This is a genomic window from Halobacteriovorax sp. XZX-3 (genome assembly GCF_043196495.1).
GTDB lineage: Bacteria > Bdellovibrionota > Bacteriovoracia > Bacteriovoracales > Bacteriovoracaceae > Halobacteriovorax_A.
Genome location: NZ_JBEBMO010000002.1, coordinates 634388 through 749730 on the forward strand (window position 1 = coordinate 634388; position 115343 = coordinate 749730).

The window sequence follows — 115343 nt, forward strand, 5'->3', positions numbered from 1 at the left end:
AAGGTACATGATCTTTTGAGGAGCACCACCACATTTTAGTGGGGAGTTTGGAAAGGTAAATAGTGCGTTGCCATTTTTAAGCTCTTGGAGAAATTTCCAAGTATAATCCACATAGTCATAGCTATAATTTGAACAAACACCTTTCTTTCCGATGGAGTCTTTTAGGCCTTCAATTTCATTCCAATTAATTTGAATTCCTGGTGCAACTACCAAGATATCGTAGTTTAGTGTTCCATGCTCAAGAGTTTCAACTTCCTTCTTATCTGGTCGGATTTGTTGACAACGATCCTTGATCCATTCAACACCATCTGGCATGACTGAAGCAGTTGTACGTCTTGTATCTTCTTTTTTTCCGATACCAGCGCCATTAAGAGTCCAATAAGGTTGGTAGTAATGATACTCAGAAGGTTCAATGACAGAAATAGTATATGAAGGGCTTAATTCATTTCTTAAGCGTGCCGCCATTGTAATACCGGCCGTTCCACCACCAACAATAATAATTTTCATAATTATTTTCTCTTATTTATTTGCTTTAAATGTTGCCCAAAAGTATCCACGAATATCACCGCTCTTATATCCAGTGGCCTTATCACTCGGATAAAGCTGAGTGATCTTTGACTGTACTTCAGGTTTTAGGTTATCTCCATGGCAGTTAAGACAAAGAGGCATTGTTTTGATTGGCATGATAATACCATTCTTATCTGAGTCGATTCTTACGACGGAATATTTCTTCTTATTTTTTCCTGACTCATAACTCATAATTGTGTCATTCATCCAACCCTTTACAGTATTGTTTGGATTTCTATTCTTAAGACTGACACGGCCGACTTCGACTCCGTCTTCATGAAACTTCTTAGTGATCGGCATGGCCTTTGTATTACAAACCGATACAGCGTTAACTGGAGAGACTTTCATTGCTGCTTGAAGCTCTTTCTTAAGTGCCATTGCTGTTTTCTGTATTGCTTGGACGGCCTGCTGCTCAGAGGCAAATAAACTTGATGTAATTAGTAGGGAAATAATTATCTTTTTCATATAAATATCCTACCATAAACTCTATTGAGTAAGTTTGATCCTCATCAAGTTTAGATTTTTTTTAACCTTCATGCTTGTTATAATCTAGAAATTACTAGGAGAAGATTATGAATCAAAAATATACACCACCAAAGGTTTGGACATTTACAGAAGGAAATGGGGGACAGTTTGCAAGTATCAATCGCCCAACTGCAGGAGCGCGCTTTGAAAAGGAACTTCCTCAAGGAGAGCATCCGTTTCAACTGTACTCTCTAGGTACACCAAATGGAGTTAAGGTTACGATTATGTTTGAGGAGCTATTAGAGCTTGGAATTAAAGAAGCCGAGTATGATGCTTACTTAATTAATATTGGAGAAGCAGACCAGTTTGGTTCTGACTTTGTTGCTATTAATCCAAACTCTAAGATTCCAGCTTTACTTGATAAGAATAATGGTCAACCAATTCGAGTATTCGAATCAGCATCAATTCTTGTTCACTTGGCAGAAAAGTTTGGACACTTCTTACCAAAGGATCCGGCCAAGAGAGCTGAGGTATTTAATTGGCTTTTTTGGCAAATGGGAAGTGCTCCTTATTTAGGGGGAGGCTTTGGTCATTTCTATGCCTATGCTCCTGAGAAATTTGAGTATCCGATTGATCGATTTGCGATGGAAACAAAAAGACAGCTAGATGTACTTGATAAGCAATTAGAAAATAATAAATACATTGCAGGAGATGAATACTCGATTGCAGATATAGCGATCTTTCCATGGTATGGGGCACTTGTTAAAGGCAAGCTCTATGATGCAGCAGAGTTCTTGTCAGTACATGAATATAAGAATGTTATTCGTTGGGCAGATGAATTGATTAAGAGGCCGGCGGTATTAAGAGGAAGGCTAGTTAATCGAGCTTGGGGAGATGAAGATCAACAAATCCTTGAGCGCCATGGCCAAAGTGACTTTGACGCTAAGGATATTACATATCGTTAGAATTTATAACCAAATCCAAGGCCCAGTCGATTTACTGATAAATCGGTTGGGCCATCCATAAAGTGCATTTTGAAAATTGCATGAGCAAAAATTTTCTTTGTGATATCGCCCATTACATAGGCCATAATCTTGCCTCCAGTAAACTCTTGTTTATCACTTGTGTTAGCGTAACCTATGTCTCGACTTGAAAGTAGTGAGTGAGAGTAGCTAAATTTTGCTAAGAAGTTTCTTCTGTATAACTTAAAGTTTTTTTGTACACCAACAGTTAAAAAGAAGATTTGGTTCTTATCAAATTTAACTTGATCGGCTTCTGTTAATCCATCAAAATTGAAAGTATTAAAACGCTCGAAATCTAGACCAGCATATGCTTCTAGTCCATAGTCTGCAAATTTATACGTACCGTATAGGTTAAAACCAATCTCTGGATCAACTGAAACATTATCAAGATACTGATTTGCAGAAGCAGTATTTAGGTGAGAGTAGTAAAGACTTGCTTGAGCACCATACTTGGCATTCACTTGATATACTGACGTAAGGCCCAGGGAAACGGAAGAGTTTTGCTTGAACTCAACAGATCCTGGTGCACTTTTCTGGTTAAATTCTCCAAGAGAAGTCATGTAAAAAACTGAAAATTTTAGTGGGCCAGAATCGTTTTGTTTTTTAGGTGTTGGTCTATCTGATTTAACGACTCCAAATAACGCCTTAATTTGCTCATCAGTTAAGTTTAGAATATTCATGAACTTATTTATATCAATGAGTTCAATCTCGACATAGAGTCTAAAGCTTTTATCTTTTAAATTATTCCAGTCTTTGATATGCCCATTTTCACGTCTTGTTTTCTTGGCCATGAAATCTTCTTCTTCATAGTTATAAGAATCAATTAGAAGTTGTTCATAGATTGTTTGAAGTTTTTCACTATTCACTGATTGATATGAAAGTCTAAGATATTGATGCTTAGAATTTCTCTTCGATTCCTCTAAGTTTATTGAATCAGCATATAAATAATTAAATGATAAAAAGAAAAGGCAGGTTAGTTTTAAAAATTTTTGTTTCATTAATTCTCACTTTTATTTACTTTAGTTAAATTATTTTAGTTGAAGATAATCCTTCATCCTATAGAGCGATTTCTGCAGTCTATAAAAAGATATCTGATGTAAAAGCTCGTTTTTTCTAAACTTTTTTTTATCCCTCATATGATTTTGTTTAAATAAGTTAAAAGTATTTACCGATAGTAAAAATATTGAGTTTAAAAAGTGGGGGAGAATGCAAAACATTCTATTATTGTCGGTTATTGTTTTATTGACCAGTTGTTTAAAAGAGTCGGAGGTTAGCTTTAATTTTGGAATTGAAGTAGCGGCACTAGAAGTTATTTTAAGTGACAGTAGTTCTGGTTCAACAACCCATTCAAATATTAATAGCATTGATATGACAAAAAGTGGTGGAGACGATCTAACTCAGTACTGTATTAGTGAAACGCAAACAACTCCTCCAGTCGATACAAGTGCAGGATCATGTGGAGGAGGAAATTGGGTCACAGGATTTCCAGCTTCATTTGCTTTATCAGGTGGTGATGGACTAAAGACTGTCTATATTTTTGGAGCAGATGATTCAAATGCAATTTCTTCTGAATCCGTGACAAAATCAATTACCCTCGATACGACTGATCCGACTGCTGTTTCCGCATTAACACTTGGAGCAGTTCCTGCCAGTTTATCAATGACTCCTACGGTGACATGGACAACGGACTCAACTGATAACTTAGTTCTTGTGGGTTATCAGGTAAGAGTCATTAAAGTTTCAGACTCTTCTGTTGAGCAGGATTGGACTTCTTTCACAAAAGGAGATTCTGTCAGTGGTTTATCTTTAGATGGAGCAGAAGATTATCGAATCGAAATTCGTGCCATAGACGAAGCTGGAAATACAAGTGTTGTGGTCTCTGATACATTTACAACTTTAAATGTCGCAGGTGGGCTTACATTAGGAGCAACAGAGTTCTCTCTGTTATATCAACCAGGAGGAGCAGGGCCTGGTGAGACTGAGTCGATTACACTAACAAACTCAGGCGGAATAACTACTGGTCTATTACAGGCGCCCCTTATTTATGGAAGTTCAGGGAATTTTCAAGTTACAAACGATACTTGTACTGGAACAACTTTAAATCCTGGTGAAACTTGTACTATTGATATGACGATTAATGCTTCTGCGGATGGATATTATTTTGCCAATATTTATATTACAGATGGAGCGATTGTTTCCTCTGAACATCGTGTGCAGGGAATGGCCACAGGCTATAGTGCTGGAAATTTATATTACTTTGGTTCTTGGGATGTTGGTGCGCCTATTGATGTTTATGATCCACAAAAATTTCAATCTCTTTATCCAAATGATCTCAACAAAGTAGTTGGAAATTTAACTTGGTCAAAAATTGTTGGTGGTTCACAACATTCATGTGGAATTACAACTCAGTCTAAGCTCTATTGTTGGGGTGAAGGTTGGTATGGTGAAATTGGTTATGGTGTTGATGAGCCAAAGTATATTCCTCATATTGTTGATGGTGAAAAGACTTGGAAAGATGTTGCTCCTGGATACCGAATCACATGTGGGATTGATGGAAGCGATGATATGTATTGCTGGGGTGATAATACTTATAATCGTTTTGCAGATGGAACGACAACAGACTCTTTTGTACCAAAGCTCATTCCCGGGGGACTAAAGTGGAAGTCAGTTTCAACTCATAGTTTTCATATCTGTGGAATTGATAGCAATGATGATCTTTATTGTTGGGGAAGAAATCACTACGGCCAAATTGGAATGGGAGATAACACGACAGTTATTACTGGACCAACACAAGTCAGCCCAGGAACAAAGTGGAAGTGGGTTGCGGCCGGAGAGTTGTCAACTTGTGCCGTAACAACAGCGGGAGTTGGCTATTGTTGGGGTTATGGAATAAATGATGTTTTAGGAAATGGTGTTACGGCCCATGCTTATTCTCCAACACCTATTAGTGGTGGACTTGTTTTTGATAAAATCGATATGTTCTGGTTTCATGCTTGCGGCCTTACGACTTCAAATGAAATTTACTGCTGGGGTAGTGACTTCGGTGGAGAAGGAACTTTAGGAGATGGCCTTGGGACAACTTCAAGTGTTCCCGTAAAAGTTGCAGGGGCCCAGACATGGGTTGATCTTACAGCAAGAGGGAGGCACTCTTGTGGGATTGATAATACTCAACAAATGTATTGTTGGGGTGAAGGTGAAGATGGAGAAATTGGAGATGGAGATATCCTTAATCGTCTGACACCTACTCAGGTAATTGGTGGGCATAGTTGGGCCTCGGCATCAGGTTCTGATTATATGAGTTGTGGTGTCACAACAAGTGGTGATGGCTACTGCTGGGGACAATACTGGAACTGGGGACAGGCCGGAACCGGAATGGGGAACGCTGGTCTTTTTATGCCTAAGAAAGTTCCTTTGGCAAAAACTTGGAAGTCTATGGCCGCTGGTTATATGCTTTTTTGTGGTATTGATGACTCCGACGATGCGTATTGTATGGGACGAGACCAATATGGTGAACTTGGAAATGGAGCTGCCGATACGGCCAACTATTCACACCCATCGACAATAGTTACAGGTGGCCATAAGTGGGCGTCTCTTAGTGCTAATTATGATTCTGTTTGTGGTGTAACAACCACTAATGTTGGTTATTGTTGGGGAAGAAATAACTACGGGCAAATAGGAAGTGGGGATACTACAGCGTCTTTTCATGATCCTAATTTAATTGTTGGTGGTCATAGCTGGAGTAAGATTTCTGTTGGATATTATCACGTTTGTGGAATACGTACCGATGGTGCAGCTTACTGCTGGGGAACGAATCGTTTCGGTGGTCTAGGAAATGGAGTGGCCACTGGGAACACGACAACCCTTACGACAACACCAACAGCAGTTAACGGTGGACTTACTTTTACTGATATTGGAACAGGTGATCACTTCGCTTGTGGCCTAGCTACTGATAGCAAAATATACTGCTGGGGTTATGATAATCGAGGGCAGTTAGGTAATGATGCAGCCTTTACAAATTCTTCTGTTCCTGTTGAAGTTGTTGGCGGTGCCGTTTGGACGAGTTTATCTGTTGGGGCATCTCACTCTTGCGCGCTTCAGGCCAGTGGAGATGGATACTGCTGGGGAAGTGGGAATAACGGAGCTCTTGGACAGGGGGATTATTCAAATCGAGCTGAGCCAGCAATCATAGCAGGACGCTCATGGAATAAACTCGTTTCTGGCATGTGGCACACTTGTGGAATCGAAAATGTAACTGGTTATATGTACTGTTTTGGTTACGGTGAAGGTGGTGAGATTGGAAACTTTCCAGATACATTCTGGGGCTCAATTGAAACACCACTACTTTATGATCGAGGAATTAAATTTTCAGAGATTTTCTTAGGAGGGTCAGCGACATTTGGAATCGCCGCCCCTTAAAGATAAAGTGATTAATTAGAATTGATAATTAAATTCGATTCTGTGGTCACCGTCAGCAATGTCTACTAGGTTACTCCAATTCGCAAAGTAGCGAAGGTTAAAGCGTGGAGTAAACTGGTAGCTTGCTGCAAATTCGTGAAGAAGAATATTATCTTTTCCACCATACGCTGATGACTCATAAAGGTCAGAACCCGCAAGGGCCGCTGCCCAGATAGGGTTATAATTAAACCAAATTTTATCAGTGATCGTAAATTTTCCGTAGAAGCCAACCACACTATTGATACCAATAACAGAGAAGCCACTATCAATTGAGTTATCGTCTTCTACTGTATTCTTTCCAAATTCAACACCAACTCCTGCTAGTGGATAGAGGTTAACAATCCAAAACTTTGGAAGTGCTTGTAGGATAGAATAGGAAGCATTTCCTGTTCTTTCTGCTAGAAATGATTCTTTAAGACTATAGTTTATATCTAATTGTGAGCCACTACCTGTTTTTATATTTGCGCTAAAATTTCTGAAGCGAAAACTATCAAGTCGATTAGATCGTTTAGATGTACCATCCCATCCAAGTTCTTCTCCAAGAAAACCCTTGAATTCGATAACATTCATCGCTGCTACATTTTGAATGCCTGTATCATAAGAAATTCCAATCTTAGCATTTAAGCCTTTATTTGTTGCGCCAAGACCTGCTTGAGTATAGACCGCTAAAGGATCAGACATATCTTGAACTTCCTTTGCTACGGCCGATGAGCATAGAAGTAGTGAACTAATTGCAAGTGATAAAATACGTTTCATATCAATTCCTTTATTTCTTTTCTAAATAACAATTATTATTGCTGAGTTCGTTACGCATGCCAAATTATTCTTTAAAAAATTTTAATATTCTTAAGTTTTTATCCAATAGTGCAGAAGGTAAAAATTTATAGTTTTAAAATTTTATGATGTTGTGGAGTAAGTATCGAAGCATTTAGCGATAAATTATTAGATATGATTGAGCGTAAGTCTTGGTGTGTCGAAAAGTATCGACTCACAAGAGATGCCACTTTAAAGACTTGTGTTGGTCTTAGGATCGAGGACTTTACAGTGCAGTCTGCTCCTGAGGTAAGTCCTCCTAAGTGGCATCTTGCTCATACAACTTGGTTTTTTGAGGAATTTATTCTCGTTAAGTATTTATCAAATTATAAAAGATTTAATGCCGAATATAGTCTCTTATTTAATTCATATTATAAGTCTGTAGGCACCCATTGGAAGCAGGAGAGCAGAGGGCTTCTTTCACGCCCTACTGTTCAAGAAATTCTGAGCTATCGAAATTACGTCGATAGAGCAATGCTGTCATTATTAGAGCTGACGGAAAGTATTGATGAAGTCGAATCGTTATTAGAGGTTGGACTTAATCATGAACAACAGCATCAAGAGCTTCTGCTAATGGATATAAAGCATATCTTAAGTTTGGGGCCAATTGATTCAGTCTACTCCCAAAAGCGACTTGAGAACTTTTCCGCAGGCTCATTAAAATGGCGACACTTTAAAGAAGGACTCTATACTTTCGGTCAAGATGAAAGTGAGTTTTCATACGATAATGAAGGTCCAGATCATAAAAGGTATCTAACTTCTTTTGCGATTCGTGAAAGTTATATTTCAAATGGAGAGTACTTAGAATTTATTAATTCAGGTGGCTATCAAAACTTTCAATACTGGCTTAGTGACGGATGGGATTGGATAAATGAGCAAAGAATAATTGCGCCTCTTTATTGGCGACTTATTGATGGACAGTGGTATGAGTTTTCCTTACACGGCTTAGTGCCATTAGATATGTATGCACCTGTTTCTCATATTAGTTTGTATGAAGCTCAGGCATTTGCAAAATGGGCAGGTCATCGTCTACCAACTGAATTTGAGTTAGAGTTGGCCCTTGGGGATAAGAAATTACCTCTTTGGTGTTGGAGCTCATCTCATTACTCACCATATCCAGCCTATGAGTCCTATAAAGGGGAGCTAGGTGAGTACAATAGTAAATTTATGTGTAATCAATTTGTTCTTCGTGGAGGATGTTTTGCAACTCCTGAAGAGCATTATCGTAAAACTTATCGTAATTTCTATCGCGCTCATCAGAGATGGATGTTTGCGGGAATTAGGATTGCAAAGGATATATAATGGAAGTGTCTATACTGAGAGAAGTAAGTGAGAATCAAGAATCAGAATTCTTAGAAGAGTTTGCTATTGATGTTTTAACAGGCTTATCTAAGGCTGAAAAAAAGCTATCAACTAAATACTTCTATGATGATCGAGGAAGTGACCTTTTTCAAAAGATTACTCAACATGGTGATTATTATTTAACTAGAACAGAATTTGAAATTTTACTTCAATCAGGTTCTAAACTAGCTAGTTTAATAAGTGATGAAGAAATCGACATTATTGAATTAGGAGCAGGTGACGGCCACAAGAGTGAGTTGGTTATCGATGCCTTTTTAAAAGTAGATAAGAAAGTAAATTATTTTCCAATCGACATCTCAGCACAAGCCTTAAAGCAAATGCAGGCCCATATAACTCATAAGTCTAATTTATCTGTACATGGTATTGTTGCAGATTATTTACAGGGGTTAAAATTTTTGAAGCAGAAGTCAAAGCGACGTAAGCTTGTCTTATTTCTCGGTTCTAATATTGGAAACTTTGATAGGGCCCAGAGTGAAAACTTTCTTAGACAACTTTGGAAGCACCTCGATAATGCTGACTATTTATTAATTGGTTTTGATCTAAAGAAAGATGTTGAAAAGCTACATGCTGCTTATAATGACTCAAGTGGATATACTCGCGACTTTAATTTAAATCTATTAGACAGAATTAATCGTGAGCTAGGTGGAAATTTCAATAAAGAGAAATTTCAGCATATCGGAGTTTTTAATCCGAAGTTAGGAGCAATGGAGAGTTACTTACTTCCAAAAGAGAAGCAGGAAGTTTATATCGAAGAGTTAGAGCACCTCTTTGAATTCGAAGCCTATGAGCCACTACATCTCGAATACTCATTTAAGTACTCGAAAGAAGATATAGAAAGAACGTGTCAGCACACGGGCTTCAAATTAAAAGAACACTTTATTGATAAAGAAGAGTTATTTATCGATTCTCTTTGGCAAGTTGTAAAAAGATAGTCTTATATTAAGCTTTTTTTACAACTGAGCACTTAAGATACATCGAACCATGGCCATCGACTTTACAAGAAATGTCGTGTCCATTTACTGGCTCTTCTAGTAGGCGGATATTCTTTACTTTTGTTCCTGACTTAATCGTACCTTTTCCGGCCTTTAGGTCTTTAACAACTGTTACTGAGTCACCATTTTGTAATTGTGCACCGTTAACATCAACAAATTGAGGAGTACTATCTTCTTCAGAGCTAGCATCCAGACTCCATTCATTGAAGCATTCTGGGCAAATCCATAATTGGCCATCGCTATAGGCGTAAGGTGAGCTACATTTTGGGCATGTTTGATTTTCTTCTGTCATGGCATAAGAGTAATACTTAGAACGTTTATTGTAAATATGACTTATCCCCATCAATAAAAAAGTTATTAAAATTTAATTAAAAATTTATGAATTATGTTGACTTTTATCCTCACTGTTCAGTGATTCTGGACTATATTATATAGGTGCAAGATTAGTTTGCTATTTTTATGGAGCATAAATGAATATTTTGATTTTATCTTCTAATAAGAATCTTTACTCTACAAAGAGACTAGTAGAAGAAGCCAAACTTAGAGGTCACCATGTCGAAGTCGCTCGTCCAGACAAATGTTATATGGATGTGGCAACTGGTTCTCCAATGGTTTACTACCGCAAGAGAAAATTAGACAAGGTTGATATTGTTATTCCAAGAATTGGGGCCAGCGTTAGTGCCTATGGTATGGCGATTGTTCGTCAGTTTGAGATGATGGGAGTGTACTGCTTGAACTCGTCCAATGCAATTGGACGCTCAAGAGATAAGTTACGCTCACTCCAAATCCTATCTCAAAAGCATCTACCCCTTCCAAAGACAGGAATGGCAAATAACACTCAACAAACTGAGAGCTTAATCAAGCTTGTTGGTGGAGCGCCAATGGTTGTTAAACTTATTGAAGGCTCTCAAGGTAAAGGTGTTATTTTGGCCGAAACGAAGAAAGCTGCAGAGAGTTTGATTGATGCTTTTAGAATTTTAAAGGCAAATTTTCTTGTTCAAGAATTTATTAAAGATGCAAATGGCGCAGATATTCGTTGTTTTGTTGTTGGAGGCAAGGTTATTGGCACAATGATGAGACAAGCGAAAGAAGGTGAGTTCCGCTCAAATATTCATAGAGGTGGAATTGGATCACCTGTGAAGATTACACCGGAAGAAAGAAAAGTTGCTATTGCTGCCGCAAAGGCAATGAAGCTTAATATGGCCGGGGTTGATATAATTCGTTCTGGTACAGGTCCTAAAATATTAGAGGTTAATTCTTCTCCGGGGCTTGAGGGAATTGAAGGTTGTACGAATAAGAATATTGCCGTTCAAATCATCGATTACGTAGAGAAGAATTATACAAAAGTCATAAAGGATAACTAATTGACGGATCAATTATTTAAATTAAAAGTTGAAGAAGTTGAAATTGGCAGACCAATCGTTGAGTTTGTCAATTTCCCTTCTTTTTACGGGCTTCAAAAAGTAAAAGCTCCTATTTATATCTACCGTGCAACAAAGGAGATCTCTCCCTGTGTTGTAGTCACTGCATGTATGCACGGTGATGAAATCAATGGATTAAGAGCTGCCCAACTTTTAATGAAAGGTAAATTGAAACTTTTAAAAGGGACTTTAATAATCATTCCAGCTGTAAATATTTACGGCTTTTTAAATAAGCAACGATACCTTCCTGATCGTAAGGATCTTAATCGTTGTTTTCCTGGTAAAGCAAAGGGGAGCTTTGGTGCTCGCTTCGCAAATTTTATCTTTAAGCAAATAACGAAGTATGGTGATGTCTTTGTCGATCTTCATTCTGGAGGTCCTGGCCGTTTCAATATTCCACAAATCCGTTGTGATTTAGAAACAAAGGGAATGCTAGAGCTTGTTAACAATATTAGTATTCCATTGGTCGTTAATAGCACGCTTAGGGATGGTTCTCTAAGAGAGGCCATTAATGATTTAGGTAGGCCCTGTATTGTCTTTGAAGGTGGAGAAGGCTTACGCATTGATGAAACAATTGCAAAGTATGGTGTCAACCTCGTTAAGAGTATTCTTAGTCACTATGGCATGATTAGAACTAAAATGAGTTTTAAAGAAGAAAAATTCATTATTAGAAAAACGAAGTGGATGAGAGCGGCCAAAGGTGGACTATTAATTAATAAGGCCCATCATGGAAAAATTGTAAAAGAAGGCGAGATCGTTGGAGAATTGCGCCAACTTACAGGTGAGCTTATTAGTCGAATCACAATGGAGCACGATGGAGTTATTTTAGGCATAAGCAAGTCATCTGTTGTTATGGCCGGAGATGCTCTCTACAATATTGGCTTCCTTGGTGAAGAATCACATGAAGAAATCGACGACCTTCAAGAAGGTGATGGTGAGCTTTCAGACTACTTTGATTTTGAAGTTTAAAAATAATTAGTCGTCGTTCTTATTTCCCATAAAATGTGAAAATGAATAAGTAATTTACTCAGGTATAATTTTCTTGTCCAATTCTATAGTTTATAGACTTAACTGCTTGTTTTTACACATGTTACATAAATAACTTACATTTCGATAAAACTGAGTAGTTTAAAATATATGGAGTCATATAATTTCTTTAATAGAAATAACTTTCTCTATGAGGATGTAGGAGACTTATATGACCATGGCAAAAATAAACCAAGAACTTGATTGTCGAAATGTATTTGAAGGAAGTGGAGCTATTTACGATATGCTAGATAAGCTACCGTTTAATGTTATGTATTGCGGAACTGATTTAGTAATCAAATACATTAATCCAAAAAGTTTTGAGAGTTTAAGGGCCATTGAATCTCTTCTGCCTATTCCTGTTGCAGAAATTATTGGTTCAAAAATCGATGTCTTCCATGAGAATCCTATTCATCAACAAAAGCTTTTAGCAAATCCTAAAAATTTACCAATTAAGACTCAGATTAGAATTGGTGATGAATCACTTGAACTAAATGTTGTTGCTGTTATGGATGGTAATGACTACATAGGTGCGATGGTTACATGGGATATCATTACAGATAAGTTAGTCGCTGATAATCGCAATGCTCAATACAGCTCAATGCTTGATAATATGCCAATCAACGTAATGCTTTCAGATCGAGACTTTAATATCACATATATTAATCCAAAATCGAGACAAACACTTACTTCAATTGAAGGACTATTGCCAATTAAGGTTTCTGAGATTGTTGGAAGTAGTATCGATGTTTTTCATAAGAATCCTGCACACCAAAGAAAAATGTTATCTGATCCATCTAATCTTCCTCATGAAACAAAAATTCATGTTGGAGATGAAATATTAAACTTATTAGTAAGTCCAGTAATGGATATGAATAATACTTACCAGGGAGCAATGGTTACTTGGGATGTTATTACAGAAGATGAAAGAATTAAAAAGGCCATCAATGAACTGGCCAAGGAAATGAAAGATAGCACAGAGGATATTTCGACAAAATCATCGAATGTTGCTGAAGGTGCTGTATCTCTTGGTGCAACAACTGAGGAGATGAACGCTTCAGTTGAAGAGTTAACTGCATCGATTAATTCGATCGCTCAAAATGCTAAATCTGCTAATGAAATTGCCGAGCTTACTTCTACAGAAGCACAAGAGGGAGCGAAGTCAATACATGAAGCTGTTGAAGCAATGGAAATTATAACAAGATCATCGGAAGAGATTAGTGAGATTGTAGAAGTTATTCGTGAAATCGCAAGTCAAACAAATCTTTTAGCATTCAATGCTGCTATTGAAGCGGCAAGAGCTGGAGAGCATGGTGCTGGCTTCTCTGTTGTTGCAGATGAGGTTAGAAAGTTAGCAGAGCGCTCTTCACAAGCAACGAAAGAGATCTCAAAGCTTATTAATGATTCTGTTAAGAAAATTTCTGAGGGGAGTCAAATCTCTAAGAAGGCCGGTGAGGCATTTTCAAAAATTGTCGACGGGGTTAATAACACGAATCACTCAATTGCTGAAATTTCTAGTGCCACGCAAGAACAACTTCTTGCAGCAAAAGAGGTAAGTGAGGCCGTACAACAAGTTGCATCTGAAACAGAAAACTCAGCTGCGGCATCTGAGTCAATTGCCATGGCCACTCGCAGTCTAGCTGATGGTGCAAAAAGACTTAGTGACTTAATCCAAGATTAAGAGAAAGGTTTTGCGAATGATTTACTTAATGGAGCTAAATAGTAATCAAATGGAAAAGATTATTGACCTCGTTCACTTCCATACAGGAATTACTATTTCTCCATCAAAAAAAAGTATGCTGCAAGGTCGAATTAGACAGAGGCTTAAGGCACTGGAGTTAGAAAGTTATGATGATTATATTGCTTATCTACAAACTGATATTAATGAAAAGCAAGAATTCATCAATATTATAACGACTAATGAGACAACATTTTTTAGAACTGAGAAAGTATGGAAATACTTTCAAGAAGAATTTTTGATTAATTGGAAAAATTCTTTACCAGTAAAAATTTGGTCAGCAGCATCTTCTACGGGTGAAGAAGCTTATTCTATTGCGATGTCTTGTGAAGAGCATAAAAAAATTAAGTCTAGCTTTCAATATGAAATCGTTGGGACAGATATTTCGACAAAAGTTTTAAAATATGCCCAAGACGCAAGATATAGTGGTCGAAATATTACTAATTTTAAGGAACGACATACAAAACTCTTTCAAACTTACTTCAATGAAGATGATGATTTTGCAGAAGTTGTTCCTGAGTTGAGGAAGAATACGTCTTTCTCAAGTCACAATTTATTTTCAATTCCTAAAGGTAATATTGCTCAATTTGATATTGTCTTTTTAAGAAATGTTTTGATTTATTTTAAGCAAGAAGATCAAAAACAAGTAATTAATAATATTTCAAGAGCAATGAAGCCTGGAGCAATTCTAATTCTTGGAGAATCAGAAAGCTTGAACGGACTTTCTAGTGAATTTGAGTATGTGCATCCTCAAACTTATAAAAAGAAGTAGGTTATGAGAAGAAATGAGCGAGAGTATATTCATGTACGTATCGGCGAAATAAAATTCGGTAAAGCTGGAGCTGTCTTACAGGCTACTTTGGGTTCATGTTTAGGGATCGCTATCATCGATAAGGTTAAAAGAACATGTGGGCTAGCTCATTGTTTCTTGCCACAAGGAGAAGAATCATCTCCTGAACACCAGCCTGGAAAGTACGTTGTTGATGCAATTCCATACCTTTTAGATAAATTACATCTAAATGAAAGAGCTGAAGCAGATTTTGATATCTATCTTGCGGGTGGTGGAAATATGATGGCCCAACTTAAACAAAGAAATGTCGATCATATTGGAAAGTTGAATAAGGCCAAGGCCCTCGAAGTATTAAAAGAAAGAAACCTTCCAATTCGAAAAATTATGGATGGGGAAGAGCTAGCCAGTAAAATTATAATTGATTGTGATAGCTTAGAAATAAAAATGATTCGTATTAACGAGAAGTTGGAAAAGAAGATATGAATGAATTAAAAGAAGTTGAAGTTTTAGATACAATTGAAAAATATGAATCAAATATATTTGCTTCATTTACTTTAATGGGTAATGAGTTTGTTCTTGATATTACTGCAGTTCAAGAAGTTGTCAATTATCCAGAGTCTCTATTTCCAATGCCTCTTGCTCCAGACTATCTAGAGGGGATATTTAACTTAAGAGGGATGATTATCCCGATTTTAAGCTTATCCAAGTTATTAAATCTTTCAGGTGATAATCAGCAAGACTTAACAGCTTCTAAAGTAGCAATTGTTAATGTCCACGGCATTAGTGTTGGAGTTTCTTTCGATTCGACAGGAGAGATCTTAAGAGCTGAGAAGTCAGAAATCAGTATGTTTGAAATTACTGATAGTAGTGATATTACTCAAGTTGTTAAAGGTGCAATTAAAAGAGATATGGGAAAGCGTATTTATCAAATTCTTGAACCATCTCAGATTATTAAGATTAGAAATTTGGCCAGACTTGGGAGCTACGATTCATTCAGACAAGAAGTAGATCGACGACTTAAGGTTCAAAGCCAACATAAAAAATGTATTTCATTTCGAGTTAATGAAGTTCCTTTGGCAATAGAAATTACTTCTATTAATGAAATTATCAATATGCAAGATATTGAACATTCGGCATTTGCATCGAAGCTCTGTTTAGGATTAGTAAATTTGAGAGGAACGACGATTCCTGTGTTAAGTTTTTCTCGCATTCTAGGTCTAGAGTCGACAGATAAAGAAGGGATTGATCAAAAAATCCTAATAATCAAAATCGATAGTGAATACTTTGGTCTTGTCGTTGATTCTCTTGATGCGATTACTTTCTATGATGATGAGGGAGTCATGCCTGTTCCTGTTTTTTCGTCAAAGCGCTCCAATATGTTTCTTGGGGGAATTGAGACTAGTGAAAATGGAATGACTTTCTTAATCGATCATATGGAAATTTTAAATAACAGTGAAATTAAAGAGATTACAAAAAGCCATTCTGAGATTTATAAGGCCTCACATGAGGAAGAAGAAATGAAGAAGGTTGAAATGAAGTTAGAATCATTTGTTACATTTGATTTTGGTTATCATTTCGGACTTGCCGTAAGTGAGGTGCGTGAAATTATTGAAAAACCACAAGATATTCTCACAACTCCAGGTGCTCCTTCACATGTTATTGGAGTCTATAACTTACGAGATCAACTAATTACTATTATTGATGCTCGTCGTATGTATGGAATTAAGGAAGATCGTGAAGAGCAGGTTAGTAAGTCTAAAAAGGTTATTATTTTAGAGGCCGATGAGAGAGGTGAGAATTACGCTCTTTTAGTAGATGAAATTGATAGTATTGTAAAAATCGATATGCTTAACAAAATGAAGATGCCAAGTATATTATCTAAAATCTCAGGTCAACTTGATCAGGATGTTTCTGAAATTATCCGTGATACTAACGGATCAGGTGTTGTGATTTTAAACCATGAAGCAATTATTAGAAGAATTGAAACATCTGTTTAGTAGCGTCTTTCAATAAGGAGTGAATTTCTAATATATGATGTGATGAGAATATCTAGTTCTCTATCAAGTTCAAAATTATGAAACTTATCTGGGCTAAACTCAAGATAGCTTCTTATCACTCCTCTCAAAGAGCTAATGATGATATCGATGGGGACTTCTGATTTAATCTCAGAGCTTTTATAAAAGTGATTCTCAATAAGGGTTTGAGTTTCACGAGTTACATATATGAATTTTTTCTCAACTTTAGGATGTCTTTTATAGAGTAGGATAAGTTTCCTTAGCTCAAGATTTCGTCGATAATTATCTAAAACAAGCTTTAAAAATTTATGAAACTCTGCTTCAATATTCTCTCTTATTGAGTCGTCATTAAAGAAATTTCCATAGGTAAGAAGGTCTTGATCGAGTTGAATGTTGATTAGCTCAACAATGATTTCATCTTTATTTTTAAAGTGATTGTAGACACTTCCAATACTAACTCCGGCCATGCGTGCAATCTTATTTGTCGTTAACTTACATGCTGGGTTATGCTGCAAAAATAGGTCTGTAGCCTGTAGTATACACTTACGCGTATTGGCCGTGCGAACTTGCTCATGCTTATATTGTGAATTTAGTCTATCTTCCATACTCGTCATAAGAGTATTCTACTTTATCTAAAACAATATTGAAATAAAAACCGTTTAGTGATTTTTAGTTTAGTTCAACTATGAACGCTTTAAGTACCACCAGAGAAGTCGATTTAGCGGCGCAAAAACTCCGTGGAGAAAGTTCAAACGATTTTCAACCCAAGATATTACCAAACAGCCATCTTCACTTGTTGTCGATGGTTCATGAGTATCAGATTCTTCAAATGTAGAGAAATCTCCAGTATCAAGCTTGTGGCCATCACTGCTATAGTAACCGTCAAGAACATAGCTATACTCTCTGCCATGGTGACCGTGTTTAGGAATTGTTTCCCCTGGCCCAAGGTAGATAAAGAATAGACCACCGGCCTTGCCTGAAGTAACTTGTGCAACGGCGCTATTTTGTCCGAACTCTTTCCAGTGAATTTCCTTATCGGAAATAAAAGAGAGAGTGTCTGGTAATGTGAAGACCTTATTGTGAAAGCTTATCTTCGAAGGCCCTGGTGCAGGTTTCTTAAGCTTCGGTTCAGAGGCTTCAATACTGTTAAGTATATTATTGAAAATGTCATCACTATCTTCTTGCGTTAATTTGAGATGTGAACTTGAGTGAAAGAATTCATCTGCTTGTTTTTCAAGCTCTGAAGCTGCTTGCATACGACAAGCTTCACATCCATTTAAATGAGTCTTTACTAGAAGACCTAGCCCGGCATCTAGTACACCAGATTCATATTTTTTTATTAAATCAATGCCTGGATGATAAAGTTTTCTCACTTTTCCTCCAATATAATCTTTAAGTTTTTAATGGCCAAGCGAATACGGGACTTAACGGTTCCTAGAGGGAGCTTCTCTTGATCGGCATATTCTTTTTGCGTTAATCCTTGTTGGTAAACTCCATTAAGGACTTCCTGTTGTTCACTTGAAAGTTTAGTTATCATTTCTTTTGTATATGCTAGGTGATAGATATCTTCACTATTGTAGTCTTCATCTTCTTGCTGCAGAAGATGTTCATCATCAAAAATATCATCAGCACCAATAATACTTAAGGGGTCACGACTTTGTTTTCTGAGCATATCGTACTTTTGATTTCTCACAATCGCATAAACCCAAGTATTAATATTTCCTTTTTCATTATTGTAAAGTTGGGCATTCTTCCATATTTTAAGCATGACCTCTTGGGCCATGTCGGCAGCTTGCTCCTTAGAAAGTCCTCCCTTAATTCCATATCCAATTATTTTTGGATAATAGAAATCAAAAAGCTTTTTAAAAGCTTCCTTTGATTTCTCATTCGCAATTTGCATAAGCAAATGCTCTATATCGATAAGACTTAACTGCACTTTTTCTGCTCTCCCAATAATAGGAATTATTGTAGCATAATTTATGCACGTGTTACTTAGTAAGTCATTTGCTGCACTAAATGCCTTCATATTACTTGATACGTCAAACTCTCATATTTGGATCACAGCAAAAAAAAATAATTATAAGTAGCTAATAATAGTGACAGAAATGACTTTTTTTTTCAGGAAGTGATCCATTCTCTTTGATCCGCCGTACCTATAAGCATAAGACAAATAAAGGATCGACCGTGTTTGAACTAATCATGCTTATTCTATTTTTAGTGCTTCTATATTTCACGATAGGGTGGTTCATTTCTTTGAATATTAAAATATTCTCATATTTAGACTTTTACTGGAGCTCAAGTTTTCTGATCGTTGTTGGCACACTATTATCTTCTCGACCGCAATTAGCAGAATCGGCCAATGCTCTAATACTATGTCTACTTTATACATTTTGGTCTCTTCGCTTAAGTTCACATTTATTTCAAAGAATTAGAAAAACGGGGGAAGATAGCCGCTATTTAAATTTAAAGAAAAAGTGGAAGGTCATGTATGGTGTCTATCTCTATGGACTCTTTGTCGCAGAGGGCATTTTAACAGTGATCTTATCGGCTCCTCTGTTTCTTTTAGGGCCAGGGGAGATTACAATTTTTAATCTTGTGGCAATACTTCTTTTTGCTGGCGCTCTTATTGGAGAGCTAATAGCAGATGGCCAACTTAAACGTTTTGTATCCAATAAGGATAATAAAGGTAAAGTTTGTGATATCGGATTATGGAAGTACTCTCGTCATCCGAATTACTTCTTTGAAACATTAATCTGGTTATCGTATGGGATTTATGGACTAGATCTGAGCCGCCCCATCTCTCTTGTCGGCTTCGTCCCATATATTATCATGCTCTACCTAATTACTTGTGTAACAGGGGTTCCTCCAGCGGAGGAGTCGTCATTAAAGACTAAAGGTGAACGTTATCGAGATTATCAATTAAGAACAAATCGCTTCTTAATATGGTTTCCAAAGAAAGTCGTAAAAGTAGCCTTAATCGTTTGTTTAATTGGAGGAGTTACAGTGAAGGAATTAAGAGCACAAGATCTAAATACTCAAAATCAACAAGCACAGAGAATTGAAAAGGTATTTAATGAGCTAAGAGCAGATAATATTGATATTCTTGATGGCTTTTATGACCAAAAAACTCTCTTCATTGACCCAATAGGAGAACATAGAGGGCTTAAAGAGGTAAAGGCCTACTATCAGGGAATTTATCAGGGAGTTGAAGACATTCGTTTCGAATTTTCTGAAATTATTTCAAATGGTAATCATCATGTTGCAGTTTGGAAGATGATTCTAACTACTCCTAATTTGAATTCTGGTAAACCAGTTATCTTACATGGAAACTCTGTTATTAAATTTAATGATGATGGACTAGTTAGTTATCATCGAGACTATTTTGATATGGGTGAATTTATCTATCAGCATATACCAGTACTAGGTTCACTTATAAAGTACATCAAAAATAGGCTAAAGGGGCAGTAATGAGAATTGCAATTATTGGCTCTGGTATCTCTGGGCTTACATGTGCCTATAAACTGTCGAAAAAGCACGATATAACGCTATTTGAGGCCAATGATTATCTTGGAGGTCACACTCATACACATGAAATTGATTATGAAGGAGAAGAGTTTAGAATAGATACCGGCTTTATTGTTTTTAATAAGAAGACTTATCCTAACTTCTTGCGCCTAATGGAAGAGCTTGATGTCGCATATAAGCCTACAACCATGAGCTTTAGTGTTCATTGCGACAAGACTGGGCTGGAATATAATGGAACGACACTAAATACTTTATTTGCTCAAAGAAGAAATCTCTTTAGACCTTGGTTTTATTCGATGATTAATGGAATTATTGACTTTAATAAGAAGGCCAAGGAATTTTTGTCTAATGACTCTGGTGATATTTCTCTTTGTCATTTCTTTGAAACAAGAGGTGTAAAGAAGAGTGTCATTGAATATTATATCGTACCAATGATGGCCGCCGTGTGGTCGACTGACCCTATTGATGTTTGGCGCTTTCCTGCAAAATTTGTTTTACGTTTCTTTGAAAACCATGGTTTTTTAGAAGTTGATGATAGACCTCAATGGTATGTCATTGATGGTGGCTCAAATTCTTATATAAGGAAAATGCTGGCCCATTTTAAGGATTCAGTAAGGCTAAACACTCCAGTGAAAAGTATTACTCGTGAGCAAGGTCAAGTAATTATTGAAACCAATGTAGGCCGTGAAAGCTTCGATCAAGTCATCATTGCAACACATTCTGATACAGCATTAAAGTTATTAGCTGATCCTTCAGAGAAAGAAGCTGAGTTACTTTCTGCAATTCCTTATGTTGCGAATCCAACATTCTTGCATACTGACGACAGTTTTCTACCTAAGAGATCTCTTGCTGTAGCGGCATGGAACTATCAATTACCTGTTGAAAAGTCTGTTGGCTCCACTGTGACTTACAATATGAATATTCTACAAGGAATAAATTTTCATAAGAATTTCAATGTTACCTTAAATCCATATCGACCAATTAAGAATGAAGCAATTCTAAAAGAACTAAATTATATGCACCCCTTATTTACTCTCGACGGGATGAGGGCGCAGGCCAAATGGCACGAGATTAGTGGGCATAATCGCACACATTATTGTGGTGCCTATTGGAGAAATGGATTCCATGAAGATGGTGTCTTTAGTGCATTAAGAGTTATCGAGAAATTGGAGGAGTTATGAACTCATGTCTTTATCAAGGCAGTGTCGTGCATTCTCGCTCCTTACCAAAGAAACATTACTTTAAATATAATCTTTTTCTCGTTTATTTAGATCTAGATGAGATTGAAAAATTTTTTTCTATGTCACGCTTTTGGTCATATCTTAAACGTAACCTTTGCTATTTTAAAAGAAGTGACTATCACGGTGATACAAGTAAGGACCTTAAGGACGAAGTATTAAATACTGTTGCAAAACATCTAGGGCGCAACACTGATGGCCCAGTTAGAATGTTGACTAGCCTAAGGTACTTTGGCCATTGCTTTAATCCTGTAACATTCTACTACTGCTTTAATAAGAACAATGAGATTGAAGCGATCATGGCCGAGATTGAAAATACTCCATGGGGTGAAAGGTTTTGCTATGTTGTGGATGCAAGAAAAAGTCTTTCCGTAAATGACATTGAAGCTGCTTTCAAGAAAGAATTTCATGTCTCACCATTTTTTCCAATGTCTCTTGCATATCAGTGGAGTTTTTCTCTTCCTAGTGAAGTTTTGAAAATCAAAATGGATACATTTGATAAGGATGAAAGTGTTTTCTTCGCAAGCATGAATCTTAAGAAAGTACAGGCATCAAAAAAATCTCTCAATAGAATGATACTAAAATTTCCATTTATGACAGTGAAGGTAGTTTTAGGAATATATTTTCAAGCATTCAAGTTGTGGGTAAAAGGAATTCCTTTTTATGATCACCCAAATCCAGATAGTCGAAGAAGTCTATTTTCACAAGCGAATATAAAGGAGTAGTTATGAAACCAGATATAAAAACAATAGAGAAATCACAATTGCTCAATAAGGATCAAAGGCCAGGTATTCTTCTTAGAACTCTTCGAGATGGGATTATAAAGAAATTGGCCTTACTAGAAAATGTTCGTCTAACGATATATGTTGGCGATGAAAAACATATCCTAGGTCGAGGAGAGCAACGAATTAGTGCTGAAATGATCATTCATGACCAAACTTTCTTCACAGATATTTTTATCAAAGGCTCAATTGGAGCAGCAGAATCCTATATCTTAAAGAAGTGGGATACACCGAATTTAAGTAATGTCATGAGAGCTTTTGCTATTAATAAGACACTTTTAAGTGAAATGGATGCAGGGTTTGTAAACCTTTTAAAGCCTGCTCGTTTTATTGAGTATTGGCAAGACAGAAATACAATTGATGGTTCAAAAAAGAATATTGAGGCCCATTATGATTTACCTGACGAATTATTTAAGCACTTTCTCGATGACTCGATGATGTATTCAAGTGCAATTTTTGCAAATGAAAATTCAACGCTAGAAGAGGCCCAGCAGTATAAACTTAAAACTATCGGTGAAAGACTCAATATTAGAGCAGGTGATCATATTCTTGAAATTGGTACGGGTTGGGGCGCACTTGCCATTCATCTGGCCCAAGCATATGACTGCCATGTAACAACAACAACGATTTCGGAAAATCAATATATTGAAGCAGAAAGAAGGATTAAAGCAGCAGGTCTTGAGGATCGAATTACACTTTTAAAAAAGGATTATCGTCTCTTAGAAGGTAAGTATGATCGAGTTGTTTCTATTGAGATGATTGAAGCAGTTGGTGAGAAGTTCTTGAACACTTATATTCAAAAAATATCAGATGTATTAAAGGAAGATGGTCTTGCCCTTTTACAGATTATTACGATTAATGACCAAGAATATGATCGTGCAGTGAAAGAATTAGATTTTATTAAGAAATTTATTTTTCCTGGAAGCTTTATTCCTTCAATTCATGCGGTCTTAGGTTCTGCAAAGAAAGTAACTGATTTACGTTTATACTCTCAAATTGACTTTGCTCAGGATTATGTACGAACACTTGAAGAATGGCAAAATCGTTTTAATCACGAAACTTATAAAATTCCAAAGCTCGGTGAGGATGAACAATTTAAAAGACTTTGGAACTTTTATTTTTCATATTGCATTGGCGGATTTAGTGAAAGGGCCATTGGTGTTTCTCACTTAGTATTTGGAAAACCACTATACAGATCTTAGGAGGATAAGATGTCTATATTAATGAATGCCGCAGAAAGAGGTTATATACCTGATCCATTAATTAGAATGGGGATTAGAAAGCTCATTAAGCAAAGAAAGGATGAGATTAATAAGAATTTAGAATTCCACAAGTCTGGAATTATAAATGACTTTAATAAATCACTAATTGCCGAGGACGTTGATAAAGCAAATGAACAACATTATGAGCTACCTCCTGAATTTTTTAAATTAGTTCTAGGTGCTAATCTTAAGTACTCAAGTGCATTATTTGATAATGGAATAACATCACTTGATGAGGCAGAGAGTGCGATGCTTGAAAAGTATTGTGAAAGAGCGCAAATTTTCGATGGAATGGATATTCTGGAGCTTGGTTGTGGGTGGGGTTCTCTGAGTCTTTTTCTTGCAAGAAAATTCCCAAACTCAAAAATTACAGCTATCTCAAATTCAAATGGACAAAGAGAGTTTATTGAAGAGCGTATTAAAGAGCGTTCATTAAATAATTTAGAGATTAAAACTTGCGACATAAATGATTTTAATATCGAAAATAAGTTTGATCGAATTGTCTCAATTGAAATGTTCGAACATATGAGAAATTATAATTCGTTATTTAAGAAAGTCGCGTCCTGGCTAAAAGATGACGGAAGATTATTTATCCATATCTTCTGTCATAAAGATGCTTCTTATTTCTTTGAAACACAAGGTGAAGACAATTGGATGGGCCGCTACTTCTTTACTGGTGGTGTTATGCCAAGTTTTGATCTTTTTGAAAAGGTTCAGGATAGCTTTAAATTAGTTGAAAAATGGAAAGTTAATGGCGCTAATTATCAAGAAACTTCTGAGCAGTGGTTTCAGAATATGGAAAAAAAGCGCAGTGAAATTATGAAAGTCATGGCCAATACATACGGTGAAGATCAGGCAAATATTTGGTTTCATCGTTGGAAGATTTTCTTTGCTTCATGCGCGGAGCTTTTTGGTTATGACAATGGTGAAGAGTGGTTTGTAGGACACTTCCTATTTGAAAAGAAGTAGTCGATTTCGACGGAGAAAGTAATGGTTTTTGCAATAAGCTTTTTAGTTATACATTGGTACTTATCGCTGTTTTGTCAGTCTTTCTATTTACATCGCTATATTTCGCATGGCCTTTGTAAGCTAACTCCTGCATGGGATAAGTTTTTCTTAATCTTGACGATTCTCTCGCAAGGTCCAAGCTTTCTTCGTCCACAGCATTACCGTACATTGCATTTAAATCATCACAAGCATTCAGATGAAATTGGAGACCCGCATTCTCCTGTTGTTAGTAAAAATATTATCTCTATGATGTTACAAACTTATAGAGAGTACATGAGCGCAGAGACACAAGAAGAGAGGTATCCTAGTGTTGTTGCTATTGCCGATTCCGTATTCGTCAGGTTGCTCTTTGTCGTGTTATATGCGCTCATGTATTTATTATTCACTGATTCATATTGGTATCTATTACTCGTTCCTATCCATAGCTTTTTAGGTCCTATTCATGGTGCTATTGTGAACTGGTGTGGTCATAAATATGGCTATCGTAATCATGATCTCGATGATCATTCAAAGAATACACTTATAATTGATTTTCTTATGATGGGGGAGCTGTATCAAAACAATCATCATGCAAACGAGCATAGCTTGAATTTTGCAGATAAGAAATTTGAGTTTGATTTCACTTTTATTGCTCTTAAGTTTTTGAAAAAGGCAAAGGTGGTGAGCTATGAATAGATTAATTAGTAAACTTTTATTGCTTGGAGTTCTTTCCTTGTATGCAAGTGCTGTCAGTAATGATTTACGCTTAGTTGGGAAAGGCGTACTTTCCTATTTTGTTTGGGATGTCTATGAGGTGTCTTATTTAACAAGTGTTGATAAAAAGGTAGAGCTAATAAAGATTAAGTATTTGCGAGACATTGATAAGTCTTTATCTCAAAAGGGGTGGAGAGAATCTTTAAAGAACTACAAAGATGTTGATAAGCAACTTAAGGATCTTGTCGAAAGTAGTGTCGATGTAACAGAAGGGGATATTATATCTATCTATAAGATTAATGGTGACGATGTAATTATTAAAAAAAATGAAAAAGTTATTCTAGAGAAAAAAGATGATAAGAAACTTTATTCATTGGCCCACGCTCCATGGATTGGTGAATATCCTGTGGATTCAGATTTAAAGAGAGACCTCCTGAAGTAATTATATCCAGGCCAAGGCACCTGCACTATAGTTACTTGTTTTCTTCTGTGTTTCTCTATCTAGGTCTTTATTTACCTTCTCAACAGAGTCGTTCAATGCTTTTTGGATGAGGAGTTGTTCTTGTCTTGTAAATTCAAGTCGCTCTTTTACACCTATAATAAGATCTATTTTTCCCTTATTGATTTGAGATGGCATTTTAGTAGCTATCGTAAGGTTCTTAAGCTTTGAGTAAGGAATTTTTCCATCTCCAATACCTGTTAAAATCTTTCTAAGATGCTTTTCAACTAATTCACCGTGGACGGCCAAATTTGTACGTTCACTTTGTTTCACACCTGATGGAATAAAGCTTAGTCGATATTGCGATGGATTTTCTTGGGCAGAAAACCGACTAACAAGTGCAATCTCATCCTTAGCTGTAAGTTGTTTTGAAGGTATCATGACACAGTCGTCACCACTGCAAGCGTCAAAATATTCAATTTGTCTTTCATCTAAGACATCTTTTACGATTTGGTTAAATTTAGTTTTAATCTGATCAAATGTAGCAGTAACCTGTTGTTCACCTGCTCTCGTTGCTTTAATGATATCCCTAGGGGATTGGTTTTCAGTTCTCAATATATCAAGTGCAACTTGACGTATATTTCTTGCACCCATTCCTGTGATATCACCTGACATGCCACCAAAACTTGCTGTGTTTAGGTTTGCGTTTACTCGTTGCTTTAACCAAAGTCCAGGAGTTAAAGAATCGAGATTTCTGATGTAATTCATAAGATCTTGGCCATCTTGGATTGATAGCTTGCTTCCAAAGCGACGATTGAGTTCATTTGCCAGTGTTTCGCCATGGCCATTTAGTGGACCAGTTATTTTTCTTGCAACCTCAAATACTTCAAGTGTTGGAATATAGTTTTGTGATTGCCCAATCTTCTCAATAAGTCCTACTTTAGATAGTGGATGGTTTGAATTGAGTTTAGTATTGTACTTAGTGATATTCTTAACTTCTTCCTCTATTGTGAATTTTACTTTTTGAAAATTTGCAATCTGTCCTGAACGATCTATTGAGCGACTTCTTTTTGCTGCCTGTCCTGCTTCATCTGCAGTTTCTCCAATGCCGGCCTGAAACCAACCCCTTATGTTTTCATTCGCTGGTATTCCTTCCATTGTCTTTACCTTGTTGGCAAATTCACTATTTGCTTCTTGGTAGACGCTATTTAATTCTTTAGTTAGTTGTGCTTTAATATCACTTGATAATTCTTTTGGTGCAAATGCAAAACGCATCGACTTGAAGTCCGAATATACTTCAATATCAATATTTGGGTACTTCTTTAAAAGCTCATTTATTTTAGTTGCAACAATAGTTTTATGTGCATTTGTTAGAGCTGTGACAAGACTTTTATCTCCAATCGTATCATTAAGTCTCTTAAGTGCAGAATTTTCAATATCTAAATAGAGAGATGCATTTGTTGCGCTGGCATTTTTAATCCAACGTCCGTTCAGTTCTACTCCTGTAAGGACATAGTTTTCATACTTTGTAATAAAGTCTGTCTTAGATGTTATTTTATAACTTGGGTCATTAAATACAGACTGACGATAAAGGTCTCTTTTCCTTATTCCATTAAAGTCATAATCGATACCTGTGCCTGAAGGAGTGTAGCGAATTGCTTTTGTTGCAACTTTTACGCCGCTACCTACGAGTTCTCCTGTTACTGAAAGAGGGGCAAGTAGAAGGGAGAAATCTCTTTCAAATTTTCGATCTTCATATTGTCTGGCCGTTGTTAAACCTGAATTGAATGCTAATGCCGCATCTTCATAACGATTTTGCGCAATACTTATCCCAATCGTTTCGGAAGCAATACCAACACCAATGATACATCCAACACCGGCCGTGAAGGCACAAATTCCTCCTCCTAATAAGGCAGCACCAGCAAGAGCAAGGTCTGTTTTTATCTCATTGAAGTCTTCTTGATCCTTCAAGTCTTGCGAAATATCGCACAAAACTTTCGTCGCACCACGATTTTTTATAAATGAGTTTAGGATATTATCATTTCGAATTAACGTTACATCATCCTCTTTATCTTGTTGTGTAAGCTTATCAATTGATTGTTTCGTTTGCTCACTCAACTTTGAAATTACTTTTGTAACTTCATTAAGTATCTCTTTGTTGTCTTCGTTACCTCTAAGATCGATATGTGCGAGTATTGGGTTTTTTGCTAGTTTCTCGTGATATTCACTTTTTAATTGATCACGGTACTTTGACATTTTATTTTTCACTACTTTAGTGAGTTTATTTTGATGAAAGGACTCACAAGTGTATCGCCCCTTTGAGGGGATAAAGCGATATGAAGTAGGAGATATTTGTTCAATACACTTATTCTTATCAGCATTTTCTTTGAACCAGCTTTGTGTAAAGTGATGCTTTATCGCGTTTGCTTCTTCTTCAATTTTTAATTTCTCGTCTTTAGTAAGAGATTTCAAATCTTTATTTTGAAACTTATGCTTGATTGAAGCATTATAAAGTGTTGGCATCATCCCTTGATAATTAGGTGGTGGAACCATCATGGACATGGTTGCTCTTAGTTTTGGAATTTCCGTTCTAATTGTCTTAAGTATTGTCTCTCTAATCTTAAGACATTCCGGACGAGAATTGTGTAAGCATTCTCTTAGTTTTTCTAAGTATGATTTGTTTCTCTTTAGCTCACTAATGGTATATTCTTTAAGTTCACTTAGAATGTTGTCTTCATAAATACTTCTTTCTATTGCACTTGCAGTCTTAGACAGTGACGTTAAATTATCAAAGTAATTGATACGTCCATTTTCGCATCCAATATAGTATTCATCGTTATGATTATTTGAAGTGATTCTTTGGCAGGACGCTATTTCATATTCTTGGTGAGACTCTATGGACGAGCTACTTTGCACTGAAGTATTTATTGTAATAATACCTGTAAATAGCAGTAAGAGCCTCATTCTCATGTCCATATTATCGACCATTTATGTTTTTTTTCTTAGCTTTATCTTAAGGTGAACAGGATGAAAAAATATGACTTTTAACATGTTTTTTGATTAGATATTATAACGTTTAGAAATTAGTCATTTATGGAGAAAAAATATGTCACATTTTAATCATGCGGCCAACACTTGGGACTCTGAAGATAAGATTGCCCTAATGCAAACACTTGCTGAGAAAACTAGAGAGCGTCTGAAACTGACTCAAAAAGTTGACCTTCTTGACTTTGGTTGTGGAACTGGTCTCTTTGGTCTTGAGTTCATTGATGATGCAAAAAGTATTACAGGTGTTGATACTTCGACAGGAATGTTAGAGGTATTCGATAAAAAATCGAGTGACTTTGATCATATTAATTCGATTAATATTGATTTAGAAAATCAAGAGCTTGATAAAAAATTTGATCTAATTATTAGCTCAATGACATTTCATCATCTTGATTCGCCATCAAAAATGACTGCAAAACTTGCTGCCATGTTAAATGAAGGTGGTCAGATGGCCATCGTTGATCTTGAATCAGAAGATGGAAGCTTTCATCCAGACCCTAAAGGGATGGGTGTTAAACATTTCGGATTTTCTAATGATGAAATCGTTTCATGGGCAGATAAAGCAAATCTAAATGTAAAGATCGAAACAATTAATTCACGTCCAAAGAACGGTCGTGAATACAATCAATTCTTAGCAGTATTTTATAAGTAGGTAATATGAAAATAGGTGTAATTGGTGGAAGTGGTGTTTATGATCTTGACCTTATGGAACAAGTCGAATCATTAAATATTGAAACTCCTTTTGGCATGCCAAGTAGTCATGTTGATCATTTGAGAATCAATGGGAGTGAATTCTACTTTATTACACGCCATGGGAAAGGACATCATATTAGTCCTTCTGATATTAATTATCGTGCAAATATTTACGCGCTAAAATCACTTGGCGTTACACATGTTATTTCTATATCTGCAGTAGGTTCTTTAAAAGAAGAAGTTGCTCCTGGTGACTTCTTTCTTCCTGATCAATTCATTGATTGGACTAAAGGACTACGTAAAAGGTCTTTCTTTGAAAATGGTATTGTGGGGCATGTTTCTGTTGCTGGGCCAATTGAAATGGGGCTTGTTGAGCGAATTAAAACATTAGCAGATAAGATCGAAACAAAATTTCACTTTGGTGGAAGCTATATTTGTATTGAAGGGCCACAATATTCATCACGAGCAGAGTCTGAGCTTTTTCGCAGCTTTGGTGCAAGTGTTATCGGCATGACGAATGTTCCTGAAAGCTATCTTGCAAAGGAAGCAGGGATGGCATACGCAACAGTTGCTCTTGTGACGGACTATGATTGCTGGAAAGATGAGGCATGTTCTCTTGAGGAGATCACAAATGTCATTAATAAGAATGTCTCGAATGTTAAAGAATTGTTAATTCATTTAATACCGAGCTTAGTTAATGATGAAGTTAAGTTTCAGAGATCCAATGAGAATGCCATCGTAACTGAACCGTCTTTTTGGCCTAAGGATTCAACAGATATAATTAAGACGCTAATTTCCTGATTTTTGGCATTTTATGTGACAAAAGGTGACGATTGTCATGTAATGACTGTCTCGTAAACGATATAAATTTATCAAGAAGAGGAAGGCGTTTATGTTGTATTATTTTAAGGATCTCCCTGAAGAGAAGAAAGAAGTTGGCGGCAAGGCCTATATGCTAGCAATGATGGCCCAAATGGGGATTGTTGTTCCTAACGGGATTATCTTAGACGCTCTACCAACCAAAGAAGAATTAGCTGAAATTTTTAGCTTTGCTCGCAATGGAGAATACTCGCTTGCTGTCAGAAGTTCAGCAACAGGTGAAGATTCAAAAGAGAATAGTTTTGCAGGTCAAAACTCAACTTTCTTATATGTGAATAACGATACAGATCTTGAGCACGCAATTGAAAATTGTTTCAATTCTATTCATAAAGAGTCCTCAAAAGCTTATCGAAAACATTTTTTAGGATCTGATAAAGAAGTTCCTATGAATGTTGTTGTTCAGCGTATGATTGACCCTTCATATTCAGGTGTCTACTTTTCTAAAGATCCAAGAGGTAAGTATAAAACTTGGATGCTTGAATATATTGATGGAGTCGGTGAGGACCTAGTTTCTGGTAAACGTACTCCAATTATTCTAAGTGAAGAAGATTCACAGAGTGAACATATCACTCAAGATCAAGTAAAAGAGATTGTTGCTTTCGCTAATCTTGTGGAAGATAAATATCAAGATGACTTTGATATTGAATGGGCCATTGATAAAGCAGGTAAGGTTTATCTTTTGCAAGCGAGGCCAATTACTGCCAAGGCTTCAATTACAAATCTTAAAAAACTGGCCCATGATGAACTTGAAAGACTATCTCACTCATTTTCTGATGATACAGTATGGGATGGACAAACTTTTGCAGAATGGACTGTTTCTCCTACGACTTTAACTACTCAGATATGGTCAGAGTCATTTAAAAAAGATCAAGCCTTTGATAAGGCCCTTCGTAAATTAGGCTATGTTGGCTTTAAAGGTAATGAATCCATTATGGATGAAGTCTTTGGACGAAATTATATCAACCTGAGCAAACTTGGGCAGATGTACTTTGGACCTATTCCTTATTCGATTGAACCAATGCCAAGGCCACACTTAAAGTTTCATTTCTCAAAAATAACTCCAAAGGTTCTTTTTAGCACACCACAAACAATGTGGCGTATGCTCAAGGTTGGACTCTCGATTAATACTCATCGTCAGGAAGTTATTGATCAAGCTTCAAAAGAGCTGCTGGAGATTACAACAATTTCAAAGCGACCGAATGATCCTTCAATCTATAAAGACTGGAGTGAGGAAGATATTAATGGCCGTCTTTCTAAAGAGATTACAATTTTCAGTAATCGAACTTTAGAGTGGCCGTACATTTTAATATCGCTAACTGAAACAACAATTCAAACATTGATTTCTCTTCTTAAAAGTATTTATTCTGAGCAAGAAGCGGATCAAATGATTAAGAAGTGGTCTGGAGCGGGAATCAATTCTGAAACATACAATATGGGGCTTTACTTCAAAAAAGCTTGTGCAAAGCCTAATGTCAGACCCCTTTTTCTTGCTCGCTACGGCCATCGTGGACCAGGTGAATTAGATTTAAGTGCTAAGCGCTGGTCAGAAATAGGTGATGATGCATTTTATGATTATCCCTTAGAAAAATATGTACAGGATAAAAACTCTCACTCCTTTATTGATGTTGAAGCAGAAATTATGGGGATGAGATCTTTTAAGAAGACTCTTATCTTAGAAGAATGGAAGATTTTAAAGCAATTACTTGAGCTTAGAGAGAAGTGGAAGATGGCCATTTTAAGACCTTATGCTCATATACGCTTTCTTGCTCTTGAAAAGGCAAGAAGGATTAATTTAGAAGATGAGAATGATATTTTCTTTCTTAATAAAGAAGAAATATTAAGTTTTGAATCATCAATGCTTGAACTAATTAAAGAAAGAAAAGAGCGAGCAGCATTATTTAAGAACTTTAATTTTTCAACTGTTACTTCTTTGCAAGAAATTAAGGCCGTCATTGATGGCAAAGAAGATAGTAGCTCAAATGATCTCATTGGTGAGGGGCTCTCTTCTGGTGTTGTTAGAGGAAAGATCGTGGTGGTTAGTAACCCTGCAAGTTGGAAAGAAATTGATTGGCCTCAAAATGCAATTGTTGTGGCCCAGTCAACAGACCCAGGCTGGACTCCTGTTTTTACTAAGGCCAGTGGAATAATAGTTGAGCGTGGAGGAGTTTTATCTCATTGTGCAATTGTTGCCAGAGAGATGGGGATTCCTGCGGTTAGTGGAATTAAACAGTGTCATTTAAAATTTAAAGGTGGAGAAGATGTTTTCGTTGATGGAAATACTGGATCAATTAAACTCATGCAATAGTTTATGTAGCGACTTTAGTTACTCAATTGTTCCTACTGTTTTATTACCTCTTGCTTTCCTAAGTACTGGTATCACAGTCGTTGCAACATTTATTGCAGGTCTTTTTGGTATTAAGTTAAAGGCCGAGGGCCCTAAGAAGTTACTTGAGGTCTTACTAAAACCAAAGATTCTAATCTCTGCTATGATCTTTAACGTTCTTTTTTATGGCGGGATGGAAGCATATCAATACTTAAAGCATGGCCCTGTGCCTCTTTTTGTGCAGGAGTTGGTGAATAAAGATACTAGTTTTTCAAAAGCTCCTTTAAAAGCACAGGAAGGAATGATTTGGCAACAAAGTGTCGAAGAAGGAATTTTTGCTTCTGGTGTTGTGGTTGGTGATGAGTTATTTGTTGGCTCAAAAGAGGGAAATCTCTTTGTCATTGATATTAATTCTGGTGCTATTAAAAATAAGATTTTCTTTGGGAAGTTTCTGTCTCCAACTCCAGTCTATTATAAAGGATACCTTTATTTTGGAGAAGGACTCCACGCTTCTCATCATATGAGGGTTTATAAGTTTGATCCTATTGCTAAGAAAGTAGTGGGTTCTTTTCAAACTAAAGGTCACACTGAAATTTTTCCTGTTATTACAGAAATTGATGGGAAGGATTACCTCTTTCAATCTGCTGGTGGTGACGGACTTTATGCAATTGATCCAAATTCAATGGAGCTAATCTGGCAATACAAAGGTGGACACATGGATGCCTTTGTTCTTGTGAAGGATAATGCAGTCTATGTAGCAAGTGGAGTTCCTGAAGAGGATATTGGTAAAGCAAGACCTTATGCTTACAAACTAGATGTAAAGTCTGGAAAGCTTTTATGGAAAGAAGAACTACCACTTTCAAGCTGGTATGGGCCAGTGGCCACAAGAGATAATATCTGTTTTATTCAGGGGGAGCTTCACGTTAAGTCTGAACTAGGTGGACTTGTCTGTTTAAATTCTATTGGCCAACAAGTTAGTTCTATCAGTATCGATTCTCCTGTCATTGGTAAGCCAATTGTTTTTGATGACCTTATTGTCTTTAATGACTTTGATGGAAGAGTCTATGCGTGGAATAGCATTACTTCTAAACTAGAGTGGAAGTACGCCAGTCGTGAGAAGAAAATTGGCTACAACTATTCGTCAGTTAAGTATGACGGTGAAAAGCTTATTTTCTCTGATCGCAAGGGAAAAATTTCTTATCTTGGCCTAAATGATGGGAAAGTGATTAATTCCATCGAGTTTGGGGATGAAAGTGTCTTTGCGGATTCACTGATTCTCGACCAAGGTCATTTAATCTTTGGAATGAAGGGTAGTATTAAATATTATAAGAATACAGTTAATTAGAAGAGGGCCTTAGAGGCCCTTTTTTATTTGATCTCACATTTTGGAATCGATTTTTTGAAAATTCTAAATACTTTATTGCAAATTGATTTTCTGTACTGGTGTTTAATTGTAGAGACAAGACATAAGCTTCTTTAGATTATTCTTTGTCGAGTTCTGTAGTGGCCCAAAATGATTGTATGACCAACCTGCATAGAAGTGAGGAGTGACACATCTTTCACTTGCGCCCTTAAGTTTTCCACCTTCTTGATTTTGTGGATGAGTGAATCTTTTTTCTGAAGTATTTAATTGTACTGAAAATGCTTCAATGACTTTATGAACTCCACAATAAGCATTGAAATGCTGAGTAGTGGAACCGAAAGCATTAATCAACGCATCTTTCTTTTTATTCTTTATCTGACAACTTTCATTTGAATAATAATGATTCCATGAATCTACACAAGGTTTTATATTTCCACCATAGTTTGGCGTGAATTGATAGAGGCCAATATTTAAACGACTCACTTTTGGCTGCCATTTATCGTAATAGAATTTTACCCCTTGAGGTCTTTTGTAATTTTTTGGAGCATATTTCTTTGCGAGTTTCTCACTCGCAGCGAAGTCCGCTGTCGTTAAACTTTCAGTGTAAGCAAGGCAGCCAAAGAATTTTCCCCATAGCTGTTGAAGCTCTTCGCGATCTTCTTGCTCTCTAAGCTCATTATGTTCACGAGCAAAACGATTGGCCAATTCAATCGTCATCTCATCTGGTATATTCTTAATCGTCTTTGATAGAGATTCTTTTGTTACGGGACATAGCGGATGACTTAAAAGTCCGACTCGCTCTTGATCTTCCATCTTTGTAGGCATCTTATAAATACTGCTTACGTGAAGAAACGTTGTTCTCTTTGATGATAAGTCCTTTATGAAATAGTGGAGAGTCTCACCAAAGGAGTTTTGGTTTTCTAATTGAGTGTGACACTTATCGATTTGAAACTCAGACTGATTTCGAACTTTAGTTAATTCATTACTTTGAAAGTAAGTATCAACTTCATCAACAAAAGAATTTGTTGCCAACGAGAAGGTTGAGATAAGCAGTGCTATTAATATTTTCATCTATAAGGACAATAGTAAATATTTAACAAATCGAATAGTATTTTAATAATTGCCTGTAATAGCTCTACGTATTATAAATGTCTTATGATTAATTATTTTGAAGTTGTTGTAATTGGACTAGTTTTGTGTGCTGACTCATTTTCTGCTGCAGTAGCAATGGGCGCCAGGCCTCACAAATTTAGTGATACTCTTAAGTTTGCCTTTTCTTCAGGTGGTGCAGAAGCGCTTGTTGCATTTTTAGGCGCAATCGCTGGCGCGAAAGTTATTGCCCAATTTGACTATATCGATCACTGGATTTCATTTGGTCTCTTAACAGCTGTGGCCATTCACATGGCATATGAAGGCTACGAAGAACTAAGCGGCAAGCATGATGATGAAGAAGAGAAGCCAAAACAATTTCATAGCTTATTAAAAGTGATCCTTGTTTCATTTGCCACAAGCCTTGACGCATTTGCGGTAGGTGTGACAATTGGTGCATCGGGTAAAGTTTTAACTCCGTATATTACTTCAATTGGAGTTTGGGCATTTTGTTCGACAATCGTGGGAATGAGCATTGCTAAACGTGCTTCTGATAAGTTAGGGCCAGTTTTTAGCATCATTGCAGCGATTATTTTACAAAGCCTTGCAGTGAAATTCCTACTAGAAGGGCTATAATTGGCAAATTCAATTTATTCACTTATGATTTTGCAAAAAAAGAAATAGGTGAGTTATATGGATATCAAAAAGATTTTTGAAAATAACAAAGAATGGGTTCAGTCTAAATTAAAACAAGACGAAAAATACTTCGATAAATTAGGTGCAGGACAAAACCCTAATTTTCTTTATATAGGATGCTCAGACTCTCGTGTAACAGCAGAAGAAGTTATGGGTGCAGGACCTGGTGAAATTTTTGTTCACAGAAATATCGCCAATATGGTTATTAGTATCGACTTAAATGTAATGAGTGTTCTAAACTATGCTGTTGATCACTTAAAAGTTGATCATATCATTGTTTGTGGGCACTACGGTTGTGGTGGTGTTAAGGCCGCGATGGAAAGCCAAGACCTTGGAATTCTAAATCCATGGCTTAGAAATATTCGCGATGTTTATCGTACTCATAAAAATGAACTTAATGCAATTGAAGATGAAGACAAGCGCTATGAGCGTCTAGTTGAGCTTAATGTTCAAGAGCAATGTATCAATGCTATTAAAACGGCAGCAGTTCAAAAAGCGAACCGTGAAAGAGGCCTAAAAGTTTATGGCTGGGTCTTTGATGTTCACTCGGGAGAGCTTAAAGATTTAAATATCGACTTTGAAAAAACTCTAGAAAATATCATGGAAATCTATCATCTAGATTAAACTAATTAAGTTTTAAACGATTACAATTACATATGCACCTGTGATGCCGCATGGCTTCATAGGTGTCATCTATCAAGCATTAGATAATTAATATTAGATAAAAATCACCTCTGATGGAAGAATCTTATAAGTAGATTATCACTTATTAAAACTTCTAAAGGAGATGAATAGTGCAAACTTTAATTAACACAAAAGTACAAGATTTCAGTGTACAAGCTTACCACAATGAAGAGTTCAAAACTGTTACTGCTAATGATTTAGAAGGAAAATGGTCAATCCTTTTCTTCTATCCAGCAGACTTTACATTTGTATGCCCAACTGAACTTGGTGATATGGCAGATAAGTATGAAGAATTCCAAAAAATGGGTGTAGAGGTTTACTCTGTATCAACTGATACTCACTTCACACACAAAGCTTGGCATGACACTTCAGATACAATCAAGAAAATTAAGTATCCAATGCTAGCTGACCCAACTGGTAAGCTTACAAGAGCATTTGGTGTTCATATCGAAGAAGAAGGTCTTGCTTACAGAGGGACTTTCCTAATCAACCCAGCAGGTGAAATCAAACTTGCTGAAATTCACGACAATGGAATTGGACGTAATGCTGACGAACTAATGAGAAAGGTGCAAGCTGCTCAGTTCATCGCAGCTCACCCTGATGAAGTATGTCCAGCTAAGTGGAAGCCAGGTGCTGAAACACTTAAGCCAGGTTTAGACCTTGTAGGAAAAATCTAAGATTTTTTCTCAACGATATTTTGGGCCCAGGCTTTATTGCTTGGGCCTGTCCTAAAATTTGATTGGAGTAATTATGTTAGATAGTGGAATCATTGAACAATTAAAGTCAGTCTATGCTCAGCTAGAGAGTGAGATTGGTCTTGTCTACAATGAGTCAGCACATGCTAAACAACAAGAGCTTGTTGAGATGCTAGAGAGTATTGCGACTACTTCTCCAAAGGTTGTGGCAAAGTCTAGTGGACAAAATTACGACTATCCACATTTTGAAATTCATGTGAACGGCAAGGCAAATGGAATTAAGTTTTCAGGAATTCCAGGTGGGCATGAGTTTACTTCACTTATCCTTGCTATCTTAAATAGTGATCTTAAAGGAAAGCTTCCTGATGAGATGATTATTAATCGAATTAAAGCACTTAAAGGTGAGATAAGCCTTAAAACATATATTTCACTATCTTGTGAAAATTGTCCTGATATCGTTCAGGCGCTAAATCTAATGGCCATCTTTAAAGAGGACTTCTCTCACGAAATGGTTGATGGAGAGTTTGAGCAAGATGAGATTGCAAGACTTAAGATACAAGGTGTTCCAAGTGTTATTGATGGCGATGATCTCGTACACTCTGGAAAGTCATCACTTGTTGATTTACTTGAAAAGCTAGAAGCACGCTTTGGTAAAGAAGAAGTATCTATTTCAAGTGAAGCGAAAGATCTTGGCCTATACGATGTTATCGTTATTGGAGGAGGCCCTGCTGGAGTTTCATCTGCAATCTACTCATCTCGTAAAGGGCTTAAAACGGCCGTTATTACTGATCGCATTGGTGGTCAGATGCAAGATACTAAAGGTATCGAAAACTTTATTTCAATTCCATATACAGAAGGTCCGCACTTATCTGCGGCCCTTAATGAACATATGTCACAGTATGATATTAAAACACTTGAGCATCGCCGCGTTGATAATATTGAAAATGGTAATGTGAAAACACTCTTTTTAAATAGTGGTGAAACTGTTCAAACTAAAGCACTTATTATTGCAACGGGTGCTAAATGGCGTGAGCTTGGTGTTGACGGTGAAAAAGAATATATCGGTCGCGGTGTTGCTTATTGCCCACACTGTGATGGGCCTTACTACAAAGGCAAAGACATTAGCGTTATCGGTGGTGGTAACTCTGGTGTTGAAGCGGCGATTGACCTTGCAGGGATTGTGAAGTCTGTTACTCTTTTTGAATTTGCACCTGAGCTTAAAGCTGACTCTGTTCTTGTAAAGAAATTAGAATCTCTATCAAATGTTACGATTGTTAAAAATGCTCGTACAGAAAGAGTTGTAGGGGACGGGGAAAAAGTAATTGGTCTAGAGTATGAAGATCGTGCAACAGGTGAGATGAAAAAAGTTGACCTTGATGGTGTCTTTGTTCAGATCGGACTTGTGCCAAATAGTGGCTTCCTTGGGGATCTTGTTGAAAAGAATAAGTTTGGGGAAATTGTTGTAACTGATAAGTGTCGTACAAGTCAGAAAGGTATTTATGCGGCCGGAGATGTAACAATCGTACCTTATAAACAAATTATTATAGCAATGGGAGAAGGGGCCAAAGCAGGTCTTTCTGCCTTTGAAGATTTAATGCTTGTGTAAACGCAATAACTCTCTCTGCGTTACATAAATAATCTAGAGAAATCTAGGGGCCCCTCATCTTCTACTCATGCGTGAGGGGCTTTTTAAATTTTAGATTCATTAATCGATTGAAGCACTTACGCTATATCTTCCAAGTAATTCACCCGCTTTATTAAGTAGAAAGTACTTCGTTGTTATGTGCATATTATCCCATTCTCCACCTGTCGACTCGTATTGAAAAAGGTAGAGGTCGCCAACTTTATATGCATTTTTAAAACCTGTTGATGATCCGTACTCACCATCTGGTGAGGTGTAGCGTCCACCCATATAGTCTTTTGAGCGAAGTGCCTTTGCCAAAGTGAACTTCATATCAAAGCTTGTATCGTCATGGATATTAATTAGCTCAAGTTCTCCGCCTAGGATCTCAGCAACTTTAAATGTTATTTTTGTGATTTTGAATTCATAACATTTTTGTGCTTCATCACCAGCGCTTAGATCTTGATTGCTGTAAATGTCATATAGGTTACAGTCTTTGAATAATTTGTAGTCATTTCTTAGATCATTAAAGTAGCTCTTTAGCTCTGGAGCATTTGCGCTAGCAAAAGCAGGAATTAACATTGATAAAACAATTAGCGATAAAGTTTTCATAGATAAGCTCCTAAGTTACTACTCTACATAGTACAGCGGGTTAAAATTGACAAAACATTGTGTTTTGTAAGTTGTGACACTAGATACAATTTACTTAGTTTTAGGACAATCTTTTTGAAATATTAGTGTTTTGTGAGGTTCTGCGAGGAATGTTGCAGAGTGTCTTAAGTTTGCTTTAGAGCTATTTTAACGTTTCTTATCTGTGGCCAAGCGAAGTTTGCACCGATATTTAGCTCATGGGAAATAAGGCATTAAAAAAAGATCACTATCCAATCGATACAGAGTTTCGTTACCAAGAGGATGAAAGTTTTGGCTCCTTTGTTTCAAAAGGTAGTCTTCGAATTCTGCAGCTAAGAAAAATTTTTTCTAAAATTATTGAAAAGAAAAAAGAAGACCCAATACCAAATGAAGCAAGCATACCTCGTGCTTTTTATCACGAGTTTGATATTCATTGTATGCAAATTCAAAATAGAAATCTCTTTCAATTTCGTCCAATAAAAAAAGAATGCCTAAAAACAGTTTTCTATATTCACGGTGGAGCATTTATCTACAATATGAATGTCGGCCAATTTCATTTGTTAACTCAATTGATGAGAAATATTGATATCGAAATCATCGTGCCTGATTACCCGCTCGTTCCTCATGGCAGTGTTTTAGACGCTCTGTCGATGATTAGGGAGTCTTTTGAGAAAACAGCACAAAAAGTAGGAGCCGAAAATATTATTGTCATGGGAGATGCGGCAGGAGGCTGTCTTGCACTTGCACTATGTGAGCAAATGAGAAATGAAGGTAATCCTCTTCCATCTTCGATCATATTACTTTCTCCTTGGCTTGATATCAGTATGAGTAATCCTGAAATTGAGGATATTGATGAGCATGAAATGGTATTGGATCGAAAGGGGATAAGAGAATTAGGTCATATCTTCGCTGAAGATCTTGCAGAGGATGATTATCGTATTAGTCCACTTCGAGGGGAGTTAGATGATCTGCCTGAGATAAATATTTTTACAGGTACTCACGATATTCTTTACCCAGATGCCAAGGAATTAAAGAATCGTCTAAAGGAAGAGAATAGGCCATACCGCTATTTCGAATACCCTAAGATGATGCACGGATTTATTGAAATGCCTCATCTTAGGGAGTCCAGATTCGCTATTAATCAGATTATATCTTTATTAAAAAGTGAGTTTGATCGTTAGGTTAAGTTTTTTTATGAACCACAACCGATACAATCGATAAAACTTTCTGGTGGTTTTACGCCATCAAGCTTCATTTTAATATTGTGAATTCTGCCACGAATATCCATATCTTCCATCATATTTCCAGTAAGTTGTCCTTCTAGAAGTGTGATTTCCGCTAGTAATTCTTCTTTTTGTTGTGGCGTCAATTGACTCATGTGTGCTCCCTGTCGATGTGTGTTGTGTGACTTAAATTATCCATTAGATTGTAAAAATATGCAAATTATCAAAAGATTAGTTTAATCGAATATTGTCTGGCGCAGAATTTCCGTAAAATTAATATATTCTCCTTTAAAGAGAGGGGAAGAGGAGAGTTTATGAGTGCAAATTATATGGCCATCTCTGGAGTATTAGTTGCGGGCCTTGCAACAGGAATAGGTGCATTACCTATCTATTTGAAGAAGCATTATTCAAAAGAAATACTTGATATCGCAATGGGCTTTAGTGCAGGAGTCATGCTAGTTGCATCATTTGTTTCACTAATAACCCCTGGTTTGGAAGAGGCAAAGAAACTCTATTCTGCTTCAATGGCAATGCCTATTTTTCTATTAAGTCTATTCTTAGGCTATGTCTTCATCATTTTTGTTCATGATCTAATACCCCATAAACATATTAATAAGAAAAGCGATATGGAGCTTGGTGGCCTTACTTTCTGGCCTTGTAGAACCAGTTGCTGCAGGTGTTGGTTTTTTAGCAACTAGTATATCAACTCAAAGTCTTCCGATTGCACTAGGTTTTACTGCAGGGACAATGTTGTTTGTAATTTGCCAAGAGATGCTACCCGAGCTTTTTAGGCAAGGGCATGAGAGAAATGCAACTCTTGGCGTAATTATTGGTGTGATGACAATGCTTACGATAGATTTCTATCTATAGTGCACGTGAACCACTATTTTGTTTTGATCTCATCAAATGATGATCAAAGATACTCGCAATATTTCTCATAAATGGTCTGCCATCATCAGTGACAATTATTTTATCACTATTTGTAATCAGGCCATCTTCTTCTAGTTCACAGATTTTACTATTAATGTGTGAAGCATTCTTGAGGCTTTGCCAGTCTTTCTTTGAAACGCTATTTGTCGCAAAGAAATTTTGTAAGATCTCTTCTACAACGATATCTTCTTGCGTGTGGATATGGCCTGTGGAAATGGCAAGCCTTCTCTTACTTATTGATTCGAAATAAGTTTTTACGTTCTTCTCATTTTGTACAAAGCTTTTTGATGAAGAAGATATTGAAGAGCAACCAAGGCCAATAATTATTGGTGAACTTTTATGAGTATGACCCATAAAGTTTCTTCTTAGTTTTCCTTCCTGCTTTGCTTGATAAAGCTGTGAATTAGATTTTGCAAAGTGATCTAGCCCAATCTCTTTGTAAGAATGATTTTCAAGTAGACCTTTGCCATGTTCATAAAGAGCTCGCTTAAGTGCTCCTTCTGGAAGAGCCTCCTCTGGGATTAACTTTTGATTTTTAATCTTAGATGGAAGGTGGGCATAGCTATAGAATGCAATTTGTAACGGCTTAAGTGAAATGACCTTCTCGATTGTTGCTTCAACTGTATCGAGTGTCTGATAAGGAAGGCCGTAGATTAAATCAAAGTTTATGTCATCAATTCCAATTTCACGACAATAGTCCACAAGCTCTTTTACTTTTTCAAAAGGTTGGATACGCCCAATTGCCTCTTGAACAACTGGATCAAAATCTTGTATTCCCATTGATAATCGACTAAATCCAAGCTTCTTATAAAGGTCTAGTTGCGATTTTGAACAAGTACGTGGGTCTATCTCAATTGAGCCTTTAAACTCTTTAGCATCAATCGACTCCTTTAATTTATCTAATAAAGTAGAAAATGCTTCTTCATTTAAGAAATTAGGTGTTCCGCCACCAAGATGAATTGACGAGATATTAATATCGCCCATTTGTTCGAGATAGAGTTCCCATTCTCTTAAGAGAAAATCAACATATTCAATACCGCGATTTTTATTCTTAGAAATAACTCGATGGCAACCGCAGTAGTAACAAAGTTTTTCACAAAATGGGACATGGATATAGAGTTCTACTCCTTGAGACTTATCGTAACCTTCTTTGAGGTGTTCAAACCACATCTCCTGAGATGGTGCTCCCGTCCAATAGGGCACGGCTGGAAAGCTTGTATAGCGTGGAACTGGTACATTATATTTTTGAACAAGGCTGTCTTTAATCATATTTTTTACTCCTAAGGGCAATATTAGAAGAATATGAGCAAAAAAAAGATGACGTAGCTTAGGTTTTTGCTTGTAGTGCAAGTTGAATCTGTTTTCTATTCTTTCAAGCTTCAAAGATTATGGCCTTGTTTAGTTGTTAAACAAAAATAAGGAATTCTTTAAGGCCACTGCTTCCCAAAAGACTTTAAGATAGCAAGATAACGAGAACATTGGAGTATATATGAGTATTTACAGTACCAACACCCACGGTGAGAGAAATGATGGAAGAATGAAGATTTCTTCTAAAGGTAAACAGAATTTGGAAGCGACAGCTCCTCCTGAATTTAAAGGACCAGAAGGAGAGTGGTCTCCTGAAGATTTATTTTCAGCAAGTATTTCAAGTTGCTACCTCTTAAGCTTTAAGGCCCTGGCCCAGGCGCGAAAAATGGATTGGGATACCCTCGATGTAAAAGCAGATGCCAAGCTCGAAAGAAAAGATGGGAAGCTTACATTCACAACAGTTGAAATTCAACCACACCTTGTTGTTCGCGGTAAGGAAAATGTAGATGATTACTTAAAGTTATTGGAAGAAACTCAGCACAAATGCTTGGTAACTAATTCAATGAATTGTAAATTTACTTTAAATCCAAAAATCAAAGTAGCTTAACCTCGCAGTATCGATAAGTGGGGAATATTCCCCACTTATAGGATGTCTAAATCTTGAACGGCCATGTAAATAAAGCCATTTAGCCTAAGTAGGTTATTGAAATATGGTTAAATGCAAAAAAATTAACAAGGCCAAAATATGAATAAATTATTTAATAAGTTCCTAGCAGTCACTTTGCTGGCAAGCGGAGTGTTTGCCTCCAATCTCGAATTAACTCTTTCAAATGAAATTAAAGTTTTAAATGCGGAATATGGAAATGTTAAAAACTATCCAATCGTTATTTTTGATAAGAGTGAAGTCGTACCAATTCTTAAGGGTCATTCTGAGGAGCAACAAATTAAGCTTCTTAGCGAATATATGATTCAAAAGTTTGGTATTGAACTGGAAAGAAATGAGGCCATCAATCTCATCCCATATTTTGGTGATTTAAATGGTTCTGCTTCTGCTCTACCTTTTATGAAAGGAGGATGGAGTAGGGAATTTAAATTTTGTGCAGTTCTTCCAAATGGAATAATTAATGATCTGCCAAGTGAAGTGAGAAGAACTCTTGGGCATGATGACAGAGTTGATGTTTATAAAGACTTTGACTTCTCAAAAATTGAGCGACTATTCTCCCTTGAAGAACTATATTATTTTTCTCTCTATCATGAGCTTTCACATTGCTTAGATGATATTTATCTTCCAATAAATTATCAATCGCCTCCAAGTGGACATGGTGTCCATGAGTCTGAGTCCTTTGCTGAGGTTAATGCATTATTTCTTTTGGCCCAAAAGAAAGGATTAAAGCGAATTGGAATGAATAGAGCGCTTTTGAGAAAAACATATAGTCAGTATATGGGGCCTTACTTGGCAAGTGATAAGGTGAGTCCTTTTGCTGGTGAAATAGTAAAACAGGGAGGTGGAGTTTATCTGCTTTCACCTGCGTTAATAGCTGCACAAAGAGAGATTGAAAATTATAATAAAAATGTTTTGAAATATGATCTTAATGAGACTCTGAAGTTATCGGCAACGATTGTAGGACATCATTCAATTAATTCACGTAGCTTTCGTGCTCTCGTAAAGTACTTTGAGGATGGAAAAGAAGACACATTTGAATATTATAAAGGTCTTGCAGATCGTGATCCTGACTTATTCTTAGCTACTTATTATGATTTAATCTATCTCACATCAATTCTTGAAAACTAATACAAATAATTAAGATAAGTACAGCTTTATGATAAAGCTGTACTTTTGAATTTAATAAATGAAATGGGTAGCTATTTTGTTGTTTGGTATCGCTCTTTAATTTCTTCAATTAAGGCGGTATTACTTTGCATCGGTGAAATTTTGTAGGCGGACTTACGAATTCGCTCATCCATTTGTGACTCAATAGATTCTAGAACGATTTCTAGCAAATCTTTCTTTAGTTGTTCTTCATTTTCTTTCTTGAAAATATTTGGAAGTATTTCTTCACCAATATACTGGCGAACTAGTGCTAATTCACCGTGTTCTTCGTATAGTCCGCGGTTATCATACTTTGTATTTTGGTCTTCAAAAGATCTCAGTTTCGTTAGCTGGTAGGCATCGTCTGTCATTTCATCATAATAAAGCGCATTGAAAATTGCATTGCGATTATTTGTTACAAGCACGGCCACTAAATCAGCAAATAACTCATTATAAGAAGAAGAAAGGTGGTATTTTTCAAGTTCACTATGATTTTTAATTCTCTCTTCAATGACTTCAATTTGCTTTGTATAGTATTGGACAACATTTCGAGGATTCCCCTCAGCATATGCCTTATGGCGATTCACTTTGAAGCGAGATAGTCTTTCTGCTAGTGCCTTTAGTTTAGGATAAAACTTTTTTCCAATTCTTTCGCCAAAGATTGCGTGAGAATACTCGTGATATAAAATTGCATCAGTACCAATGCTATAAGAATTAAAGACTTGTCCCCATTGGTTAGTAAAGGTTAGATGAAGTGGGATACGAATTGTTTCTCCTATATCAAATGAGGCTCCATTATCGCGGGAGAGAAGTTCTAAGTTTACGACAGGAGAGTCTTCTCTAAGTTTTGCGACTTTAGCTATAGCATTATTGGCCCACTCTACATCTGAACAGTTGATGGAGTCCGATTTTTTCACCTTAAATGCAGAAGATATATAAGTGAAGTCACTTTCGCATTTCAACTCTTCTTGTATTTGGTGAAAGTCTAGTAGCTTTGACTTAATATCAATTGCAAAGACATTAAGGGTTAATAGAGGTGCAATGATTATAGGTGTAATTTTCTTCATATTTATGAATAACACGCTAAATTCAGCTTCTTATCCCAATTGAAAGATTTCCCTGGCCGACTAAATGTCGAACAAAATAATCATTTGTTTAATGTAGTCTAAGTGTCTGTTTTTATGAGAATAACAAGCCTGTAAATTTTTACAGCACAATCTTTTTTCTCGAATCTCTTGTATAAATGTAGTAAAGACTAATTGTTTACGTATTAAAATTTAAAGGATTAACTATTGGAAACCCTAATCAATTCCTTTGGGGAATTTAAGTCTCGTGTTGAAGAGAGAAATTATCTTCAAACGTCTTGGCCCAAGGATAGAACATACACGTTATTGTCGTATTTAGTTTGCTGTATTCTGCTGTTATTTGCAGGAATTCTTGCGGACTATCAACGTATCTATACTTTTGGATCAGCAAATATTCTCACATTCTTTAGGGCCTTACTTGTTGTATACGGATTAGGGTTCTTCATCGCTTTTAGAAAGAGTGATTATAATGACAAAATTGAAGTACACTTATTCTTTATAAAATTAGCTTCTGTAGTGATTGTCGCTTTAATGACTTTTATGATTATGGGGACAAGTACCACACTTCTTGCTGGTATTATGATTATGACAACCTCTTTCTATGTTATGCTACCGGGAAGATTAAATGGTATTATTATTAATTGTGTAATTCTCTTTGCTTTATTTGTCATCGTACCTATTTTAAATGAATCAGTTGAATTAAATAAACATTTCTACAAAATCTTTATTCTTCTTTCTCTTAATATCGTTCTCTTCGCATTTCGCTCTATGTTTAATAGAGCTTGGAGATTATTTTATATTTCGAATCGTCGTCTTGAAGAACTTAATAAAACAAAAGATGATGTAATCTCAACAATTGCTCATGATTTAAAAAGTCCATTACAAGTAATTCTTTCTTCAGCATCTCTTGTTTCTAAAAGAAATGAAGAGTTATCTGTTGAGAGAATTAAGCTCTATCAAGATCGTATTATTAAGTCGGCCAAAAAGACAGATGCGCTACTTAAAGATTTACTGGCATGGGCACTCACAAGTAATGAGAGTCTGGGATATAGTCCGAAAGAGTTAAATATAAAAGATACAATTACAAGTGCTGTCGAATTTGCTTATGAGTTGGCCCAGACCAAGGATCTTGTAATCGAGGTTGATTTAGAGGATTATATCTTTGATCACGATAGTAATATGATTGAAACTTGTGTGCGCAATATTATCTCAAATGCAATTAAGTTCTCTCCTGAGGGAAAGAGGATTGTTGTTAAGGGTGCAGTTAAAGATGGTTATGCTATCGAGATTTGTGACGAAGGAGAAGGGGTTCCTGATATTGTTATTGATGGAATTCAAAGTGGCCAAACATTTCATGTAAAGACTGGAACAAAAGGTGAGAAAGGTACAGGCGTAGGTTTAAAACTTGTTCATTCTTTTCTTAAAAAGCATGGCGCAGCTCTCTTTATCGAAAATATGCCAAATAGTGGCTCACGCGTGACTTTAAAATTTCCAATGATATAATAAGTACTTTATTATTTAGTTGAATTTTAAGGTGTGGCATGAGTTTTTGGCAAAAAATATCTCCAGAAAAGGCCATTAAATTATTAAATTATTGGCCTCCTTACCTTGGTGCAGGAATTAAAGTTCTATCAATCAACGATGAACGCACGAAGATCAGTGTTCAAATGAAACAAACATTTCTTAATACTAATTATGTTGGAGTTCACTTCGGCGGAAGCTTATACTCTATGTGTGATCCATTCTATATGCTCTTACTAAGTTTTCACCTTGGTAAAGATCATATTATTTGGGATAAAGCTGCTGAAATCGAATTCTTAAGTCCAGGCAAAGATATCGTCAAGGCCGAGTTCGAGATAAAGATGGAAGAAGTGAACAGGATTAAGCAAGAGGCAAGCGAAGCCAGAAAGGTTCTTCCTGTTTTTGAAACTTTTATTTACGACAAATATAATAAGAAAGTGGCCAGAGTAAAGAAAACACTCTACGTACGACGAAAGAGAAATGATTGAAAATAGTTGTTCATTATGAAAATAGCAATTGCCGGGGCCAATGGATTTATTGGTAGGAATCTCATTCAAAAGATTAAGGATAAGCATCTCGTAAGGGCCTTAGGCCGTAGTGAAGTTTATTCTGATGATAAAGTTGAATTCTCTAAGACGGATCTATTCTCTTATCATAGTACAAAAGAAGCTTTAAAAGATATCGATATCGCCATTTATCTCGTTCATTCAATGCTGCCTTCTTCAAGGTTATTTCAAGGAAGCTTTCGAGATACAGATCTGCTCTTGGCAGATAATTTTGCAAAGGCATGCCTACATAATAATGTGAAACATATTATCTATCTCGGTGGTTTAGTACCTACGGGTGAGAGTAGTGAACATCTTAAAAGTCGTCTTGAAGTTGAAGAAGTTTTCAAGTCGACAGGAATTCCCTATACGCTCTTACGAGCAGGTATGATCGTTGGCGATGGTGGCTCATCATTTGAAATTCTAAAAAATCTTGTGATTAATTTACCTGCTATGATTTTACCAAAGTGGACTAAGAGTCGCACCCAAGTGGTATTTATCGATGACTTATTAAGAGTTATCACTCAGCTTATTGGCGATGACAGATTTTATAATCGTATTATAAATATTGTTAATGGTGAAGATGTAACCTATGAACAATTAATTCGAAAAACTTCAAAGCGTTTCAGAAAATTCTGTCCAATGATTCCTGTACCGATTAATTACTTAAAATTATCTAAGTGGTGGGTTAGTGTTTTTGGTGAATCAGAAATTGAATTAGTTTCTCCATTGGTTGATAGTTTAAAATGTCATCTACCTAAAGTTGAAATTGACAGTGACATCGATAATTTAATAAAGATTCGAACATATGATCAAATGCTTGATCTAGTAAGAATTGAAAAGACAAAGAGAAAACCTCGTGTAGCACGACGTAAAGAAGAGAGGACTGTTCGTTCAATTCAACGTCTTGATAATCCTAGTCACCTTGAAATGAAAGAGTTAGCAAGTACCTATATAAAGTGGCTTCCGCGTTTTATTAGATTCATTATCTATGTTCACGAAGATAGGGGAAATATTACTTTTAATATTATTTGCATTAGGGCCCCATTGTTAACACTTAAATACATTGAGAATAAATCTAATTTAAGAAGGGCCAAGTTTCATATTATTGGGGGATTGTTAAGTGCATCTACTAATACAGGATGGCTTGAATTTAGAAGTGTGGCCAATGGTAAGTTTACGCTTGTCTCAATCAATGATTTCCGACCGTCTCTTCCTTGGTATATTTATTGTTACACACAAGCTCCTATTCATCTTATTGTTATGAAGTCCTTTAGTTCTCATTTGAAGCATTTAAAAATATCTTAAGTTTATCCGACTCCTTTACAGTGATAAAATTGGCTCATCTATAAGAGAAGATACACACGAAACTTAAAGGAGATTACCATGATTAGACGTTCGATTGTCCCACGAAAAAACTCAGTATTTAATTCTGATTTCTTCGGTAGTGCTAATTTTGACAATGAGTTTAGAGATATCATCTCTGGCCTTGAAGATATTTGGCAAGGTCGAGGAAATGGAAATTCTAATGCCTTTGGAGAGATGAAGGAAACTGAAAGTGCTTACTTACTCAGCATTGATATGCCTGGGGTAAAAAAAGAAGACCTGAATATTCAAGTCGATGATGGCCTAGTTACTATTGAAGCCGAACGTAAGACACTATTCGAAGATGGTGGTGGAGAGACTCGTCGTATTTCGCGCAGTTTAACTGTACCTCATTTCATTAATCGAAGTGAAGTTCAGGCGCAACTTCAAGACGGAATTCTCTATCTCGCTCTACCAAAAAGTGCTGAGAAAAAGGCGCATAAAATTGAAGTTTCCGATGCGACAGAAAATTTTGTTAAGCTATTTGCTGATGAAAAAGAGAAATCATCTCATTAAAAAAAACTGAAAGTGCTAGGCATTGTTGCCTGGCACTTCTTTATCTAGTAAGTAGACAAAAATAGGGTGTTTAGATGTTATATGTACTTCACCGTAGGCTTTATTCGAAAGAGTAAGGCAACTAAGAGTTTTTACTCCTTTATCGCCATTGAGGGGATAATCACAAGCACCACTTATTGTTATTTCTTGTTCTTCAAGACTAAGAATTGAAAAAATACCTTCATGTGTAAAAGAGAAGTTACCGCTTGAGTTTGCGATAATTTTCTTTTCAAAATGGCACCTTGTTTGGTGTTTTCTTTCTTTTAGAAAGTGGTGGATCGAGCCTAAAGTCACCATTTGATGATCTAGTCTTCCTCCTAAAAATCCAAAGAGCTTTATTTCGGTAATATTATCAGGGATAAGAGTTAATGCGTAAGTTAGATCTGAAAAGTCTTTGTTTTCATCCAACGTTATATCAAGATTATCGCTAGTTGTATTTGAATCATTATCACCAACTGAAAGGTAAGGATGATCGTCACTTGGCCTATGATTTAGGCCACCATCAACGTAAATGATTGGAGAATTAATAATATAGGGCAATGTTAGGGCCATTGGTCCAATAATTACTAATTTATTCGTTTTTGCTAATTCTTCATTAAACTCTGTAAGATTCATGATCACTTGTTCTTGATTATTTTTCTATAGTGATTATAACCTATCAATGACTAAAATATCCTCTAAAAAGAATGCCGATAATTCACTACGTCCACTGAGGTTTGATTTACTATAGATATTAGTGCAGTGTTGCTTAATTGTTTTCTCTGATGTGGATCTAATATCAGCAATCTCTTTTATTGTTAGGCCTTTTAACAATAAAAGTGAGATGTCTTTCTCTGATTTTGTTAATGCCCATTCATTTAATTGATCATTAATTTTTTCAGAGAGACCGCGTGAAAGATCTTGAGTTTTTCGTTTATAACTTTCCAGGTCAGATTTTAACTTTGTAACGTCTGAATTAATTCTTAAGTTTTCTTTTTTTGTAAATAGCCACTTGAACCATAGAACACCAGTTCCGATGAGACCTATGAACATTATGATGCCTTCTTCGATAACGTGCTCATATGTCGAGCCATCACTGATGTCCTCATAAATATCAAAAATAAGAAAAAGAGAGATAAAGAGGAAGAGTAATCCAGTAATTAGGCGTTCACGTTTATTAAGCATAGTTCTAGGACCTTAGTCGTATAAATATTGTATCTATCTGATAATACACATTTTATTTGGAATTAGGACTTTCGTCCAGTTACAAAATTTAAGGTTTTGAACGATTCTTTCTCTACGAAAGGAGGAACAAATGACTCGTATTGTTCACATGGAAACTTATAAACCAGATTACACTTACAAAACAGAAGAGATCATTGAAGCTGCCCAACGCCTGTGGCTGAAGAATGTTGATGAAATGACAAAACGTAAGGCCCTGAAAATATTTAAGGGCTCCAAAATAGATCAGCGTAGTGCGGTTGTCGATCTTGAGACTGTATTTTCAGACTTAAGTTTTGAAGAGAAGAATAATATCTACAAGGACAAAATGGTTGAGTACGGTAAGAGGTTACTAAAGCAAACGTTTGAAAAGTCTAATATCGACCCAAGTGAAGTTGACTATATCATCACAACTAGTTGCACAGGCTTCATGATTCCTTCAGTTGATGCTTATCTTGTCAATGAATTTGGTTTACGAAAAGATGTCGTTCGTTTGCCAGTAACAGAGATGGGATGCGCAGGAGGAACGTCGGCATTAATTTATGCAGATGAATTCTTAAAGGCCAATCCTGATAAAACAGCACTTGTTTTAACAATGGAAATACCAAGTATCACTTTCCAACTTAATGATCTTGATGCTGCCAATCTTGTTTCAACAGCAATTTTCTCTGACGGTTTTGCTTGTGCTGTTTTAAAAGGTGGCGAAGGTAAAGGTGCTCATATTATCGATACAGATATGTATAACTTTTCTCATGGTGAATACCTGATGGGATTTGAGCTAATTAACTCAGGACTTAAAATTGTTTTAGATAAAGATGTACCAAGTGCAATTGAAGGAAATTTTGAAAATATTTTCTTACCGTTTTTAGAGCGCAATGGCCTAAAGATTGAAGATATAGATAATTATATGTTTCACCCTGGTGGTAAGAAGATCATTCAAATGGTTGAAGACTATATTGGTGATTATAACAAAGATATTTCAGAGTCTAAGTGGGTTCTTGAGAATTGTGGGAATATGTCATCTGCGACAATTCTTCATATCTTTGACAAGGTTACAAGAGAAAGAGTTATTGAAAGTGGTCAACGCGGTTATATGTTGACATTTGGACCAGGCTTTATGGCCCAAAGTATTCTTTTAGAGTGGAGGTCATAATAAAAGCGATCTTCAGATCTCTATTTATTATCCTATTTCTAGGGGGCTTCGCTGGAATGTTGTTTTATACAAAGGATTTAAAACAAAAGAATCCTGAGTCAATCTTCTTAACAGATAAGGGGATAGAACAGTTTAAGGCATTTCAGCAAGATTACCCAGAAGTAGATTCGCTAGTCGTTTATACAAATGAAGTGGCGAGTCTTGAAGCGTATTCAAGTCTCGAAAACTTCGGTAAAGAGCTTGAGAAGATATGTCGTGATGAATGCTACTTTGTTTATCCTCATAATCTTGTTAAAGATCGCCATGAATTAGAAATTGAATTACAAAAGGGGACACTTGCAAAAGCAGAACTCATTTCAGCAAATCGCATGGGGCTGCTTATTTTTAATAATGGTGAAAAAAACCAACTAAAAGAAGTTATCAGAAGAGTGGAAGATGAAAATCGTTTCTTCTGTGCTGGCCATGAGTATACAAATTATCATCTAGATAAATCTTCAGCTCTTGTTCAAGAAAGACTTTTTCCGATTTTATTTATATTTTCATTCTTGCTTTTATTTGTATTTATTAAAAACTTCCTCACGACAATTGTACTTTTTATCCCATGTCTCTTTAGTGCACTTTTTGGCCTTAGTGCTATTAAGTATTTTTTTGGCACTATGAATATGGTGACTTCAATTGTACCGCTGATGACATTTGTGATTATCCTTTCTCTTGGACAACACATTTATTTCTCTGCCAGAAAGGAAGGTTCTTTATCTAAGGCGCTAAAGCATAAAATTCGCCCAATAGCACTTATGCTTATTACAACTTTCATAGGCTTCCTTTCATTATATGTGAGTGAGATTTATGTTATCCGCATCTTTGGACTACTAAGTAGCATCATGATTTTATTGAGCTCTTTGCTTTCAATTATTTGGTTACTTAGTGTTGAAGGCTTATTAAAGCTCAATGAAGCTAAGGGAGTCATTCTAAAAAAATATCCACGAAAAAGTTTTTCGGCCCTCTCTTTCATGATCATTAGTTTTTTTTCAATTCTCTTAGGAGTTTGGGGTGGTAAAAATGTTGCTATCGTAACTGATGCAACTAAGTATTTCCCAAGGGAGACTAATATTGCAAAGAGTTTTAATGACATCGCTGTTTTAGCAGGAGGTGTACCTCTTTTAGAGATTGGTATGGGAGATCTATCATATGAGGAGTTAATAAAGCTTACACAAGTTGAAGATGAGTTAGGGGCAGTTCATGGTGTAAGAGTATTATCTCGAAACCTTGTTGTTAGAAAAATAAATGAAGCGTATAGTGGAAGTTATTCTCTACCGGATAATCAATTCGCCTATGCTACGCTATATTCAAAAGCTGCTGAAGGTATCAGGGAAGCTTACCCAATAGACTCACAATATAAAATCACACTACTTGGAACTCCTTTAAATGTTGATCAATATGAAATTTTATTAAATAAAGTAAAGGGGATTGTAGGCGATAGAAGCTTTCGCCTCGATGGCCTATACTATAATTTAATGATTTCTCAAAAAGCAATGGTGCATACTCTTTCAAAAAGCTTTTTACTGAGTCTCATTGTCATGGCAACAATTGCAGTTGTCTTCTTACGACAGCTAAAACTATTTGCTATCTTTATTTTGGTTAACACAATGCCTCTAGGATTATCTCTGGGGTTTCTAAATATCATGGGAATGTCTCTAAATATTGCAACCGTCATGACATATAGTGTGGGGCTTGGAATTGTCGTGGATAGTACATTTCATCTACTTCATTTCTTTGACCAAAGAAGGGGGAACTTTGATGTATATGTCGAAACAATTGTTAAGCCTATTCTGACAAGCTCATTAACTTTAATTATCGCATTCTTATTATTTGGAATATATGACTTTTTACCTATTAGAGAATTTGGTGTGAATTTATCTTTCATTTTATTCTGTGGAATGATTTTTGATCTTTTTGTTCTACCAACTCTTTATTTAAGTAATGCATCTCTTAAGGAGATCGTTGAGGAGTGGAAATGAATATTTACGATGTACTCATTGTTGGTGGTGGTCCCGCAGGGGCACTACTTGGCCACTTGCTTGCTGAACAAAATTCAAAAGTACTGATTCTTGAAAGAAATAAAGATATCGGTCGTAAAGTATGCGGCGAATATCTTTGTCCTCAAGGTGTGAAACTCCTTGATAATCTAAACCTACAATCTGTTTATAAAGACTTCTTGCCCCTTGATGGTATGGTGATACATACACCAAAAGGCAGCAGTGTTAACAGTACATTCCCTATGAGTGAGGGCGGAAAGAAAAATTTTGGTGTCAGTGTTAATCGTAAGATTCTCGATCAAAGATTGGTAAATCTCGCAACTGAAAGCGGTGCAGACTTTCGACTTAATCAAAGTGTTGTAAGTATGGAGTATTTAGGAACATATTGGAGAGTTGAGACAGTTGTTGGTGATATATATTATTCTCGACTTCTCGTCGGTGCAGATGGGCGCAACTCAATTGTTGCACGATATTTAAATCTTCAATTGCCTAATTCAAAAAAACGTATCGCTCTACATGCTTGGCTCAATACAGGTAAAGTTCCAGTAAGAAAGGGACAAATGTTTATCTTCGAAAAGGGAAGCTACCTTGGTGTTGATCCTATCTCGAATTTTGAATTAAATCTCTCTCTTGTTTGTGGAGCTGATGAAATCAAGAAATATGGAAGTGCACGCAATGCTTTCAAGTATTATCTTGAAAGTATTAAAGATGAGCTAGGGGTTACACTAGACGAAGAAAATAAGATCCATACAAGTTTTCCAATTGAGCACAGTGTAAGAGATGTTATTGGAAATAATGTGGCCCTAATTGGTGATGCCGCAGGCTTTATTGACCCAATTACTGGAGAAGGTATCTTTAATGCTTTATTAACAGCGAATATGCTTTTCGAAAGTATCAATATTTCAAAAGTTTGTTTTGATTATAACTCTTCATTACAAGTTTATAAGTACAAGAAAGAGAAATACTTTCGTGAAAAAACATTTCTTAATATTGGCTTCCAGTGGCTGATCCGCCGTTCATGGTTGGTTGAGCTTATTGCAAAATTTTTGAATCATAGTAAAAAAAGAAGAGATACTTTCATCGGAATCATTGGAAATATACATACTCCATTAAAAGGTCTTTTCAGAATTATTTTCTCATGAGGTTTATATGAAATATTATAAAATCGTTTTTATTTTAATTTTTTTACAAGTAAGTAATATTTCAGCATCACAGTTGAGCTTGAAGTATGAAAGCTTTGAGCAGGCACTCAATGCTCAAAATCGAATCATATTTAATATGTCGTCGACAAAGGCCGGTGTGATAACTACTGATTTTCAAGGTGTCGTTAAAGTCGCTAGTATTACGTATAAAAAAAATAAAAATGGAAGATACAAAGATATTTCAATTAAAATCGATGCCAAAGAATTAGATACAGATAATGAGTTTCGTAATGAGAAAATGTATGAGAAGTGTCTTGAAGTGAATCAGAATCCTTATATTATTGTTCGTATTCCTGGACCGGTTAGACTAGGTGAGTTAAATTCGGGAATTATAGAGGTTCGAAATAAGAAACATTCTGTGGATATTTTCATTGAAAAAAATATTGCTGCAGATGGTAAAATCTCACTGGTTGGAAAATCTGTACTGTCTTTAAAGAAGCTCGAAATCCCGGATCCATCGATATGGATCGCAACTGTGCATGATGATATTGAGGTTAATTTTTACTTAATTCCATAGTGTGATTTCAGCGCTTTATGAAGATTTATTGCTAAATCGATAAATTTTATCAATACATTTTAGCGATAAAATGTTAATTATAAAGTTGTGAACTGGGCCAGGGCATTAATTTTAACATTCACGTTTTTCCTATCAATCTTTCCAAGCTTAGCGATGGATAAGTACGAGGTGCTTATACTGCACTCTTACTCTCGAGATAGTATTTGGACAGATCTTATTGATCAGTCGATTAAGAAAAACCTTCATAGTGAAAGCAATCACTTAGATGTTTATACAGAGTATATGGACTCTAAGCGATTCTACGGGCGAGACTATGGTGAGAGGCTCTATAATCTATTCTCAATAAAGTACTCCGATCGAAATATTAAATTAATTATTACTTCAGATGACAATGCGTTTGCCTTTGCCATGAAGTATCGAGACAAACTTTTTCAAAATAGTCAGATTATTTTTACCGGTGTTAACGGCTACAGTGATGAATTTAAACAGAAATATCGACTCGAAAAAAATTACACCGGACTCGTTGAGAGTTTCAAAATTGATAAAATGCTCGAGCTTTCTCAAAGCCTGCATCCAAAAGCTAAAAAATTCTATGTAATTAATACGATTCATACACCATCAGGTAAGTACTTAAAGAAAGAGTTTCAAAAATCAATTTCCAAGTTAGGACTCGCAGATAAAGTTGAATACCTAGAGGATATATCAGCAGATAGCCTTTATAAGAAAGTTGAAAAATTAGAAAAAGGTTCGTTTGCTCTTTATGGCGGTTTTTCTCGTGATCGTGATGGAAATTTTTTAGACTTTGAAAAAAACCTTGGTGAGTTAGCAAGGCGCTCAAACGTGCCAATTTATGGTTTCTTGAAATACTATTTGCCTTACGGCCTGACTGGTGGATATTTTACAAGTGGTGAGCTCTACGGGAAGAAAGCAGCTTTAATTGCTAATCAGATTATTGCTGGTGAAGACATTAATTCGATTGCTATAGTTGAGGATGTCGAGGCACCAGCTATTTTTGATTACGCTAAAATTGTTAAATTTGGTCTTGATTTCCATAAGCTACCAGTTAATTCACAAATTATAAATCGTAATAATAAATTGCTGCGCTTCTATGAAGAGTATACTTTCGAGTTTTGGTTTATTCTTTTTTCTTTTGCGTGTTTATTTATTAGTTTAGTTGTTCTTGCTTATCATTTTGAGCAACAAAAGAAGCATAAGAAAGAAGTTCTTCGAATCAATGAACAATTAGAGGATAGAGTTGAAAAAAGAACAAGACAGTTAATTGAGCAGCAGTCGAAACTTATCAATTCTGCAAAGCTTGCTTCGATTGGAGAGATGGCAAGTGGGATCGCTCATGAAATTAATAACCCACTAACAATCATTGATTTAAGTGCTTATCGAATTATTCAATTGTCAGATAATGAAGTTGTCTTAAAGTCGGCAGAAAAAATCAAACTAACTGTTGATCGTATTTCAAAAATTATTAAAGGACTCAAGCAACTGGCCAAAGAGGATGCTAGTCTAACTAGTGAACTCGTGAATATTAAGGTTGCTATTGAAGATGTCATTTCAATTTGTCAGGCAAGATTTAAAGAGAACGAAATTCACTTTAAGATTGATGTCGACGAGAACCTAAAGGTTCATGGGGCACCAGTACAGATTTCACAAGTGGTTTTGAACCTTCTCAATAATTCTTTTGATGAATTAGTTCAGGGAGACAGTGAGCGCTGGATCAAGCTCGAAGGAAGAAAAGAAAAGGATATCGTTGAAATTTCAGTGACAGATTCTGGAAAAGGAATTTCTGAAGAGATCTTTGAAAGAATCATGGAGCCATTCTTTACAACTAAGGTTGATCAAAGAGGTACTGGACTAGGTCTAAGTATTTGTAAGAATATAATTGAGCATCATAAAGGCCGTATCTTCGTGGATAGGTCGAGCCCTAACACCCGTTTCGTTATTCAGCTACCAACTGCCTAAATAACTGATTACAATACGAAGATTAAGTGATATTTATTTAGAATGATTTTACTTAAGGCCGTCTATCGACTAATTTTCATTTTATTTATTCTTATTTCTTCACTTACTAGTGCGGCAGGTTCTTATGATATTCTTATGCTCCACTCATATGAAAAAGGGAATATTTGGACGGAAGAAATTGATAGCTCCTTTCGTTTTCACTTACAGAGTCGTCATAAATATTCAATGAATTTTTATACAGAGTATATGGATTCTAAAAGATTTTTTGGACGCGATTATGATGAAGCCTTAGCAGAACTCTACGCGACAAAATTTAGCTCTCATAAAATTGATTTAATTGTAACAACTGATGATTATGCCTTTGATTTTGCAATCAAGTATCGAAGAGAGATTTTCAATGATGCTCCCATTATTTTTAGTGGTGTAAATGGCTATGATAAGTTTAAGCGTGATATCTACCGAACTGAAAAGAACTTTACTGGAGTTGTTGAAACATTTGATGTGATACCTACAGTTAAGGGTGCTCTGAAAATTAATCCAACTGCCACTAAGATATATGTGATAAATACGCAGTTTTCTCCCTCTGGTCGCTATCTTAAAAAACAATTTGAGAGCTCATTTGAAAAAATGCAGCTAAAGCAAAAAGTTATCTATCTTGAAAATTACAATATGGAAGAAATCTATGAAATGGCCAAGCATTTTGAAGATGATTCAATTGTTCTCTTTGGAGTTTATGCTAGAGATCGTGATGGAAAGTACTTCAAATTCGATGAAAATATTAGGACTCTTAGCAAGTACTCTAAGCAACCAATCTATGGTTTTCTAAAGTTCCTACTTAATAAAGGGATTGTTGGGGGAAATCTCTCTGATGGTAGGGCCTATGGCCGAGAAATCGCTCGTATGGCCGATGAGTACATCTATGGAGAGAAGAAAATTTCAGAAATTCCTATCATAACTCATTCTATTAATGATCTTGTTTTTGATCTGGATCAGCTAAAGAGATATAAGATTAATATCAATAAATTGCCGGAAAACTCTAAGATCATTAGTTACTCGTCTAGCTTTTTCCAATTCTATCATGAGTATAAGTCAGAACTTCTCGTTGTTTTTGCTTGTTTTGTTTGTCTTTGTATTTTCTTTTTTATTTTACTTTATTTCTTCGAAAAACAGCGCAGTTATAAAGATTCGCTTATTAAAGTGAATGAGAAACTGGAAAGAAATGTCCATGACCGAACTGTACAGCTTGTTCAGCAGCAATCTCAAATTATTAACTCGGCGAGACTGGCATCGATTGGTGAGATGGCAAGTGGTATTGCTCATGAAATTAATAATCCTCTCACGATTATTGATTTAAGTGCTAATCGAATTTCTCAAAGAACCGGTCTCGAAAGTATCAAGAAAAATGCTGGGCGTATTTCAAGCACGGCATTTAGGATTTCAAAGATCATCAAAGGCCTAAAGCATCTCGCAAAAGATGGAGACAAGTCACGATTTGAAGACTTCCACCTTATTGAAGCAGTTGAGGATGTAACGTCACTTTGTTATGAGAAATTTAAAGAAAATGATATTGAATTCAACATTAATGTAGATGAATCGATTATTATCAATGGCTCTGTCGTGCAGGTCGCACAAGTACTTCTAAATCTCATTAATAATTCATTTGATGAACTTATTAAGGTAAATGGTGAAAGACGAATTAATCTTAAGGCAGTACCAATTAGAAATTATGATAAGGACTATGTTGAAGTTTCGATTACAGATACAGGTCGAGGTATCCCTGATGATATAAAAGCTAAAATAATGGAGCCTTTCTTTACAACAAAGAAGAAGAATAGGGGAACGGGATTAGGTCTTAGTATTTCAAAAAGTAATATCGAAAAACATGGAGGGGAGTTTTACCTTGATGAAGACTCTTTTTTAACTCGTTTTGTGTTCACTCTTCCACTTAAAAGAGCGTAGTGGCACATTAGTGCCACCGATTATTAGTTAGCTCGTCTATCAAAAATTAGCCTAACACGCTCTCCGTCGCAGACTTCAGTTTTTTCATTCAGAATATCTACGGCTATATAGCGAATACCTCTTTTTGATGCTTCATAAGCTGATGATTGAAGCTTGCTCTTTAGTAGCTCTTCATTTGCGACACATTTACTTGCATCCCCATCTGTCATTGATTTTGTATAATCAAGCTCTAATGTTCTTGTCTCTCTGGCACGATTAAAGAAGAGGCCGAAGTTACAAGTCTGACCTGATGTCGTTACCCAAGATGACTCAATTGAGAAAACATTTAGGTCACTATCTGCCGTTAAAAGATCAAAGTTAATTCCTGCATCTGAAAAAAGTTTTGGAGTCGTTGTATATTCAACTTTATAACGACTAATGAATGTTCCACAATCATAACCAGTACCTTTTACAAGGTAAGTAGTGCCTGTTGGTAGTGGCCATATTTGAGCAATGGCCGGACTCGATAGAAGTGTTACTAATAGAATTAGTTTCTTCATTACAAACTCCTAAGAAATTTAATGAGATCGTTACGATCTTTCTTTGTTAACTTTATAAAATTATTCTTTGCTTGCTTGGCCTCTCCACCATGCCAGAGTATGGCCTCTTGTAAATTACGTGCTCGTCCATCATGAAGATAGCGAGTATGACCATTGACTGTTTTTACAAGGCCAAGTCCCCAGAGTGGCGGAGTACGCCATTCTCTTGTCGTGGCCTTAGCTTCAAATTGATATGAACGAGTATCATCGGCCAATTCATCACCCATGTCGTGTAGTAGCATATCTGTATATGGGTAGATTTTTTGATTATTTAATACTTCAAATTTCGAATTTGTACCTGTTGTAAACTCAGGTCTGTGGCATGCTTGACAATTTATTTGATGAAAGACTTTTTTACCATTTAATACACTCGGACTATTGAAATCTCTTCTTACTGGGACAGAAATTAATTGCGTATAAAGTGTAACTTTATCTAAAAGTTCATTAGAGATATCTTGCTGTGTTTGTTTCTCTAGGCAGTCAATTTGGACAAGACTACACTCCTCAGTTGGAAAGAGGGAACTTGTTATACCGAGATCACCATTAAAAGCTGCAGCATTTTGTTCTAGCAGGTTTGGACGTGAAGCTTTCCAGCCAAAGCGTCCAAGAGTTTGTCTTTGTTCAACTATTGAAAAGACATAATTTGCACGGCCTGAAATACCGTCATTATCTAAGTCCTCGGGATCAGCTCCTGCAAGGATATCTTCTTCATTTATATTCTCAAGAAGTCCAAGTCCAATCATTTGTGGAGCGACTCTCGGTGAGACAATTGTGTTGTTGCCTAATTTTCCATAAGCTAGTTTTCTAAAGATGTAATTTGGTTTTTTAAGTTCATAGGCTTGGCCATCAGCAAAGTTGCCCTTTATGGTTTCAAACATAGCGAAGACTTCACCTTCGCCTTTAACACCTTCAATACTGTGAGGTTGAAATTGATCTCCATATTTTGAATGTGGAGTGGTTTCTCCATTAGCACCAATTTTTTTTAAGCGAAAGAGAAGAGAGATATCAGTTTTTCCGTCAACATCTGGAAGGCCTCGTCCACGTCCATCAAGTAGGTGGCATGCTGTACAAGATGTTGCATTAAAAATTGGACCAAGGCCATCTCTTAATGGAGTAGATGAAGGTGAGGTAACCCAAGCTCCTTTAAAAAAGCTATTACCTACTTGAAACTGACGCCTTAACATTCCACGTGTCCCACTCATAGGGTGTGAGAAAGCATTAACTGAGAGGTCCAGTGTAGTCCCGGCACCGGCCGGGAACTTATCACTGGAGTAAGTATTGAGACTAAATACGCACAAAAATGTAAGAAGGAGAGCTCTTACCATTGTACTGGCGTCTCAAGTTCTTCAGAAATTTCTACAAGCTCAATTGCAAGTTGTTCCATCTCTTCGATAGAAGCTAGGATTTCTGGTCTTGCATTCTCGTCAAGGATTGCTTGATCAAATGGTACAGGAAGACCAGCTAGCATTTTATTGATCTTTGCAACTCTGTTATCAATTGTAGTTGCAAGAACAGTGTTGTCTGTTAGTGCTAGGATTCCTGTTGCTTTAAGTACATTTGCAATACCCCAGAAATTCCACTGGATATCCATATGAGTCATATCTGAGAAACATGAGTGCTCATCTTCTTGGCCTTGAGTTTCCCAAGCTACGAACATTCTTTCACCTGAAAGCTCATCACCAGACATGAAGATCATTCCTGAAAGAATATTATTAAGAGATTCTTTTTGATCTTTTGCTACAAATTCAGCTCTATAGTTAGCTTTATTTGGTGCCCAAGCATCAACAAGTGTTTGAAGGTGATCTATTAAAAGATCTGTTGCTGTTGAAAGGTATACAGCTCGTCTTTGTGCGTTCTTTCCAAGACCAATTACATAGTCTGTATGAGGTCTGTCGCCAGCACCATCAACAGAAAGATCTTGTCCCCATAGTAGGAATTCAATTGCGTGGTAACCAGTTGAAACATTCTTCTCACCGTTAAGTTCGTTAAGTGATGAAAGAAGTTCTTTATTAATTACTGGGTAATCAGCAATATTATTTATGATACCTGCATTAGGTGCACCTTCAACATAGTCGATATATGCTTCATCAAGTGGCCATGCATTTAGTAGTCCTTCTGGTCCTTCATCGCTATCAATAGGGCCATTGTAGAATCTAAAAACTTCTGATTGGCCATATGGAGCTCTTGCTTGTCTCCAAGACTCTCTTGCCATCTCAAGAGTCATTACCCCAGGGTTAGAGATGAAGAATTCGACGTCTTCCTGAAGTACAATCGCCTTATCAAGAGACTCTGAGTAAGTTTTATAAACAAGATTTGAGTAAGCTTCAATTACTGACTGCGCAGTTGTAGCAGCAGTGGCATTCATACCTAAGCCTAATGAAATCAGTAAGATAGATCTTTTTAACATATTATATCCTTTGTTAGTAAGATTGGTTGCTTGTTTGAACTATGGTTTGATACATCAAACTAAAGTTAATATCAACGATTAAGTTCATTTTTTATAGGAATAGACTTTATTTACTTAGGGTGATTTAATTTTTCCTATGTATTTCACTAGATTTCTCATACTTATACTTATTTCATTTAATGTATTCTCCTTACCAATTGGTCATGAAGCAGGATTTCTTGGAAATACAACTGCACGTCCTGGTGACATAGGCGCGGCCTTGGTATTTCCATCGGCCACGGCCTACCTCAAACACGATGAGATTAAAATTTATTTTGGCCTCATGTACGCTAGACAAGATATTGATGTAGAGGGAACAGCTGGTAGCGATTTTGAGAGTCAGTTCATTCCTTATTTCACAGGTTTTGCAGGGGACTTCTTTGGCATAACATTCACGAATTTTGTTACCTATAGTGGAACAAATAATGGAACGATCAATTTTAGTACGAATGAATTTAAAGGAAGTGCAGATATTCAGGCCGAAGAAACTGTGCTTGGAATTAGCGCAGCAAAGAAGCTAAATGATAAATTCGCCGTCGGTTTTTCTGGTAGTCTTGATATTCAGTCTTCAAAAACATTTGCTACTTTCTATGGGAATATTGCTGGTAGCGAATATCTTGAAACAGTAAATGATCGAACAAAGTATATTATTATTAACACTCTTTTAAGTGCATCTTATATCGAAAGGAAGCACTTTTTGAGTGCTTCGGTTCTCTTTCCTGGGATCAAATATTCTTCATCAAGTACTCAGGAGAGCTTTTCTCGTGTTGATGCAGATCCGGCCGTATTTAATAGAGTTGTAAGTAAACCGAGTTATAAGAGTAATACGGGATTAAATATTGGCTACAGTTACTTATCATCAGATAGTTGGTCGCCTTCATTTGAAATATTCTATGATATTTCTAAAGATATTATTTCTTTTGATCCGAACCAAGAGCAAAATCGAAATAACTTTTCAGATGATATATGGCTTAAATTTGGATTGAGTACTCCTGAATATACGATGTCTAAATTTTACAAAGGAACAACTTACTCATTTTTATTTGGCCTTCAATACCGTGAGATAGAGAATCGTGTTACGGAAGACTTACCGAGCAGTATCTCTCGAACGTATGAAGCTTCGCTTGGATTTAAGCTTTCCAATCGAAAAGCTAGCCCAATTTTTGGCCTTTACTACCAGAAACAAGACAGTACTTCTGATAATAGTGTGGTAGGGCTCATGTACTCTTCTAATTACAATATTTTTGACTAATTTATGTAGACTTGGATCTATATTGTGGTGTAATAAGTCTCGTTCTATTTAGGCTTTCTCTGGAGAATTATTATGAGCACAATGGCCCAATTTTTTAGCAACAACTATCGTCACTTTAATGCCGCTTCACTTGTTGATGCATCAAAGGCATATGTTGATCATTTAAAGAGTGGGAAGAAGATGATGATCACTCTTGCTGGTGCCATGAGTACGGCCGAACTTGGGGTTTCTCTTGCTGAAATGATCCGCCAAGATAAAGTCCAAATTATCTCTTGTACTGGTGCAAACCTTGAAGAAGATATCATGAACTTAATCGCATATAACCACTACAAGCGTATTCCAAACTACAGAGACCTAAGTCCTGAAGAGGAAGAAGAGCTACTTGCTCAAGGTTTCAACCGCGTAACAGATACATGTATTCCAGAAGAGACTGCATTTAGAAAGTTACAAAAATATCTTTTTGAAGAGTGGTCAAACGCTGCTAAAGCAGGGGAGAGACTTTTTCCTCACGAGTTCCTATATCGAATTCTTCGTCGTGAAGACTTTGCAAAAGAGTTTGAAACAGATGTTGCAAATTCTTGGGTTATGGCCGCTTGTGAAAAGAACCTTCCAATTATCGTTCCAGGTTGGGAAGATTCAACGACAGCAAATATTTTTGCTTCATACTGCTTAACAGGAGAGCTTGAGCCTTCTCTTGTTAAGAATGGTATCGAATATATGATGTTCCTTGCTAAGTGGTACCCTGAAAATTGTGGAGATGGCGGAATCGGCTTCTTCCAAATTGGAGGAGGGATCGCGGGAGACTTCCCAATTTGTGTTGTTCCAATGCTTAACCAAGATATGGAAGATGATGTTCCTCTATGGTCATACTTCTGCCAGATCTCTGATTCGACTACAAGTTATGGTTCGTACTCAGGTGCTGTTCCAAATGAAAAAATCACTTGGGGGAAACTATCTTCAAAGACTCCAAGGTTCATTATCGAATCTGATGCGACAATCGTTGCACCACTTGTTTTCCATTACGTATTGGAAAACTAAGATCATTGCTCTAAGATAGATGGGCATGAGAATACAATTTTTATACAAATTTGGGGCATTCTTTTTAGGATGCCTTTTTTGTTTCCTCTTACATTCACAACTAGGCTGGTCTCCAGTCTTGGCCTCCGCTTCTGTAGGTTTGATTGCAGGTCTCATTCCAATGAGAATGACATTGCAAGCAGCGGTCTATAGTGGAAGCTTTGCAGGAATGTGCTCAAGTGAGTTAGTGACTAATTACTGGGAAATTCTTGGGATCTCTCTCATTGGTGCAATTTTATATTTTTATACTTTAAGAATCTTTCAAGGTTTTGGTGGAAAGCTTGGAACAATTGCCTTTGTTAGCGTTGCTTTATTCTTCTTTATCAAGGGGAGTATTATATGATAACCGCAATTGGAGTTTCTCTTATTGGTGCGCTTTCGACTTTTCATCTGTCTCGTCTAAAGAAGTTTGGGGCCATTAGAGCTTCCGCTCTTTTAACAATAATTGCCTACGCAATTTTATATCTTACAGTTCCTAACTACGAAATGATGGCCGTGATATTCTTTGGTTCTACTTTTGTTGGAATGAGCTGTCCCACAAAAATGCATAATTATACTATTGTCATTGGTTCAGTTTTCTTTGCTCTTTTTTTTCAATACCTTGTTCCGCACCTTAAAGGTTATGGTGGAGCACTTGGAATAAGTGCATTCTTGAGCGTCTTAGTCATCCAATTGGTTTTGTATTTTGGACGTAAACTTGCCAGATTAAGTTAAGATTGCCATCATTTTTATATGAGACAACTTATTCTAATTATAGCAGCAACAATATCTACACTTTCTTATGCACTGGAGACAGTCCAAGTTACTGGCAGTATCGAAATCGATGCACCTATTGAAGAGGTGTTTGAATTTGTAGCGGATCCAATGAATGATCATCATTGGCGAAGTGAAGTTAATGATATGGCCACAAACTCAAGAACATTTGAAGTTGGTAGCACATTTAGAGAAGATGCTTGGATCGGAATTCGTAAAAACTTTATAACAACAACAGAGCTAATTAAATTGAATGCTCCTTATCAGGCATTATTTGAAACTGTTAGATCAAATCCATACTTTTTAAGAAGCAACCGCATGTTTAATGAAAGTGAAAACGGAACTCTTTTTACTTATGTGGTGGACTTTGACCGTCGTATGATTAAAGAGACCTTTGGCTTTAATGCAAAGCCAGAGGTCGTCGTTAAATTATATGGTGTTCTGATGAAGAAATATTTGAAGAAATTAAAAAAGAGATTAGAGTAGTGTTTCTCTAACTATCATAAAGATCCCCATTACAATTAAGAAGTAGCCAAAAATCTTTTTTAATTTATCTTGTGGAAGTTTATGAGTCAGTGCTGATCCAAGTTGTGATCCAACAATGGCAAGAGCTGTAAAGATTGCAATAAATTGGTAATCTAACTCAAGATTAGGAGAGTTGATAATATTTCCTACAAATCCAATGAGAGAGTTAATTGCAATAATTAGCAGAGAAGTTCCAATGGCCTTCTTCATTGGTACGTTAAAAAAGTTTACAAGTGCTGGAACAATTAAGAACCCTCCTCCAACTCCAATGAGACCAGTGACAATCCCGACAACACTCGCTGCCCCAAAAATTGTTAGATTTGATGATGATTTAACCTTGATATTCTTACCATTTTTAAGCATTGAAACTGAGGCCAGTAGCATAATTCCTGCAAAGATATAAAGTTGAACTTGTCCGCTAATGAAAGAAGCGAGATAGGTACCAAGATAAGTGGAAAGCATTGTCATAGCACCAAATTGAAAGGCAAGTTTAACCATAACATTACCATTCTTATGATGTCTTAGTGTCCCCATAAAGCCTGTTAGACCTACAATTGCTAAACTCATTGTAATGGCGATTTTAGGGTCAATTTTTACAATATAGACCAGAATTGGAACCACTAGAATTGAGCCCCCGCCGCCTAAAAGACCAAGAGTTGTTCCTGCAATAAGTGCTAATAGATATGCCATGTTAATTTCCTCCTGAAATCAGTATAGGGGATTAATTTTTCTTAAACCTTGATGGGGGTCAATGTATTTTCCCATAAATTTATTTACTCTATGATAGGAGGAAATTATGGATAATTTAAATATAAAAACATTCTTTGATGAGCAAACTTACACACTAACTTATGTTGTTTATGATGAAGTGACGAAGGATGCTGTGATTATCGATCCAGTTCTTGATTATGATCAGGCATCATCAACTATCACAACAGAGTCAGTTGAAAAGGTTGCTATCTTTGTTAAAGAAGCTGGACTTAAGCCTCACTATATTCTAGAAACTCACGCTCACGCGGATCACCTTACAGGAGCATTAAAGCTCAAGGATTTCTTTCCTGGTGTGAAAGTGGCAATAAACGAGAATATCAAGATTGTTCAAGAAGTATTTGGTGAACGATTTAATATTCTAAAAGAGATTAAACTTGAGGACTTCGATGCTTTCTTAAATGAAGAAGCGCCACTTGTTGCAGGAACTATTGAGATCAAAACGATTTTCACTCCTGGACATACTCCGGCATGTTCTTCATTTGTAATTGGAAATAATGTTTTTACGGGAGATGCTCTTTTTATGCCAGATTATGGTACAGGAAGATGTGACTTTCCTGGTGGGGACGCAAATGCTCTTTATGATTCAATTACAAATAAACTTTACACACTACCAGACGAGACTAATGTCTATACAGGACACGACTATCAGCCAGGTGGAAGGGAGTTAAGGTATAAGAGTACAATCGGTGAGAATAAGAAAACGAATGTGCATCTTAAGGCCGAAACTAGTCGCGAAGAGTTTGTAAAATTTCGCACAAGTCGCGATAAGACGCTTGCTGCTCCAAAACTTCTGCTACCGAGTATACAAGTAAATATTCGTGGCGGGCATATGCCTGCACCTCAGGATAATGGTGTAAGATACCTTCAAATGCCACTAACATTTAAAGATTAAGGTTCATAAGAGGGCACTATAAGTGCTCTCTTTTTTTTTCTTCTGCTAAAATCTCATCTTTTGCCTGACTCTGTAGATCTTCTACTTCATCAAATTCATCCATGATTTCAATCCCAAAGAAGGTCTCAACAATATCTTCAAGTGTGATTACCCCAAGTATTGTGCCGTAATCATCACTAACCATGGCGATATGTTCTTTTTCTCGAATGAAGCGTTTGAAGAGGTTTCGAAGAGGAGTCTGGCGATTAATAATAGCAATGGGCCTGATGATATCTAATTCATAAAGCTTTTTAGCGCTATTGTCTTCGATAATTGACTTGGCAATATCCTCTTTATGGATGTAGCCACTGATGTCGTTAACATTCTCACCATAACATGGGATACGTGTAACAGGTGCCTTTAAATCGTAAACAGATGAGATAGTGTCTTCAATATTAACCATGAAGACCTTGCGTGCGGGAGTCATAACTTCTTCAATCACTTTTCGTGAAGCGAGTAGGGACTCTTTTAAAAACTCACCTTCATCTTTGGCAAGGGCCTTCGTTTGCACACCTAGCTCAATCATTGATTCGACTTCTTCACGACTCATTTTATGCTCAGGATCAGTTTTTAACATCCTCATTAATGTCATTGAAATAAATAGAATCGGCTTAAGGATAAAAATCAGTGGCGGTAGAATCTTTAATAAAAATGGAGTTAAACTTTTCCAATAATGGTGTCCGAGAGACTTTGGAATAATTTCTGAAAGATAGAGAATGGCCAAAGTTAAGACAATAGAAACAGCGGAAAGATAATACTCTAGGTTTGCACCACTTATTCCCATATCTTTAAATATTTGAATCGACTCTGAACCTACACCTGCTGCACCAAGAGTATGGGCAAAAGTATTAAGTGTGAGGATTGCGGAGATGGCCTCATCTTTATTTGAGGCATACTTCTTTAATGCTGAGGCATAGCTACGGTTCTGACGCTGAGACGCTAAGATGAAACTAGGGGTAATTGATAGCAGAACTGCTTCCATGATCGAGCATACAAAGGAGACGCCAATCGAGATGACTATATAAACAATTAGCATTTTTATACTTTAAATTGGCTTTAATTTTGTGTCAAATTAAGTAACGGCCAAAAATGATGCATAATATATATTAATTTTTAGTACCTTATTGTTTTTCTCGGTTTTGGGTACTTGTTCATAATGATAGCTAAGGGGCCAAGTTTAAGTTAAAATAGTGAGGATTAATACAAAATTGAGGTTTATATGAAAGTAACTGAATTTATGACTAAAGATGTAACAACTTGTCGCGATACTCAAACTGTTGCAGATGCAGCAAAAGCAATGCTTGATCTAGGTGTGAGTGTTATGCCAATCTTAGATAGCGCTGACAAATTAGTTGGTATTGTAACTCAATCGGACTTCATCGGTAGAGAAGTAGAAATCCCACATGCTCTTGCTTCTATTAAGAGACTATTTGGAATGGACTATAATCTTGGTGACGTTGAAGATATTTATAAGAAAGCTAAGAATAAGCCTCTTTCAGAGATTATGACAAAGAATGTAACGACTGTTACTTCTGACTACTCTCTAACAGCTGTAGTAGAGCTTATGATGAAAAAACAACTTAAGAGAATTCCTGTTTGTGATGGGGATAAGCTAGTTGGTATTATTACTAGAAAAGATATTTTAAAAGCTTTCGAAAGCGTAAAATAATAAAAAAGGCCTCGTGTGAGGCCTTTCTATTTTATTGCATCTCTGCTGTCATTTCACATTCAACTGAATCTACATAGTACCAGTTAGCTTCTTTTGTATTGTGGTCATAACCATCAAATAGCCAAGACTCAACTGTAATTTCGTAGTGATCAAACATATTTTGATCGTATCTTTGCTTTCCTGTGAAAGTTGATACGAACTTGTAATCTACGATCCCTTGATCAACAACAACTTTTTCTTTCTTTGTTGCTACAAGAGTAAGGTCTTTCATTTCGTTACACTCGTTGATGATTGCATCAACGATTTTGTCGTTGTGACGAGCTTCAAAAGTTGAGTTGATAATTGAAGCTGATGCCGAAAGTGTCATTAGTGCTACTAAAATAAATTTCATTTTTTTTCTCCGTTGTTTATACGTGTATTAATAATTAAAGATTACAATTTCCTTTCACATCAGATAGTAATTGAATGGAAAGCTTCTCTTCGTAACGGCGCCAGTTACTATAATCAGCATCTTCAATTTCGATCTTGATGTCATTAAGGTTATTTCCAATATTATCTAAGTGTGTAAGCTCAATTTTGTAGTAGTAATCAGTAATACCCTGATCAACTTTATCTTTTGTAATTGCAATGTTTTTAATATTAAAGCGCTCTTGTGCTATTCCTAGAGAGCACTTCGTCAGTTCTTTTGAAAGATAATTTCTAATTTCTTTTTGAATCTCAAACTGTCCTGTTAGGATTACTTTTCCACGCTCAACACCGTTTCCAGCATAAGTTGTAAGGCAAATTAGTAGCAGAGCAATTAGCTTTCTCATTAATTATTATCTCCAAATTTTATTAATGAATGAGTTCTATAATTCCGATAATCCATTGAAAAGTATTCTATTAGGCGATAATCGCCTGTCAGGAGATTTATGGTTCACTTTGGTCAAGATTTGGTTAAGATTAGAAAGGCATACGGGCATAAGAGTGCGAAATCATTCTATGAAATGTTGGCGAAGAAGGGATTGGAGTGCAATTATCAATATTTCGTTAAGATTGAAAAGGGGAGTGCATTTCCTTCGTCTGTTATCGTTAATCAAATTGCAAAGTGTTTAAAAACAAAAGATGCAAATGCACTTATTCTGAGCTTTTGTCGTAATCAATTTTCTTCTTTTGATTATTTATTCAAGGAGAGTAACCAGGAAGAGGAGAAGCTGGAAGAAGTTATCTCAAAGGCCAATCAGGGGCAACGCTACCTTTCTGTTATGCAAATAAATACTCTAGCACAAACAAAGTCTCATTACTTCCTATTTCTCATTTTAACTCTTTCAAGAAGTGCTCTCGATATTAGGGAGCTTAAAACATACTCCATTAAAAAGAGTGTTGTTAATGATCTTATCAAGGCCGAAATTGCCTTTGAACAAGATGGCCTAATCTATGCTAGATCAACTGAATTTCGCTTTCCAAAAGAAGAAAGTGAGACAATTAGCAAGGCATATGGGAAGTTTGATGATTGGGATATGGAGTTTGGTAAAAACTTTAAGTTTCAAAATCTAGTGAATAAAATGATGATTCGTAGAATATCACCAAGATATCTTTCTCTTATTAAGAATCAAATTGATTCGATATCAGATATTGTGCGTTTATCAGATGAATCAGATAATCGTTATAATAACGAGGTTCTCCACTTACATATCTCTCTTAATCGAGGGCAGTTACCTGGTTAGTTAAGGAAGTACTCTGCGATACCATGTAAACCATTTTGGTGGAATGGGAAAACGATACGATTTGGTTTTCCATTTGCGGCAGGCTTGTAGAGGATACGATAACCGTGACAAGCGGCCGTTCCTGGAATCGGAAGAACTGTTCGTAAATCACTAACTGTATCCCACTTAATTAGTTCGTAGTCTTCTGTACAGCCATAAATGATGCTTCCTACTTTTACAATAGAACTGAAACTTGTCGCACCGTAGTTAAACGATGAGAAAGAAGTATAGTTATTTGATAAATGTCTAAATGTTTTAGCACCACTTCTATCGTATTCCATTTCAAAAAGTATTTTTCCAGCACTACTATCCCAAGTCGATGCATTCCAGTGTTGTCTAACATTTTTTAAAACACAATTTTCCCCTGGCCCTACTGGACAAGAACCTGCTCCAGCATGGACGCCTCCACCTGTTCCTGCAATAAATTGAGACATTCCATCCGTTGTTGTATAGCGGAAGATCGAGTTATTATTTGCAGTTCCCGACCAAGAGTAGTGTCCAGTTAAAATACCGCCATTGTAGAAACCATTAACAGAAGGGGTATAGTTACCCATATCAATTGTTAAGCCATCTACTGTGGCCGTTGTGGTCCAACTTCCTCCACCGTTTAGACCCATAAAGTGTGACCACTGATTTGTAGCTCTTGAAAGGAGGCAGACGTTATCCCAACGACAAGGGAAGTAGATGTCACCATTGGCCGGATTTGTTGCCATAGAGAAGTTTTGCGACCATCCTCCTGTATCAAGCATTTGTGTTCGTGGGTCAGCACTAATACTAAAAGAGCCGCGAGCAAGAACTCCATTTCCGGCCACTCGAATAACTTGGTTGATTGATTCGTTTGGTTGAACTTCTCGAATGATTCTTTCTTGTGAGTCAACAAGAATGATATTATCTCCAACACCATGGTCAATAAATTGAATATTTCCAAAGCGAGCATCCTGACCGAGTCCATTGTCTCCAAATGACTGTGTTTGTCCATAGAGTGTTTGGACCTTTCCTTGAGCATCAATTACTCTAATCGTATTGGCATCGACAAAGAAGAAGACTCCATCTTTGTTAACGAAGAAGTCTTGTAATCTAATTGGACAACTCGTTGCAAGTGTTCCATCTGGGCAAGTACCATGAATACCATTTCCTAGTTTTGTCGCTTCATAAGAGTTTGTTGTAGGGTTATAACGATTAACTCGTGTAGGGTAACCGATGTGATAACTCCATCCCCATGTACTTCCATCATTCGTAGATCTTCCATACGCATCTACACAAGTTGTATCGTGGCTTGGAATCGCTACACCAGTTGCAACAAATGTAGAAGGGTCAATCTCTTCTCGCATATAGTATGAACAACCATTTAGACCACGGTAGTATTTTGCAAAAAGTGAAGTAACTTCACTCGTATTAACGTCAAAGCCAATTTGATAAGCAGAGATGATTTCTGTATCCATTTCGGCCGTGGCAGAAGTGTTTCCACTAATTGCACTTGTTGGAGGAGAGCTTCCACCAGTACCTGAAATTCGTCTAGATTCTAAACGTGGTGAAGAAAGAGAGCCTTTGTAAATTCTAATTAAGTTATTGTTGCTTACACGATTTGTTTGATCGTTAAACCAAATATCACCATTAGGTAGTGGCTGGAACATTGAATATGAATTACCACGGTTTAAATTGAAATCTCTTGGGTCTAGAATAATATCACTACGATTTGTACCAATCGTTCCATCAGCTTTCATTCCAATAATTGTTTCAATAGTCATGGGGACGACTGTTGTATCTACACGACGAATTGAATTCTCGTCCCAAATCAGGAGGCGATCTTGAAAATCCATTGTGATTTTTTGTACATCTTTTACAGTTGCTTGATCAACAGTTACACCGTCACCAACCTCATCTCCAATTGGGATTAGCTGCTCAAGAACGTTTGTGAAAGGATTGATATAAAGAATACCTCGAACCTTATCGTTGAAGAATATCTTCCCATCACTTGTAACTGCAAGGGAGTATGGTGCTTGTGTTGATTTTGGAAAAAGTTGGGCAGACTTAGCCGATGAGCCAGTTCCTGGGTCAACATTTCCTGCAAGAATTTTAAACTTCGTCGAGTTAAGTGCAACAGATGTTGCTGAGGTATCTTGATTTGCACTATCTGCAGCGGTAACACTTAGCCTAAAATATTGTCCATCAGCAAGAGGGAAAGTCCACTGGTAGCATGCTGTTGCATTGTCATCAAGTGGATTTGTTGCAGAGTTAACTTGCGGGCAATTATTTGCACTATTATTTAGATTTTGTGCAGAGACAATAGGGTGAAACTCGATGTCATCAGTTGTATAATATAGTTTTGTTGTTCCATCTGGAATAGTTTTATTATCGACTGTTCTCCATGAGATATATACAGTATCACCATTATTAAATGTTAGATCAATATCTTCTACTGGACTACTTGGTGAATCAGAATTAGTAACAAAGAACTCCGAGATAACAGGAGCCTGATCTGGAGTATAGTTCATTGTTACAAAGTCTTTACCTAGAGTTGCATCAGGGTTAGATGAAATATTTCCAGCTAGATCTTTTACCCAAACAGATACTTTAAAGTTTGATGGAGCAAAACCTAGAAGGAAGCTATAGTCGCGAACAGGCATAAACGTATTTAGAGTAAGCCCTGGTGAAGGAGCATCCATAGCTTTCCAGCACTCGTCATTAGCGCTTGGCAGAGTTGTATCATTTCCTTTAAGGCAGAAATGAGTAATGACTGTATCGAGGTCTTCTGCATCGAATTCAACGCTTACATACTTAACTGCCGTAGGAGTCGGCGTCGTCGATCCATTAATTTTGAAAGTTGCTGTATGAATGAATGGGGCACCTAAGTCTTCAACGATCCTAAATGAGTTAGAGATCGCTTCGCCTGTCATGCCATTATCATCCGTAAGAGTTACCTTAAAGCGAACATCATTATATAGTGTTCCTGAAGGGACAGTGTAATTATAGCTAAATGGTGTATCAGAGTGAGGGCCATCTGTCGCTACAGAAGTAAGCCCAAGTTGTGTCCATGTAGAACCACCGTTATATGAGACTGAAAAAGTATGATTCTTTGTTGCACTGACAGTGGCCTCTGTTGTTTTCCATTTTATTGCGTAGTTAATTCCCCAAGGAAGTGTCGGAACATTATCAAAAGATAGTGATGGAGCAAGGGAGTCATAAATAAAGTCGATACTGTCGTAAGCTGAAATATTACCCACAGGATCTTTTCCGTAGATACGCAGAGTTCGGTATCCTTGAGTATTTAATACACTTGGGTCATAAGAAATAGCGCCAATGGCCGTCGAACAATTTTGCCAAGCTGTATCAGAAGCTAGTGGTGTTGTCGTTGATTCACTAATTAAAACTTGAGATATATCATCACAGCTAGCTGCAGTTAGAGTCATCGGGTTCGAACTTGTTGACGTACCGGCAGTAAAGTTTACTGGTGTAAGAGATGGTACTGTCGAAGTCTCATCGTTAACAGTAATAGTTAGAGTTGTTTCTGTCGATGACTCTAGTTGACCATCATATACAACGTACTTAATTGTAACTGTTGTATTTGTGTTTACAGGTGCAATATAGTCACATACTAGATCACTTCCATAGCTTATCTGGTCAATACAGTTCGAAAGTGTCCCAACGGCAGGAGCTTGAGTGATCTTATATTGTAGTGAGCTAGTTGCTGTCTCTACATCACTTCCTGGGTCTAAGTTTATTGTGTATAAAGTATTATCTCTAAAAATTAATGAACTATCTGCCGCTGCAACTGGTGCATCATTTAAGGCGTTAACAGTAATGTTAACAGTGGCCGTTGTTGAGTTATATTCTCCATCACTAACTTGGTAAGTAAAATCATCTGAACCATTAAAATTAGAAGAAGGAGTATAAGTACAAGATCGACTAGTACCTTCATCACAAGTTAAGAAACCATTACCGGTAGAAAGAGTGATCGTATAGTTTAGAATATCACCATCAACGTCTGCTCCAGCATTTAGATCAAATGTAATAGGCGTATCTTCATCTGTCGTTATTGACTGTGTCGCTGCTAGAGTTGGGGCGTCGTTAACAGGAGTAATATTAATTGTAACTGTTGTGACAGTTGCTGAATCGGCTACTCCATCATTTGCACGATATGTAAAAGTATCCACGCCGTTATAGTTTAAATTTGGAGAATAGTCACAGTTAAGGTCTCCATCTGCTGCCATACAATTTGTAAGTAGACCATTCGATGGGGGAGTCACAATCGTATATGTTAGAGTGTCTGGATCAACGTCTGTAGCAGCTGCTACACTAAAGTTTATCGGTGTGTCTTCTGGCGTTGTTATACTGAAGTCAGCGGCCATGACCGGAAGGTCATTAATAGCATTTATCGTAATCGTAACAGTTGCTGTCGATGAGTTTATTGTGCCATCATTTACATAATAAGTGAACGTGTCGACTCCGTTATAGTTTAAACTTGGAGTGTAGGTACAACTTCTATTTGTCCCTCCTGTACATGAAAGAATTCCATTACTTGTCGTTGAGGAAACATGATAAGTTAGCGTGTCACCATCTATATCGGAACCAATGTTTAAATCAAATGTAACAGGTATATCTTCATCTGTTGCAACAGCTTGTGTTGTCGGAATGGTTGGAGTGTCATTAATTGAGTTTACTGTGATCGTAACAGTTGTGACTCCTGAGGAATCAGCAGTTCCATCATTTGATTTATATGTAAAACTATCTGTTCCGAAATAATTAGCACTCGGCGTATAGTCACAGTTAAGGTCATTGTTACTTGCTAGACAATTTGTTAGTGCTCCATTAGTAGGAGGTGTAACAATCGTATAAGTAATAGGATCACCATCTGTATCAGATGATGGATTAACATCAAAGTTTACCGGAGTGTCTTCATCAGTTGTAATAGAAAGATTACTTGCGGTAGTTGGGATAACGTTTTCTGAAGTATAGTTTAAATTTACTGACGTAATGTCAGTATCGCACGTCCAAGTCAGTGTCGCAGATTTTGCACCTTTAGTTGTTGGTATTGCTTGTACTTGATATGAACAGCTCTGATTGACACTTAAGTTGTTTGACCCACAGTTGTCATTTATAATTTGGAATTCACTCGCATTTGTTCCTGAAAGCTGTGGGACAGTACAATTCTTTGTAACTCCTGTTCCAGAGTTGGTAATCGTAAATGTTTGGGCCATTGAGATTGAATTATTTGGTACTCCGTTAAAATTGTAACTTGAAGGAGTTGTTGAAAGGAGTGCTTTTTGTAATTCAAAAGTATTCGATTCAATTGTCGAAGTATTTCCTAGAGCATCAGATAAGCTAATTCTAATTTTTGCATTCGTTTGTGCTCGATCAGGCAGTGTGAAACCATGATTAAAGGCATTATTTATTAGCACTCCATCTGCAGAAGGTGTACTCGACGAAATTGTTGTCCAACTTGTTCCATTTGAGTCAAGAAACTCAATTGTATGAGGAAGAATGGCAAGGCCATGTTGCTCTGAAATATTCCAAACGAGATTAAAGTAAGTATCTGCCCTAAGGGCCGCAATACTAGGAATTGTGATTTCTGGAGGTGTCTGATCAATGACAAAATCTATTTCTTTTGGTGAGCTTATTTTTGAATTATGATCAATTGCCCATAAGTAGAGTTTTCTCGACCCATCTCCAGTAGTAATTATTTTTATGATATTTTGAAAATTCTCATCCGTACAATCTATATTAAACTCTGGAGCTGTTGGTGCAGATGAGCTCTCTGTTATTGCAAGTTTTGAAAAGGTTTCACAATTTGTCATTAGACCTGGAGATATCTCAGTTCCTGTTAAAACCTCAAGGTTTATTGCTAGATTATTCGTCGGATTATTTTGAGAGGCTGCAAGTTGTATTGACGGTGCTGTAACAGGGGAGGTATCAGTAAAGGTCGTTCCAATTGTTGCATCTGGGTATTTCCATGAAAATTCATGATATGGTATGTCTGCATTTCCTCGAATTACATTTCCAGATCCATCGCTTTTACCTATAAAGAGAGAAATAATAAATTCATCACTATGGTTTGCTGATGGTGTGTAAGACCAGCTTGCAGACTTTGACATCAATACTGGTGCCGATGGTGTTTTCAAATCTTCTAAATACCACTCATATGCTATTTCATAATTCACAGACCAATGGTCATATGCTTGGATTGTAAAGAGGTAGCTTTTCTTCTCCTCAAGTGACTGAGGAACTGTTATTTCTTTAATATCAGGTAGTGAGTTCTCAAGAATTGTATGGGCATCACTAAATGAATTATCAAATGTATCACTTATCGTTGTGTTGCTTTGTAGTTTTGAATATGTCTCACTAAGATTATCATCTGCATTTATTTGTTGCTCTAATTCACTAATCATTAAAGAAACTGTATGATTGTTAATCGTATTTACTTCATCTTTTAATTTCGTTTTAACGACCTGTGAAATAATAGTCGAAGCTTGGGTAATATTTTGAGGATCAGTGAAACTCGTTACAATTCTTTCAAAAACATAATTACAGCCAGAAGTTCTAAGAAAGTATTTTGTTGGGGCCAGCATATCAAGGCTTAGATCAAATGGGTCAAATTCAAATAGTGTCTCTTCTTCTACTGCATTTCCTGAAAGAGGATTGTCTGCAAGAGGCGTCATTGTTGCTAAGTCAAAGAGTTCAACTTTTGCATCACTACAGTTTATATCAATTGGCGCCGCATATGCCTTCGAAATAAGAGAGATTGATGTGGTCTTAAAGTACTCTTTAAGAGGTGGGATTGTTCCATAGATATTAGGTCTTTTTGGAATATAAGAACTGCCACTTCCTTTTTTACTTTCTGTCGTCTCTTCTTGTTGAGCTACTTGCTCTTCTTGTACTTTTAGTCCACCAGTTGAGAATATATTCTCATTATTATCTTGCTGCTCATTTCTATTCTCTTTAGATGGTGACTCGCTAAAGTATTCCATTGATTGTTCATAGTAATCAGGTGAGGTGATTAGTGGAGTTGCATTTGCTACCTTAGAAAAGTTTCTGGCCACCTGTGCAGAAACTTTTGAGACTCGAGCATCTTGTTCGTAGTTGTCATATGAATTTGAATTATTTGGTGTTGTTGCCTCTGAAGCAATTCCTCTTCTATATCGACTTTTGAAACTTTCAGATTTTGACTTTTTTGACTTATTTGTAATGCCATTTTTTTTATAGTTTTTTAACAAGTGTTTATTTTGAATTTTATTACTAGAATATTCTTTCTTTTGATTTTCTGAAAAAATAAAAACATAACACACTATAATTGCGAGTGATAATATAAGTAGCTTTGGATTGAATATCAGCTGGCCTATTTTTTTCATATCGCTGTCTAAATTCCCCCAGATAATTTTATTTACTTAAGTGTCACTAAAATTTATCGGAATTTTTAACTTTTTATTAAGTTATCATGACTTCAATAGTCTATTTACTATCTGTGTAAGTACTTAAAAACTGGTTGAAGATGTTTTTAGTAGAAATAAGTAAGTGATAAAAATAGTTTGCGATGGCCACTAAATAGAAATTAATGGCCAATAGAGCAATTTATAGAAAATTTTCTAGGAATGTATCTTTTGCTTTTAAAAAGTGAGGATATTTCTCATCTTTAGCAATTGCTTTCTTTAAATATTTAAGAGTGCACTCATTTGTACTACACTTAAGTTTTGACTCTTTGATTAATGAGTTTAGGTAATCTTCGACAGGACGAATGTGACATTTACTTTCTTGTAAATACTCCTGGCCAAGAAAAATGTAATCACGAATAAATGAGTACTTCTTAGGAGAAACTTTTTTTAAGTGTGATGGATTTAAACGGTAAGCAGCGATACTTTCGGCCGCATCTTCACTTGGATTTGTTTGACCGTATAAAGAAACCATTTCGTTACGATTGTATCTCCATCCCATTGGATGGTCGATCCAACCTGACATATCCCACCAAAATGAGGAATAGTTTAGGTTGTAAAAATAAGCGAGGTTATGGCCAAGCTCATGAAAAAGGCTGTAAGCCTTTCCATCTTCATCAAGTTCTCTATCCCATGGAGCATAAAGTTCAATAGAAGCATTTGCAAAGATCATCCCATGAGTACCGTATCCTATATCTTCTTTTATATGACGAACTAATCGTTTGCTGCTCCATAATTTGGGAAGGTGAAGAGGCAGTAGGTTAACACCTTTAATAATGGCATCCATTTGTTCTAGATCAAGAAGTGCTGCATCTTTATTTGCGTAAGGAGAAGTGTTGAGTCCATATTTAAAAAGTAGAAAGATGGACTTTTCAATAAGTTCATCACTTTCAAATAGCTCTTTAAGTTTACAGCTTTTAGATTGGCACTTACTTGCTGCCAATATCTTGTCTTTAAAATCTTCTTTAGATTTCAATCCATCGTAAACATAGTTTTTAACTAGGAGAGAGTATGCCTCATCTAATTTAGTTGTTAAGTATGGTTTTGCAAATTGAGAGATCTGCCAATTCGTTGGAATCTTTGTACTACATTTTGCACTATTTACTGTATCAAAGCTTGCGGCATATTCGCTTAAAGCTAGTGTTTGGATTGATAGGGCAATGAATAATAAATACTTAACTAGGGAATTTTGCATAGGTCTTTATGACAAAAATACCCATTCATCTCAATTGAAATAGAAGAAATCGCAAAAATTATACGCTCTAACGTCTTGTAAAGATGAAACCTAGAGCAATAAATGGAAGAATCATACAATAATAAGAGTTTGTAACGACTTCCCATGGAGATATCTTAAAAGTAACTCCAAGTAGTAGTGCCTGGGCGCCATAAGGAAGTAGCCCTTGAACCACACAGCTAAAAATATCAATTAAAGATGCGCTTCTTTTTGGGGAAATATCACCTTGTATAGCAAGCCTTCTTGCAATAGGTCCAACGATGATAATCGATACAGTGTTATTAGCAACACATATATTTGTAAGTGCAGATAAAAGCCCAATTCCAATTTGGTCTGCCGCTTTTTTATTTATATGGGCAAGTTTAGAAATTAGTTTTTGAATCTTTCCAGAAATGTAGTCAAGGCCGCCCTCTGATCTAATAAACTCACTTAGACCGCCAATTAGAAGAGAGAGAAGAAAGATCTCTTGCATACTACTGAAGCCTCGATATGTAAGTCCGATAATAGTTGAAAAATCAAAACCATTGAAAAGAGCAACGATTCCTGCAAGAACAATCCCGCCAGATAAAACGACAAATACATTTATTCCTAAGATGGCCAGGAGAAGGATGAATATATATGGAATTCCCAAATAGAGATTTGTTGGTTTATCAATCGTGACATTTGGTGCAGAGATTAGAAAGAAGTAGAGAATGATAGCTATAAGTGCCGCAAATGAAGCAATCTTAAAGTTCTCTTGAAACTTATCTCGCATATTACAACCTTGGGTTCTTGTGGCCGCAATCGTTGTGTCTGAAATAACTGAAAGGTTATCCCCAAACATTGCACCAGACATTACTGCACCTGCTAGGATACCAAGGTTGATATCTGTTTTGGTCGCCATTGAAAGAGCTATTGGACCAATTGCACCGATTGTACCCATTGATGTACCCATGGCAGTTGAAACTAGCGCTGAAATAACGAAAACACCTGGAAGAATGAGAGTGTTAGGAATTATTGATAGGCCTAAGTTAACAATTGCATCAACTCCACCTGTCTCCGTCGCAATTGTAGAAAATGCTCCAGCAAGAAGGTAAATTAGGCACATTGTAATAATATCCGGATGCCCAATTCCTTTTACAAACTTTGAAACATTATTATTAAGCGTATCCTTAGTAATAAAAAATGCAAGAAAGATTGCTGGGAGAATGGCAATTGGTGCAGGTACTTGATAAAAAGCATGTTTAACACCTTTCATTTGAAAGTAAATACCAGTTCCTAAGTAAATAACAACAAAAAGTAGAAGTGGAAGTAGAGATATTTTTTGCTTAATATGTGACATAGAAGTACCTTCAATACAGTTTTTTTTATGTATTATACTCCATTATCATAAGCCAATAAATTGCGTCTAGAGAAATGACTTTATAATATCCTTACGTGTAACAATTCCCACAAGTTTATTATCTTTTATAACTGGAACACGTTTAATATGTTTCTCTATCATGAACTGTACATAGCCTTCTAGGTCAGTATCTTCTGTTAGTGACTTAACATTTCTACTCATGACATCGCCAACTCTTATTTCTTTTATTTGCTCGTACGATTTTTCAAGCTGAGTAAAATTTAAATTCTGACCAAAGGCCTGTTTGAGTTTGGCCATGGCATGAGGGACTTCAACTTCTTTTCCAACAAAGTCTGATTCAGTGATAATTCCAACGACATCTCCATCGTCATTGAGAACGGGTAATGCACTTATTTTTTTATCGCACATTAGCTTTGCCGCATCCCTGATTGATTTATTCTCTGTGATAGTAATTGGTGTTTTTGTCATGATGTTTTTAATGTCCATATTTTCCTCGTTTTTGTAACAAGGGTTATAACGGACGTTTAGAGAGATGTGTTGAGTTATCATTTTGTTAAAGTAAATCAAAGAAATTTAACTTTAAAATAATTAACTAATTTGTCGATAGGTAGGTATTGGTTTTTATACGTTATTTTGTGTTGGATCCGTTACGGGCCCAATTAAAGGGGAGTTTGTTATCAATAAAGAATCGAAATCGACTAATGAAGTCGAATCAACTATCAACAAGAATGTTTTCTTTTCTTCTGCCTTCTTTATTCTCTTAATCACTGCAATCGGCTCAATTTGGCCTGGTCACTTAAGTCAGTTTTTTAAAGGAATTCAAGCTTGGCTAATTGCTAAGACAAGTTGGGTTTATGTTTTATCAATGGGAATCATTTTATTCACTTCACTTTGGCTTATGGTCAGCCGCCTTGGTGACATTAAGTTAGGACCTGATCATTCAGAGCCTGGTTATACAAACCTTTCTTGGTTTGCCATGCTCTTTTCTGCAGGAATGGGAATTGGATTGCTTTTTTTTGGAGTGGCCGAACCTATTATGCACTTCTCTTCACCTCCTGTAGGGGAAGCTCAAACAATTGAGAGTGCACGTGAAGCAATGAAGATTACCTTCTTTCACTGGGGCCTTCATGCTTGGGGTGTTTATGCTCTTTTAGCAGTTTGTCTTGCTTACTTTTGTTATCGAAAGAATCTCCCTCTTCTTCCTCGCTCTGCTTTTTATCCAATACTAGGTGACAAAGTACATGGTGTTGCAGGTGATGTCGTGGATACATTTGCCGTTATTGGAACGATGTTTGGTGTTGCGACTTCCTTGGGCTTTGGTGTTGCTCAAGTCAATGCAGGTCTACACTATTTAATTGGCATTCCTCAATCGGAAACAATCCAAGTCATTCTCATCGCGATTATTACAGGGATGGCGACAATTTCAGTTGTTCTTGGATTAGACGGAGGAATTAAGAAATTATCTAATATCAATCTTGTTGTCGCAGTCATCTTACTTGTTGCGGTCATGGCATTAGGTGATACAGTACACTTATTTCAGCAGTATGTTCAAAATACAGGATCATATCTTTCAGATATTATCTATAAAACTTTTAATCTTTATGCTTATGAAAAGAAAGAAAAGTGGATTGGTGGTTGGACACTTCTATATTGGGGATGGTGGATTTCATGGTCACCATTTGTAGGAATGTTTATTGCACGTATCTCAAGAGGACGCACGATTCGAGAATTTATGATTGGAGTTCTCTTTGTACCGGCCGGTTTTACATTTCTTTGGATGACGGTTTTTGGAAACTCTGCAATTAGTATTGCCTTAAAAGATACGAGTGGAAAATTTGTCGAAGCGGTTAATGGTAATGTTCCAGTCGCACTATTTCGCTTCTTTGAATATTTTCCTTTTTCTGCGGCACTCTCTGTCTTAGGAGTTCTACTCGTTGTGACTTTCTTTGTGAGCTCTTCTGACTCTGGTTCTTTAGTTATTGATACACTTGCTTCTGGTGGTCAAGAAGAGCCACCGGTTTGGCAAAGAATTTTTTGGGCGGTTACAGAAGGTGTTGTTGCAGCAATTCTTCTTCACTCTGGTGGTTTGGATGCGCTACAGACGATGACTATTGCTTCCGCCTTTCCGATGATCATTCTCTTAATGATAGCAATTTATTGTTTGGTGAAATCGTTACGAGCTGATTTACTCTTGATGAAACAAGTTCAAAATCACACCACGACTATTCAATATGAGCAGTCCAATACAACATGGCAGGAAAGACTCGATTCTCTACTTAGCCATCCAAAGTTTAAAGAAGCTGATAAGTTTTTAAATGAAGTAGTTGAACCTGGCTTAGTTGAGCTTCAGGAAGAATTTAAAAAGAGAGGACTTGATGCTAGATTAAATACTAACAAAAAGGATTCTATCTCTTTAGTTATTCACAATGAAGAAGTGGAAGACTTTAAGTATGAGGTATTTCTTCGCTCATTTGAAGTTCCTGAGTATGCACCCGATGAAGAGCATGAAAAGTACTATCGTGCTGAGGTCTTTCTACTAAGTGGTGGGCAGGAATATGATGTTTTTGGTTACACGAAGAATCAAATTGTTGCCGATGCGGTAACTCAATACGAGAAGCATTTTCACTTTCTTCACCTTTCAAACTCAGAGCTCGTTTAATGAAGATAGGTCATGCTGACTCTAAAATTTGGCAAATAATATTAGCTATTTACTAATTTATACGCCTTTTCCTACTAAATTATTGTTCTTTTTAAAGATGTATTAAAATTAACCGATAAGAAAAGTAGGGGAAGGTGTAACTTTGAGTTCAGAATTTCGTTCGCTATTAAGAAATATTTTTGGTGCAGGCGTAATCGCTGCAATTGTTTCTTATTTTAGCTTCCTTGCCCCCGAATCAGGAACTTCTCCTGAAGATAAAATGCTATCTAAGTCTAGTGATGCTCAGGAGAATATAGCAGAGTTTGAAAGAGACGAAGCTGGCCGCTCTAAGCGTCGACCTTCTTCTTACGAAGAAGAGATCAGTCGCCAATTTCCAACAAGAAAAAGAAAGGAAGAATCATCACGAGTTTCAGTAGGTGGCAAGGTTGTAAGAGATCCTGCTTACGAGGCCCAGCAACTTGAAGGCTCTGGCCACGAAGAAAATTATGGTGGCCCAAGTGGGAGTGGAAGTATTTCTGCAGGAGGAGGCTCAGCTTATATTGGCTCTTCTGATAGTGGTGGAGATGCTGGAAGCCTAGTAGGAGAGAGTTCTTCTTCAAATAATTTCTCGTCAGATAGTGGTAGTAGCGCAAGTGATGGCCCTAGTACTTCAGGCTCAATTGCCTCAATCTCTAATAATGATTTAGGTGTTAAGACAGGCGCTTCAAGCTCAACGAATGATGATAATGATAACACTAGTAGCTCATCTTCTTCTAGTTCAAGTGGAAGTAGTAGTTCAAATGATCCAGTTATCACTCCTGTAACTTGTTCTGTGGATCGTGCAGAAGGGATGTATTCAACAACAATCAATGTCACTATTACTTGTAGTGAGTTTTCTAAAATTTCATATTGTTTACAAACTGGTGGGGGATTTTGTGACCCTGTCTCATCTCCAACAATTTACTCTGGGCCGATTGCTGTTGGTTCAGTAGATGGAGAATATGGCCTATCGTTCTTTGCAGAGTCGATGAGCACGACAAGTTCAACAGAGGTGGCCGAGTTTACATATACTATTGATTCAACTCCGCCAGACTTATTGGTAACTTTCCCAAAAGTTTATGCTCAAACAACTGCTAATGCCCTCCCTAATTATACTCAGTCGGGTGATTTTGGTAAGGCCAATTACTATTATCATCAAATCAATTTTAAAGGGACAAACCCAGGAGCAGGGGGACTAAATTGGACCTGTGATCAAATTTATCATGACTACGGTACTTCTGGCTTTTCATCAATCGCGACAAATGTCGATGTCTCATCTCTTAATCCTGCTACTGAGCAAATTGATCAATTGATCGGCATTGGTGATTTTGCTACTGGTGATAATTATATTGCAACAGTTTTGGAAGATCGAAATTTAGGGATTATCTCATGTCAGGTGCAAAATGTTGTGATTCGTGATTTCAATATTGCTGCATTCACGGCAACTGGAGCAACTCCTGTTATTTCTGGTATTCGCACAACTTATGGAAGCTTTGTCGGTTATGGCCATTTCCAAGCTACTCCAAATACTTCTAATTCAGGTCAGTTAAGTAATGACCAAGGAATCACCTCAAATAAACAAGGTCTCTATACTGTAACTCATCAGTAGATTAATTAATAAGTTACTCATTTTATTGGCGGCTTTCTTAAGACTGTGAAGATTCTTCCTCTCTAAGTCATTAAATTTCTTTCATTTTATCAATTGATCTAAAATGTCGATATGCCACTGTATTAACAGAGGAAGTTAGTTGTACGTTAGTAGAAATTTAACATTCTTTTTATTTCTTTTCTTAAGTCTATTCTTAAGTCATAGCGTAATTGCATCCACAACTAAGCTTGGCTACTCAGGCCGACTAGTTCTAGCAAACGGAACACCAGTAACAGGAACTCCTAATTTAAAATTTGACCTCTATTACTCTGGCTCTACTGGAGTAAGTAGGGGAACTGAGACAATCAACGCCGTTGCTCTTTCCAATGGTATCTACACTGTCGAGTTAGACTTTGCTGGCATTGCTGGGGTGATTGATGGTATCCCTTCAGGAGAATCTTTAGTCATACAAGTAACAGACATAACTGATGTTGGTAATCCTGTTGTTTATGATTTTCAAAATGTACTAGCAACTCCAATTTCGGTATATGCTAATCATGCTGCTCTTTCGAATAATTTAGTTATCGCAGCTACTTGCTCTCCTGGTCAGGTGGTTTCAGTAAACGCATCAAATGAACTTGAGTGCGTGGATCAAACGGCCGCTGTCGCTGTTGATTCAACGCTTGTTAACAATGCGGGAGTGATAGGCTTACCAAGCCTTGTGACTGATAATACTACTTACTATTCTGTTGTTGTGGATGCGCAGGGACGTGTGAAGAGTGGTAATACAACACCGCCTTCAACAACGGCAAATGATATTCAGGACAACTTAATTGTTGATGCTGATATCAATACAAACGCTGGAATTTCTTGGACAAAGATCGATAAGACTGGAGCAACTCCTGGTGATGTAGGCCTAACTATTAATAGTGCAGGACCTCTAGGGACAACTACTGCTGTTGCAACAGAGAATGTTGTTAAGAGCTATGTTGATGCAACGGCCACAGCTATTGCAGATGCGAAAGTTATTAATGATATGAGTGGTGTGCAGACAACAATTGCACCTTCAGTTGATTCAGTAAAAAATTATGTAACGGCCCAAACTAGTGCTATTACATCATCTCAATGGACGGATTCAGGACTCGATATTTACTTTAATACTGGACATGTTGGTATTGGAACAAATTCTCCAACAGGACCGCTGCATGTTGTTGGAACAGCAAATGATGTTAATACAATGCGCTTTGGTGCCACCGACGCAGATGTGGCCGCTATTACAGATTATGCTAATATGGCAGGTCTTCTCATAGCCTCTGAGGGAATTTCAAATAGCTATCACAGCTTTAGAATTGTAAGTGATATTGATGGAGCAGATATTGAAAGTCTTGCAGTAACAAATGCTGGGCGAGTTGGTGTCGGTGTTCTTAATCCGACAGAGAAGTTAGAAGTTGCAGGTAATGTGAAGGGGACAGGGCTTTGTATTGGAGCTGACTGTCGAACTTCTTGGCCAACAGGAAATGCAGGAACTGTAACGTCAGTAACTGGAGGAGCTGGTCTTACTGGTGGAACAATCACTTCTTCTGGAACTCTTGCGGTTGATGTTGGGACAACGAATGGCAAGATTGCTCAGGTTGGAGTAGGAGATAAGTTAGCTGATTCAATTATCAATTATAACCCGGCCCTTGATGTTGCCTTAACTGGTTTTTCAACTGGAGCCGCTTCTACCGTTCTTGCAACTGATACAATTCTGCAGGCCTTTGGAAAAGTCCAGGCCCAACTAAATGCTCACGCAACATCAATTACTGCAAACTCTACATTAGTTGTAAATTCAACAGCTGGTAGTGAAACTGATAAAGCGCCTTCTGTTAATTCTATTAAAACCTATGTTGACGCTCGTGCAACTCAGTGGGGAACAAATGGCAGTAAAATATATTATAACGGTGGTTCAGTCGGTATTGGAACTAACGATCCATCGACAACTTTAGAAGTTACAAGTGGAGGTTTTCCACGTTTTACTATTTCATCAGAAGATGCAGAAAGAGATGATAATGTTGCAATTAATCTCATGACACTTGGAACAACTCCAAATACATTGGGAAATAAGAATTGGCATATCTTTGCTGGTGGAGACGGTAGAGTTGATAACCAACAAAACTCAATCTTCTATAATTTCTATGATTCGGATGGAAGCTCGACAACTGGGCTAGTTTTAAAACCAAACGGTTTTATTGGTGTTCAAAATGGAAATCCTTCAACTAATATTGATTCTATAGGGCCAATTCGCGCAAATTCTTTAAATGGTCAAACTTGTGACAGCACAAATGTTGGGATGATCTGGTATGACAGTAGTGTCGACAATTATAAGATCTGTGCTAACAATAGTGGAACACCTGTCGCTAAGAACTTAAATGAAGCTGGTTCTCATGAATTCGAAGCTTATGGAGTCTCTAGTTTGAGCATTCCTTATGCTTCTGCGACTACTGTAAAGTATACGACTGAACTTTACGATGCAAGTAATAGTTATGATCCATCAACAGGTCTATTTACAGCGCCTGAAGCTGGGATCTATGCATTTTCAGCTAATGTCTACCCAACTGGTGGTGCAGCAGGAAGTAGTAATGAATATGTTGGTATTTATGTAAATGGTTCTCCTGTTCACTTTGACCAAAGACATGGTAGTGCGGATTCTGGACGTCAATCTACATCACGTATCATAAAACTTAATGCTGGTGATGTCGTTGATATCAGGGCCTATCATACAGTTAGTACAACGCAGACTCTAACAAGTTCAAGTCGACAAGACTGGAATTTTTCAGGGGTAAAGATTAGTGGTGGAACTTCTGGTGCAGGGGGAGGAAGTGATAATTTAGGTAATCACATTCTGACACAAAACTTACTTCTTGGTTCTAATTACCTCTCAGGTGATGGAGATGCAGAAGGGATTACAATTGATGCCTCTGGTAATGTTACAGTTTCAAGCGATATTTGTATTGATGGAGGTAATTGTCTCTCAACAGCAGGAACTGGAGCTGGTACAGTAACATCAGTTACTGCCGGAGCTGGTCTTACTGGTGGAACAATAACAACATCTGGAACATTGGCCGTGGATGTGGGAACAAGTGCAAGTCAAATTCCACAACTTGACGGAAGTGGGCGTCTTCCAACTTCTGTCGAAACTGATCCTAGTGTTTCGGCCTTTGCCAAAACAACTCTTCCAACATGTGGAGTTGGAGAAGTTTTAAAATCTAATGGAACAAGCCTATCATGTGTTACTGATATTGATACAGATACTGATACGAATACAACTTATACTGCAGGCGCAGGTCTTGATTTAACGGGAACAACATTTTCTATTCCAGCTGAGGCCATCACTGATACGCAACTTGCTGGTCTTGCTTCAAGTTGTGCAAATGGAGAAGTATTAAGAACTAATGGTCTTGGGAGCTTCTACTGTTTTGACCCTCTTAATCTTGGAGATAACTTCTTTACTTCGTTTGGTATTGGGACAACTCCTGATGCATCAGCTGCACTTGATGTATCTTCTACTACAAAAGGTTTCTTACCACCACGTATGACATCTGTTCAAAGAAATGCCATTGCATCACCGGCCGAAGGTCTTGTCGTTTACGATACTGATATTCAAAGTCTTTATATTTATCAAGGCTCAACTTGGAATAGTCTTGGAGTGAATTTAAGTGGTGCTGGAGATGCAGAAAGCTTTGTTCATGTATCTTTCTCTGGTGGTACACATAGTGGTAGTGGAGTTTTAAACTATACGACTAAACATGTTGATATAAATGGTGAATTCGATTTAACAACAGACCGCTTTGTTCCTAAGCAGGCGGGGAATTATCTTGTTGTCATTCAAAGTATTGCAAATGGAATGACGACTGGTGGACATCACTACGCTTTAGCTACGAAGAATGGCTCTAATATCATTGCATCTTGGACGAGATCTACAAATTCTGGAAATGCCGATAAGACAGCTTCTGGAATTGTTTCAATGAATGGATCAACTGACTATATTGAAGGACGATTCAGTTTAAGTGATGGTTCTGTTACAGATGGATCACTAAGAGTTATAAAACTTGGTGGCTCTGATAATATGGGAAGCCATGTAGCTTCTAAAAATATTGATCTGACAACTTATAAATTAGTTGGAAGTGGCGGGGGAACAGGTCTTGCTATTGCAAACGATGGAGCGATCACTGTTGATAACGATATCTGTATTGACGGAGGGAAATGTCTATCGAGTGTATTTGCAAATGAAAATGAAATCACAACTTCAAATGGTGCAAACGAGCTTGTTCGTCTTGATGGCACAGGACGAATACCTGCAATGGATGGTTCACAGCTTACAGGCATGACGACTACGCAAGTAAGTGAAGGTACTAATTTATTTTTCACTGACTCTCGTGCTCAAACTGCGGCCGTTGTTAACTCAACTGCAGGTAGTGAAACAACTCAAGCCGCTTCAGTAAGTGCCATGAAGAATTATGTTGATGCGAGAGCTACTCAATGGTCGACTTCGGGAAGTGATATTTATTATAACACTGGGCGAGTAGGTATCGGGACGAATACTCCTCAAGGTCAAATTCATACATTCGGAACAGAGCCTATCTTCTTTGACCGCGTTTCAGGTAATCCTTCTCACTTACTCCTACGTGGAGCTAAGGGGACTATTGGTGCAGAGACAGCTCCATTAGAGAATCATGAAGTGGGACGAATATCTTTTACTGGATTTGATGGCACAAATTGGGCGACAACTGCGCTGGCCGGAATTTCAGGGCGAGCATCAGAGGACTGGAGCCCAACGACTAGAGGGACTGATCTCGATTTTAAAACTGTAACGAACGGTTCTCTATCAGAGCAAACAAGAATGATCATTGCAAATGATGGTAAGGTTGGTATCGGTTCATCTGAGCCTATTTCAAAACTTACGGTACGTGGAGCTGATGATGTCACTAATGGGCCAACACTAACTCTTGCTGGAGATGTAAGTAATCAATTTGAAGGCGGTCGTATTCGTTTTGCTGAGCCTAATAATACATTCCAAGGTGGATATATTCACTATGATGGAACGGGGCCAGACTATCTTCATATTGGTGTTCATGATACGGCCGACCTTTTAACATCAAGTGATGTAAATGCTATCAGCATTAGTCGCCAAACGGCGAATGTTGGGATTGGGACAAGTACTCCATCATCGCGCCTACACGTTTATGAAAATGGTAAACACTATCATGTTAATCGTAAGATTGATGGTTACTCACAAACTGAAAACTCGACTGGTGTAAATTATATTCTACTTCACCGTGCCTATGATGGAGCTCTCTTAGACGAGCACTATGTAAATGGTGAAATTAATTTAAGGCGAGGTGGAACGGCTGCATGGAATCGAAAAGTTTCAGCACAAGTTAATACGGCCTGTGCTTATGATAGCTGTCGAGGAAATATTATCAACTATGGTGAATACACTTATCTTGCTTATGTTACTTATAGTGGCGTGAAGTATGTTGCTCTTGCTATTCCTGATAACTCGACGATGTATAACGCAACTTTTACTGGTTATGCATATAATGCTACAGGAGTAGAGCAATTAAGACTTGTCTATGATACAGATGTCACAAACGTTACAACATTTTCACAAAACGCTATACATACTAATGCTATAAATGTTGCTGCCGGAAATATATCAACGGCTTCTGATTATGCTCTTGGATATAATCTAACTTCAACAACTGATAAGTATGCAATCTACCCACATCTGTTGGGACAACAGTCGAAAACCGGATTAGGGCCATCTCTTCCATATGATAATGCTATGAGTATTGAGTCTGATGCTCAGATAACTTTTGTTGAAACAGATGCAGATAAAGTTTCTGGTTATATGGATCTAAATACCAATACATTCATTTGGGATGGAAGTGTTGGGATTGGAATGACGGCCCCTGCAAATGCTCTTCATGTCACTGGAGCGATCGGTGCAACTGGTTGGGTTGGAGCAGGTTGTGAAGGAGCTTGTGATAGTGGGAATAATGGATACGCCATTAATTATGCAGATGGACGAATCGCAACTTTTGCAGGTACTGGATCGGTATGCTCTAAGGCCGGTGGCTCTGCAACTTTCTCATGTTCATCAGATAGAAGACTTAAGCACGACATTGAAGATTTTAATGGTGGGATTGAAACGATTATGAAGCTTCGTCCACGCACTTATGTTTGGAATGCGGATGAAAGTGAAAAGATAAATTACGGATTTATTGCACAGGAAGTTCAAGAGGCAATTCCTCATGCGGTAACTGTTGATACACAAAGAGAGGATGGAGAGTATCTAACTCTTAATCAAGGAGAGTTTACTCCGTACATTATCAATGCTCTTCAAGATCTGAATCATATGATTGAGGACAATAAGAAGATGTTTAATTTCATGAGTAGTGGAATTGAAACAAAAGTAGATGAAAATAGTCGTGAAATCGCAAGCCTTAAAGAAGAAAATGCTGAAATTAAGGCCGAAAATAAGATGCTTAAAGACTACTTATGTTCAAAAGACCCTGAAGCGCCTTTCTGTAGACAATAATTCTTATTCTCTAGGCCCATATTCGTGGCAAATTTTAGGTACTTAGAAATTAGACCGGCAGATAAGTCCGCTAAATGACATTTAATTATCTATCTTTATCAAACCATCTTATACTGACGATAAGCCACTGTATTAACAGGGGAACTTGGTTGCACGTTAGTCGAAAATTAACATTTATTTTAGCAATTTGTTTAGGGGTATTCTTAAACCTAAGTGCTATTGCATCGACGACTAAGCTTGGTTACTCTGGCCGCCTTGTATTAACAAATGGCACACCGGTTACAGGAACTCCTGATCTTAAATTTGATCTCTATTACTCTGGCTCTCCTGGTAGTAATAGGGGAACTCAGACAATCAACGCTGTTGCTCTTTCAAATGGTATTTATACTGTTGAGTTAGACTTTACAGGTATTGCTGCAGTGATTGATGCTATTCCACCTTCTGAAACTCTCGTTATTCAAGTCACAGACATTACTGATATTGCAAACCCTGTTGTCTATGACTCTCAAAATATTCTAGCGACTCCAATTTCAGTTTACGCCAATCACGCAGCTCTTGCTGAGACAATTGCAAATGATGCTATCACACCTGATAGCGTTGATTTCAAAAGTACGTGTTCAGATGGACAAGTTGTTTCAATTAATAATTTAAATGAATTTGTGTGTGTGGATCAAACTGCTTCTGTAAGTGTTGATTCTACTCTTGTTAATAATGCTGGAGTGATTGGTCTTCCAACTGTTGTGACAGGGGATACATATTATTCAGTTACTGTTGACGACTATGGACGTGTTACTAGTGGTACAACAACACCACCTTCAACAACGGCAAGTGATATTCAAGATAACTTAATTGTGGATGCTGATATCAATACGAACGCAGCGATTTCTTGGTCAAAGATTAACAAGGCCGGGGCAACTCCAGGTGATGTTGGTTTGACTGTTAATAGTGCTGGCCCACTTGGAACGACTGGTGCGGTTGCCACTGAAAATATTATTAAAACTTATGTTGATACAACGGCCACGAATCTCGCTGATGCAAAAGTGATCGATGATATGAGTGGGGTGCAAACAACAATTGCTCCATCTGTAAATGCTGTTAAAACTTATGTGACTTCACAGACTGGAGGGATCACTTCTTCGCAGTGGACAGATTCTGGACTGGATATTTATTTTAACACTGGCTATGTTGGTGTTGGAACAAATACTCCGATGGGTCCATTACATGTTGTGGGTTCTGCCAATGACTTAAGTGTCATGCGCTTTGGTGCAACTGATGCTGATATTTCAAGTCTTACAAATCTTTCTAATATGTCGGGTCTTCTCATTGCAAACGAAGGTGTTAATAATGCCTATCACTCACTAAGAATTGTAAGTGATGTGGATGCAACTCAAATTGAAAGTTTAGCAGTAACAAATGCTGGGCGAGTAGGTATAGGTGTTTTAGCGCCAACACAAAAATTAGATGTTGATGGCAATATCAAAGCAACAGGAGTTTGTATTGGGGCCGACTGTCGTACAGCTTGGCCAACTGGAAATGCTGGAACAGTTACATCTGTAACTGGTGGCACAGGACTTACTGGTGGAACGATTACTTCTTCAGGAACTCTTGCTGTTGATGTGGGAACAACAAATGGCAAGATTGCTCAAGTTGGAGCAGGGGATAAGCTAGCGGATTCAATCATTAATTATAATCCTGCTCTTGATGTTGCCTTGACTGGATATTTAACAGGAGCTGCTTCAAGTGTCGTGGCAACAGATACAATCTTACAGGCATTTGCTAAAGTTCAGGGGCAACTTGATGCTCACGCAACTTCGATTGCTGGAAATTCAACTCTAGTTATTAACTCGACGGCAGGTAATGAGACTGGGCAAGCTGCTTCAGTGGATGCCATGAAAAATTATGTCACAACTGAAATTGCTGGTGTTAATCAATCTCAGTGGACAAATTCAGCAAGTGATATCTACTTTGATAGCGGACAAGTTGGTATTGGAACAACTTCGCCAATAAGCCCGCTCACTGTTAATGGTGTAATTACCGCTGGTGGTCTTAACTCTTCAGGGGCCATTACTTATAATTCTTCGGGCAATTATGTTCCCTTTTCTGCTTCTAATTCAACGGGCTATGCCCACGCAAGAATTAATGGACTTGAGGTCGGAGGTATTACCAGTAGCACTAATGAAGGCTATATCAAGCTTGGGGATAACTCCCGCCGAATAAAACTTGATACGAGTGGTATTATTTTGAGCAACGGTATCACTGCTAGTGATGAAGTCATGCGAATAAGTAGTAACGGTAATGTGGGTATTGGGACTACAAACCCATCTGAAATGCTTGAAGTTGTTGGTAGAGTAAAAGGGACAGAACTTTGTATCGGTGGTGATTGTCGAACATCGTGGCCTACTGGAAGTGGCGGAACTGTAACTTCTGTTGTTGGTGGAACAGGTCTAACTGGTGGAACTATTACTTCAACTGGAACTCTTGCGGTTGATGTGGGGACAACAAATGGCAAGATTGCTCAAGTTGGAGCAGGTGATAAGCTTTCGGATTCAATCATTAATTATAACCCTGCACTTGATGTTGCCTTGACTGGATATACAACAGGAGCTGCTTCAAGTGTTACAGCTACAGATACTATCTTAGAAGCATTTGGAAAAGTTCAAGGTCAATTAAATGCACATTCAACTTCGATTGCAGCAAACTCAAATCTTGTTATCAATTCAATGGCCGGTACAGAAACAGGACAAGCTCCATCGGTTAGTTCGATAAAGACTTATGTTGATGATCGCGCGACTCAGTGGGCGACTAGTGGAAGTGATATTTCATACACTGGTGGTAATGTAGGTATTGGGACGGCAAGTCCTACAAGAAAACTTCATGTTGTTGCTGATGATGCAGTCGACGGAAATGATTTTATCGCTTTATTTCAAGAGCCTGGGATTACTCCTGAAGCTTCTGCAACAGTTGGTATTGCGGCCGATCGAATGGTTATGGTTCAAGGAAGTGGTGGAGCATTCTACGGTGGTCGAGATGTAGCAAATGATATTGAATTTGCAATGGGAACAAGTATCGCAGGAGAAGCCTTCTCAGGGGCCATGACTAATCATAAGTACGGACTAAGAACAAATAATATTACGAGAATGACAATTGATGAAACAGGAAATGTCGGAATTGGTATAACGGCACCAACTGCAAAATTATCAGTTGATGGTGATGCTGAGTTTTCTGGTTTTTATACAAGTGAGCAGGTCACTTACGCTAATTACGATTATACTAATCTTTCTTACTTCTTACTTGCTAAGTCATCTAGTGAAGACAAGGTCTATGGACGCATCTACGGACATCGTGGAAGTGCCACGGCCATCCCTCGTCCTTACTTTGTTGATGTTGTGATTGATACATCATCTGTTTATACAGATGTAGGAGAGATCACAAACGCTTATCGCGTTGATGCAAAAATTGCTCTAGCTGAAATTACTTATAAAGGTGAGACATGGTGGGCACTACGCTACGATGCGGATAGTACATTTCATGCTAATAATATTGGTTTTCAAGGCTTTCGATCACAAGCAGATGCTGATGCCTTTAAGTTTATCAATGAAGACGATGTTGACTTAACAGCCGTTTTAAATGTTAAAGAGTACTCTCGAATTCGTGGAAGTCTTTATTATACAAAAGCAGGTAATCTCGGTCTTGGAACAACGACTCCAAGTGAAAAACTGGAAGTTAGCGGTAATGTAAAAGCAACAGCTTTTATAGGGGATGGTTCAAGTCTAACTGGGGTTAACTCGTCATCATCTTCTAATATTGCAGATAATACAATCTCTGCTGATACTGATGTCAATGGAACAGGAGTGATCAATTTTCAAACTGGTGGCACAACTAAGATGACAGTTGATAACTCAGGTAATGTAGGTATCGGAACAGCTACTCCGAGTGAAAAACTTCATGTCAATGGTAAGAGTATCTTAGGTCCTGCAAACACTGGTGGTACAGCAACTCCTTCTGTACAAGTTGGGGCACCTCGTACAAATAGTGGAACACAGAATCTTATGCACCTAGGTGCATTTGAAGCCGATTCATTCTATAAACTTGAATCAACCTCAACTCCTGTTCACTCTCTACAAATGCGTTATGGAACTAATGATGATACTGTTGATAACCATATTATGACATTTGAAAGAAGTGGGAAAGTAGGGATTGGAACTTCATCACCAATAACTGCCCTTGATGTCGTGGGAACAATTAAGGGAACTAGTGTTCAATCAATTGATCCAATGTTTCTTGTTGCTGCAAGTGAGTGGAGTGATACTGCTTACGATTTTTCCGCTGGTGCAACGGCCACAGGAATCAATATTACATTTGACTTTGACAGTACAGGGGCTGATCCATTTCAATTTGGTTTAGATAGTAATAACTATTACCGTGTTTCACATGAAGGTGATAATGAGCAGACGGTTAGAAAGACAATTGCAGGTGTTTCTACAGTGCTTGGAAATGTTAGTCACACTTATGTCTCTGGACAGAAGGGCTTAAAAGGCCATGTGAATATTACTAATAATATCATCACTTGGAAAATTACTAAGCCTAATGGCGCTTTCACTAAGGCCAGTGGTGCAGTTGATACAGGAGGCCTTCCACTTGCTAATTTTAAAATTAGAGCAAATTCAAACCTTAGAAATGTGAAAATTTTTACGGGGCAAAAAGAAGATCTCGCGGGTAGTAAGAGTCTTGTTGTGGATCATGCATCAGGAAAGATTGGAATGGGAACGACTGCTCCTTCTGCACGTCTTTCAATTCAGCAAAGTGGAGTCGCTGATAATTATGAAGGTATTCGACTAATCGCTGATAAGAATAGTGATGGGACAAATGATGAATATCTTGATGTTTATATCGATTCTGCCGGAAAGAAGATTATCCAAACTCAATCTTCAGGGGCAGCAGTTCACGACCTTCTTTTAAATCCTGTAATTGGTAATGTTGGGATTGGAAAAACGATACCACGTACAACTCTAGATGTTGGAACTAACGGTAATGTTGCACTTTTTGGAGATGGTAGCTTAAATGATAAATTTATTTCTGTAAGAGATAATAATCAAGGTTTATATATGGGACTTGATGTAAGTCTTAATGGTGGAAATGGTGCAGGACTTATTCAATCAGGTCAAAGTAAAGGACTGGGACTTAAGGCCAATACTGCAACTTTTGGCGATGCTGATCCAGATTTCTATATAAGTGAATCTGCAAATGTTGGAGTCGGAACAGTGACACCAAGTTCAAAATTTGAAGTAAGACGAGTTTCTGATAATGGAAGTTCAATGGCGCTTTTTGAAGATGCTACTGCTGCCAATAATACATCAGATGTTAGAATTTTTGCCTATAGGCCAGGACTTGTTCTTGAAGATAATTCGGTTAATGCAGATGACTTTAGGCTTGGACTTGATGAAGGAAAGCTCTACTTTACTTTTGATACAGATGATGATGGTTCAAAAGATGCAACTTCTCAGTTTGATGATATCTATGCAATGACTCTAAGCTCGTCAAGAAAGCTAGGAGTGGGAACGACAAACCCTGCGGCCACGATGCATGCTCATGCAGGAGACAATACTGCTTCATATCCAACTAGTATTGCCCAAGGTAATATTGTTGCGAAATTTTCTAATAGTAATAACGCCGTTGAGATCGGGACTAATGGCGATTTAAACGGAAGAAGGGCGTGGATCCTCGCTAGACATACTACAACGGACACGTATGGCGGCTACTTTTCAACACTTCATCTTCAACCAGATGTTGGTGATAGCACTCACTATCGTGGGGTTGCAATTGGTACGTCTGCAAGTGTTCAATTGGCCGAAGCCGGAGAAAGACTTGTTGTTAACGGAACGGCTGCAAAACCAGGTGGTGGTTCTTGGGCCACATACTCTGATGCACGCTTAAAAGATATCACTGGTGAGTTTAGCTACGGCCTAGATGCTATTATGGGTATTGATACAATAAAGTATCGTTACAAAGAAGATAACGCTCTTGGAATTTTAAACGAAAGGGAGCACTCTGGTTTTATTGCACAAGAGATTCAAAAAGTGATTCCTGAAGCAGTTAGAACGACAACTGATGATTACCTAACAGTTGATAACGATCCAATCTTCTTGGCCCTTATTAATGCGACAAAAGAGCAGCAAAGTCAGATTGAAGAAAATAAGCGTATGCTAAATCTTATGCAAGAAGGGATTTCTCGTCGAGTAGCATCGTTAGAAGAGCAAGTTGAAACTCTAAAAGAAGAGAATGAGATTCTCAAGGCCTACCTCTGTCAGAAAGATCCTGACATGCCTCTTTGCCCGAAAAACTAGTCAAAAATTATTGTTAACATGTTAACGTTAGTATCGAGATTTCAACAGCTTAGAATCTTATCTTATTGATTTTCAAAAGAAGGTTACAATATACATTATTGATCATCTTGCTAACTTGAATGTTGTACGTTGGCCAGGAGGAAGCATGATCTTGATTAAATTCGGTATTCTCTATTTTGCACTGGCATATTCGTCAATTAGTTTCGCACAGGACTCGCAATTGGATAATTTACTTCGCTGTGGTGAAGTTGCACAAGTTCGCTGTCTTGAAGTTCAGGAGTTTGGACAAGAATTTGTCGGCCCCATACAAGAGGAAACAGTGATAGAGGTAAAGTCGAATGAAGTAGCAGGACCTAGTATTAGAGAGCTTATTTGTTGTGAAGATGATGACAAGCTTAGAAAATCAATTATTGGACATATTTTTAATCAAATGAAACCAGATTAGATGATCGTAGCATTATTGGCCCATAAAACCGTTGAAGAATTACGAGGCCCTTCAAGTGTTGATATGGTTTACAATGATGATCGTTTTGTTGGGCCCAATTTACCGAGTCAGAAATAACTATTTAGATATAAATTAATTCAGTCACTTAGGGCCCTTTTCTTAGGGCCTTTGTCATTTCTATGTCAATTAACCAATCTTTAATTGCTTTATTTTTAGGAGGAGCGTATTATTTCAATATACCCTATAGGGGTATATGGTTTTAGTTATTCTTAGAGAGGAGAGATGAAGTGAAAACAGTTAAATTTGTTGTCAGTGGAATTAAGTGTGGGGGATGTGTAGGTAAGGTTGAAAAGCAACTAAAGGAGCTTACAGGAGTGACAAATATAAATGTTGATATCGAAAACCAGGAAGTTCTTGTTAGTGGAGAGCAAGGTTTTTCAAATATGCAAATCAAGTCAATGCTTGGGGAAATTGGATTTCCTGTATCAAGCATGAAAAAACTTGAGGCTTAGGAGATTGGGTGGAAACACAAAATAGTGTAAACTTAAAAATTTCAGGTATGAGCTGTGCAAGTTGTGCAGCTTCTATTGAAAGTGAAGTTTCAAAAATTGATGGAGTTAAACTTTCAAGTGTAAATTATGCAATTGAAAGTGGTCACTTTGAATTTGAAGATAAGGCCGTCTTAGATAATATTGAAAAGAAAATTGTTGAACTTGGTTACATAATTCAAGATGAAAATGAAGATGAGACTATTAATGAAAGTATACCTGTAAAATCAATTGAAAAAGATAACTTTCATAAATTTATTATCGGAATCAGTCTTGCTGTTGCAGTCTTCATGTTCGAAATGGGACCGCTAAAAGGTTGGCCTACGAAAAAAGCTAACTGGTATGTTCAGCTAATTCTAACGACACCTATTTGGGCATGGATTGGTTTAAAATTCCAGCGCTCTTTATTACAATTTCTAAAAAGTGGCCGCTCTAATATGAATACTCTTATTGGACTGGGTACAACTGCTGCATTTCTTTACAGTGTCTTTGTTACCTTATTTACAGATCTAAGTCTTGAGCTAGGACTAACGACAAGAGTTTATTTTGAAGCGGTGGGCTTTATTATTTCATTCGTTTTTCTTGGCCAGTATTTTGAAGAAAGGGCAAAGAAGAAAACGAAAGAAGCCTTAAATGACCTTTTTAAATTATCTGCTAAGAAAGCGACTGTTCTAAGAGGTGAGTCCTTTGTAGAGGTTGCAATTAGTGAAGTTCAAGTCAGTGATACTCTAAGAGTTCGCCCAGGTGAGAAATTTGCGGTTGATGGGAAAATCATAAAAGGCTCTAGTGCAATTGATGAATCAATGATTTCAGGTGAACCTTTACCTGTTAAGAAAGGAGAAGGGGAGCAGGTTTTTGCAGGAACAATCAATGGTGACCACGTTATTGATTATAAAGCGACAAAAGTTGGAAGCGATACTTTCCTTTCTCAAATCATAAAGTTCGTTGAAGAGGCGCAGTCTTCTAAACCAAATATTCAAAAATATGCAGATAAGATTAGTGGGGTCTTCACTCCTGTCGTTATTGTTATTGCAATTGTTACCTTCCTTGCTTGGTACTTCTATGGAGGAGAGCCAAGATGGGGGAATTCAATCTCTAACTTTATTGCGGTACTTGTTATTGCTTGTCCTTGTGCACTTGGATTGGCTACACCAACTGCTGTCGTTGTCTCAACTGGTAGAGCTTCTTTAAAAGGCCTGCTTATTGGAGGCGGTGAAGTTATTGAAAAGGCCGTCGAAATTGATACTGTAATTTTTGATAAAACAGGAACAATTACTTTTGGGCGCCCAAGTGTCGTAGATGCTATTTTCAAAGATGGAAGTGATGAGATGACAACTCTTAAACACTTGGCTTCTATTGAGCAATTTTCTGAGCACCCACTTGCTAAAGCTGTTCTAAATTTCGCAAAAGAAAAAGGTATCGAATTAAGTGAGCCTGATAGCTTTGAGGTAATTAAAGGTAAGGGAATTATCGCTGAAATTGATGACATTGAATATCATATTGGAAATGAATCATTATTAGATGACTTACGTGTTAAAAGAGATATTGATTTAGAATCTAAAAAAATTGGAAGCTTCATTTTTGTTGCTAGAAACAAAGAACATGTGGCAACTCTAATTGTTGGTGATGAAATCAAGCCAAGTGCTAAAGAAGCGATTGAGCATTTCAAATCGCTTGGTATTGAAACTTGGATGATAACTGGTGATAATGAGATTGTTGCTAAGAGTGTTAGTGAAGAAGTAGGAATTGATCACTTTATCGCTAGAGCACTTCCTCTTGGTAAAGCGACTCAGATTGAGCGTTTACAGAAGGAAGGACGAAAAGTTGCTATGATTGGTGATGGGATTAATGATGCTCCAGCACTAGCAAAGGCCGACCTTTCAATGGCGATGGGAACTGGAACTGATGTCGCAATTAGTGCATCTGATGTAACTATTGTGAAAGGTGATATTGTTAAGGCCGTAGAATTCATTGAACTTGCTAAAGGAACGATGAAGATCATCAAGCAAAATCTCTTCTTATCAATGATTTATAATACTCTACTAATTCCAATTGCCGCTGGTGTGCTTGTTATCTTCGGTGGCCCGACAATGCCTCCAGTACTTGCAAGTGTTGCAATGGGACTAAGTAGTATTTCTGTTGTTTCAAATAGTTTAAGAATAAGGAAATTAATATGAGTAAGCACCCAGACCACAAATCAACATTAACTAGAGTTAATCGTATTGAAGGTCAAGTTCGTGGAATTAAGAACATGATTGAAGATGGTAAATATTGTGTTGATATTCTTACTCAGATTAAATCCATAAGAAGTGCTCTAAAGGGGTTAGAACATGTGATTCTAGAATCGCATTTAAATAGTTGTGTTATGAAGGCCATCAAATCAGGTTCTGAAAAGGATTCTGAAGAAAAAATCAGTGAGATCATGGAACTTCTAAAAAAATCAGCAAAGTCATAGGTTTTATTATGTTTAAGTCTGCTTTAATCATTTGTATTTCTACTAGCACCATGGCCTTCAGCTTTAAGCAAGCCGTTGGAGAACTAGCTAATCACAACAGTGTTGAGGCCATTAAGGGAAGTGCTAAATCTCTTGTTGAGTCTTCAAAACAAAAAAGTTCTTGGGGGGACCCAATGTTTAAGGTTGCTGCCAAGAACTTTCCGGTGGAGACTCTCGATTACAACCAAACTCCAATGACTGGCCTAGAGCTAGGTATTTCTCAGAAGATTGCTCTTTCCAACAAGTACGGCAAAACATCTGAAAGTATGAATGCTCAAGCAAGGGCCATGAATTTTTCTGCACTTGATTATGAGCAAGCTCTAGTGAAAGCGTTGTGGGGAAATGTTATTGGGAATCGAAAAATTGAAAGCGAGTTATATATTTTAAAAGAAAACCTAGCTTGGATTAATAATATTTTAAAGGTTAGTAAGAAGCTCTATTCAAATGGCCGCATTACTCAGCAGGCACTACTTGATATTCAGATTAGAAAATCAGAAATTGAAAGTGAGCTAAGTAATAAGACTTTCGAGTTAAGGCAGAACAAGGCCCAACTCAAATACTTGCTTGGAGATCGTGCTACTAGCTTTGATTACAAAAGTGTTCCTTGGAATTTATTAGATAAGTCTATGAAAGAGGATATAAAAGATAATCGTCTTAAGGCCCTCGAAGAAGGAAAGATCGCAGGAGAGTTTGCTGTTGAACAAGCTAATCTAGCTTATATTCCAGATATTACAGTCTCTTTAGGTTATACATTTCGTTCAGATGAAATTGATAAGAATGGTGACTTCGTTGGAGCACAAATAACATTTCCTATTCCGGTTTCAGATGACAAAAGTGGTGGAAAAGGTGCAGCTGTCGCAAATCGCTATGCTGCAATCAAGAAATTGGAAGATTATAAGCTTAAGAAGAATCGTGATTTAAATATTATTAAAGATGATATTGAGAAATTAAAAGCGGAGTTACAAATTATTACTAAGAAGTCTGTAAACTTCGCTAAAAACTCTCGATCAATCACTTCAAAATCTTACGGTCGTGGCAATAGCTCATATGTAGAGCTTTTGCAGAGTGAATTGCGATTGCAAACAATTTTATTAAAAAAAGTGATGTTAGAAGCACAACTTGCAACTTCTAAAGTTGATTATAAATATACTCTTGGAGAGTCTCTCTATGAATAAATTACTTACAATTATTACATTTACAACACTTCTTGGATTTGTTGCTTGCTCGCCGAAAGAGGAAACTAGTACACAAAGTGAATCTAAGGTTAAAACTTATTATACATGCTCAATGCACCCACAGATTAAGGAAGACAAGCCTGGAAAGTGTCCCATCTGTCATATGAACTTAACTAAAGTTGAAGTTGAAGATGATCATGACCATTCTGCCATGATACAAAATGAACCACAAAAGGAGATGTGGCGTTGTAAGGATTTTCCTGATGTAACAAGTGAAAAAGAAGATATCTGTCCTATGGATGGATCTCCAATGATAAAAGTAAATACACAAAAAGAGAGTGCCTCTAAAGTTGTGGCAAGTGTGAAACTTAGAAAGTCTCAACTTAAGCATTTTGCACCTTCTTACTTTCCTGTAACGACAATGAAGATGACTAAGAAAATTAGACTTCTAGGTCAAGTACTCCAATCAGAAGAAAAAGAAAGTAATATACCGGCAAGAATCGATGGCCGTGTTGAGAAAGTTTATGTGAAATCAACAGGAAGCTTTGTTAAGACAGGCGATCCAGTGGTTGATATCTACAGTCCAAAATTAATTTCTGCTGGAGAAGAGTATATTCTTGCTCGTAGGACGTACTTAACAAATAAAGGACGTGAGTTTCGTGACCTTTATATACAAAGTCAGGAAAGACTTGAGTTATGGGGAATTAAAAAAGAACAATATGAAGCATGGGCAAAGTCTGGCGCTGTTCCAAATAAAATTACAATCTATTCTCCTGCAACAGGAGTTGTACGAAAAAGAAATGCCACTGTTGGTACATATTTTAAAGAAGGGCAAAACTTCTTTGAACTTTCAAACCTAAGTGATGTATGGGTCGAACTCGATGTCTATGAACAGGATTCAGCGCTAGTACAATTAGGCCAAACTGTTGAATTAGAATTCATTGCAATACCTGGAAAGACGACAAAGGGTGAAGTGGATTTTATTAGCCCTGTACTCGATCTGCAGTCTCGAACATTAAAGGTTCGCGCTACGATTCAAAATGAGGAAGGGAAGCTAAAACCTGGTATGGTTGCAAATGCTCAAATTACTTTCGAATTAGAGGGAATGCCTCTCGTAATCCCACGATCTGCTGTTATTGATACTGGAAAGAGAAAAGTTGCATGGGTAAAGGTTAGTGATAAAGAGTTTAAGTCTGTCGTTATTAAAACGGGGCATGAGTCAGAAGGCTATGTTGAGGTTAAAGAGGGACTTAAAGATGGGGATCAAGTTGTTATCGAAGGAAACTTCCTTCTTGATGCTCAAGCACAACTTTTTGGTGGATATGAGGATATGAGTACATCTGATCCTCATCAAGGGCATACTAATGATTAAGAATATAATTGAATTATCTATTCGAAATCGTGTCACAGTAGTACTAATCTTTATCTTGGTTGCACTACTTTCTGTCTTTAGCTTATCGACAGCACGAATTGATGCAATTCCAGATATTGGAGAAAATCAGCAAATTGTTTTCACAAATTGGGCCGGAAGATCACCTAAGGATATTGAAGAACAAATTACTTATCCATTAAGTGTTCTCTTACAAGGGATTCCTGGTGTTAAAAATATTCGCGGTACATCTGCATTCGGTTTCTCTACGATTTATGTCATTTTTAATGATGATGTTGACTTTTACTGGTCGAGATCTCGTGTTTTAGAAAAACTTACAAGTGCAAAGAATGAACTACCTGAAGGCGTAAATCCTGCAATGGGACCGGATGCGACAGGTCTTGGGCAAGTTTATATGTATACACTCGAGAACGCTTCAGATAATGATAAGCCATTGTCATTAGAAGAGTTGAGAACATTACAAGACTTCTATGTTCGTTATCTTCTTCAAAGTGTGGAGGGAGTAAGTGAAGTCGCAAGTATTGGTGGATTTGTTAAAGAGTATCAAATCGATGTTGATCCTAATAAACTTATTGCCTATGACATTCATCTGACATCTATTATTCAAGCTATTCAAGATAGTAATATTGATGTTGGAGCAGAAGTTATTGAAGATGGTGATCGTGAATTTATTGTTCGTGGTAAAGGATTCTTCAAGTCCCTTACTGATATTGAAAATGTTGTCGTTGCTGTAAAGAATAAGTCTCCTATTCGAATTAAAGACATGGCAAGTGTTGGTACAGGTCCTGCTTTTCGTCGTGGTGCTCTCGATAAAAATGGTACGGAAGCCGTTGGTGGAATCGTTACCATGCGATTTGGTGAAAATCCAAAAGAAGTCATTGATAATGTAAAAGAGAAAATTGAAATTGTTAAGGCCGGACTTCCAAAAGGCGTTGTTTTTAGCCCATTCTATGATCGAACAGAAGTAATAGAGAGAACGATTGGCACAGTATATTCAGCTCTTGCACAAGAGATTTTTATTACTGTTATTGTAATTTTATTATTTTTACTACACTTTAAATCTTCAATTCTTGTTTCTTTAACTCTTCCATTTGGTGTTGGAATTAGTTTCATTCTCATGAAATTTATTGGTATCGATTCAAATGTTATGAGTTTGTCTGGGCTTGTTATTGCTATTGGTTCAATGGTGGATATGGGTATTATCATGACTGAAAATATCTATTCAAGTCTTGCAAGTGAAGATCGAGATCTAACTAAATCAGAACGAATTAATATTATTATTAAGGCGGCCCGTGAGGTTGGACCAGCAATCTTAACAGCGGTTGCTACGACAATTGTTACTTTCCTTCCTGTTTTTGGATTAGAGGGAAGTGAAGGAAAGCTTTTTGGACCTCTTGCATGGGCAAAGACACTGGCAATGTTTGGTTCCGTTGTTGTTGCTATCATACTTGTCCCTGCCCTAAGTGTTTACTTCTTAAAAGGTAGGCTAAAACCAATTGAAAAGAATCCAGTTAGTTTAAAAATTGTTAACACATATCAACCTGTTTTAAGCTGGCTACTTGATAATCGAAAGTTCTTTGCAATTTTCCCAACTCTAATTTTCATCCTCGGAGGAATTGCATATTCTCAACTTGGTAAAGAGTTTATGCCATCACTTAATGAGGGGGAAATTCTTTATATGCCTGTAACTACTGCCGATGTTGGGATGACAAAGGCACGAGAGCTTTTGGCCTATACAGACAAGGAGCTAGTTAAGCATCCTCTTGTTGCGAGTGCGATTGGAAAACTAGGGCGTGCCGAAACCGCTCTTGATCCTGCTCCTGTTGCAATGTTTGAAACAGTTGTAAAACTTATTCCTCAAGATCAGTGGCCAAGTGGAACTTCGATTTACGATATTATGGCAGAGCTTGATCAACAGTTACAGGTTCCTGGACTTGTAAACGCGTGGCTATTTCCAATTGAGAATAGAATCGCCATGATTTCTACTGGTATTAAAACACAAATTGGTGTGAAAATCTTTGGGGATAACCTCGAAAAGCTTGAAAAGATTGGACAAGAGATTGGCCATGTTCTTGAGGGCATCAAAGGTGCAAGTGGGGTCTATGCACAACAGATCACAGGTAAACCTTATATTGAATTTGATATTGATCGTGTGGCCGCAAGTCGCTATGGGATTAATACTGGAACGATAAATAAAATTCTTCAAACTGCAGTCGGCGGTATGACGATCGGGCAATTCTACGATGGCAGACAACGCTTTCCAATTCGCGTACGTTATAAGAAAGAGCTAAGAGATCGTATTGATGAATTAAAGAAAGTTCTTGTCCCTAGTCCACTTGGACAACATATTCCTTTAGAGCAACTTGCAAAAATTGAAGTTGTAACGGGACCAGCGATGATCCAGTCCGAAGATGGGATGCTGCGCTCACTTGTACTTTTAAATGTGCAAGAAAGAGATCTTATCGGATTTGTAGAAGAAGCTAAGAAGGCAGTAGAAGAAAAGGTAGAACTCCCTAAAGGATATTCTTTAGTTTGGGCCGGACAATATGAAAATCAGGTACGATCTAATAATCGACTGATGCTTCTTGTTCCTCTAGCGCTTGTTATAAATTTAATCATTATTTATTTTGGGATTAAAAATCTACGTAATGCTGCAATTGTTTTTAGTGCCGTTCCAATCGCATTTGCAGGTGGTCTAATTCTGCTTTGGATTGGAGGCTTTAATACGTCTGTTGCCGTTTGGGTTGGTTTTATTGCCTTATTTGGTATTGCTGTCGATGATGGTGTCGTTATGATGACCTATCTGCAAGAAGAGTTTAAAACAATTAAACCAAGAAATTGGAGTGAGCTTAAGGAAGTAATCGTCAATGCAGGTTCTAGACGTATTAGACCTCTTGTTATGACAACGACAACGACTGTCGTGGCCTTAGTTCCTATTATGTGGTCGACAAGTACAGGAAGCGAAGTTATGAAGCCGATGGCCATTCCTACGCTTGGAGGGATGCTTGTTGAGTTAATTACATTATTTGTTGTTCCTATTACATATTCATATTTTGAACAAAAGAACCTTAAAGGAGAAACACATGAATAAATTTATTATTGTAAGTATGATTGCTTTTAATTTATTTGCTGCTGGCCGTATTGAGATGGCACCAAACACAAAAAAAGAAGTTGTTAAAGTTCTCGAATTAAATGAAACACTTCATGCAAGCTTCTTTGAATACGATGGGGCAAAAGTTGAGGAAGCTGCAAAGAAGCTTTCAACAGCAATTGATAAGATTAGTGATGAGAAAATTAAGAAGCTTCTAACTTTTTCAAAAACAAAGCTTTCTGAAATTCAAGCTTCAAAAACAACTGCTGAAAACAATCAAAGTTACCACTTAGTTTCAATGGCACTAATTCATATCATTAATACATATGATGTAGGTGAGAAGTATAATGCTTACTCATGTCCTATGGTTAAGAAGAAGTGGGTACAAAATTCTTCTAAACAGGATAAAGTTCACAATCCATATGCATCAAATATGCCACACTGTGGACAAAAAGATACTAAGTTCTAATTACTTCAAATAATCTGTGATGGCCGCTCCAAAGATGCTTGGGAATGCAATAATTACTGTGCGTTTAAAAGCTAGAATTGGATCGGTCATTACGGGAAATTTATCAATCAAAAATAGAATGAATACAACACTGGAAGTTGTGATTAAGTAAATCGCAAAAATTCTCTTAATAAACTCTGCGACATTTCCCTTAAGCTTAAATCGGTAGAAGTTAAAGTAGACAAAGCAAGTAACAATAACAATTGAAGATGCTAGTAGATAATAGATATTATCAAACTTCAAACTTACACTAAGATTCCATACTTCTTCAGTAAAACACAATGGTGAGGCCACAAGAAAGGCCCCTACAAAAATTTGTGAGACATCACGTAGTCTTAATTCAACCATTAGTGGATTGATAACATGACCAATTGGCTTACCGGTATCATCTAAGAATGTAACAACTTCTTTGAGGTAGCCATTGATTCGTTTGATTTCAGTATGTGTATTCTTTAAACCTTTAAAAACATCCATACTAAAATTATAGAGAGATTTTGGAATTTAAGCAAAAAAAAAGGCCCGGATAACCGGGCCCGTATATTAACTTTAATTTAGAATAAGTTAATTGTTGCTGAGAAACCGAAGTTTGTTTTGTCTTTGTCGAAGTCATCAGCAAGGAATTGGATATTTGGGTAAAGGTAAATATCACGAGTAACAGAGATACCTACACCAACTGATTGGTATTCGTAAGCTCTAAGAAGTTTTGCATCTTTTCCTCTTGATTTTTGGTAGTTAAAGTAACCAAATACTGTTCTGAATGAGAAAGTATCATTGAATACGTATTCAAGTTGAGGGTAAAGACCAATTGCCATTTCTGTCTGGTAGTCTTTTAAGAATGGTTGTCCTGTTTTTGCTTGAAAGTCAGCTCTGTACTTAGAGTCAGCTAGACCACCAGAGAAGTAAAAGCTTGCTGAAACACTTGCACCAAGAGTCCAACCTGAGTCTCCAAATTTTTTCATCATATACTGAGATACACCTAGAATTTGATCTAGATTTTGATTCTTGTATGAATCTTTTGTACCAAAAGTTAAATCTGCTGATGTAATTGTTTGGATACCTGCGATTGTGTAAACACGAGAGTAACCAATGTATGGGTTAGAAATGTCACCTTTAGCGTGGTGAAATGGTGTTAGAACTGAGTAACCAGCACCAACTGTAATAGAATCATTCTTAGAAAGTCTATAACGACCAGAGATTGATCCACTCATCGATGTTTCAGTTTCGTTTTCTGGGTCAGCATAAATATTTGGTCTTTCTTTACCAAATGGGTCATCAAGAGATCCACCATTGTAACCAAGTGAGAGACTCATGCTCAGTGGAGATTTCGATCCAGATTCAGCTCTCATACGAGCATTTGTAATCTCTTCATCGATATCCTTTTTATCAGTAGTTGTTTTCTTTTCTTCTGCTTGCGCGTTTGAAAGTCCCAGCCCTAGCATAAAGATTGCAAGTGCAATGTTCTTTTTCATAATCACTCCATGTGTATGTTTTTATAGACTAATATTGTCTAAAGACTGATGTAAAAGATCAATGAAATTCTTAATAAAATCTTAATATACAACAAGAAAGATTTTTGCGTATGGCACCAATATAGCTTAATTCAATAAATAATAGGCAAATAACGATTAAGGGGCTTAATTAAACTTATCCCATCTTCACTTTATAGACGAGATGGCTTCTCCGTAGAATTATCTATCAGGAGAAGTTATGACTAAAATTTTTGATTGGGCACGAAGTGGTGATGTAGGTGAGTTAAGTATTTACATACTTACAAATGAAGAATGTAACTTAGAGGTCAAAAATGAAAAAGGTTATACGCCACTCTTAGAGGCCACTCATCGTGGTCACTTTGACTTTTGTCATACACTACTTAGTGCTGGTGCAAATCCAATAGCTAAAGATGGCCTTGGCAATACTGCATTGATGCTAGCTTGCTTAAAAGGTGATTTAAAAATCGTAAAATTACTTATTCAATATGGAGCAAAGCTTTGCGAAATAAATGATTCAGGAATGAGTGCATATGATTGGGCAATGGCATTTAATCGAAAAAAAATAGTCTCATTTATTAGTGAAACACACCATTTTCAAAATGATCGAATAAAGAGTTATTATGGCCTCGTTAAAAATGGACTTAAGTCCATTGCATGGTTTAATAGGTAATCTCTATGGCGTCATAAAGACTCAGTATTTTATTTTAATCCTATTTCTTGCGAAGATTAATTAACGGATAATTAATCATCAAAGGAGATGGATATGAAAGTTCATACATTATTTACGACACTAATTATTGGTGCAAGTATGGTGAGCCTTTCGGCAACAGCTGAATCCCTTTGTGAACATAAATACGATTCACAAGAGGTGAGCTCTCATCGTAACCTAGAGAATGAAGTTGTTCATTCTTCTAATTCGTTTAAATCAAAGTTTAAAAAGTCTGGCGAAACTCGCATCCTTAGTAAGATCGAAGGGCGTGATCCAATTCGCTAAATCTAACAAAAAGGCCCTGTTGATGTCTCCAAACAGGGCCACTTTCACCAAATTTTAAGTATTTATTTCAAAAAGTGTCTTTATTAGCAATCATTTGTTTAAATATGTAGATTATTGTTTGACACCTCAAACTCGTTCAGATATTTATTCTTCATAAACTTAAAGGAGAATAAACATGATGAAAAAATCACTTATAGCTTTATTATCACTACTATCAGTTTCAGCTATCGCAAACACTGACCTTGTTCTTGAAGGTGAGAGATGGCTTGCACAGCATAAAGGTTATGTATGTGCAGCATTTACTGACTACACAAATGCACCGGCTTCTCACAACAACATGAATGTTAAATTTGAAAAGCTTTCAACTGATTACACACTAGATAATATTCTAATCAAGGCAACTTTTGAGAATGTAGATGGTATTGAGTGTTCATACTCTTCAATCCTATTTGCAGACAACGCAGCTTCTACAATTGACCTAGTCGATTCAAGAGCTTTCTCTAAGGTTGATGCTTCAGCAGATTGTTCAGAAGGTAAGGCAGTTCTTGATGCTCAACTTGCAAACAATGATTACCTATACTGGGGACACCCTCACCACGCAACAATTATGGTTCCTGCAACTGGTGCAGCTGAAGTTTGCGGCGAAGGTGCAACACATATTGGTATCGATTTTATGGTTTATAAAAGACTATAAAAAATCCTTGATATTAAGCAGGGCCTTTCTTTCGTAAGAAAGTATAAGGTTCCTGCTTTTTTAATTTTTATGAGCTCATTAGTAAGAAAATTTTTAAAAATTCATCGTATTCTAGGCTTAGTCCTAGCGATTAACTTTCTCTTGTTAGGCTTAACAGGAGTTGTTCTCGTTTGGCGTCACGAATTATCTCCTGTTCATTCGGTAGAACAGCAGAGCGCTTTTGTTTCAGATCAATCCTCTCTTTCAAAAATTGAAAATTACATACATGAAAATGAAATTTACAAAGATAAAAAAGTACTTTCAATTTTTAAAGGTGATGATGGTGATATTCAAGCACGAATAACAGAGCCAGGTGTTGAAAAGTTTAAAGGTGCAACAAGATTAAAATTTGATCTTGCTGGTAATGTGCTGACATCAAATCAAGTCAAGCCTACGGTCTTTATTGATTTCGTCTTAAAGCTACATCGTGAGTTACTCTTAGGTGGAAAAGGTAAAATTTTAATAGGGCTTATGGGAGTGTTCTTTCTCGTAGCTCTTCTAAGTGGTGCTTTTATTGCAAATATGTTCTACCGTAACGTAAGAACAATGAACTCTCGAATTATGCTTGGGCGTCTTCATAAAATAATCGGCGTTAAAACACTTGCATGGCTTTTTATTGTTACTTTTACTGGAGCGATCTTAGCATTCAATAGTACATTAATTGATCTCTTTTTAAGAGGAAATGTAAAGGCCCAGCAAGAGAATGCAATTGTCATCGAAAATGCAAAGTATGTATCGGTCACAACAATTTTAAAAGAACTAGAATCAAAACTTGCTCATTTAGAATATGACTTTATTTCTTTTCCTGATAATGAATTCTCAGTACCAAATCAATTTGTTGTATTGATGGAAAATGAAAGTCATCATCACGAGATCGCTTATATTGATGGAATAACAGGAAAGTTAAACCGCACAGTAACGTTACCATGGTACTTAGAACTTCTCATTCTTTCAGAACCTCTGCACTTTGGCGATTATGGTGGAGTCATTCTTAAGATTATTTGGAGTCTTTTCGGTCTTATTTCTTCTTTTATTCCAATTAGTGGAATCTATATTTTCTTATTTAGAAAAAAATACTTAGTAGCAAGGAGTGAGCAGTATAATGGTAATTTAATAAGTGATGTAAATATTTCGTTTACTGAGATTCTACTTCCTAGCTTATTTGTTTTTGTCATTTTCTTTGTTACTTCTGATTTTAAATGGATTTTAAGTGCACTATTTTTAGTCTACTTAGTTTTCTCTTGGCGTGATTTGATAGTTTTTATTTCTTCTCTAAGAAAAAAGAAGAGAATTCAGAAGGAGAGTATCTCTTGAGTTCTCAACTTCAAATAAGTGACAATTTTACTAAGGCCATCTCATGCCTTTGTTTTGTTTTTGGTGCGGCCCAAACTATACTTCTTGGTCTTATACCGAAAATTGCTATGGTAACGAATCTTGATATTACATCAATCATAATTATCTATGGGTTTTCGATCTTCTTCTTTCTTTTTATGACAAAGGAGTGGGCCGCACTTTTTTCTAAACTTAAGGCCAAGACTATCTATCGAATTGCTCAGTTTGGATTGCTCATGTCGAATCTGGCCCTTTTAGCAACATTTACTTCTGGTAATGTTAGGCTGTCTCTCATTTTCTTTGTTATATCTCGAATTATTTATGCATTGAGTGCAAGCTCTATTATTCCTTTTTCTCAAATTGTTAAGATTGGCCGATACAAAGATACTCATAGTGGTATTCTTGAAACAACTATTTTTCTAAATGCTGGAAGGCTTGTTGGATTGGTACTAGGTGGACTTCTCGCATTTAATCTCAATTTGAGCTTAGTGGTTTTGATCGTTATGCTTCTTTTAACAATTCCATTTGATTTTAAGAGCGGAATCAACGAAATTCAAACTATCGCTGGAAAGAAAGATTCTGATACTAAGCAATTGATAATGCCACTTCTTTTTATTCCATTGATTTATACATTTATGACTTCATTTTTTCACACTAGTATCACGAGTGTGGTTGGAGACATATTAATTGGTCAAATTAAGCAATCCGCTACTATCTATTGGCTGCTGACTCTTGCATCTCTTGTCATAATTCTTACACAGTTAATTTTAAAGAAGTTAAAACTTATTAACTCTAAAATATTCTCTACTTTGGCAATTGTTTCTCTTTTATTTAGTTTCTACTCATTCTCTAGAGTAAATAGCTTAGAAACACTTTACGGATTCATCCTTCTATTCTCATTTGGAGCTGCAATTATTCCAATTTTATATATGGGACATATTTATAACTTGAACCCTAGCTCTCCAAAGCAGATTGTTGCCAGTGAGATCAGTTTTTATCAAACCCTAGGCAACGCTCTTGGAGCGATAATGTCAGGTGTAATTATTAAGTACAACTTTACAAATTATATTCTTTTTCTATTTGTGGCCTTAGTAGTAGGGGCGATCTCAATAAGTTTCAAATACAGTACTTCAGATACGAGAGAAGAACTAAGCGGAGCGACTAATGGTTAATATAAATTATAGGCAGCTTGCTGATAAATATAGTATTCGTGCATTAGTTAACTCAATGATAAGAGATTATTCAGAAGATAATCTTGTTAAAGTTGATGTTGAAAATAGTGATGTATTGATTGGTGATCTTGTTTTTGAACTTGAGTCATATTCTCCTCTCGGTGGGCATCGTTATACTGGTGATATTTACTTCAATAAAACAAAGCTTACTTTTGATGAGATGCTTGTTCACTTAGTGCCTAATTTTTCTAATGTTGATTCTACTTTTATCGAAAATATTATTAACTCTCGCGATAATATCGAGTTGATTCTTAAATATAATCCACAAGTGAATATTGATAGCTACCTTACTAGTGAACAAAAGATGCTTCTTGGACATCCATTTCACCCTTATCCTAAATGTAAAAAGGGAATGAGTGAAGAGGATCTCAAACTTTATTCACCTGAATTCTCTAATGGATTTAAGTTGATCTGGATAAAGTGTAGAGAAGAATCAATCCATACTAATGCAGAATTATTTGCAGTTTCTACTGCTATGAATAAGCTTGCTCAATTTGATTTAGAAGAGATCGATGACTCTTTCGTCTATATTCCAATGCATCCTTGGCAGTGGCGTCGTTTAAAAGAGAAAGAATTAGTTAATGGCATAGTGGAAGTTGCAAGTGGTGTTAATGATTGGTATGCACTTTCTTCCCTTAGATCTCTATATTCATATGGAGCACCTTTCTTAGTTAAGTATTCAATGGATGTAAAGCTAACAAACTCGATAAGGCATCTTCAACCAGAAGAAGCTATTCGTGGAATGCAGATGGAAACTGTATTCAAAAATGAAGGGGTCGCAAATTTTAGTGATAAATTTCATATTCTTTATGAACCATTCTATGTTGCTCTTAAGGGACAAGATGGTAATGCTATTATTGAATCGACAATTCAGTTACGTGAAAATTTTGAGACGGATAATTGTTTTCTCCTAGGTAGCCTTGCTGAAGAGAATCCTTATACAGGAAAGTCACATCTTTTAAGCTTAGTAGAGGGAAATGCAAAGAAGGCTTGCGGGAATATCTTTTTAGCAAGAAAGTACTGGTTTGAAGCCTTTCTTGAAAATGTCATAGGGGAGTTTATTACTCTTTCTGAAGAGCACGGAATTCTTCTAGGTGCTCATATGCAAAATATCATCCTAAAAATGAAAGATGGGTTACCTGTTGGGACAATATACCGTGATTGTCAGGGGACTGGATTTACAACAAAGAGTGTGGAAAAATTTGGTTCTAAGTATGAATTTATTAGTGGCACAAAGGGAAATATTCTTTCACCTGAT

At 36.8% G+C, this 115343-nt stretch carries 95 protein-coding genes and 1 pseudogene (2 of these 96 running past the window's edge); 66 read left to right on the top strand and 30 right to left on the bottom strand.

What is annotated here, in order from left to right:
- Both ABMA70_RS13610 and ABMA70_RS13615 read right to left on the bottom strand, forming a co-directional pair.
- A protein-coding gene (locus ABMA70_RS13610; RefSeq protein ID WP_392992757.1) for an FAD-dependent oxidoreductase crosses the window boundary here: on the bottom strand, positions 1 to 507 show its start. 675 nt of this gene lie to the left of the window's left edge; only the first 507 of its 1182 coding nucleotides appear in the window; its start codon is at positions 505 to 507; its stop codon lies off the left edge, out of view.
- A 12-nt stretch (positions 508 to 519) separates the two neighbouring features.
- Positions 520 to 1032: a DUF3365 domain-containing protein gene (locus ABMA70_RS13615; protein WP_103218232.1), complete on the bottom strand. Its 513-nt coding sequence runs from the start codon at positions 1030 to 1032 to the stop codon at positions 520 to 522.
- Positions 1033 to 1139: 107 nt separating this feature from the next.
- Between ABMA70_RS13615 and yghU the strand changes: the two genes are divergently transcribed.
- Positions 1140 to 1997 (top strand): glutathione-dependent disulfide-bond oxidoreductase, encoded by an 858-nt coding sequence (yghU, locus tag ABMA70_RS13620; RefSeq protein WP_103218231.1) that lies wholly within the window; start codon positions 1140 to 1142, stop codon positions 1995 to 1997.
- Here yghU and ABMA70_RS13625 read toward each other — a convergent pair.
- Complete coding sequence (locus ABMA70_RS13625; protein ID WP_103218230.1) at positions 1994 to 3052, bottom strand: hypothetical protein; 1059 nt, start codon at positions 3050 to 3052, stop codon at positions 1994 to 1996. The two genes, yghU and ABMA70_RS13625, sit on opposite strands and share 4 nt — an antisense overlap.
- A gap of 208 nt (positions 3053 to 3260) precedes the next feature.
- Here ABMA70_RS13625 and ABMA70_RS13630 point away from each other — a divergent pair, with 208 nt between their 5' ends.
- A complete protein-coding gene (locus tag ABMA70_RS13630) occupies positions 3261 to 6470 on the top strand; it encodes a hypothetical protein (protein WP_392992753.1) in 3210 nt (1069 codons plus the stop codon).
- Between the two features lie 15 nt (positions 6471 to 6485).
- On the opposite strand, the gene ABMA70_RS13635 is transcribed toward ABMA70_RS13630, so the two are convergent.
- Entirely contained in the window at positions 6486 to 7265 is a 780-nt protein-coding gene (locus tag ABMA70_RS13635; protein WP_392992751.1) for a hypothetical protein, read from the bottom strand.
- 192 nt (positions 7266 to 7457) lie between these two features.
- Between ABMA70_RS13635 and egtB the strand changes: the two genes are divergently transcribed.
- On the top strand, positions 7458 to 8624 hold the full coding sequence (gene egtB, locus ABMA70_RS13640; RefSeq protein ID WP_392992749.1) for an ergothioneine biosynthesis protein EgtB: 1167 nt from the start codon (positions 7458 to 7460) through the stop codon (positions 8622 to 8624).
- Positions 8624 to 9616, top strand: coding sequence for an L-histidine N(alpha)-methyltransferase (gene egtD / locus ABMA70_RS13645; protein WP_392992747.1), 993 nt, complete (start codon positions 8624 to 8626; stop codon positions 9614 to 9616). The genes egtB and egtD overlap by 1 nt, the downstream gene beginning before the upstream one ends.
- Before the next feature lie 7 nt (positions 9617 to 9623).
- Here the strand turns inward: egtD and ABMA70_RS13650 are convergent, their stop codons facing one another.
- Entirely contained in the window at positions 9624 to 9968 is a 345-nt protein-coding gene (locus ABMA70_RS13650) for a zinc ribbon domain-containing protein YjdM (protein WP_103218225.1), read from the bottom strand.
- Between the two features lie 178 nt (positions 9969 to 10146).
- Between ABMA70_RS13650 and rimK the strand changes: the two genes are divergently transcribed.
- From rimK to ABMA70_RS13680, 6 genes are all read left to right on the top strand, one after another.
- Positions 10147 to 11040: a 30S ribosomal protein S6--L-glutamate ligase gene (gene rimK, locus ABMA70_RS13655; protein ID WP_103218224.1), complete on the top strand. Its 894-nt coding sequence runs from the start codon at positions 10147 to 10149 to the stop codon at positions 11038 to 11040.
- Positions 11041 to 12066, top strand: a complete 1026-nt coding sequence (locus ABMA70_RS13660) for a succinylglutamate desuccinylase/aspartoacylase family protein (RefSeq protein WP_392992743.1) — start codon at positions 11041 to 11043, stop codon at positions 12064 to 12066.
- 229 nt (positions 12067 to 12295) lie between these two features.
- Entirely contained in the window at positions 12296 to 13804 is a 1509-nt protein-coding gene (locus ABMA70_RS13665; protein ID WP_103218222.1) for a methyl-accepting chemotaxis protein, read from the top strand.
- A 16-nt stretch (positions 13805 to 13820) separates the two neighbouring features.
- The gene (locus tag ABMA70_RS13670) at positions 13821 to 14633 is read left to right on the top strand and encodes a CheR family methyltransferase (protein ID WP_392992740.1); all 813 of its coding nucleotides are present in this window, start codon (positions 13821 to 13823) and stop codon (positions 14631 to 14633) included.
- A 3-nt stretch (positions 14634 to 14636) separates the two neighbouring features.
- Positions 14637 to 15134 (top strand): chemotaxis protein CheD, encoded by a 498-nt coding sequence (locus tag ABMA70_RS13675; RefSeq protein WP_392992737.1) that lies wholly within the window; start codon positions 14637 to 14639, stop codon positions 15132 to 15134.
- Positions 15131 to 16648 (top strand): chemotaxis protein CheW, encoded by a 1518-nt coding sequence (locus ABMA70_RS13680; RefSeq protein ID WP_103218219.1) that lies wholly within the window; start codon positions 15131 to 15133, stop codon positions 16646 to 16648. Before ABMA70_RS13675 ends, ABMA70_RS13680 begins: the two co-directional genes overlap by 4 nt.
- Here ABMA70_RS13680 and ABMA70_RS13685 read toward each other — a convergent pair.
- From ABMA70_RS13685 to ABMA70_RS13695, 3 genes are all read right to left on the bottom strand, one after another.
- Positions 16645 to 17271, bottom strand: a complete 627-nt coding sequence (locus tag ABMA70_RS13685) for a TetR/AcrR family transcriptional regulator (protein WP_392992734.1) — start codon at positions 17269 to 17271, stop codon at positions 16645 to 16647. The two genes, ABMA70_RS13680 and ABMA70_RS13685, sit on opposite strands and share 4 nt — an antisense overlap.
- A 78-nt stretch (positions 17272 to 17349) precedes the next feature.
- A complete protein-coding gene (locus ABMA70_RS13690; protein ID WP_392992731.1) occupies positions 17350 to 18039 on the bottom strand; it encodes a cupin domain-containing protein in 690 nt (229 codons plus the stop codon).
- The gene (locus tag ABMA70_RS13695; protein WP_158246884.1) at positions 18036 to 18566 is read right to left on the bottom strand and encodes a sigma-70 family RNA polymerase sigma factor; all 531 of its coding nucleotides are present in this window, start codon (positions 18564 to 18566) and stop codon (positions 18036 to 18038) included. The genes ABMA70_RS13690 and ABMA70_RS13695 overlap by 4 nt, the downstream gene beginning before the upstream one ends.
- Positions 18567 to 18919: 353 nt before the next feature.
- Between ABMA70_RS13695 and ABMA70_RS13700 the strand changes: the two genes are divergently transcribed.
- Genes ABMA70_RS13700 through ABMA70_RS13730 form a run of 7 tightly spaced genes read left to right on the top strand, consistent with a single transcriptional unit; the run spans position 18920 to position 25616 of the window.
- Entirely contained in the window at positions 18920 to 20134 is a 1215-nt protein-coding gene (locus ABMA70_RS13700; RefSeq protein ID WP_392992728.1) for a DUF1295 domain-containing protein, read from the top strand.
- Complete coding sequence (locus ABMA70_RS13705; protein ID WP_392992726.1) at positions 20134 to 21372, top strand: NAD(P)/FAD-dependent oxidoreductase; 1239 nt, start codon at positions 20134 to 20136, stop codon at positions 21370 to 21372. The genes ABMA70_RS13700 and ABMA70_RS13705 overlap by 1 nt, the downstream gene beginning before the upstream one ends.
- Complete coding sequence (locus tag ABMA70_RS13710) at positions 21369 to 22154, top strand: DUF1365 domain-containing protein (RefSeq protein ID WP_392992723.1); 786 nt, start codon at positions 21369 to 21371, stop codon at positions 22152 to 22154. The genes ABMA70_RS13705 and ABMA70_RS13710 overlap by 4 nt, the downstream gene beginning before the upstream one ends.
- Positions 22155 to 22156: 2 nt before the next feature.
- Entirely contained in the window at positions 22157 to 23413 is a 1257-nt protein-coding gene (locus ABMA70_RS13715; RefSeq protein ID WP_392992720.1) for a class I SAM-dependent methyltransferase, read from the top strand.
- Positions 23414 to 23422: 9 nt separating this feature from the next.
- A complete protein-coding gene (locus ABMA70_RS13720; protein WP_392992717.1) occupies positions 23423 to 24442 on the top strand; it encodes an SAM-dependent methyltransferase in 1020 nt (339 codons plus the stop codon).
- A gap of 21 nt (positions 24443 to 24463) precedes the next feature.
- A complete protein-coding gene (locus ABMA70_RS13725; RefSeq protein WP_392992714.1) occupies positions 24464 to 25156 on the top strand; it encodes a fatty acid desaturase in 693 nt (230 codons plus the stop codon).
- Positions 25149 to 25616, top strand: coding sequence for a chalcone isomerase family protein (locus ABMA70_RS13730; RefSeq protein WP_392992712.1), 468 nt, complete (start codon positions 25149 to 25151; stop codon positions 25614 to 25616). Before ABMA70_RS13725 ends, ABMA70_RS13730 begins: the two co-directional genes overlap by 8 nt.
- On the opposite strand, the gene ABMA70_RS13735 is transcribed toward ABMA70_RS13730, so the two are convergent.
- Positions 25617 to 28601, bottom strand: coding sequence for a hypothetical protein (locus ABMA70_RS13735; RefSeq protein ID WP_392992710.1), 2985 nt, complete (start codon positions 28599 to 28601; stop codon positions 25617 to 25619).
- A gap of 118 nt (positions 28602 to 28719) precedes the next feature.
- Between ABMA70_RS13735 and ABMA70_RS13740 the strand changes: the two genes are divergently transcribed.
- The 4 genes from ABMA70_RS13740 (at position 28720) to ABMA70_RS13755 (ending at position 33901) form a co-directional block, all read left to right on the top strand.
- Positions 28720 to 29313: a class I SAM-dependent DNA methyltransferase gene (locus ABMA70_RS13740; protein ID WP_392992707.1), complete on the top strand. Its 594-nt coding sequence runs from the start codon at positions 28720 to 28722 to the stop codon at positions 29311 to 29313.
- Between the two features lie 5 nt (positions 29314 to 29318).
- Positions 29319 to 30155 (top strand): S-methyl-5'-thioadenosine phosphorylase, encoded by an 837-nt coding sequence (gene mtnP, locus ABMA70_RS13745; protein ID WP_392992705.1) that lies wholly within the window; start codon positions 29319 to 29321, stop codon positions 30153 to 30155.
- A 91-nt stretch (positions 30156 to 30246) separates the two neighbouring features.
- Positions 30247 to 32538, top strand: coding sequence for a PEP/pyruvate-binding domain-containing protein (locus ABMA70_RS13750; protein WP_392992702.1), 2292 nt, complete (start codon positions 30247 to 30249; stop codon positions 32536 to 32538).
- A complete protein-coding gene (locus ABMA70_RS13755) occupies positions 32492 to 33901 on the top strand; it encodes a PQQ-binding-like beta-propeller repeat protein (protein ID WP_392992699.1) in 1410 nt (469 codons plus the stop codon). The genes ABMA70_RS13750 and ABMA70_RS13755 overlap by 47 nt, the downstream gene beginning before the upstream one ends.
- 102 nt (positions 33902 to 34003) lie before the next feature.
- On the opposite strand, the gene ABMA70_RS13760 is transcribed toward ABMA70_RS13755, so the two are convergent.
- Positions 34004 to 34990, bottom strand: a complete 987-nt coding sequence (locus tag ABMA70_RS13760) for a hypothetical protein (protein WP_392992697.1) — start codon at positions 34988 to 34990, stop codon at positions 34004 to 34006.
- 84 nt (positions 34991 to 35074) lie between these two features.
- Between ABMA70_RS13760 and ABMA70_RS13765 the strand changes: the two genes are divergently transcribed.
- The 4 genes from ABMA70_RS13765 (at position 35075) to ahpF (ending at position 38689) form a co-directional block, all read left to right on the top strand.
- Positions 35075 to 35644: a manganese efflux pump gene (locus ABMA70_RS13765; RefSeq protein WP_199177548.1), complete on the top strand. Its 570-nt coding sequence runs from the start codon at positions 35075 to 35077 to the stop codon at positions 35642 to 35644.
- A 57-nt stretch (positions 35645 to 35701) separates the two neighbouring features.
- Complete coding sequence (locus ABMA70_RS13770; protein ID WP_103218202.1) at positions 35702 to 36328, top strand: carbonic anhydrase; 627 nt, start codon at positions 35702 to 35704, stop codon at positions 36326 to 36328.
- 170 nt (positions 36329 to 36498) lie between these two features.
- Positions 36499 to 37065: an alkyl hydroperoxide reductase subunit C gene (ahpC, locus tag ABMA70_RS13775; RefSeq protein ID WP_103218201.1), complete on the top strand. Its 567-nt coding sequence runs from the start codon at positions 36499 to 36501 to the stop codon at positions 37063 to 37065.
- 73 nt (positions 37066 to 37138) lie between these two features.
- Positions 37139 to 38689, top strand: a complete 1551-nt coding sequence (gene ahpF, locus ABMA70_RS13780) for an alkyl hydroperoxide reductase subunit F (protein WP_392992693.1) — start codon at positions 37139 to 37141, stop codon at positions 38687 to 38689.
- A gap of 99 nt (positions 38690 to 38788) precedes the next feature.
- Here the strand turns inward: ahpF and ABMA70_RS13785 are convergent, their stop codons facing one another.
- Entirely contained in the window at positions 38789 to 39316 is a 528-nt protein-coding gene (locus ABMA70_RS13785; RefSeq protein WP_103218199.1) for a hypothetical protein, read from the bottom strand.
- 236 nt (positions 39317 to 39552) lie between these two features.
- On the opposite strand from ABMA70_RS13785, the gene ABMA70_RS13790 reads away from it, so the two are divergent.
- Positions 39553 to 40515 (top strand): alpha/beta hydrolase fold domain-containing protein, encoded by a 963-nt coding sequence (locus ABMA70_RS13790; protein WP_392992690.1) that lies wholly within the window; start codon positions 39553 to 39555, stop codon positions 40513 to 40515.
- A gap of 11 nt (positions 40516 to 40526) precedes the next feature.
- Here the strand turns inward: ABMA70_RS13790 and ABMA70_RS13795 are convergent, their stop codons facing one another.
- A complete protein-coding gene (locus ABMA70_RS13795; RefSeq protein ID WP_021268045.1) occupies positions 40527 to 40712 on the bottom strand; it encodes a hypothetical protein in 186 nt (61 codons plus the stop codon).
- Between the two features lie 159 nt (positions 40713 to 40871).
- On the opposite strand from ABMA70_RS13795, the gene ABMA70_RS13800 reads away from it, so the two are divergent.
- Positions 40872 to 41255, top strand: coding sequence for a ZIP family metal transporter (locus ABMA70_RS13800; protein ID WP_146037860.1), 384 nt, complete (start codon positions 40872 to 40874; stop codon positions 41253 to 41255).
- The gene (locus ABMA70_RS13805; protein WP_392992687.1) at positions 41194 to 41427 is read left to right on the top strand and encodes a ZIP family metal transporter; all 234 of its coding nucleotides are present in this window, start codon (positions 41194 to 41196) and stop codon (positions 41425 to 41427) included. Before ABMA70_RS13800 ends, ABMA70_RS13805 begins: the two co-directional genes overlap by 62 nt.
- Here the strand turns inward: ABMA70_RS13805 and hemN are convergent.
- Positions 41422 to 42756 (bottom strand): oxygen-independent coproporphyrinogen III oxidase, encoded by a 1335-nt coding sequence (hemN, locus tag ABMA70_RS13810; RefSeq protein ID WP_392992685.1) that lies wholly within the window; start codon positions 42754 to 42756, stop codon positions 41422 to 41424. The two genes, ABMA70_RS13805 and hemN, sit on opposite strands and share 6 nt — an antisense overlap.
- 220 nt (positions 42757 to 42976) lie before the next feature.
- Between hemN and ABMA70_RS13815 the strand changes: the two genes are divergently transcribed.
- Complete coding sequence (locus ABMA70_RS13815) at positions 42977 to 43402, top strand: OsmC family protein (RefSeq protein WP_103218195.1); 426 nt, start codon at positions 42977 to 42979, stop codon at positions 43400 to 43402.
- Positions 43403 to 43540: 138 nt separating this feature from the next.
- A complete protein-coding gene (locus ABMA70_RS13820) occupies positions 43541 to 44587 on the top strand; it encodes a hypothetical protein (RefSeq protein ID WP_392992682.1) in 1047 nt (348 codons plus the stop codon).
- Between the two features lie 71 nt (positions 44588 to 44658).
- Here the strand turns inward: ABMA70_RS13820 and ABMA70_RS13825 are convergent, their stop codons facing one another.
- Positions 44659 to 45672, bottom strand: a complete 1014-nt coding sequence (locus ABMA70_RS13825) for a hypothetical protein (protein WP_392992679.1) — start codon at positions 45670 to 45672, stop codon at positions 44659 to 44661.
- Between the two features lie 225 nt (positions 45673 to 45897).
- Here ABMA70_RS13825 and ABMA70_RS13830 point away from each other — a divergent pair, with 225 nt between their 5' ends.
- From ABMA70_RS13830 to ABMA70_RS13845, 4 genes are all read left to right on the top strand, one after another.
- Entirely contained in the window at positions 45898 to 47193 is a 1296-nt protein-coding gene (locus tag ABMA70_RS13830) for a sensor histidine kinase KdpD (protein ID WP_103218192.1), read from the top strand.
- Positions 47194 to 47231: 38 nt separating this feature from the next.
- Positions 47232 to 47699 carry a DUF4442 domain-containing protein gene (locus tag ABMA70_RS13835; RefSeq protein ID WP_392992676.1) on the top strand — a complete coding sequence of 156 codons (468 nt, stop codon included), beginning with the start codon at positions 47232 to 47234 and terminating at the stop codon, positions 47697 to 47699.
- 15 nt (positions 47700 to 47714) lie between these two features.
- Positions 47715 to 49064 (top strand): NAD(P)H-binding protein, encoded by a 1350-nt coding sequence (locus ABMA70_RS13840; RefSeq protein WP_392992674.1) that lies wholly within the window; start codon positions 47715 to 47717, stop codon positions 49062 to 49064.
- Positions 49065 to 49142: 78 nt separating this feature from the next.
- Positions 49143 to 49637, top strand: a complete 495-nt coding sequence (locus ABMA70_RS13845; RefSeq protein ID WP_103218189.1) for an Hsp20/alpha crystallin family protein — start codon at positions 49143 to 49145, stop codon at positions 49635 to 49637.
- Between the two features lie 15 nt (positions 49638 to 49652).
- Here the strand turns inward: ABMA70_RS13845 and ABMA70_RS13850 are convergent, their stop codons facing one another.
- Entirely contained in the window at positions 49653 to 50291 is a 639-nt protein-coding gene (locus tag ABMA70_RS13850) for a hypothetical protein (protein WP_392992671.1), read from the bottom strand.
- Between the two features lie 33 nt (positions 50292 to 50324).
- Positions 50325 to 50840, bottom strand: coding sequence for a helix-turn-helix transcriptional regulator (locus ABMA70_RS13855; RefSeq protein WP_392992669.1), 516 nt, complete (start codon positions 50838 to 50840; stop codon positions 50325 to 50327).
- Between the two features lie 130 nt (positions 50841 to 50970).
- On the opposite strand from ABMA70_RS13855, the gene ABMA70_RS13860 reads away from it, so the two are divergent.
- From ABMA70_RS13860 to ABMA70_RS13885, 6 genes are all read left to right on the top strand, one after another.
- Entirely contained in the window at positions 50971 to 52029 is a 1059-nt protein-coding gene (locus tag ABMA70_RS13860) for a type III polyketide synthase (protein WP_392992667.1), read from the top strand.
- 56 nt (positions 52030 to 52085) lie between these two features.
- Positions 52086 to 54047 (top strand): hypothetical protein, encoded by a 1962-nt coding sequence (locus tag ABMA70_RS13865; RefSeq protein WP_392992666.1) that lies wholly within the window; start codon positions 52086 to 52088, stop codon positions 54045 to 54047.
- Positions 54044 to 55207, top strand: a complete 1164-nt coding sequence (locus ABMA70_RS13870) for an NAD(P)/FAD-dependent oxidoreductase (protein WP_392992664.1) — start codon at positions 54044 to 54046, stop codon at positions 55205 to 55207. Before ABMA70_RS13865 ends, ABMA70_RS13870 begins: the two co-directional genes overlap by 4 nt.
- Positions 55208 to 55214: 7 nt before the next feature.
- The gene (locus ABMA70_RS13875; protein ID WP_392992661.1) at positions 55215 to 55784 is read left to right on the top strand and encodes a YceI family protein; all 570 of its coding nucleotides are present in this window, start codon (positions 55215 to 55217) and stop codon (positions 55782 to 55784) included.
- Positions 55785 to 55952: 168 nt separating this feature from the next.
- Entirely contained in the window at positions 55953 to 57758 is a 1806-nt protein-coding gene (locus ABMA70_RS13880) for an ATP-binding protein (protein ID WP_392992659.1), read from the top strand.
- A gap of 42 nt (positions 57759 to 57800) precedes the next feature.
- Positions 57801 to 59717 carry an ATP-binding protein gene (locus tag ABMA70_RS13885; protein ID WP_392992656.1) on the top strand — a complete coding sequence of 639 codons (1917 nt, stop codon included), beginning with the start codon at positions 57801 to 57803 and terminating at the stop codon, positions 59715 to 59717.
- Positions 59718 to 59740: 23 nt separating this feature from the next.
- Here the strand turns inward: ABMA70_RS13885 and ABMA70_RS13890 are convergent, their stop codons facing one another.
- The 3 genes from ABMA70_RS13890 to ABMA70_RS13900 are packed head-to-tail and all read right to left on the bottom strand — an operon-like array spanning position 59741 to position 62702.
- Complete coding sequence (locus ABMA70_RS13890; RefSeq protein ID WP_103218180.1) at positions 59741 to 60256, bottom strand: hypothetical protein; 516 nt, start codon at positions 60254 to 60256, stop codon at positions 59741 to 59743.
- Positions 60256 to 61620, bottom strand: coding sequence for a di-heme oxidoredictase family protein (locus ABMA70_RS13895; protein ID WP_392992653.1), 1365 nt, complete (start codon positions 61618 to 61620; stop codon positions 60256 to 60258). Before ABMA70_RS13895 ends, ABMA70_RS13890 begins: the two co-directional genes overlap by 1 nt.
- The gene (locus tag ABMA70_RS13900) at positions 61614 to 62702 is read right to left on the bottom strand and encodes an imelysin family protein (protein WP_392992651.1); all 1089 of its coding nucleotides are present in this window, start codon (positions 62700 to 62702) and stop codon (positions 61614 to 61616) included. The genes ABMA70_RS13895 and ABMA70_RS13900 overlap by 7 nt, the downstream gene beginning before the upstream one ends.
- A 136-nt stretch (positions 62703 to 62838) precedes the next feature.
- On the opposite strand from ABMA70_RS13900, the gene ABMA70_RS13905 reads away from it, so the two are divergent.
- The 5 genes from ABMA70_RS13905 to ABMA70_RS13925 all read left to right on the top strand — a co-directional run bounded on the left by ABMA70_RS13905 (position 62839) and on the right by ABMA70_RS13925 (position 66309).
- A complete protein-coding gene (locus ABMA70_RS13905) occupies positions 62839 to 63993 on the top strand; it encodes a hypothetical protein (RefSeq protein ID WP_103218177.1) in 1155 nt (384 codons plus the stop codon).
- Positions 63994 to 64065: 72 nt separating this feature from the next.
- Positions 64066 to 65031, top strand: coding sequence for a deoxyhypusine synthase family protein (locus ABMA70_RS13910; protein ID WP_103218176.1), 966 nt, complete (start codon positions 64066 to 64068; stop codon positions 65029 to 65031).
- 160 nt (positions 65032 to 65191) lie between these two features.
- Positions 65192 to 65413, top strand: coding sequence for a hypothetical protein (locus ABMA70_RS13915; RefSeq protein WP_199177547.1), 222 nt, complete (start codon positions 65192 to 65194; stop codon positions 65411 to 65413).
- Positions 65410 to 65784, top strand: coding sequence for a hypothetical protein (locus ABMA70_RS13920; RefSeq protein ID WP_103218174.1), 375 nt, complete (start codon positions 65410 to 65412; stop codon positions 65782 to 65784). Before ABMA70_RS13915 ends, ABMA70_RS13920 begins: the two co-directional genes overlap by 4 nt.
- Positions 65785 to 65802: 18 nt before the next feature.
- Complete coding sequence (locus tag ABMA70_RS13925) at positions 65803 to 66309, top strand: SRPBCC family protein (RefSeq protein WP_103218173.1); 507 nt, start codon at positions 65803 to 65805, stop codon at positions 66307 to 66309.
- On the opposite strand, the gene ABMA70_RS13930 is transcribed toward ABMA70_RS13925, so the two are convergent.
- Complete coding sequence (locus ABMA70_RS13930) at positions 66301 to 67038, bottom strand: sulfite exporter TauE/SafE family protein (protein ID WP_103218172.1); 738 nt, start codon at positions 67036 to 67038, stop codon at positions 66301 to 66303. The genes ABMA70_RS13925 and ABMA70_RS13930 overlap by 9 nt on opposite strands.
- 106 nt (positions 67039 to 67144) lie before the next feature.
- Between ABMA70_RS13930 and ABMA70_RS13935 the strand changes: the two genes are divergently transcribed.
- The gene (locus tag ABMA70_RS13935) at positions 67145 to 68011 is read left to right on the top strand and encodes an MBL fold metallo-hydrolase (protein WP_103218171.1); all 867 of its coding nucleotides are present in this window, start codon (positions 67145 to 67147) and stop codon (positions 68009 to 68011) included.
- 16 nt (positions 68012 to 68027) lie between these two features.
- On the opposite strand, the gene ABMA70_RS13940 is transcribed toward ABMA70_RS13935, so the two are convergent.
- A complete protein-coding gene (locus tag ABMA70_RS13940; RefSeq protein ID WP_103218170.1) occupies positions 68028 to 69086 on the bottom strand; it encodes a CNNM domain-containing protein in 1059 nt (352 codons plus the stop codon).
- Between the two features lie 183 nt (positions 69087 to 69269).
- On the opposite strand from ABMA70_RS13940, the gene ABMA70_RS13945 reads away from it, so the two are divergent.
- The gene (locus tag ABMA70_RS13945; RefSeq protein WP_103218169.1) at positions 69270 to 69719 is read left to right on the top strand and encodes a CBS domain-containing protein; all 450 of its coding nucleotides are present in this window, start codon (positions 69270 to 69272) and stop codon (positions 69717 to 69719) included.
- Between the two features lie 31 nt (positions 69720 to 69750).
- On the opposite strand, the gene ABMA70_RS13950 is transcribed toward ABMA70_RS13945, so the two are convergent.
- On the bottom strand, positions 69751 to 70110 hold the full coding sequence (locus tag ABMA70_RS13950; RefSeq protein ID WP_392992645.1) for a hypothetical protein: 360 nt from the start codon (positions 70108 to 70110) through the stop codon (positions 69751 to 69753).
- Positions 70111 to 70144: 34 nt separating this feature from the next.
- Complete coding sequence (locus ABMA70_RS13955; protein ID WP_392992642.1) at positions 70145 to 70531, bottom strand: hypothetical protein; 387 nt, start codon at positions 70529 to 70531, stop codon at positions 70145 to 70147.
- A 99-nt stretch (positions 70532 to 70630) separates the two neighbouring features.
- On the opposite strand from ABMA70_RS13955, the gene ABMA70_RS13960 reads away from it, so the two are divergent.
- Positions 70631 to 71425 (top strand): hypothetical protein, encoded by a 795-nt coding sequence (locus tag ABMA70_RS13960; RefSeq protein ID WP_392992639.1) that lies wholly within the window; start codon positions 70631 to 70633, stop codon positions 71423 to 71425.
- On the opposite strand, the gene ABMA70_RS13965 is transcribed toward ABMA70_RS13960, so the two are convergent.
- From ABMA70_RS13965 to ABMA70_RS13985, 5 genes and pseudogenes are all read right to left on the bottom strand, one after another.
- Entirely contained in the window at positions 71422 to 78675 is a 7254-nt protein-coding gene (locus ABMA70_RS13965; RefSeq protein WP_392992637.1) for a tandem-95 repeat protein, read from the bottom strand. The genes ABMA70_RS13960 and ABMA70_RS13965 overlap by 4 nt on opposite strands.
- Before the next feature lie 355 nt (positions 78676 to 79030).
- Positions 79031 to 80083 (bottom strand): hypothetical protein, encoded by a 1053-nt coding sequence (locus ABMA70_RS13970; RefSeq protein WP_392992635.1) that lies wholly within the window; start codon positions 80081 to 80083, stop codon positions 79031 to 79033.
- A 67-nt stretch (positions 80084 to 80150) separates the two neighbouring features.
- Complete coding sequence (locus ABMA70_RS13975) at positions 80151 to 81443, bottom strand: Na+/H+ antiporter NhaC family protein (protein WP_392992633.1); 1293 nt, start codon at positions 81441 to 81443, stop codon at positions 80151 to 80153.
- Between the two features lie 66 nt (positions 81444 to 81509).
- Positions 81510 to 81761, bottom strand: coding sequence for a CBS domain-containing protein (locus ABMA70_RS13980; protein WP_393022288.1), 252 nt, complete (start codon positions 81759 to 81761; stop codon positions 81510 to 81512).
- Between the two features lie 87 nt (positions 81762 to 81848).
- Positions 81849 to 82013: pseudogene (locus ABMA70_RS13985) on the bottom strand (hypothetical protein); the annotation flags it as partial.
- Between the two features lie 127 nt (positions 82014 to 82140).
- Here ABMA70_RS13985 and ABMA70_RS13990 point away from each other — a divergent pair.
- The 12 genes from ABMA70_RS13990 to ABMA70_RS14045 all read left to right on the top strand — a co-directional run bounded on the left by ABMA70_RS13990 (position 82141) and on the right by ABMA70_RS14045 (position 108265).
- On the top strand, positions 82141 to 84123 hold the full coding sequence (locus ABMA70_RS13990) for a BCCT family transporter (protein ID WP_392993651.1): 1983 nt from the start codon (positions 82141 to 82143) through the stop codon (positions 84121 to 84123).
- A 142-nt stretch (positions 84124 to 84265) separates the two neighbouring features.
- On the top strand, positions 84266 to 85750 hold the full coding sequence (locus tag ABMA70_RS13995) for a hypothetical protein (protein ID WP_392992630.1): 1485 nt from the start codon (positions 84266 to 84268) through the stop codon (positions 85748 to 85750).
- Between the two features lie 139 nt (positions 85751 to 85889).
- Entirely contained in the window at positions 85890 to 92309 is a 6420-nt protein-coding gene (locus ABMA70_RS14000) for a tail fiber domain-containing protein (RefSeq protein WP_392992627.1), read from the top strand.
- A 149-nt stretch (positions 92310 to 92458) separates the two neighbouring features.
- Positions 92459 to 98653, top strand: coding sequence for a tail fiber domain-containing protein (locus ABMA70_RS14005; protein WP_392992625.1), 6195 nt, complete (start codon positions 92459 to 92461; stop codon positions 98651 to 98653).
- Positions 98654 to 98798: 145 nt separating this feature from the next.
- Positions 98799 to 99098: a hypothetical protein gene (locus ABMA70_RS14010; protein ID WP_392992624.1), complete on the top strand. Its 300-nt coding sequence runs from the start codon at positions 98799 to 98801 to the stop codon at positions 99096 to 99098.
- Between the two features lie 287 nt (positions 99099 to 99385).
- Positions 99386 to 99610 (top strand): heavy-metal-associated domain-containing protein, encoded by a 225-nt coding sequence (locus ABMA70_RS14015; RefSeq protein WP_392992621.1) that lies wholly within the window; start codon positions 99386 to 99388, stop codon positions 99608 to 99610.
- 8 nt (positions 99611 to 99618) lie between these two features.
- Positions 99619 to 101823: a heavy metal translocating P-type ATPase gene (locus tag ABMA70_RS14020; protein ID WP_392992619.1), complete on the top strand. Its 2205-nt coding sequence runs from the start codon at positions 99619 to 99621 to the stop codon at positions 101821 to 101823.
- Positions 101820 to 102101: a metal-sensitive transcriptional regulator gene (locus tag ABMA70_RS14025; RefSeq protein ID WP_103218154.1), complete on the top strand. Its 282-nt coding sequence runs from the start codon at positions 101820 to 101822 to the stop codon at positions 102099 to 102101. Before ABMA70_RS14020 ends, ABMA70_RS14025 begins: the two co-directional genes overlap by 4 nt.
- Positions 102102 to 102109: 8 nt before the next feature.
- Entirely contained in the window at positions 102110 to 103315 is a 1206-nt protein-coding gene (locus ABMA70_RS14030; protein ID WP_392992617.1) for a TolC family protein, read from the top strand.
- Positions 103308 to 104687: an efflux RND transporter periplasmic adaptor subunit gene (locus ABMA70_RS14035; protein WP_392992616.1), complete on the top strand. Its 1380-nt coding sequence runs from the start codon at positions 103308 to 103310 to the stop codon at positions 104685 to 104687. Before ABMA70_RS14030 ends, ABMA70_RS14035 begins: the two co-directional genes overlap by 8 nt.
- Positions 104680 to 107796: an efflux RND transporter permease subunit gene (locus ABMA70_RS14040; protein ID WP_392992613.1), complete on the top strand. Its 3117-nt coding sequence runs from the start codon at positions 104680 to 104682 to the stop codon at positions 107794 to 107796. Before ABMA70_RS14035 ends, ABMA70_RS14040 begins: the two co-directional genes overlap by 8 nt.
- A complete protein-coding gene (locus ABMA70_RS14045) occupies positions 107789 to 108265 on the top strand; it encodes a hypothetical protein (RefSeq protein WP_392992611.1) in 477 nt (158 codons plus the stop codon). The genes ABMA70_RS14040 and ABMA70_RS14045 overlap by 8 nt, the downstream gene beginning before the upstream one ends.
- Here the strand turns inward: ABMA70_RS14045 and ABMA70_RS14050 are convergent, their stop codons facing one another.
- Both ABMA70_RS14050 and ABMA70_RS14055 read right to left on the bottom strand, forming a co-directional pair.
- Entirely contained in the window at positions 108266 to 108778 is a 513-nt protein-coding gene (locus ABMA70_RS14050; protein WP_103218149.1) for a DUF2391 family protein, read from the bottom strand.
- Positions 108779 to 108855: 77 nt separating this feature from the next.
- Positions 108856 to 109773 carry a hypothetical protein gene (locus tag ABMA70_RS14055; RefSeq protein WP_392992608.1) on the bottom strand — a complete coding sequence of 306 codons (918 nt, stop codon included), beginning with the start codon at positions 109771 to 109773 and terminating at the stop codon, positions 108856 to 108858.
- 238 nt (positions 109774 to 110011) lie between these two features.
- Here ABMA70_RS14055 and ABMA70_RS14060 point away from each other — a divergent pair, with 238 nt between their 5' ends.
- The 6 genes from ABMA70_RS14060 to ABMA70_RS14085 all read left to right on the top strand — a co-directional run.
- Positions 110012 to 110464, top strand: a complete 453-nt coding sequence (locus ABMA70_RS14060) for an ankyrin repeat domain-containing protein (RefSeq protein ID WP_392992606.1) — start codon at positions 110012 to 110014, stop codon at positions 110462 to 110464.
- A 93-nt stretch (positions 110465 to 110557) separates the two neighbouring features.
- Positions 110558 to 110788 (top strand): hypothetical protein, encoded by a 231-nt coding sequence (locus ABMA70_RS14065; protein ID WP_103218146.1) that lies wholly within the window; start codon positions 110558 to 110560, stop codon positions 110786 to 110788.
- A 175-nt stretch (positions 110789 to 110963) separates the two neighbouring features.
- Positions 110964 to 111482 (top strand): hypothetical protein, encoded by a 519-nt coding sequence (locus ABMA70_RS14070; RefSeq protein WP_392992604.1) that lies wholly within the window; start codon positions 110964 to 110966, stop codon positions 111480 to 111482.
- A 69-nt stretch (positions 111483 to 111551) separates the two neighbouring features.
- Entirely contained in the window at positions 111552 to 112835 is a 1284-nt protein-coding gene (locus ABMA70_RS14075) for a PepSY-associated TM helix domain-containing protein (protein WP_392992602.1), read from the top strand.
- Positions 112832 to 114025, top strand: coding sequence for a hypothetical protein (locus tag ABMA70_RS14080; RefSeq protein ID WP_392992600.1), 1194 nt, complete (start codon positions 112832 to 112834; stop codon positions 114023 to 114025). Before ABMA70_RS14075 ends, ABMA70_RS14080 begins: the two co-directional genes overlap by 4 nt.
- A protein-coding gene (locus ABMA70_RS14085; protein ID WP_392992599.1) for a GNAT family N-acetyltransferase crosses the window boundary here: on the top strand, positions 114018 to 115343 show its 5' portion. Its footprint extends 873 nt past the window's final position; 1326 of the gene's 2199 nt are visible here — the first part of the coding sequence; the start codon lies at positions 114018 to 114020; the stop codon falls past the right edge of the window. The genes ABMA70_RS14080 and ABMA70_RS14085 overlap by 8 nt, the downstream gene beginning before the upstream one ends.

What these genes read in the sequence shown, in the direction of transcription:
- ABMA70_RS13955 (WP_392992642.1), bottom strand. Translation starts at nt 70,531, where the DNA reads ATGAGAAAGCTAATTGCTCTGCTACTAATTTGCCTTACAACTTATGCT.
- ABMA70_RS13930 (WP_103218172.1), bottom strand. Translation starts at nt 67,038, where the DNA reads ATGGCATATCTATTAGCACTTATTGCAGGAACAACTCTTGGTCTTTTA.
- ABMA70_RS13720 (WP_392992717.1), top strand. Translation starts at nt 23,423, where the DNA reads ATGTCTATATTAATGAATGCCGCAGAAAGAGGTTATATACCTGATCCA.
- ABMA70_RS13725 (WP_392992714.1), top strand. Translation starts at nt 24,464, where the DNA reads ATGGTTTTTGCAATAAGCTTTTTAGTTATACATTGGTACTTATCGCTG.
- ABMA70_RS13665 (WP_103218222.1), top strand. Translation starts at nt 12,296, where the DNA reads ATGACCATGGCAAAAATAAACCAAGAACTTGATTGTCGAAATGTATTT.
- ABMA70_RS13960 (WP_392992639.1), top strand. Translation starts at nt 70,631, where the DNA reads ATGGTTCACTTTGGTCAAGATTTGGTTAAGATTAGAAAGGCATACGGG.
- rimK (WP_103218224.1), top strand. Translation starts at nt 10,147, where the DNA reads ATGAATATTTTGATTTTATCTTCTAATAAGAATCTTTACTCTACAAAG.
- ahpF (WP_392992693.1), top strand. Translation starts at nt 37,139, where the DNA reads ATGTTAGATAGTGGAATCATTGAACAATTAAAGTCAGTCTATGCTCAG.
- ABMA70_RS13845 (WP_103218189.1), top strand. Translation starts at nt 49,143, where the DNA reads ATGATTAGACGTTCGATTGTCCCACGAAAAAACTCAGTATTTAATTCT.
- hemN (WP_392992685.1), bottom strand. Translation starts at nt 42,756, where the DNA reads ATGATTAAAGACAGCCTTGTTCAAAAATATAATGTACCAGTTCCACGC.
- ABMA70_RS13900 (WP_392992651.1), bottom strand. Translation starts at nt 62,702, where the DNA reads ATGTTAAAAAGATCTATCTTACTGATTTCATTAGGCTTAGGTATGAAT.
- ABMA70_RS13730 (WP_392992712.1), top strand. Translation starts at nt 25,149, where the DNA reads ATGAATAGATTAATTAGTAAACTTTTATTGCTTGGAGTTCTTTCCTTG.
- ABMA70_RS13970 (WP_392992635.1), bottom strand. Translation starts at nt 80,083, where the DNA reads ATGCAAAATTCCCTAGTTAAGTATTTATTATTCATTGCCCTATCAATC.
- ABMA70_RS14030 (WP_392992617.1), top strand. Translation starts at nt 102,110, where the DNA reads ATGTTTAAGTCTGCTTTAATCATTTGTATTTCTACTAGCACCATGGCC.
- ABMA70_RS13935 (WP_103218171.1), top strand. Translation starts at nt 67,145, where the DNA reads ATGGATAATTTAAATATAAAAACATTCTTTGATGAGCAAACTTACACA.
- ABMA70_RS13800 (WP_146037860.1), top strand. Translation starts at nt 40,872, where the DNA reads ATGAGTGCAAATTATATGGCCATCTCTGGAGTATTAGTTGCGGGCCTT.
- ABMA70_RS13785 (WP_103218199.1), bottom strand. Translation starts at nt 39,316, where the DNA reads ATGAAAACTTTATCGCTAATTGTTTTATCAATGTTAATTCCTGCTTTT.
- egtB (WP_392992749.1), top strand. Translation starts at nt 7,458, where the DNA reads ATGATTGAGCGTAAGTCTTGGTGTGTCGAAAAGTATCGACTCACAAGA.
- ABMA70_RS13635 (WP_392992751.1), bottom strand. Translation starts at nt 7,265, where the DNA reads ATGAAACGTATTTTATCACTTGCAATTAGTTCACTACTTCTATGCTCA.
- ABMA70_RS14055 (WP_392992608.1), bottom strand. Translation starts at nt 109,773, where the DNA reads ATGAAAAAGAACATTGCACTTGCAATCTTTATGCTAGGGCTGGGACTT.
- ABMA70_RS13750 (WP_392992702.1), top strand. Translation starts at nt 30,247, where the DNA reads ATGTTGTATTATTTTAAGGATCTCCCTGAAGAGAAGAAAGAAGTTGGC.
- ABMA70_RS13905 (WP_103218177.1), top strand. Translation starts at nt 62,839, where the DNA reads ATGTATTTCACTAGATTTCTCATACTTATACTTATTTCATTTAATGTA.
- ABMA70_RS13835 (WP_392992676.1), top strand. Translation starts at nt 47,232, where the DNA reads ATGAGTTTTTGGCAAAAAATATCTCCAGAAAAGGCCATTAAATTATTA.
- ABMA70_RS13945 (WP_103218169.1), top strand. Translation starts at nt 69,270, where the DNA reads ATGAAAGTAACTGAATTTATGACTAAAGATGTAACAACTTGTCGCGAT.
- ABMA70_RS13980 (WP_393022288.1), bottom strand. Translation starts at nt 81,761, where the DNA reads ATGGCCAAACTCAAACAGGCCTTTGGTCAGAATTTAAATTTTACTCAG.
- ABMA70_RS13975 (WP_392992633.1), bottom strand. Translation starts at nt 81,443, where the DNA reads ATGTCACATATTAAGCAAAAAATATCTCTACTTCCACTTCTACTTTTT.
- ABMA70_RS13850 (WP_392992671.1), bottom strand. Translation starts at nt 50,291, where the DNA reads ATGAATCTTACAGAGTTTAATGAAGAATTAGCAAAAACGAATAAATTA.
- ABMA70_RS13795 (WP_021268045.1), bottom strand. Translation starts at nt 40,712, where the DNA reads ATGAGTCAATTGACGCCACAACAAAAAGAAGAATTACTAGCGGAAATC.
- ABMA70_RS13950 (WP_392992645.1), bottom strand. Translation starts at nt 70,110, where the DNA reads ATGAAATTTATTTTAGTAGCACTAATGACACTTTCGGCATCAGCTTCA.
- ABMA70_RS13715 (WP_392992720.1), top strand. Translation starts at nt 22,157, where the DNA reads ATGAAACCAGATATAAAAACAATAGAGAAATCACAATTGCTCAATAAG.
- ABMA70_RS13740 (WP_392992707.1), top strand. Translation starts at nt 28,720, where the DNA reads ATGTCACATTTTAATCATGCGGCCAACACTTGGGACTCTGAAGATAAG.
- ABMA70_RS14075 (WP_392992602.1), top strand. Translation starts at nt 111,552, where the DNA reads ATGAGCTCATTAGTAAGAAAATTTTTAAAAATTCATCGTATTCTAGGC.
- ABMA70_RS13860 (WP_392992667.1), top strand. Translation starts at nt 50,971, where the DNA reads ATGACTCGTATTGTTCACATGGAAACTTATAAACCAGATTACACTTAC.
- ABMA70_RS13685 (WP_392992734.1), bottom strand. Translation starts at nt 17,271, where the DNA reads ATGGAAGATAGACTAAATTCACAATATAAGCATGAGCAAGTTCGCACG.
- ABMA70_RS14065 (WP_103218146.1), top strand. Translation starts at nt 110,558, where the DNA reads ATGAAAGTTCATACATTATTTACGACACTAATTATTGGTGCAAGTATG.
- ABMA70_RS13875 (WP_392992661.1), top strand. Translation starts at nt 55,215, where the DNA reads ATGAAATATTATAAAATCGTTTTTATTTTAATTTTTTTACAAGTAAGT.
- ABMA70_RS13885 (WP_392992656.1), top strand. Translation starts at nt 57,801, where the DNA reads ATGATTTTACTTAAGGCCGTCTATCGACTAATTTTCATTTTATTTATT.
- ABMA70_RS13760 (WP_392992697.1), bottom strand. Translation starts at nt 34,990, where the DNA reads ATGAAAATATTAATAGCACTGCTTATCTCAACCTTCTCGTTGGCAACA.
- ABMA70_RS13925 (WP_103218173.1), top strand. Translation starts at nt 65,803, where the DNA reads ATGAGACAACTTATTCTAATTATAGCAGCAACAATATCTACACTTTCT.
- ABMA70_RS13890 (WP_103218180.1), bottom strand. Translation starts at nt 60,256, where the DNA reads ATGAAGAAACTAATTCTATTAGTAACACTTCTATCGAGTCCGGCCATT.
- ABMA70_RS13705 (WP_392992726.1), top strand. Translation starts at nt 20,134, where the DNA reads ATGAGAATTGCAATTATTGGCTCTGGTATCTCTGGGCTTACATGTGCC.
- ABMA70_RS13855 (WP_392992669.1), bottom strand. Translation starts at nt 50,840, where the DNA reads ATGCTTAATAAACGTGAACGCCTAATTACTGGATTACTCTTCCTCTTT.
- ABMA70_RS13770 (WP_103218202.1), top strand. Translation starts at nt 35,702, where the DNA reads ATGGATATCAAAAAGATTTTTGAAAATAACAAAGAATGGGTTCAGTCT.
- ABMA70_RS13910 (WP_103218176.1), top strand. Translation starts at nt 64,066, where the DNA reads ATGAGCACAATGGCCCAATTTTTTAGCAACAACTATCGTCACTTTAAT.
- ABMA70_RS13615 (WP_103218232.1), bottom strand. Translation starts at nt 1,032, where the DNA reads ATGAAAAAGATAATTATTTCCCTACTAATTACATCAAGTTTATTTGCC.
- ABMA70_RS13675 (WP_392992737.1), top strand. Translation starts at nt 14,637, where the DNA reads ATGAGAAGAAATGAGCGAGAGTATATTCATGTACGTATCGGCGAAATA.
- ABMA70_RS14035 (WP_392992616.1), top strand. Translation starts at nt 103,308, where the DNA reads ATGAATAAATTACTTACAATTATTACATTTACAACACTTCTTGGATTT.
- ABMA70_RS13820 (WP_392992682.1), top strand. Translation starts at nt 43,541, where the DNA reads ATGAATAAATTATTTAATAAGTTCCTAGCAGTCACTTTGCTGGCAAGC.
- ABMA70_RS13915 (WP_199177547.1), top strand. Translation starts at nt 65,192, where the DNA reads ATGAGAATGACATTGCAAGCAGCGGTCTATAGTGGAAGCTTTGCAGGA.
- ABMA70_RS13755 (WP_392992699.1), top strand. Translation starts at nt 32,492, where the DNA reads ATGTTTTCGTTGATGGAAATACTGGATCAATTAAACTCATGCAATAGT.
- ABMA70_RS13870 (WP_392992664.1), top strand. Translation starts at nt 54,044, where the DNA reads ATGAATATTTACGATGTACTCATTGTTGGTGGTGGTCCCGCAGGGGCA.
- yghU (WP_103218231.1), top strand. Translation starts at nt 1,140, where the DNA reads ATGAATCAAAAATATACACCACCAAAGGTTTGGACATTTACAGAAGGA.
- ABMA70_RS13840 (WP_392992674.1), top strand. Translation starts at nt 47,715, where the DNA reads ATGAAAATAGCAATTGCCGGGGCCAATGGATTTATTGGTAGGAATCTC.
- ABMA70_RS14025 (WP_103218154.1), top strand. Translation starts at nt 101,820, where the DNA reads ATGAGTAAGCACCCAGACCACAAATCAACATTAACTAGAGTTAATCGT.
- ABMA70_RS13680 (WP_103218219.1), top strand. Translation starts at nt 15,131, where the DNA reads ATGAATGAATTAAAAGAAGTTGAAGTTTTAGATACAATTGAAAAATAT.
- ABMA70_RS13920 (WP_103218174.1), top strand. Translation starts at nt 65,410, where the DNA reads ATGATAACCGCAATTGGAGTTTCTCTTATTGGTGCGCTTTCGACTTTT.
- ABMA70_RS13940 (WP_103218170.1), bottom strand. Translation starts at nt 69,086, where the DNA reads ATGCTAATTGTTTATATAGTCATCTCGATTGGCGTCTCCTTTGTATGC.
- ABMA70_RS13695 (WP_158246884.1), bottom strand. Translation starts at nt 18,566, where the DNA reads ATGCAAATTGCGAATGAGAAATCAAAGGAAGCTTTTAAAAAGCTTTTT.
- ABMA70_RS13895 (WP_392992653.1), bottom strand. Translation starts at nt 61,620, where the DNA reads ATGGTAAGAGCTCTCCTTCTTACATTTTTGTGCGTATTTAGTCTCAAT.
- ABMA70_RS14070 (WP_392992604.1), top strand. Translation starts at nt 110,964, where the DNA reads ATGATGAAAAAATCACTTATAGCTTTATTATCACTACTATCAGTTTCA.
- ABMA70_RS14010 (WP_392992624.1), top strand. Translation starts at nt 98,799, where the DNA reads ATGATCTTGATTAAATTCGGTATTCTCTATTTTGCACTGGCATATTCG.
- ABMA70_RS13670 (WP_392992740.1), top strand. Translation starts at nt 13,821, where the DNA reads ATGATTTACTTAATGGAGCTAAATAGTAATCAAATGGAAAAGATTATT.
- ABMA70_RS13790 (WP_392992690.1), top strand. Translation starts at nt 39,553, where the DNA reads ATGGGAAATAAGGCATTAAAAAAAGATCACTATCCAATCGATACAGAG.
- ABMA70_RS13825 (WP_392992679.1), bottom strand. Translation starts at nt 45,672, where the DNA reads ATGAAGAAAATTACACCTATAATCATTGCACCTCTATTAACCCTTAAT.
- ABMA70_RS13625 (WP_103218230.1), bottom strand. Translation starts at nt 3,052, where the DNA reads ATGAAACAAAAATTTTTAAAACTAACCTGCCTTTTCTTTTTATCATTT.
- ABMA70_RS13765 (WP_199177548.1), top strand. Translation starts at nt 35,075, where the DNA reads ATGATTAATTATTTTGAAGTTGTTGTAATTGGACTAGTTTTGTGTGCT.
- egtD (WP_392992747.1), top strand. Translation starts at nt 8,624, where the DNA reads ATGGAAGTGTCTATACTGAGAGAAGTAAGTGAGAATCAAGAATCAGAA.
- ABMA70_RS13865 (WP_392992666.1), top strand. Translation starts at nt 52,086, where the DNA reads ATGTTGTTTTATACAAAGGATTTAAAACAAAAGAATCCTGAGTCAATC.
- ABMA70_RS13630 (WP_392992753.1), top strand. Translation starts at nt 3,261, where the DNA reads ATGCAAAACATTCTATTATTGTCGGTTATTGTTTTATTGACCAGTTGT.
- ABMA70_RS14040 (WP_392992613.1), top strand. Translation starts at nt 104,680, where the DNA reads ATGATTAAGAATATAATTGAATTATCTATTCGAAATCGTGTCACAGTA.
- mtnP (WP_392992705.1), top strand. Translation starts at nt 29,319, where the DNA reads ATGAAAATAGGTGTAATTGGTGGAAGTGGTGTTTATGATCTTGACCTT.
- ABMA70_RS14060 (WP_392992606.1), top strand. Translation starts at nt 110,012, where the DNA reads ATGACTAAAATTTTTGATTGGGCACGAAGTGGTGATGTAGGTGAGTTA.
- ABMA70_RS14050 (WP_103218149.1), bottom strand. Translation starts at nt 108,778, where the DNA reads ATGGATGTTTTTAAAGGTTTAAAGAATACACATACTGAAATCAAACGA.
- ABMA70_RS13815 (WP_103218195.1), top strand. Translation starts at nt 42,977, where the DNA reads ATGAGTATTTACAGTACCAACACCCACGGTGAGAGAAATGATGGAAGA.
- ABMA70_RS13735 (WP_392992710.1), bottom strand. Translation starts at nt 28,601, where the DNA reads ATGGTCGATAATATGGACATGAGAATGAGGCTCTTACTGCTATTTACA.
- ABMA70_RS13650 (WP_103218225.1), bottom strand. Translation starts at nt 9,968, where the DNA reads ATGACAGAAGAAAATCAAACATGCCCAAAATGTAGCTCACCTTACGCC.
- ABMA70_RS14045 (WP_392992611.1), top strand. Translation starts at nt 107,789, where the DNA reads ATGAATAAATTTATTATTGTAAGTATGATTGCTTTTAATTTATTTGCT.
- ABMA70_RS13710 (WP_392992723.1), top strand. Translation starts at nt 21,369, where the DNA reads ATGAACTCATGTCTTTATCAAGGCAGTGTCGTGCATTCTCGCTCCTTA.